Origin of the sequence: Solimonas fluminis (genome assembly GCF_002930645.1) — a bacterium.
Taxonomy (GTDB): Bacteria; Pseudomonadota; Gammaproteobacteria; order Nevskiales; family Nevskiaceae; genus Solimonas_A; species Solimonas_A fluminis.
In genome coordinates this window covers 448792-563735 of record NZ_PSNW01000001.1, presented here as the reverse complement: position 1 = coordinate 563735, position 114944 = coordinate 448792, and the positions used below count along the sequence as shown (strand labels likewise).

At 69.4% G+C, this 114944-nt stretch carries 93 protein-coding genes, 3 tRNA genes and 2 pseudogenes (2 of these 98 only partly in view); 50 read left to right on the top strand and 48 right to left on the bottom strand.

Going from position 1 to position 114944, the window contains the following annotated elements:
* The 15 genes from C3942_RS02600 to C3942_RS02530 form a co-directional block, all read right to left on the bottom strand.
* Positions 1 to 742 carry the 5' portion of a nitrate reductase gene (locus C3942_RS02600; RefSeq protein WP_104228762.1) on the bottom strand. 1946 nt of this gene lie to the left of the window's left edge, so only the first 742 of its 2688 coding nucleotides appear in the window; the start codon lies at positions 740 to 742; the stop codon falls past the left edge of the window.
* A 13-nt stretch (positions 743 to 755) separates the two neighbouring features.
* Positions 756 to 1982, bottom strand: a complete 1227-nt coding sequence (locus tag C3942_RS02595) for an NAD(P)/FAD-dependent oxidoreductase (RefSeq protein WP_104228761.1) — start codon at positions 1980 to 1982, stop codon at positions 756 to 758.
* Between the two features lie 96 nt (positions 1983 to 2078).
* The gene (nirD, locus tag C3942_RS02590) at positions 2079 to 2426 is read right to left on the bottom strand and encodes a nitrite reductase small subunit NirD (protein WP_104229004.1); all 348 of its coding nucleotides are present in this window, start codon (positions 2424 to 2426) and stop codon (positions 2079 to 2081) included.
* 281 nt (positions 2427 to 2707) lie between these two features.
* Complete coding sequence (gene nirB / locus C3942_RS02585) at positions 2708 to 5254, bottom strand: nitrite reductase large subunit NirB (RefSeq protein WP_207765949.1); 2547 nt, start codon at positions 5252 to 5254, stop codon at positions 2708 to 2710.
* A 157-nt stretch (positions 5255 to 5411) separates the two neighbouring features.
* Positions 5412 to 6233, bottom strand: a complete 822-nt coding sequence (locus tag C3942_RS02580) for an ABC transporter ATP-binding protein (RefSeq protein ID WP_104228759.1) — start codon at positions 6231 to 6233, stop codon at positions 5412 to 5414.
* 94 nt (positions 6234 to 6327) lie between these two features.
* The gene (ntrB, locus tag C3942_RS02575; RefSeq protein WP_104228758.1) at positions 6328 to 7221 is read right to left on the bottom strand and encodes a nitrate ABC transporter permease; all 894 of its coding nucleotides are present in this window, start codon (positions 7219 to 7221) and stop codon (positions 6328 to 6330) included.
* 12 nt (positions 7222 to 7233) lie between these two features.
* Entirely contained in the window at positions 7234 to 8478 is a 1245-nt protein-coding gene (locus C3942_RS02570; RefSeq protein WP_104229003.1) for a CmpA/NrtA family ABC transporter substrate-binding protein, read from the bottom strand.
* A 60-nt stretch (positions 8479 to 8538) separates the two neighbouring features.
* Complete coding sequence (locus C3942_RS02565) at positions 8539 to 9804, bottom strand: alginate export family protein (RefSeq protein ID WP_165797291.1); 1266 nt, start codon at positions 9802 to 9804, stop codon at positions 8539 to 8541.
* Positions 9805 to 10045: 241 nt separating this feature from the next.
* On the bottom strand, positions 10046 to 10606 hold the full coding sequence (locus C3942_RS02560) for an ANTAR domain-containing response regulator (RefSeq protein WP_104228756.1): 561 nt from the start codon (positions 10604 to 10606) through the stop codon (positions 10046 to 10048).
* Between the two features lie 152 nt (positions 10607 to 10758).
* A complete protein-coding gene (locus tag C3942_RS02555) occupies positions 10759 to 12126 on the bottom strand; it encodes a NarK family nitrate/nitrite MFS transporter (RefSeq protein ID WP_207765947.1) in 1368 nt (455 codons plus the stop codon).
* Positions 12127 to 12353: 227 nt separating this feature from the next.
* The gene (locus tag C3942_RS02550) at positions 12354 to 12752 is read right to left on the bottom strand and encodes a DUF2721 domain-containing protein (RefSeq protein ID WP_104228755.1); all 399 of its coding nucleotides are present in this window, start codon (positions 12750 to 12752) and stop codon (positions 12354 to 12356) included.
* A 47-nt stretch (positions 12753 to 12799) separates the two neighbouring features.
* Positions 12800 to 13390, bottom strand: a complete 591-nt coding sequence (locus C3942_RS02545; RefSeq protein WP_104228754.1) for a TetR/AcrR family transcriptional regulator — start codon at positions 13388 to 13390, stop codon at positions 12800 to 12802.
* A gap of 24 nt (positions 13391 to 13414) precedes the next feature.
* On the bottom strand, positions 13415 to 14572 hold the full coding sequence (locus C3942_RS02540) for a thiolase family protein (RefSeq protein ID WP_104228753.1): 1158 nt from the start codon (positions 14570 to 14572) through the stop codon (positions 13415 to 13417).
* 28 nt (positions 14573 to 14600) lie between these two features.
* The gene (locus tag C3942_RS02535) at positions 14601 to 15296 is read right to left on the bottom strand and encodes an SDR family oxidoreductase (RefSeq protein WP_104228752.1); all 696 of its coding nucleotides are present in this window, start codon (positions 15294 to 15296) and stop codon (positions 14601 to 14603) included.
* A gap of 225 nt (positions 15297 to 15521) precedes the next feature.
* Positions 15522 to 16148: a TetR/AcrR family transcriptional regulator gene (locus C3942_RS02530; protein ID WP_243393491.1), complete on the bottom strand. Its 627-nt coding sequence runs from the start codon at positions 16146 to 16148 to the stop codon at positions 15522 to 15524.
* 197 nt (positions 16149 to 16345) lie between these two features.
* Between C3942_RS02530 and C3942_RS02525 the strand changes: the two genes are divergently transcribed.
* The 4 genes from C3942_RS02525 (at position 16346) to C3942_RS02510 (ending at position 23262) form a co-directional block, all read left to right on the top strand.
* Complete coding sequence (locus C3942_RS02525) at positions 16346 to 17551, top strand: acetyl-CoA C-acetyltransferase (protein ID WP_104228751.1); 1206 nt, start codon at positions 16346 to 16348, stop codon at positions 17549 to 17551.
* 85 nt (positions 17552 to 17636) lie between these two features.
* Entirely contained in the window at positions 17637 to 19766 is a 2130-nt protein-coding gene (locus C3942_RS02520; RefSeq protein WP_104228750.1) for a 3-hydroxyacyl-CoA dehydrogenase NAD-binding domain-containing protein, read from the top strand.
* A 206-nt stretch (positions 19767 to 19972) separates the two neighbouring features.
* Entirely contained in the window at positions 19973 to 22228 is a 2256-nt protein-coding gene (locus tag C3942_RS02515) for an acyl-CoA dehydrogenase (protein ID WP_104228749.1), read from the top strand.
* Between the two features lie 185 nt (positions 22229 to 22413).
* Positions 22414 to 23262 carry a hypothetical protein gene (locus tag C3942_RS02510; RefSeq protein ID WP_207765946.1) on the top strand — a complete coding sequence of 283 codons (849 nt, stop codon included), beginning with the start codon at positions 22414 to 22416 and terminating at the stop codon, positions 23260 to 23262.
* A gap of 30 nt (positions 23263 to 23292) precedes the next feature.
* Here C3942_RS02510 and C3942_RS02505 read toward each other — a convergent pair whose 3' ends face one another.
* Positions 23293 to 24357, bottom strand: a complete 1065-nt coding sequence (locus tag C3942_RS02505; protein WP_104228748.1) for an SMP-30/gluconolactonase/LRE family protein — start codon at positions 24355 to 24357, stop codon at positions 23293 to 23295.
* Positions 24358 to 24547: 190 nt separating this feature from the next.
* On the opposite strand from C3942_RS02505, the gene C3942_RS02500 reads away from it, so the two are divergent.
* On the top strand, positions 24548 to 26194 hold the full coding sequence (locus C3942_RS02500; RefSeq protein WP_104228747.1) for an AMP-binding protein: 1647 nt from the start codon (positions 24548 to 24550) through the stop codon (positions 26192 to 26194).
* A gap of 103 nt (positions 26195 to 26297) precedes the next feature.
* Here C3942_RS02500 and C3942_RS02495 read toward each other — a convergent pair whose 3' ends face one another.
* From C3942_RS02495 to C3942_RS02480, 4 genes are all read right to left on the bottom strand, one after another.
* Positions 26298 to 27110: a CHAD domain-containing protein gene (locus tag C3942_RS02495; protein WP_165797290.1), complete on the bottom strand. Its 813-nt coding sequence runs from the start codon at positions 27108 to 27110 to the stop codon at positions 26298 to 26300.
* Positions 27107 to 27880 carry a glutathione S-transferase N-terminal domain-containing protein gene (locus C3942_RS02490; protein ID WP_104228745.1) on the bottom strand — a complete coding sequence of 258 codons (774 nt, stop codon included), beginning with the start codon at positions 27878 to 27880 and terminating at the stop codon, positions 27107 to 27109. Before C3942_RS02490 ends, C3942_RS02495 begins: the two co-directional genes overlap by 4 nt.
* Complete coding sequence (locus tag C3942_RS02485; RefSeq protein WP_104228744.1) at positions 27877 to 28866, bottom strand: SMP-30/gluconolactonase/LRE family protein; 990 nt, start codon at positions 28864 to 28866, stop codon at positions 27877 to 27879. The genes C3942_RS02490 and C3942_RS02485 overlap by 4 nt, the downstream gene beginning before the upstream one ends.
* Positions 28867 to 28955: 89 nt before the next feature.
* Positions 28956 to 30143, bottom strand: coding sequence for an acetyl-CoA C-acyltransferase (locus C3942_RS02480; protein WP_104228743.1), 1188 nt, complete (start codon positions 30141 to 30143; stop codon positions 28956 to 28958).
* Positions 30144 to 30289: 146 nt separating this feature from the next.
* Between C3942_RS02480 and C3942_RS02475 the strand changes: the two genes are divergently transcribed.
* A complete protein-coding gene (locus C3942_RS02475) occupies positions 30290 to 30781 on the top strand; it encodes a CinA family protein (protein WP_104228742.1) in 492 nt (163 codons plus the stop codon).
* On the top strand, positions 30778 to 31371 hold the full coding sequence (gene thpR, locus C3942_RS02470) for an RNA 2',3'-cyclic phosphodiesterase (protein WP_104228741.1): 594 nt from the start codon (positions 30778 to 30780) through the stop codon (positions 31369 to 31371). Before C3942_RS02475 ends, thpR begins: the two co-directional genes overlap by 4 nt.
* 60 nt (positions 31372 to 31431) lie before the next feature.
* Here thpR and C3942_RS02465 read toward each other — a convergent pair whose 3' ends face one another.
* The gene (locus C3942_RS02465; RefSeq protein WP_104228740.1) at positions 31432 to 32466 is read right to left on the bottom strand and encodes a CE1 family esterase; all 1035 of its coding nucleotides are present in this window, start codon (positions 32464 to 32466) and stop codon (positions 31432 to 31434) included.
* A 158-nt stretch (positions 32467 to 32624) separates the two neighbouring features.
* On the opposite strand from C3942_RS02465, the gene recA reads away from it, so the two are divergent.
* Together recA and C3942_RS02455 are read left to right on the top strand one after the other, a co-directional pair.
* On the top strand, positions 32625 to 33680 hold the full coding sequence (gene recA / locus C3942_RS02460) for a recombinase RecA (protein WP_104228739.1): 1056 nt from the start codon (positions 32625 to 32627) through the stop codon (positions 33678 to 33680).
* Between the two features lie 47 nt (positions 33681 to 33727).
* The gene (locus C3942_RS02455) at positions 33728 to 34216 is read left to right on the top strand and encodes a regulatory protein RecX (RefSeq protein ID WP_207765945.1); all 489 of its coding nucleotides are present in this window, start codon (positions 33728 to 33730) and stop codon (positions 34214 to 34216) included.
* Here C3942_RS02455 and C3942_RS02450 read toward each other — a convergent pair.
* Both C3942_RS02450 and C3942_RS02445 read right to left on the bottom strand, forming a co-directional pair.
* Complete coding sequence (locus tag C3942_RS02450; RefSeq protein WP_104228738.1) at positions 34176 to 35162, bottom strand: patatin-like phospholipase family protein; 987 nt, start codon at positions 35160 to 35162, stop codon at positions 34176 to 34178. The genes C3942_RS02455 and C3942_RS02450 overlap by 41 nt on opposite strands.
* Positions 35163 to 35399: 237 nt before the next feature.
* A complete protein-coding gene (locus C3942_RS02445) occupies positions 35400 to 36731 on the bottom strand; it encodes a serine/threonine-protein kinase (protein ID WP_104228737.1) in 1332 nt (443 codons plus the stop codon).
* Between the two features lie 150 nt (positions 36732 to 36881).
* Here C3942_RS02445 and alaS point away from each other — a divergent pair, with 150 nt between their 5' ends.
* The 7 genes from alaS (at position 36882) to C3942_RS02410 (ending at position 42814) form a co-directional block, all read left to right on the top strand.
* A complete protein-coding gene (gene alaS, locus C3942_RS02440; RefSeq protein ID WP_104228736.1) occupies positions 36882 to 39506 on the top strand; it encodes an alanine--tRNA ligase in 2625 nt (874 codons plus the stop codon).
* A gap of 23 nt (positions 39507 to 39529) precedes the next feature.
* A complete protein-coding gene (locus tag C3942_RS02435; RefSeq protein ID WP_104228735.1) occupies positions 39530 to 40750 on the top strand; it encodes an aspartate kinase in 1221 nt (406 codons plus the stop codon).
* 165 nt (positions 40751 to 40915) lie between these two features.
* On the top strand, positions 40916 to 41125 hold the full coding sequence (gene csrA, locus C3942_RS02430; protein WP_104228734.1) for a carbon storage regulator CsrA: 210 nt from the start codon (positions 40916 to 40918) through the stop codon (positions 41123 to 41125).
* Positions 41126 to 41234: 109 nt separating this feature from the next.
* Positions 41235 to 41311 (top strand) — tRNA-Arg (locus C3942_RS02425).
* 31 nt (positions 41312 to 41342) lie between these two features.
* Positions 41343 to 41435 (top strand) — tRNA-Ser (locus tag C3942_RS02420).
* A gap of 255 nt (positions 41436 to 41690) precedes the next feature.
* Positions 41691 to 41767, top strand: a tRNA-Arg gene (locus C3942_RS02415).
* Positions 41768 to 42097: 330 nt separating this feature from the next.
* On the top strand, positions 42098 to 42814 hold the full coding sequence (locus C3942_RS02410) for a YaiO family outer membrane beta-barrel protein (protein WP_243393507.1): 717 nt from the start codon (positions 42098 to 42100) through the stop codon (positions 42812 to 42814).
* A 44-nt stretch (positions 42815 to 42858) separates the two neighbouring features.
* Here the strand turns inward: C3942_RS02410 and C3942_RS02405 are convergent, their stop codons facing one another.
* Complete coding sequence (locus C3942_RS02405) at positions 42859 to 43629, bottom strand: SDR family NAD(P)-dependent oxidoreductase (protein ID WP_104228732.1); 771 nt, start codon at positions 43627 to 43629, stop codon at positions 42859 to 42861.
* Between the two features lie 125 nt (positions 43630 to 43754).
* Here C3942_RS02405 and C3942_RS02400 point away from each other — a divergent pair, with 125 nt between their 5' ends.
* The 5 genes from C3942_RS02400 to C3942_RS02380 all read left to right on the top strand — a co-directional run bounded on the left by C3942_RS02400 (position 43755) and on the right by C3942_RS02380 (position 50912).
* Positions 43755 to 44663, top strand: coding sequence for a LysR family transcriptional regulator (locus C3942_RS02400; protein WP_104228731.1), 909 nt, complete (start codon positions 43755 to 43757; stop codon positions 44661 to 44663).
* A gap of 213 nt (positions 44664 to 44876) precedes the next feature.
* Entirely contained in the window at positions 44877 to 46193 is a 1317-nt protein-coding gene (locus C3942_RS02395; RefSeq protein ID WP_165797288.1) for a TolC family outer membrane protein, read from the top strand.
* Between the two features lie 6 nt (positions 46194 to 46199).
* Positions 46200 to 48548: an HlyD family secretion protein gene (locus C3942_RS02390; protein ID WP_104228729.1), complete on the top strand. Its 2349-nt coding sequence runs from the start codon at positions 46200 to 46202 to the stop codon at positions 48546 to 48548.
* Entirely contained in the window at positions 48545 to 50020 is a 1476-nt protein-coding gene (locus tag C3942_RS02385) for a hypothetical protein (protein ID WP_133164217.1), read from the top strand. Before C3942_RS02390 ends, C3942_RS02385 begins: the two co-directional genes overlap by 4 nt.
* Positions 50013 to 50912 (top strand): sulfotransferase, encoded by a 900-nt coding sequence (locus C3942_RS02380; protein ID WP_133164216.1) that lies wholly within the window; start codon positions 50013 to 50015, stop codon positions 50910 to 50912. The genes C3942_RS02385 and C3942_RS02380 overlap by 8 nt, the downstream gene beginning before the upstream one ends.
* A 41-nt stretch (positions 50913 to 50953) precedes the next feature.
* On the opposite strand, the gene C3942_RS02375 is transcribed toward C3942_RS02380, so the two are convergent.
* Positions 50954 to 51442, bottom strand: coding sequence for a DUF4124 domain-containing protein (locus tag C3942_RS02375; protein ID WP_104228726.1), 489 nt, complete (start codon positions 51440 to 51442; stop codon positions 50954 to 50956).
* A gap of 75 nt (positions 51443 to 51517) precedes the next feature.
* Between C3942_RS02375 and C3942_RS22525 the strand changes: the two genes are divergently transcribed.
* The 5 genes from C3942_RS22525 to C3942_RS02355 all read left to right on the top strand — a co-directional run bounded on the left by C3942_RS22525 (position 51518) and on the right by C3942_RS02355 (position 54963).
* On the top strand, positions 51518 to 51730 hold the full coding sequence (locus tag C3942_RS22525; protein WP_207765944.1) for a hypothetical protein: 213 nt from the start codon (positions 51518 to 51520) through the stop codon (positions 51728 to 51730).
* A 113-nt stretch (positions 51731 to 51843) separates the two neighbouring features.
* Complete coding sequence (locus C3942_RS22520; RefSeq protein WP_207765943.1) at positions 51844 to 52188, top strand: YfeK family protein; 345 nt, start codon at positions 51844 to 51846, stop codon at positions 52186 to 52188.
* A gap of 152 nt (positions 52189 to 52340) precedes the next feature.
* The gene (locus C3942_RS02365) at positions 52341 to 52811 is read left to right on the top strand and encodes a MaoC family dehydratase (protein ID WP_104228725.1); all 471 of its coding nucleotides are present in this window, start codon (positions 52341 to 52343) and stop codon (positions 52809 to 52811) included.
* 40 nt (positions 52812 to 52851) lie between these two features.
* Complete coding sequence (locus C3942_RS02360; protein WP_165797286.1) at positions 52852 to 54366, top strand: M28 family metallopeptidase; 1515 nt, start codon at positions 52852 to 52854, stop codon at positions 54364 to 54366.
* A gap of 90 nt (positions 54367 to 54456) precedes the next feature.
* Positions 54457 to 54963 carry a DUF4124 domain-containing protein gene (locus C3942_RS02355; RefSeq protein WP_165797285.1) on the top strand — a complete coding sequence of 169 codons (507 nt, stop codon included), beginning with the start codon at positions 54457 to 54459 and terminating at the stop codon, positions 54961 to 54963.
* Between the two features lie 34 nt (positions 54964 to 54997).
* Here C3942_RS02355 and C3942_RS02350 read toward each other — a convergent pair whose 3' ends face one another.
* The 4 genes from C3942_RS02350 to C3942_RS02335 form a co-directional block, all read right to left on the bottom strand.
* Complete coding sequence (locus tag C3942_RS02350; protein WP_104228722.1) at positions 54998 to 57115, bottom strand: PhoX family protein; 2118 nt, start codon at positions 57113 to 57115, stop codon at positions 54998 to 55000.
* Between the two features lie 158 nt (positions 57116 to 57273).
* Positions 57274 to 58179, bottom strand: a complete 906-nt coding sequence (locus tag C3942_RS02345) for an extracellular catalytic domain type 1 short-chain-length polyhydroxyalkanoate depolymerase (protein ID WP_104228721.1) — start codon at positions 58177 to 58179, stop codon at positions 57274 to 57276.
* A gap of 47 nt (positions 58180 to 58226) precedes the next feature.
* Positions 58227 to 60521 carry a CaiB/BaiF CoA-transferase family protein gene (locus C3942_RS02340; protein WP_104228720.1) on the bottom strand — a complete coding sequence of 765 codons (2295 nt, stop codon included), beginning with the start codon at positions 60519 to 60521 and terminating at the stop codon, positions 58227 to 58229.
* A gap of 14 nt (positions 60522 to 60535) precedes the next feature.
* Positions 60536 to 61372 carry an alpha/beta fold hydrolase gene (locus C3942_RS02335; RefSeq protein ID WP_165797284.1) on the bottom strand — a complete coding sequence of 279 codons (837 nt, stop codon included), beginning with the start codon at positions 61370 to 61372 and terminating at the stop codon, positions 60536 to 60538.
* Between the two features lie 79 nt (positions 61373 to 61451).
* Here C3942_RS02335 and C3942_RS02330 point away from each other — a divergent pair, with 79 nt between their 5' ends.
* On the top strand, positions 61452 to 62273 hold the full coding sequence (locus C3942_RS02330) for an SAM-dependent methyltransferase (protein WP_104228718.1): 822 nt from the start codon (positions 61452 to 61454) through the stop codon (positions 62271 to 62273).
* 81 nt (positions 62274 to 62354) lie between these two features.
* On the opposite strand, the gene C3942_RS02325 is transcribed toward C3942_RS02330, so the two are convergent.
* The 9 genes and pseudogenes from C3942_RS02325 to C3942_RS02295 form a co-directional block, all read right to left on the bottom strand.
* Positions 62355 to 62639 carry an acyl carrier protein gene (locus tag C3942_RS02325; RefSeq protein ID WP_104228717.1) on the bottom strand — a complete coding sequence of 95 codons (285 nt, stop codon included), beginning with the start codon at positions 62637 to 62639 and terminating at the stop codon, positions 62355 to 62357.
* Between the two features lie 54 nt (positions 62640 to 62693).
* Complete coding sequence (locus C3942_RS22805; protein WP_104228716.1) at positions 62694 to 63494, bottom strand: CatB-related O-acetyltransferase; 801 nt, start codon at positions 63492 to 63494, stop codon at positions 62694 to 62696.
* Positions 63491 to 65092, bottom strand: coding sequence for an alkaline phosphatase family protein (locus C3942_RS02315; protein WP_104228715.1), 1602 nt, complete (start codon positions 65090 to 65092; stop codon positions 63491 to 63493). Before C3942_RS02315 ends, C3942_RS22805 begins: the two co-directional genes overlap by 4 nt.
* A gap of 37 nt (positions 65093 to 65129) precedes the next feature.
* Positions 65130 to 69953 (bottom strand): type I polyketide synthase, encoded by a 4824-nt coding sequence (locus C3942_RS02310; RefSeq protein ID WP_104228714.1) that lies wholly within the window; start codon positions 69951 to 69953, stop codon positions 65130 to 65132.
* Between the two features lies 1 nt (position 69954).
* A pseudogene (locus C3942_RS23040) lies at positions 69955 to 71739 on the bottom strand (SDR family NAD(P)-dependent oxidoreductase); the annotation flags it as partial.
* 861 nt (positions 71740 to 72600) lie between these two features.
* A pseudogene (locus C3942_RS23035) lies at positions 72601 to 78114 on the bottom strand (beta-ketoacyl synthase N-terminal-like domain-containing protein); the annotation flags it as partial.
* 1197 nt (positions 78115 to 79311) lie between these two features.
* Positions 79312 to 80127, bottom strand: coding sequence for a sulfatase-like hydrolase/transferase (locus C3942_RS02300; RefSeq protein WP_104228712.1), 816 nt, complete (start codon positions 80125 to 80127; stop codon positions 79312 to 79314).
* 81 nt (positions 80128 to 80208) lie between these two features.
* Positions 80209 to 80553, bottom strand: a complete 345-nt coding sequence (locus tag C3942_RS21950) for a hypothetical protein (RefSeq protein WP_133164215.1) — start codon at positions 80551 to 80553, stop codon at positions 80209 to 80211.
* 243 nt (positions 80554 to 80796) lie between these two features.
* Positions 80797 to 81444 (bottom strand): TetR/AcrR family transcriptional regulator, encoded by a 648-nt coding sequence (locus C3942_RS02295; protein ID WP_104228711.1) that lies wholly within the window; start codon positions 81442 to 81444, stop codon positions 80797 to 80799.
* A 190-nt stretch (positions 81445 to 81634) separates the two neighbouring features.
* Between C3942_RS02295 and C3942_RS02290 the strand changes: the two genes are divergently transcribed.
* A complete protein-coding gene (locus C3942_RS02290; RefSeq protein ID WP_104228710.1) occupies positions 81635 to 82282 on the top strand; it encodes a hypothetical protein in 648 nt (215 codons plus the stop codon).
* 16 nt (positions 82283 to 82298) lie between these two features.
* Here the strand turns inward: C3942_RS02290 and C3942_RS02285 are convergent, their stop codons facing one another.
* The 4 genes from C3942_RS02285 to C3942_RS02270 form a co-directional block, all read right to left on the bottom strand.
* Positions 82299 to 83135, bottom strand: a complete 837-nt coding sequence (locus C3942_RS02285; RefSeq protein WP_165797283.1) for an SDR family NAD(P)-dependent oxidoreductase — start codon at positions 83133 to 83135, stop codon at positions 82299 to 82301.
* Positions 83136 to 83379: 244 nt separating this feature from the next.
* The gene (gene zapE, locus C3942_RS02280) at positions 83380 to 84468 is read right to left on the bottom strand and encodes a cell division protein ZapE (protein ID WP_104228708.1); all 1089 of its coding nucleotides are present in this window, start codon (positions 84466 to 84468) and stop codon (positions 83380 to 83382) included.
* A 6-nt stretch (positions 84469 to 84474) separates the two neighbouring features.
* Positions 84475 to 85791, bottom strand: a complete 1317-nt coding sequence (locus tag C3942_RS02275; protein WP_104228707.1) for a D-arabinono-1,4-lactone oxidase — start codon at positions 85789 to 85791, stop codon at positions 84475 to 84477.
* A gap of 68 nt (positions 85792 to 85859) precedes the next feature.
* On the bottom strand, positions 85860 to 86606 hold the full coding sequence (locus C3942_RS02270; protein ID WP_104228706.1) for a lysophospholipid acyltransferase family protein: 747 nt from the start codon (positions 86604 to 86606) through the stop codon (positions 85860 to 85862).
* Positions 86607 to 86625: 19 nt separating this feature from the next.
* Between C3942_RS02270 and xerD the strand changes: the two genes are divergently transcribed.
* The 14 genes from xerD to C3942_RS02200 all read left to right on the top strand — a co-directional run bounded on the left by xerD (position 86626) and on the right by C3942_RS02200 (position 102686).
* Positions 86626 to 87552 carry a site-specific tyrosine recombinase XerD gene (gene xerD, locus C3942_RS02265; RefSeq protein ID WP_279330906.1) on the top strand — a complete coding sequence of 309 codons (927 nt, stop codon included), beginning with the start codon at positions 86626 to 86628 and terminating at the stop codon, positions 87550 to 87552.
* Positions 87553 to 87629: 77 nt separating this feature from the next.
* Positions 87630 to 88376, top strand: a complete 747-nt coding sequence (locus C3942_RS02260) for a DsbC family protein (protein WP_165797282.1) — start codon at positions 87630 to 87632, stop codon at positions 88374 to 88376.
* Positions 88377 to 88452: 76 nt separating this feature from the next.
* Positions 88453 to 91182 (top strand): PD-(D/E)XK nuclease family protein, encoded by a 2730-nt coding sequence (locus C3942_RS22515; protein WP_104228703.1) that lies wholly within the window; start codon positions 88453 to 88455, stop codon positions 91180 to 91182.
* The gene (locus C3942_RS02250; protein WP_207765942.1) at positions 91182 to 94547 is read left to right on the top strand and encodes a UvrD-helicase domain-containing protein; all 3366 of its coding nucleotides are present in this window, start codon (positions 91182 to 91184) and stop codon (positions 94545 to 94547) included. The genes C3942_RS22515 and C3942_RS02250 overlap by 1 nt, the downstream gene beginning before the upstream one ends.
* Before the next feature lie 167 nt (positions 94548 to 94714).
* Positions 94715 to 95581: an alpha/beta fold hydrolase gene (locus C3942_RS02245; protein WP_104228701.1), complete on the top strand. Its 867-nt coding sequence runs from the start codon at positions 94715 to 94717 to the stop codon at positions 95579 to 95581.
* Positions 95582 to 95611: 30 nt separating this feature from the next.
* The gene (locus tag C3942_RS02240) at positions 95612 to 96376 is read left to right on the top strand and encodes a metallophosphoesterase (RefSeq protein WP_104228700.1); all 765 of its coding nucleotides are present in this window, start codon (positions 95612 to 95614) and stop codon (positions 96374 to 96376) included.
* Positions 96373 to 97053 (top strand): ion channel, encoded by a 681-nt coding sequence (locus tag C3942_RS02235; RefSeq protein WP_207765941.1) that lies wholly within the window; start codon positions 96373 to 96375, stop codon positions 97051 to 97053. The genes C3942_RS02240 and C3942_RS02235 overlap by 4 nt, the downstream gene beginning before the upstream one ends.
* 246 nt (positions 97054 to 97299) lie before the next feature.
* Entirely contained in the window at positions 97300 to 99468 is a 2169-nt protein-coding gene (locus tag C3942_RS02230) for a M66 family metalloprotease (RefSeq protein ID WP_104228698.1), read from the top strand.
* Between the two features lie 33 nt (positions 99469 to 99501).
* Positions 99502 to 99849 carry a hypothetical protein gene (locus C3942_RS02225; RefSeq protein ID WP_104228697.1) on the top strand — a complete coding sequence of 116 codons (348 nt, stop codon included), beginning with the start codon at positions 99502 to 99504 and terminating at the stop codon, positions 99847 to 99849.
* 58 nt (positions 99850 to 99907) lie between these two features.
* A complete protein-coding gene (locus C3942_RS02220) occupies positions 99908 to 100570 on the top strand; it encodes a hypothetical protein (RefSeq protein ID WP_104228696.1) in 663 nt (220 codons plus the stop codon).
* Positions 100571 to 100580: 10 nt separating this feature from the next.
* Positions 100581 to 100919, top strand: coding sequence for a heavy-metal-associated domain-containing protein (locus C3942_RS02215; RefSeq protein WP_104228695.1), 339 nt, complete (start codon positions 100581 to 100583; stop codon positions 100917 to 100919).
* On the top strand, positions 100916 to 101305 hold the full coding sequence (locus C3942_RS02210; protein WP_104228694.1) for a hypothetical protein: 390 nt from the start codon (positions 100916 to 100918) through the stop codon (positions 101303 to 101305). The genes C3942_RS02215 and C3942_RS02210 overlap by 4 nt, the downstream gene beginning before the upstream one ends.
* Before the next feature lie 143 nt (positions 101306 to 101448).
* Positions 101449 to 102141, top strand: coding sequence for an SDR family NAD(P)-dependent oxidoreductase (locus tag C3942_RS02205; RefSeq protein ID WP_104228693.1), 693 nt, complete (start codon positions 101449 to 101451; stop codon positions 102139 to 102141).
* Positions 102141 to 102686 carry a nuclear transport factor 2 family protein gene (locus C3942_RS02200; RefSeq protein ID WP_104228692.1) on the top strand — a complete coding sequence of 182 codons (546 nt, stop codon included), beginning with the start codon at positions 102141 to 102143 and terminating at the stop codon, positions 102684 to 102686. Before C3942_RS02205 ends, C3942_RS02200 begins: the two co-directional genes overlap by 1 nt.
* 40 nt (positions 102687 to 102726) lie before the next feature.
* On the opposite strand, the gene C3942_RS02195 is transcribed toward C3942_RS02200, so the two are convergent.
* Both C3942_RS02195 and C3942_RS02190 read right to left on the bottom strand, forming a co-directional pair.
* Positions 102727 to 103125: a cupin domain-containing protein gene (locus C3942_RS02195; RefSeq protein ID WP_104228691.1), complete on the bottom strand. Its 399-nt coding sequence runs from the start codon at positions 103123 to 103125 to the stop codon at positions 102727 to 102729.
* Positions 103122 to 103568 (bottom strand): VOC family protein, encoded by a 447-nt coding sequence (locus tag C3942_RS02190; RefSeq protein ID WP_104228690.1) that lies wholly within the window; start codon positions 103566 to 103568, stop codon positions 103122 to 103124. The genes C3942_RS02195 and C3942_RS02190 overlap by 4 nt, the downstream gene beginning before the upstream one ends.
* A 103-nt stretch (positions 103569 to 103671) precedes the next feature.
* On the opposite strand from C3942_RS02190, the gene C3942_RS02185 reads away from it, so the two are divergent.
* Positions 103672 to 104649, top strand: coding sequence for an enoyl-CoA hydratase/isomerase family protein (locus C3942_RS02185; protein ID WP_104228997.1), 978 nt, complete (start codon positions 103672 to 103674; stop codon positions 104647 to 104649).
* A gap of 10 nt (positions 104650 to 104659) precedes the next feature.
* On the opposite strand, the gene C3942_RS02180 is transcribed toward C3942_RS02185, so the two are convergent.
* A complete protein-coding gene (locus tag C3942_RS02180; protein WP_104228689.1) occupies positions 104660 to 104977 on the bottom strand; it encodes a hypothetical protein in 318 nt (105 codons plus the stop codon).
* Between the two features lie 105 nt (positions 104978 to 105082).
* Here C3942_RS02180 and C3942_RS02175 point away from each other — a divergent pair, with 105 nt between their 5' ends.
* The 4 genes from C3942_RS02175 to C3942_RS02160 all read left to right on the top strand — a co-directional run bounded on the left by C3942_RS02175 (position 105083) and on the right by C3942_RS02160 (position 108058).
* Positions 105083 to 106063 (top strand): hypothetical protein, encoded by a 981-nt coding sequence (locus C3942_RS02175; RefSeq protein WP_104228688.1) that lies wholly within the window; start codon positions 105083 to 105085, stop codon positions 106061 to 106063.
* A gap of 7 nt (positions 106064 to 106070) precedes the next feature.
* Positions 106071 to 106352, top strand: coding sequence for a hypothetical protein (locus tag C3942_RS02170; protein WP_104228687.1), 282 nt, complete (start codon positions 106071 to 106073; stop codon positions 106350 to 106352).
* Between the two features lie 4 nt (positions 106353 to 106356).
* Complete coding sequence (locus C3942_RS02165; RefSeq protein ID WP_104228686.1) at positions 106357 to 106923, top strand: acyl carrier protein phosphodiesterase; 567 nt, start codon at positions 106357 to 106359, stop codon at positions 106921 to 106923.
* A 67-nt stretch (positions 106924 to 106990) separates the two neighbouring features.
* A complete protein-coding gene (locus tag C3942_RS02160; RefSeq protein ID WP_104228685.1) occupies positions 106991 to 108058 on the top strand; it encodes an NADH:flavin oxidoreductase/NADH oxidase in 1068 nt (355 codons plus the stop codon).
* A gap of 337 nt (positions 108059 to 108395) precedes the next feature.
* Here C3942_RS02160 and C3942_RS02155 read toward each other — a convergent pair whose 3' ends face one another.
* Positions 108396 to 110489, bottom strand: a complete 2094-nt coding sequence (locus tag C3942_RS02155; RefSeq protein WP_207765939.1) for a putative bifunctional diguanylate cyclase/phosphodiesterase — start codon at positions 110487 to 110489, stop codon at positions 108396 to 108398.
* Between the two features lie 175 nt (positions 110490 to 110664).
* On the opposite strand from C3942_RS02155, the gene C3942_RS02150 reads away from it, so the two are divergent.
* The 3 genes from C3942_RS02150 to C3942_RS02140 all read left to right on the top strand — a co-directional run bounded on the left by C3942_RS02150 (position 110665) and on the right by C3942_RS02140 (position 113654).
* A complete protein-coding gene (locus C3942_RS02150; protein WP_104228683.1) occupies positions 110665 to 111873 on the top strand; it encodes an acyl-CoA dehydrogenase family protein in 1209 nt (402 codons plus the stop codon).
* A gap of 8 nt (positions 111874 to 111881) precedes the next feature.
* Positions 111882 to 112733: an SDR family NAD(P)-dependent oxidoreductase gene (locus C3942_RS02145; RefSeq protein ID WP_104228682.1), complete on the top strand. Its 852-nt coding sequence runs from the start codon at positions 111882 to 111884 to the stop codon at positions 112731 to 112733.
* A 147-nt stretch (positions 112734 to 112880) separates the two neighbouring features.
* Complete coding sequence (locus C3942_RS02140) at positions 112881 to 113654, top strand: outer membrane lipoprotein-sorting protein (RefSeq protein ID WP_104228681.1); 774 nt, start codon at positions 112881 to 112883, stop codon at positions 113652 to 113654.
* A gap of 46 nt (positions 113655 to 113700) precedes the next feature.
* Here the strand turns inward: C3942_RS02140 and C3942_RS02135 are convergent, their stop codons facing one another.
* Positions 113701 to 114294, bottom strand: a complete 594-nt coding sequence (locus tag C3942_RS02135; protein ID WP_104228680.1) for a 2-hydroxychromene-2-carboxylate isomerase — start codon at positions 114292 to 114294, stop codon at positions 113701 to 113703.
* Positions 114291 to 114944, bottom strand: partial view of an SDR family oxidoreductase gene (locus C3942_RS02130; protein ID WP_104228679.1) — the 3' portion only. 87 nt of this gene lie beyond the right edge of the window; only the last 654 of its 741 coding nucleotides appear in the window; its start codon lies beyond the right edge, outside the window; the stop codon is at positions 114291 to 114293. Before C3942_RS02130 ends, C3942_RS02135 begins: the two co-directional genes overlap by 4 nt.

Here is a 114944-nt window from a genome sequence, read left to right as displayed (position 1 = left end):
GCTCGACGAAGCCGGTGTCCATCACCCCATGCTGGTGCAGGAAGGACAGCAGGCCGTTGAACAGCCAGACATCGGTGCCGGCCTTGACCGGCAGGTGCAGGTCGGCCAGCTCGCAGGTGGCGGTGCGGCGCGGGTCGATCACCACCAGCTTCATCTCCGGCCGTGCTTCCTTGGCCTTGGCGATGCGCTGGAAGATGATCGGATGGCACCAGGCGGTGTTGGAGCCCACCAGCACGACGAGGTCGGACTGCTCCAGGTCCTCGTAGCAGACCGGCACCAGGTCCTCGCCGAAGGCACGCTTGTGCCCGGCCACGGCGGAGGACATGCACAGGCGGGAGTTGGTGTCGATGTTGGCGGTGCCGACATAGCCCTTCATCAGCTTGTTGGCGACGTAGTAGTCCTCGGTCAGCAACTGCCCGGAGACGTACAGCGCCACCGCGTCGGGGCCATGCTGGTCGATGATGCGCCGCAGGCCGCCGGCCACGCGATCCAGCGCGGCATCCCAGCTGACGCGCTGCCCGTCCACCTTCGGGTAGAGCAGGCGGCCGTGCAGGTCCACCGTCTCCCCGAGCGCCGAGCCCTTCACGCAGAGCTTGCCGTAGTTGGAGCCATGGCCCTCGTCGCCGGCGACGTCGAGTTGGCCGTCCGGGCGGGTGCTGGCCTTCACCCCGCAGCCCACGCCGCAGTACGGGCAGGTGGTGAAGGTGGTGGCGGCGGCGGAAAGGGGGGCGGGCAAGGTCACGTCTTGGGTCGTTCTAGGCGGCGCGCGGTTCGCAGTAGGCCTGTCCGAAGAGCAGGCGGCTGCGCAGGCTGGCGATGTCGGTCTTGTTCTGGATCAGCTCGAAGTACCAGGGGCCGTCCTTGACGTCGCCGTACAGCACGGCGCCGATCACGCGGTTGTCCTTCAGCACGAGGCGCTTGTAGACCCCGCGGCGCGGATCGCGCATCACCAAGTCCTCGCTGTCGGCGTTGCCGATGAAATCGCCGGCCGAGTAGAGGTCCACGCCGGTGACCTTGAGCTTGGTGGCGGTGGCCTGCTGCACGTAGCGCGAGTGGCCGAAGCCGGCGAGGTGGGTGGCGCAGACGCGCGCCTGGTCCCAGATCGGTGCCACCAGGCCGAACAGGGCCTTGCGATGCTGTACGCATTCGCCCACGGCGTAGATGCGCGGGTCGAAGGTCTGGAGGGTGTCATCCACCATGATCGCGCGGTCGCACTGCAGGCCGGCGCTCCTGGCGAGATCGATGTTGGGGCGCACGCCGGCGGTCATCACCACCAGGTCGGCCGGAATCTCGCTGCCGTCCTTGAAGCGCAGCGCGGTGACGCGGTCGGGGCCGACGATCTCCGCGGTATTGGCATTGAGCATGATGCGCAGGCCCTTGCGCTCCAGCGAGGTCTTCAGCAGGGCCGCGGCCGGCTTGTCGAGCTGGCGCTCCATCAGGCTGTCCATGACGTGAACCACGGTCACGTCCATGCCCTGGCGCAGCAGGCCGTTGGCGGCCTCCAGGCCCAGCAGGCCGCCGCCGATCACCACCGCATGCCGGTGGTTGCGGGCCGCTTCCAGCATGGTTTCCACGTCCTGGATGTCGCGGAACGCAATCACGCCCGGCAGCTGGTGGCCCGGCACCGGAATGATGAAGGGCTTGGAGCCGGTGGCCAGCAGCAGGCGATCGTACGGCAGTTCCACGCCCGACTTCGAGTACAGGGTGCGGCGCGGGCGGTCGATCTTCACCACCGGGTCGCCGGCATGCAGGGTGATGCCGTTCTTGGCGTACCACTCGCGCGTGTTCAGCATGATGTCGTCGACGGTCTTTTCACCGGCGAGGACGGGGGACAGCAGGATGCGGTTGTAGTTGCCGTGCGGCTCGGCACCGAACACGGTGATGTCGTAGAGATCGGGAGCGAGCTTCAGCAGCTCCTCGACGGTGCGCATGCCCGCCATGCCGTTGCCGACCACCGCAAGCTTTGGCTTCGAAGTGCTCATGGGTTCCTGTTGCCCCCCGGCGGGAGAATCGTCCGTCGCACGATACCGGCCCTTTGATAACGGTCCGCGCGGCGGGACGACCTCCCGCTTGGGTGCTCAGTGTGCGGCGACGAGGATTTGCCCGTTCTCGATGCGCGCGGGGTAGGCTCGCACGGAGTGCTCGGGTGCTTCCAGGCATTCGCCGGTTTTCAGATCGAAGTGGTGCTTGTAGATCGGAGAGGCGACGACGACGCGATCGCCCAGGCTGCCGATCAGGCCGCGGGACAGGACCGAGGCCTCCGAGTTCGGATCATAGTTGGAAATCGCGAAGATTCCCTCACCCGTTCCGACGCGGAACACCGCCACGGCCTCCTCGCCGACCAGGGCGCAGACGCCGGTGTTCGGCACGATATCTTCAACGGCGCAGACCGGGACCCAGGTGCTCACGTTGCGGTCGCCATCCATGTTCATGTTCCTATAGAGCCTATTCATGATTCAGATGCGCACGCGACGGCGTGCCACTTTTGTGTCCCGCTGCCCCTATCGACGCGCGGTGTACTCGAAGTGCATAAGCGGCGATAGGGAACGCGGGGCGCGAAAATGGCCCCGTCCCTCCGGGTTGCGCCGGAAATCGCGCCATGGGGCGTCGACCGCTGCTTGTCTGGAACCACCAAACCTCGCATCGGCCGACTTGCCTGGCGCGATTTCTGGCGGCAACGCGTGTGCGTCTGACTCATGAATAGGCTCTATGCCGCCTTCACCACGACGGGGATGCTTTCCAGCTTCGACTTCTTCTCCTCGGGCGTCGCCGGCCGGATCTGGCCGCGCTCCTCGATGAAGACGACGTTGCTGTCGGCCTTGTCGCTGTTGACGAAGGTGCGGAAGCGCTTACGGGACTCGGGATCGGTGACCGCCTTCTTCCACTCGCACTCGTAGGTATCGACGACGTGCTGCATCTCGGCTTCCAGTTCCGCGGCGATGCCGAGCTTGTCGTCGATGATGACGCCCTTGAGGTAGTCCAGGCCGCCCTCGAGGTTCTCGCGCCAGGTGCTGGTGCGCTGCAGCCTGTCGGCGGTGCGCACGTAGAACATCAGGAAGCGGTCGATGTACCGGACCAGGGTGGCCTTGTCGAGGTCGCTGGCGATCAGCTCGGCGTGACGCGGCTTCATGCCGCCGTTGCCGCAGACGTAGAGGTTCCAGCCCTTCTCGGTGGCGATGATGCCGACGTCCTTGCCCTGCGCCTCGGCGCATTCGCGGGTGCAGCCCGACACGGCGAACTTGAGCTTGTGCGGCGCGCGCAGGCCCTTGTAGCGGTTCTCGATCTCGATCGCCAGGCCCACCGAATCGTCGACGCCATAGCGGCACCAGGTGCTGCCGACGCAGGACTTCACCGTGCGCAGGGACTTGGCATAGGCATGGCCGGTCTCGAAGCCGGCGGCGATCAGCTCGTCCCAGATCAGCGGCAACTGCTCCAGTCGGGCGCCGAACAGGTCCACGCGCTGGCCGCCGGTGATCTTGGTGTAGAGGCCGTACTTCTTGGCGACCTGGCCCACCGCGATCAGGCCGTCGGCGGTGACTTCGCCGCCGGGCATGCGCGGCACCACGGAGTAGGTGCCGTCCTTCTGGATGTTGCCCAGGAAATAGTCATTGGAATCCTGCAGCGCCGCGTGCTCCTTCTTGAGCACGAAGTCGTTCCAGCAGGAAGCGAAGACGCTGGCGGCCACCGGCTTGCAGATGTCGCAGCCCAGGCCCTTGCCGTGCTTCTCCAGCAGGGTTTCGAAGGTCTTGATCTGGCCAACCCGCACCAGGTGGTAGATTTCCTGGCGCGAATAGGGGAAGTGCTCGCAGACATGGTTGTTGACCGCCATGCCCTGCTTCTTCATCTCGGCCTTCATGACCTGGGTGGCCAGCGGCACGCAGCCGCCGCAGGAAGTGCCGGCACGGGTCGCGCTCTTGATGGCGCCGATGGACGTGGCGCCCTCGCAGACCGCCGCGCAGATCTGGCCCTTGGAAACGTTGTTGCAGGAACAGATCTGGGCGGAGTCGGGCAGCTTGTCCACGCCCAGCGCCGGTTTCCTGCCGCCGGAGTCCGGCAGGATCAGGAACTCCGGCGATTCCGGCAGCTCCATCTTGTTGAGCATCATCTGCAGCAGGGTGCCGTATTCCTCGGCATCGCCCACCAGCACGCCGCCGAGCAGGTACTTGCCGTCCTCGGACACCACCAGCTTCTTGTAGACCTGCTTGCGCTCGTCGTTGAACTGGTAGACGCGGCTGCCCGGGGTGTTGCCCATGGCGTCGCCGATGCTGGCCACGTCCACGCCCATCAGCTTGAGCTTGGTGCTCATGTCGGCGCCGGTGAACTCGGCGACCTGGCCCAGCAGGTGTTTGGCGGCGACGCGGGCCATGTCGTAGCCCGGGGCCACCAGGCCGAAGATGCGGCCCGACCACAGGGCGCATTCGCCGATGGCGTAGACGTCCGGGTCCAGGGTGCGGCAGAAGTTGTCGATCACGATGCCGCCGCGTTCGCCGACGCCCAGCTGGCAGGCCCTGGCCAGTTCGTCGCGCGGGCGGATGCCGGCGGAGAACACGATCATGTCGGTGTCCAGATGGCTGCCGTCCGCGAACTTCATGCGGTGGGTGCCGGCCTCCCCATCGACGATCTCGACGGTGTTCTTCTGGGTGTGGACGGTGACGCCCAGTTCCTCGATCTTGCGGCGCAGGGTGCGGCCGCCACCGTCGTCGACCTGCACCGCCATCAGGCGCGGAGCGAATTCGACGACATGGGTCTGAAGGCCCATGTCGCGCAGCGCCTTGGCGCATTCCAGGCCCAGCAGGCCGCCGCCGATGACCACGCCGGTCCTGGAGCGGGCGCCGCATTCCTTCATGCCCTCGAGGTCTTCGATGGTGCGGTAGACGAAGATGTCCTTGCGGTCCTTGCCCGGCACCGGCGGCACGAAGGGATAGGAGCCGGTGGCCAGCACCAGCTTGTCGTAGTGCAGGGTCTCGCCGGTGGAGACCGTGATGGTCTTCATGGCGCGGTCGATCGCGCTGGCGCGGGCGTTGAGCTTGAGCAGCAGGCCATCGCGGCCGAAGAAGTCCGGCGCCACCAGCGACAGATCCTCGGCGGACTTGCCGGCGAAGAACTCGGACAGATGCACGCGATCGTAGGCGGGGCGCGGCTCCTCGCAGAGCACCGTCACTTCCAGGTTCGGCAGCCCGGCTTCGGCCAGCGACTCCAGGAACTTGTGGCCGACCATGCCATGGCCGATCACCACGATTTTCTGCTTCTGCACCATCTTGCCTCGTCCTTCTTTTGGGTAACTAAAAATAAGCAAACAACATGCCACTTATAAGTGGCTGATTTTTTGTTGTTAAGTGGATGCGATGTGTCAAGCTGGTGCGGAAGCCTGCGCCGGCCTGGGGCGTCGGGGCCCTGGCGGAGGGCATTGATCAGCCCACTGCCAGTGCAAGCGCTGCACCGGCATGCCCGCGCTCTGCGCCGCCCTGGTGCAGGAAGCGCAGGATCGCCGCGCAGGCGCGGTGGTATTCGCCGTCCTCGGCGAGCTTCAGGCGCTGCCGGGGGCGCGGCAGTTTCACGTCGAGGATCTCGCCGATGGTGGCGGCCGGGCCGTTGGTCATCATCACCACGCGGTCCGACAGCAGCACGGCCTCGTCGACATCGTGGGTGACCATCACCACGGTGCACTTCAGCTTGGCCTGGATTTCCATCAGGGAGTCCTGCAGGTTGGCGCGGGTCAGGGCGTCGAGCGCGCCGAAGGGCTCGTCCATCAGCAGCACCTTCGGCTCCATCGCCAGGGCGCGGGCGATGCCGACGCGCTGCTTCATGCCACCGGAGAGCTCGTGCGGACGCTTGTCGCGGGCCTTGGCCAGGCCCACCAGTTCCAGCGCGGCCTCGGTGCGCGCCTTCAGCTGGGCGGCGGTCTCCTGGGCCCCGAAGACCTTCTCCACCGCCAGGTGGATGTTGCCGTAGGCGGTCAGCCAGGGCAGCAGCGAATGGTTCTGGAACACGACGGCGCGCTCCGGACCCGGGCCAGCCACCTCGCGGCCATTGAGCACCACGCCGCCGGCGGTGGGTTCCACCAGGCCGGCGATCAGGTTGAGGACGGTGGACTTGCCGCAGCCCGAGTGGCCGATCAGCGACACGAACTCGCCCTCGCTGACCTTGAAGTTGACGTTGTCCAGGGCGCGGAACAGGCCGCGCGGGGTACGAAACTCGACCGAGGCGTGGTCGACCTGCAGATAAGGGGTCATGGGTGAACTCCGTTGGGTTCGAGGCCTGGGCGGAAGCCGGCTCTCCGGTGAAAGGAGAGGGGATCGCCGGCGGAGCCGGCTTCCGCCGGGCTTTTCATTGATGGCGGTAATCGAAGCGCTGGGCCAGCTTCGCCATGCCGGCTTCGAGCGCGAGGCCCACCGAGCCGATGACGACGATGGCGACGATGATGTGGCTCATGTTGAGGTTGTTCCACTCGTCCCAGACCCAGAAGCCGATGCCGACGCCGCCGGTGAGCATCTCGCTGGCCACGATCACCAGCCAGGCGATGCCGAGCGCCAGCTTGGCCCCGGTCAGCACGTAGGGCACGGTGGCCGGCAGCAGGATCTTGGTGAAGATCTTCCACTCGGAGAGCTGCAGCACGCGCGCCACGTTCATGTAGTCCTGCGGCAGCGCGGCCACGCCCATCGCGGTGTTGAGGATCATCGGCCAGATGCTGCAGATGAAGATCACGAAGATCGCCGCCGGGTCCGCCGCCTTGAACACCGCCAGGCCGATCGGCAGCCAGGCCAGCGGCGATACCGGCCGCAGCAGGCTGATGACCGGGTTGAAGGCCTTGGACAGCAGCGAGAAGCGGCCCAGCAGGAAGCCCAGCGGGATTCCGACCAGGGCGGCCAGGCCGAAGCCCAGCGCCACGCGGCCCAGCGACTTCAGCACGTTCCAGCCGATGCCCATGTCGTTCGGTCCCGCGACGTAGAACGGATCCGAAAACAGCTCGACGGCGGCAAGGAAGGTGGCACGCGGTCCCGGGAGATAGTCGGAAAACGTGGACACCAGGGCCCAGACGCCCACCAGCACGGCCAGGCCCATGATCGGCGGCAGCACGGCCTTGCCGGCCGCGGCCAGGCCTCCCGCGATGCGGGAGGCGCGGCTCGGGCCGGATTCTGGCGGCGGCGGGGTGTTGGCGGCGGCGGGGGCGGTGGTCACGGTGTCGGGCTCCACGGCTTGCAGGCGGATGACGGCGCTCATGGTCTCTCCGGCTCAGGCCTTGATCGCGAACCCGGTCGCATAGGCCGCCGCCTTCGCGGGATCGAAGACGGTGCCGTCGAACAGGGTTTCGGTCTTCAGCGGGTTGGCGGGCACCGGCACGCCGATGCTCTTGGCCGCGGCGGTGTAGAGATCGACCTGGTTGATCTGCTTGGCCACGGCCAGGTAATCCACGTCCTGCTTGAGCAGGCCCCAGCGGCGATGCTGGGTCAGGAACCACATGCCATGCGACAGGTAGGGGAAGTTCACCTCGCCGTCGTTGTAGAACTTCATGTAGTCGGGGTCCTGCCAGGATTTGCCCAGGCCGTCCTCGTACTTGCCCTGCATGCGGCCCAGGATGACCGGCGGGGGCGCATTGACGTAGGACTTGCCGCCGATGATCTCCGAGACCTTGGCGCGATTGGCCATCGCGTCGATATGCCGGGACGCTTCCAGCACCGCGCAGATCATGGCCTTGGCGGTGTTCGGGTACTTGGTCACGAACTCCTTGGTCGTGCCCAGCACCTTCTCCGGATGGTTCTTCCAGATGCCCTGGGTGGTGGTGGCGGTGAAGCCGATCTTGTCGAAGATGGCGCGCGCGTTCCAGGGTTCGCCCACGCAGTAGCCGTCCATGTTGCCGACGCGCATGTTCGCCACCATCTGCGGCGGCGGGATGACGATGGTCTTGACGTCCTTCATCGGATCGACGCCATTGGCCGCCAGCCAGTAGTACAGCCACATGGCGTGCGTGCCGGTGGGGAAGGTCTGGGCGAAGGTGTACTCGCGCTTCTTCTGCGCCACCAGCTTCTTCAGCTGCTCGCCGTTGACGGCGCCTTCCTCCTTCACCTTGTTGGACAGGGTGATGGCCTGGCCGTTGTGGTTCAGGCCCATCAGCACCGCCATGTCCTTCTTCGGGCCGCCGATGCCCAGCTGCACGCCGTAGACCAGGCCATAGAGCACATGGGCGGCATCGAGCTGGCCCAGCACCAGCTTGTCGCGTACCGCCGCCCAGCTCGCTTCCTTGGATACGGTGACGTTGAGGCCGTACTTCTTGAACAGGCCCAGTTCGGAAGCCATCACCACGCTGGCGCAGTCGGTCAGTGGGATGAAGCCGATGGTCAGGTCCGGCTTCTCGATGGGGCCGATGTCGGCCGCCATCGCCCGGGACGGCACGGCCATCGACCCGCCGGCGGCGATGCCGGCGGCGGCCATCAGGGTGTGCTTGAGGAAATCGCGGCGCGACAGCTCGGCGTTGTTCATGCCCGCCGCGGATCGTTCGATAAGGTTCACGTCTTTGTCTCCTTGGGGATTCGGCTGCGGTCAGAACTTGTATTCGACCCAGGCCCAGTACTTGGTCACGTCGCCGCGGATGGCTGAGGCCGCCGCCACCGGTGCGTCGTCCTCCCCGCTGTACTTCGCATACTTCAGGCCAATGCCGATCTGGTCGTTGAAGGGGCGGGTGGCCTGCAGGTTGATCTCGTCGCCGTAGTCGTTGCTGCCCTCGTCGGCGTCGTACTTGCTCCAGCGTGCGGTCAGGGCGACCTTCTCCACGGTGCCGGTCAGCATCACGTAGAACTCCTTGATGCCGGCGGCCGGCGTGACCAGGAAGAGGTCGGCCCAGCCCTGGAAGGCATGCAGCGTCGCCAGCGGGGTCTGGAAGGCGTAGGCGCCGCCGTTGCTGCCCAGCAGTTCATAGCCGAGCTTCACCCCGGCCACCTGCTTGTAGGCCAGCCCCAGTTCCGCCAGGCGGTAGCTGGCGTCCACCAGATCGGTGGAATCGGCGTACTCGGACTGCCGGGCCAGTTCGAAGGCATAGCTGACGCCGTAGTCCTGCACCGGGACGGTGCCGCTGACACGCAGGCCGATGGTGCGCGAGTCCGCGGTGGCGCTGGCTTCCGGCGCCAGCGGCGGCTCGAAATCGAGCAGGTAGCCGTAGGCGCTGGCAGAAAGGGCCTTGGAGTGCGTGTAGTTGAAGTGGATGAACTGCGCCTTGACGTCGCGGTTGTTGTCCACGTCCGGCGCGGTGGCCGAGTTCCAGGACCGGAAGGAATTGACGTTCGAGACCCAGGCGTAGTCGAAGGTCGTCTTGGGCAGGAAGGTGTTGGTCAGCAGCACGCCGTCGTAGGTCTGCTCGCGCTGGCGCCAGCCGACATTGCCGATGAAGCGCGCGTTGTCGAAGACGATGCGCTGGCGGCCGTACTTGACGGTGGTCTTCAGCGGGCCGGCGTAGCGGAGCCAGGCCTGGTTGACCTCGTTGCCCTCGGGATCGGCGACGACCGGGTACTCCGGCTTGCCGGCCGAGTTGCTGGTGTCGTCGTAGTCCTTTTCGCCGAGAGCGCTGAGGTTCTCGAATTCCAGCTGGGCATCGAGCCCGTTCCACTTGCCCGTGGTATAGCCCAGGCGGCTGCGCAGGGTCAGCGACTTGGCGTCCTCGGTCTTGGTCGCCGGGTTGGTCTGGTCCACATTCTCGTAGCGCAGTCGCATGTCGAGATTCGGTGTGCCGCCGGATATGGCGTACGGCAGGTTTTCCAGAGGATCCGCCGCGGCCGCCGCCGACAGGCCGAGGTGGGCGATGGCCAGGGCCATCAAGGTTTTGCGGACAAACGACTCCCTGCTGCTGCAACGCTGCATTTTTTAAGTCCCCAGTGACTTGGCCCGGTCGGCGTTGACCGGAAAATAAAAAAGGCGCCTGCGCGGTCTCCCGCACAGGCGCCATTGCCCGAACTGCATAGCTGTTGATGTCTGAGGTTCGCCCGCCCTTGGGATGGCGCCTCGCGGCACCGCCTCGACAGTGGAATCAGATGAGCAAGCGGCGTGCCAACCTTGGCTAGGCCTTTCCGAGAATGTCGCGGGCGACCTCGACCAGCTTCATGCCGGAGTCCATCGCCATGCGCTGCATGCGCTTGTAAGCCCCGGCTTCGCCGAGCTTTTCGCGCTCCATCAGGCGGCACTTGGCCAGGTCGATCGTGCGCCGCTCCTCCATGCGCTGGCGCGCCGTTTCGAGGTCGCGCTGCAGCTGGCGTGTGCCATTGAAGTGCGCCACCGCGGTTTCCACCAGTGAGCGCGCCGCGATCGGCGAGAGCTGGGGCACCACGTAGAAGCTGACGCCGGCCAGGGCGGCCTCGCGGATCATGTCGTGGTCCGCGCTGGTGGCGAACATGACCATCGGCTTGGGCGTGTTGCGCGCAATCAGTGCAAGGTGCTCCAGGCTGTCGCGCGCCGGCGAATCCGCGGCGATGATGACGGCGTCCGGCTGCAGCTCGCGCGTGTGCTTGTAAATGTCGGAGGTTCCGGCCACGAATCCAAGCACTTCGAAGCCGCCCTCGACCAGGACCTTCTCCAGCGCCTCCGCCTGCTCGGGGCGCGTATCCACAACCAGTACTCTCATGGGTCAGCGCGACGTTGCGCGTTCCTGTTCCTTCCCGCTGGGCCGCGCGCCATTGCGCGGTCCGGTAACTGCTACCTGTCTACGCCCACGAAAAAGGGCGCATGAATCGCTGCTCGCAAGAACAGCGCCATGCGCCTCGGTACCGCTTGGGATCAGGCCGCCTGGGGTTCCGCGCTGGCCGGCGCGGCCGCCTGGGCGGCCGCACGGGCGGCGAGCGCTTCCTGGTAGAGCTTTTCCTCGCGCGACTTGTGTTCGCTGCTGAAGCGCACCGCGATGGCGCAGACCGCCGAGATCGTCACGCAGATGCCCAGGATGTGCAGGGTCTGCTGGGCGTCGCCGGTCCCCTTCATCAGGAAGCCCGCCGCCACCGCGCCGACGTTGCCGCCCGCGCCGATGATGCCGGCGACACCGCCCAGGGCCTTGCGGTCGATGAAGGGCACCAGGGCATAGGTGGCGCCGCAGGCCATGTGGGTGAACAGGCCGAAGGTGATCATCGCGACGATCGCCATCCCCACGCTGTCCATCGAGGCGAACCACAGCAGGCCCAGGCCCTCGCCCACGATCAGGGCGAACAGCAGGAGGGTGCGGCCGTCCAGGCCCTTGGCCTTGGCCACGCGGTCGGACACGATGCCGCCCAGGGCGCGGGCGAACAGCGCCAGCAGGCCGAAGCTCCCGGCCGCCAGGCCTGCGGTCTTCAGGTCCAGTTCGAACTTGTCCACGTAGTAGAGCGCCGCCATGTTGTGGATGAAGATCTCCACGCCGAAGCAGGCGCCATAGGTGACGAACAGCAGCCAGACGCGGTAGTTGGCGCAGGCCTGCTTGAAGCTGGCCCAGCCGCCGCCCTTGCCGCCGGTGATCTCGATGCCCTGGGCGCGCAGTTCCTGGAAGTTGCCCTCCGGGCAGTCCTGGGTGTATCGCCAATAGAGGAAGGCCATGACCAGCATCAGCACGCCGGGTACCAGCATCGACAGGCGCCAGCCGAAGGCCTTTTCCACGCCGAAGCTGAGGATGGCCGCCAGCACCAGCGGCATTACCGTCTGGGTCACGCCGCCGCCGGAGTTGCCCCAGCCGGCAGCCGCCGCGTTGGCGGTGCCGACCACGTTCGGCGCGAACATCACCGAGGTGTGGTACTGGGTGATGACGAAGCTGGCGCCGATCGCACCGATGCACAGGCGAAAGAACAGGAAGGTTTCGTAGTTCTGCGCGAAGGCGACGCCCAGGACCGGGATCGACCCTACCAGCAGCAGGCCGGTATAGGCCTTGCGCGGTCCGAACTTGTCGCAGAGCGGCCCGATGATCAGGCGCACGATGATCGTCACCGCGACGGCGGCGATGTTGATGTTGGCGATCTGGTCCTTGGTCAGGCCGAACTCGCCCTTGATCACCGGCATCAGCGGCGCGATGGCGAACCAGGCGAAGAAGCAGACGAAGAATGCCATCCAGGTCAGATGGAAGGCGCGCATCTGCGGCGAGCCGAAGCTGAAGAGGTTGATGCGGGTGGCTTTGGCTGAAGCGATCATGGCAGGCTCGATGCGAGGTTTGCACCGGCCTGACGCAATGCTTATGCCAAATCTGGAAAAGTCCCTGCCATGTTGGCGTTTCCTGTTTCAAGACAGAAGCTTGTGAAGCAGCCCTGAGTCTGCGGGAGCCTCCGTGGCTTTCCGCCGCCGCACCGCGCAGGTGCGCCGCGCACCGACATGGCGGTGCAGGAGGGCACCGTTTGCGTGCCGTCCTGCACCTTGCTGTTTCAGCTTCGCTCGACCAGGTCGTCGAGTTCCACGTTCAGGGCGCGCACCGACAGCTGGATCTCGCGCAGCGACAGCGCCAGCGAGGCCAGCATCAGCAGCAGTGCCAGAGCGAACAGGCCGACCGCCAGGGGCTGGTGATCGATCAGGACTCCGAACAGGCTGGCCGTGCAGGCCAGCAGGCTCATCACACCCAGGGCCTGGGTATGGCGCAGCAGCGCCAGGCGCAGCCGCAGGTTCTCCACCTGCAGGCGCAGGCGCGGATGCGGCTCCTCCCGGTAACGCGCGATCAGGTGGCGCGCCAGGCTCGCCAGTCCCAGGAACCGGTTGGTGTAGGCCAGCATCAGCAGGGAAATGGCCGGGAACAGCAGTCCGGGGGTGGAGTAGGTCAGCGGGGTCATGGCGCCTTGGGCTCGGATCCGGCGCCACTGTACCTTGCTGGCCGCCCCTAGGGGGGCGGCAGCCCGAAACGCAGCAGCAGCGAGCGGCGCGAGGTGGCCAGCAGGAACTCCGACTGCTCCGCCGTGGGCATGGCGCGCGCCATGCCCAGTGCCCCCGCCATTTCGGCCAGCAGTGAGGCGGCGGCCTGCCGCGGGGCGGGGGTGCCGATCCCCTGCAGCAAGGCGGCCATGCGGGCGCAGACCGCCTCGATGCCCGCCGCGAAGGCGGAGCGCGCGGCACCGGAGAGGTGCGGCGCCTCGGCGCAGAGCGCGGGAATGGGGCAGCCATGGGCGCGGTCGTCGCGGTGGCGTCGCGACAGGTAGAAGCCGATGTAGCCTGCCAGCGCCTCGCCGGGCGGCTTCTGTCCGGTGTACTCGTCGATCTTGCATTCGATGTCCGCGAACATCGCCTTCATCGCCTCGGCGACCAGCTCGTCCTTGGATTTGAAGTGGGCGTAGAAGCCGCCGTGGGTGAGCCCGGCCTTTCCCATGATGGCGGCGACGCTGACGCCTCGCGGACCCTGGGCGCGGATCGCGCGCGCTGCCTCCTTCAGCAGCAGCGCGCGCGTGCGTTCCTTGTGTTCGGCGTCGTAGCGCATCGGCTGATCCTACCCGCGGTATCCTCAGGCCGCTTCCAGGATCGTGGCGATGCCCTGGCCGCCGCCGATGCACTGCGTGGCCAGCGCGTAGCGCTTGCCCTCGCGCTTGAGCAGCTGCGCCGCCTTGCCGGTGATGCGCGCCCCGGTGGCGCCCAGGGGGTGGCCCAGGGCGATGGCGCCGCCGTCCAGGTTCACCTTCGAGCGGTCGATGCCCAACTCGCGCAGGCAGGCTGCGGCCTGGCTGCCGAAGGCCTCGTTGATCTCGACGATGTCGATGTCCTCGACCGAAAGGCCGGCCCGCTCCAGCGCCTTGCGCGTGGCCGGCACCGGGCCCATGCCCATCACCTCGGGGCCGCAGCCCGCCACCGCCACCGCGCGGATGCGCGCCAGGATCTCCAGGCCATGCTTCTTGGCGAAGTCCTCGGAGCAGACCAGTACCGCGGCGGCGCCGTCGGTCAGCGGCGAGGCGGTGCCGGCAGTGACGCTGCCGTCGGCGCGGAATGCGGGCTTGAGTGCCGCCAGGCCCTCCAGCGTGGTCTGCGGGCGCAGGCATCCGTCGCTGTCGACGACGCCCTCCGCGGTCTGCACCGCCACGATCTCGCCGGCCAGGCGCCCCTGTGCCTGCGCCGCCGCTGCCTTCTGCTGCGACTCCAGCGCCAGTTGCTCCTGCTCCGCGCGCGCTACGCCGTAGCGCTGGGCCACGTTCTCGGCGGTCTCGCCCATCGTGATGTAGGCCTCGGCCTCGAACTCCGGCTGCTCCACGCCCGGCTGGCGGAAGCGCGGGTTGGGGGAGGCGTTGAAGCCGCCCTGCGGCACGCGGGTCATCGACTCCACCCCGGCGCAGATGAAGGCCTCGCCGGCACCGATGGCGATCTGGCCGGCGGCGATGTGGATGGCGTTCATCGAGGAACCGCAGAAGCGGTTGACGGTGGCGCCGCCGACCGACTGCGGCAGGCCCGCCAGCAGGCCGGCGATGCGGGCGATGTTGCTGCCCTGCTCGGCCTCGGGATAGGCGCAGCCCATGACGACGTCCTCGATCAGGGCGGGGTCGAGCCCGGAGCGCTCCACCAGGGCCTTGATGGCCACGGCGGCGAGGTCGTCCGGGCGCACGCCGGCGAGGCGGCCCTTGCGCGCGAACTGGAAGGGGGTGCGGACATAGCCGGCAATGACGGCGTGGGTCACGGCTGTTTCTCCTGCAAGGGGAAGGGGGTTAACCGGCGTAACTCGGGGGCTGGGCGTTGAGGCCCGCCTTCACCTGCCGGCTGATGTCGTCGGCCAGGGCCTCGATCTGGCCGGCTTCCAGCGCGGCGAGGGCGCTGGCGGCGACGTCGGCGGGCGAGGCCTTGGGAGCCTCCACGCCGGCCACCATGTCGGTATCGATGTAGCCGGCGTGCACGCCGACCACGGCGGTACCCTGTGCCTTGAGCTGGAGGCGGGTGGCGTTGGTCAGCGCCCAGGCCGCGGCCTTGGAGGCGCTGTAGCCGCCGGTGCCGGGCAGGGCGACCCAGCTGAGCACCGACAGCATGTTGATGATGCCGCCGCCGCCGTTGGCGGCCAGCACCGGGGCGAAGGCGCTCGTGGTGTGGGCGATGCCGTGGTAGTTGGTGTCCATCTGGCGGCGGGCATTGGCCTCGGCCTCGACCGCGTTGTCGCCGTCGCCCAGGAAGATGCCGGCGTTGTTGATCAGCAGGCTGACGTCGCTGCAGGCGGCCGCTGCCGCCGCGGCTTCCTCGGGCTTGGTCACGTCGAGCTTCACCGGGATCACGCCGGGCAGGGTGACCGTGGCAGGGTCGCGGGCGGCGGCATAGACCTTCTTCGCCCCGCCGGCCAGCAGCGCCTTGGCGAAAGCCAGTCCCAGACCGCGGTTGGCGCCGGTGACCAGCGCGACGGAACCCTTGATCTTCATGGCGACGCTCCTGCTCTTTGGATGATGATCATCATATTATGGGCGTCATGCAATGGAATCAAGGGCCCTGCGATATCGCGGGACATGCCGGCACCTCTCCCTCATACCACGGTGACTTCCTGCAGTCGCCAGCGGGAGAGGAGCCTTCCGACCGTTGGGGGCCATGCCGGCGGGAGGTTGATGGGCCGGCTGACTCCCGCCGCCCACCCGCGACGCCGGATCCCCTCAACGCTGCTCCGGGCTGGGCTTCGCCAGCGCCCGCCACATCATCTCGAACAAGGGTGCGGCATTGGCCGTCAGCGATTCCTTCATGCCGCGGTGGATGTACATCTGCACCAGGCGGTTGGTGAAACCCATGACGAAGTCGAGCAGGTACTTCTCGTCCACGTCGTCGGCCAGGATGCCGCGCTCGCGGCCCTCGGCCAGCACCTTGATGAAGGTGTGGAACAGCTCCGGGTTGTGGTAGTGCTCCTGCTTGCGCCAGGTGTTCACGTACACCGAGCTCATCTGCAACTGCATCACCTTGGGATTCTTCTCGTAGAAGTCCAGGCTCACCCAGAACACCTTGCGCAGGCGCTCCTTGTAGTCGGCGATGCCCTGCAGGTGATCGAGCATGCGCACGGCCAGCATCTGGAGCCAGACGTCGAGGCAGGAGAACAGCAGGGCTTCCTTGCTGCCGTAGTACTTGTAGAGCGTCTGCAGGGAGACATTGGCGCCGCGGGCGATCTCGATCAGGCCCACGCGGTGGAATTCGCGCTCGGAGAAGATGTCGAGCACGGTCTGCTCGATGCGGGCGCGGGTCTCGGGGTCGAGTCCCGCGCGGTCGGCCACCACGGATTCGGTTCTGCGCATATACGACTGTTCAGTAATGGTTGTTACTAGGGAAACGCCTGTGCACCATACGCAGCCGTATTGACCGGGCGGGAGCACGCCAGTAAGCTCGGGCCGCTTTCAATCCAGCCGGCAGGGCCTTCTGCCCTGCCATGCCAATCCACGTTCCCGATCGGCTGATGGTAATTTAAATTACCAGTCGCCGCAACGAGGTCTCCATGAGCGAAGCATTCATCTACGACGCGGTGCGCACGCCGCGCGGCAAGGGCAAGAAGGACGGCAGCCTTCACGGCGTCACGCCCATCCACCTGGTCGGCAACCTGCTGACGGCGCTGCAGCAGCGCAACAACCTCGACACCTCCAAGGTCGACGACGTGGTGCTGGGCTGCGTCACGCCGGTGGGCGAGCAGGGCGCGGACATCGCGCGCGTGGCCGTGCTCTACGCCAACTGGGCCGAGAGCGTCGCGGGCGTCACCCAATCGCGTTTCTGCGCCTCGGGCCTGGAGTCGGTGAACATCGCCGCGCAGAAGGTCATGTCGGGCATGGAAGACCTGGTGGTGGCCGGCGGCGTCGAGAGCATGTCGCGCTGGGCCATGGGCTCCGACGGCGGCGCCTGGGCCATGGACCCGCGCGTCAACCACCTGACCGGCTTCGCGCCGCAGGGCATCGGCGCCGACCTGATCGCCACGCTGGAAGGCTTCTCGCGCAGGGATGTCGATACCTTCGCCGTCCAGTCGCAGCAGAAGGCCGCCAAGGCTCGTGCCGAGGGCCGCTTCGCCCGGTCGCTGGTGCCGGTGCGCGACCTCAACGGCATGGTCGTGCTGGACCATGACGAATTCATCCGTCCCGAGGCCACGGTCGAGGGCATGGCGGGCCTCAAGCCCTCCTTCGAGCAGATGGGCGCGATGGGTTTCGACGCGACCGCCCTGCGCAAGTACACCACCGTCGAGAAGATCGACCACGTGCACCACGCCGGCAACAGTTCCGGCATCGTCGACGGTGCCGCGCTGATGCTGGTCGGCAGCAAGAAGATCGGCAAGAAGCTGGGCCTGAGGCCCCGCGCACGCATCGTGCAGACGGCGGTGATCGGCTCGGAACCCACCATCATGCTCACCGGCATCGGCCCGGCCTCGAAGAAGGCCCTGGCCCGCGCCGGCATGAATGCCGGCAACATCGACCTGTTCGAGATCAACGAAGCCTTCGCCGCCGTGGTGCTGCGCGCGCAGCGCGACCTGGACATCGATCCGGCCAAGGTCAACGTCAACGGCGGCTCCATCGCCATGGGCCATCCGCTGGGGGCCACCGGCTGCGCCATCCTCGGCACCCTGCTCGACGAACTGGAGCGCCAGGACAAGCAGTTCGGCCTGGCCTCGCTCTGCGTCGGCGCGGGCATGGGTATCGCCACCATCATCGAGCGTCTCTAACCGAACTCCTGTGGGAGCCGGCCTGCCGGCGACACTGCCCCGGCAATCGCGGCAAGCCGGCTCCTACGAAAAGAAGGAAAGCACCATGAGCGTCAATTTCGAAAAAGACAACGACGGCATCGTTACCCTCACGCTGGACATGCCGGGCCGTTCGATGAACGTGCTCAACGACGAACTGAGCCAGCCGCTGGCCGAGGCCATCGGCAGGATCGAGGGCGATGCCTCCATCAAGGGCGTGATCGTCACCTCCGGCAAGAAGGAATTCCTGGCCGGCGCCGACATCGAGAAGGTGTTCGCCATCACCGATCCGGCCGACGCCTTCAAGCTGGCCGAGGACTACAAGGGCTTCCTGCGCCGCCTGGAGCTCTGCGGCCGCCCGGTCGTGGCCGCGCTCAACGGCACCGCGCTGGGCGGCGGCCTGGAACTGGCGCTGGCCTGCCACTATCGCATCGCCATCGACGATCCCAAGGCCCAGTTCGGCCTGCCGGAGGTAAAGCTGGGCCTGCTGCCCGGCGGCGGCGGCACGCAGCGCCTGCCGCGCCTGATCGGCATCCAGCCCTCGCTGCCGCTGATGCTGGAAGGCAAGGAGCTGAAGGCTTCCGACGCGAAGAACGCCGGCATCATCCATGCCCTGGCCCGCGACCGCGAGGACCTGCTGGCGCAGGCCAAGGCCTGGTGCCTGGCCAATCCCAAGCCGGTGCAGCCCTGGGACGACAAGAAGTTCAAGTGGCCGGGCGGCGACGCCAAGGCGCCCGCCAATGGCCAGCTCTGGGCCATCGCCCCGTCCATGGCCAATGCCAAGACCTACGGCAACTATCCGGCGCCGATCAACATCATGGCCAGCGTGTTCGACGGCGGCATCACCGACTTCGACACCGGCTGCCGCAGCGAATCGCGCTATTTCGCCAACTGCGTGGTCTCGCAGGTGTCGAAGAACATGATCGGCACGCTGTGGTTCCAGCTCAATGCCATCAACAAGGGCAGCTCGCGACCCGAGGGCGTGGAGCGTTCCACGGTGAAGAAGCTCGGCATCCTGGGTGCCGGCATGATGGGCGCGGGCATCGCCTACAGCTCCGCCAAGGTCGGCATCGAGGTGGTGCTGCTCGACACGACACAGGAGGCCGCCGACCGCGGCAAGGCCTACTCCAGCGGACTGCTCGACAAGGACCTGAAGAAGGGCCGCCTGACGCCGGAGGGCAAGGACCAGTTCCTGGCCCGCATCAAGGCCACCACGAGCTACGACGACCTCAAGGGCTGCGACCTGGTCATCGAAGCCGTGTTCGAGGACCGCGCGATCAAGGCGGACGTCACCAGGAAGGCCGAGGCGCAGCTGGCCAGGACCGCGGTGTTCGCCTCCAACACCTCCACGCTGCCGATCACCGGCCTGGCCGAAGCCAGCGAGCGCCCGAAGAACTTCATCGGCCTGCACTTCTTCTCGCCGGTGGACAAGATGCCGCTGGTCGAGATCATCGTCGGCAAGAAGACCAGCAAGGAAACGCTGGCGCGCGGTTTCGACTACGTGCAGCAGATCAAGAAGACGCCGATCGTGGTCAACGACTCGCGCGGCTTCTACACCTCGCGCTGCTTCGCCACCTACCCGATGGAGGGCATGACCTTGCTGGCCGAGGGCCAGCACCCGCGGTCCATCGAGATGGCCGGCCTGCAGGCCGGCATGCCGGTGGGCCCGCTGGCGGTGCAGGACGAGGTTTCGCTGTCGCTGTCGCTGCACGTGCTGGAGCAGACGCGCAAGGACTTCGCCGCCGAGGGCAAGACGGCGCCGGAACACCCGGGCGTCGCGGTGGTCGAAAAGATGGTCAAGGTGCTGGACCGCCAGGGCAAGAAGGCCGGCAAGGGCTTCTACGACTACCCGGCCGGCGGCCAGAAGTCGCTGTGGAAGGGCCTGGCCGAGCAGTTCCCGCTGAAGGAGCAACTGCCGCAGCAGGAGCTGATCGATCGCCTGCTGTACGCGCAGGCCAACGAGGCGGCCAAGTGCTACGAGGAGGGCGTCGTCACGGCCGTGGGCGACACCAACATCGGCTCGATCTTCGGCTGGGGCTTCGCGCCGCACCAGGGCGGCGCGCTGCAGTTCATCAACGCCGTCGGCGTAGCCCAGTTCGTGAAGCGCTCGAAGGAGCTGGAAAAGAGATACGGCGAGCGCTTCAAGCCGGCGAAGCTGCTGGTGAAGATGGCCAAGGAAGGCAGGCGCTTCGAGTAAGGCACGAGTAATGCAGTTGGGGGCGGTGACCTGTTTCATGCAGGCGCCGCCCTTGCGTTCATGGCGAGCAGCCTCGTGAGCGTGGCGAGCGTGCGCATCGAGTCCCCTGCCGGGGCCCCTCGATACGCGATGCTTCGCGATGCGACTCGGGGTGAGCGATTTGTCGCCATGGGCCGATGGAAGTCCTTTCACATTGGAGTCCCCCCATGTTTGGTTTGTTGATGAAGTGGATGCAGGCCCGGAAGATGCTGCCGCAGATCTCCGATACGGAGCGGCAGGCCCTGGAGGCCGGCAGTGTCTGGATCGACGGCGAATTCTTCGGCGGCAATCCCGATTTCGCGAAGATGCTCAAGGAAACCTACGGCCAGCTCAGCGCCGAGGAACAGGCCTTCATCGACGGTCCGCTGGCCGAGCTCTGCCGCATGCTCGATCCCTACGAGATCGCCCGCACCCGCGTGGTGCCGCCCGAGGCCATCGAGTTCATCAAGAAGCAGGGCTTCATGGGGCTGATCATCCCCAAGGAATACGGCGGCAAGGAGTTCTCGCGCCTTGCCGTGTCCACCATCATGCATACGCTGAGTCCGTACTCCTTCGTGGCAAGCGTGTTCGTGGTGATCCCGAACTCGCTGGGCGCCGGCGAGCTGATCCACCACTACGGTACCGACGCGCAGAAGCAGCACTACCTGCCGCGCCTGGCTTCGGGCGAATACGTGCCCTGCTTCGGCCTGACCGAGCCGACCGCCGGCTCCGATGCCGCCAGCATCAGGGCTGAAGGTGAAGTGTTCAGGGACGCGGATGGCCAGGCGAAGATCCGCCTCAACTTCCGCAAGCGCTACATCACGCTGGCGCCGGTGGCCAACCTCTGCTCCATCGCCTGCCAGCTGCACGATCCGCAGAACCTGCTGGGCAAGGGCCAGCACCCGGGCATCACCGTGGTGATGGTGCACAAGGGCACGCCCGGGTTCGCCAACGGCGACCATCACCTGCCCATCGGCGAGCCGTTCTACAACGGCCCGCTGATCGGCAAGGACGTGGTGGTGCCGGTGGACAACATCATCGGCGGGGCCGAGTACGCCGGCCTGGGCTGGAAGATGCTGATGGAACAGCTCGCCGGCGGCCGCGCCATCTCGCTGCCGGCGGGCGCCATCGGCGGCATGAAGCAGGCCGCCGCCGTGGTCGGCCCGTACTCCGTCGTGCGCCAGCAGTTCGGCATGTCCATCGGCCAGATGGAAGGCGTGCAGGACAAGATCGGCAAGATCGCCGCGCTGACCTACATGTGCGAGGGCTCGCGCGTGTTCGCCTGCTCGGCGGTGGATCGCGGCATCCAGCCGCCGGTGACCTCCGGCGTGCTCAAGTGCTACACCACCGACCTTTCGCGCGAGCTGATCACCGACGCCATGGACGTGTTCTCCGGCGCCGGCGTCATGCAGGGGCCGAACAACATCCTCGGCTCGGGCTTCTCTTCCTCCCCGGTGGGCATCACCGTGGAAGGCGCCAACATCATGACGCGCACCCTGATGATCTTCGGCCAGGGCGCCACCCGCTGCCATCCGTACGCGCTGAAGGTGGTGGAGGGCGTCGAGACCGACAACGTGCCGCTGTTCCGCCGGAACCTGGTGGGCTGGATCGGCCACTTCATCGCCGGCATCGTCCGCAGCGCGGTGCGCGGCTGGACCCGCGGCCTGACGGTGAACGTGCCCGACGTGGCGGTGGAGACGCGCGGCTACTACCGCCGCCTCGGCTGGTCGGCGGCGCGCTTCGGCCTGCTGACGGACCTGGCCATGTTCTTCATCGGCGGCAAGCTGAAGATGCGCGGCAAGCTCACCGGCCGCTACGCCGACGCGCTGGCCTGGCAGCTGCTGGCCTTCTCGGCCCTGCGCCGCTTCGAGGCCGAGGGCCGCCGTCCGGAGGACCTGCCGCTCGTGCGCTACTCGGTGGAATACTCGCTGGCCCAGGTGCAGAAGGCCTTCGAAGGCATCTATGCCAACTTCAACGCGCCGGTGCTGGGTGCGGTCATGCGGACCGTCGGCTCCTGGTGGCTGCGCCTGAACCCGGTGGGCAAGCTGCCGGCCGACGACCGTTCCGCCGCTGCCGCCCAGACCATCCAGCGCTACGACGCGCAGTACCGCCGCCTGACCGAAGGCGTGTTCGTGCCGGCCGGGGGCAAGACCGCCTCCAGCCGCCTGCTGCAGGCCTTCCGCCTGCTGGCCGAGGCCGAGAGCGCGCTGTCGCGCATCGCCCGTGCCCAGCGCGAGAAGAAACTGGCCCGCGGCGCCGCCGCGGAGGTGGCGCCGAAGGCCGCGGAACTGGGCCTGATCAGCGCGCAGGAGGCAAGGCTGGTGGGCGAGGCCCAGGCCGCGCGCCTGGAAGCGATCGAGGTGGATGTGTTCAAGCCGGAAGCGTTCTTCGCCACGGCCAATGCCGAGGCGGGTCGCGGCTTCAGGCTGGCCGCCAACGGCTGATCGCCCGCCTGAGTCAAAGGAAGCCCCGGTCCGCCGGGGCTTCTTCTTTTGCGCGGAGTTCCGCTTCCCGCTGCGCCGGAGCTTCTGCCCGGTAGTGGGCGGGGAGGAAATTGCCTTAGTCTTATGCACATTCCAGGGGAGTCCGTCGCGGCAGCATGAAAAAGGGAAAGGCAAGGAAAAGGCTCATGCGGGTCCTCAGGTTTCCCGCGCTGGCCTGGTTTGTATGCGGGCTCCTGTTGCGTAACGTCTTTTCGCGTCGGCGTCTGGTGGCGCCAGGCGGGCCTGTCGTGTCCCTGACGACTCACGGCAGGCGCATCCGCACGGTTTTCCTGACCGTGGAATCGATCGCGGCGGGCCGCTTGCTGCCGTCGCGTATGATCCTCTGGCTGGACGATCCCGCGCTGCTGGCTCATCCGCCCCGCAGCCTCCGGCGATTGCAGGCGCGCGGCCTGGAGATCCGGCGCAGCGAGAATTTCGGACCGCACACCAAGTACTTCCCGTTCGTCGAGGGGGAAGCGGCTTTTCCCTTGCCGCTGGCGACCGCGGACGACGACCTGATCTATCCGGTGTCCTGGCTCGAGCGCCTGGCCGTTGCATTCGGAGAAGCACCGGAGTTCGTCAACTGCTACCGGGCGCACCGCGTGCGTTTGGAGGACGGGAAACTCGCCCGGTACGGCAAGTGGGGGCGGTGCACGGATACACGGCCGAGCTACCTGAATTTCGCCACGGGTGTGTCAGGGGTAATTTATCCGCCGGCCTTGCTGGCGATACTGAAGGCGGAAGGGCGGGGTTTTCGAGCCTGCTGTCCGCGCGCCGACGACATCTGGCTGCATGCCATCGCGATCAGGAGCGGATTTCGCATCCGCCAGATCCAGGACGAGCCCCTGCATTTCCCGCTGATTCCGTTGACGCAGGGAGGCAGTCTCAACCGCCACAACCTGCGCCAGGACGGAAACGACCCGCAGATCCAGGCCACCTACCAGGCGGCGGACATCGAGCGCTTGCTGGAAGAAGCCTCCAGTCCGGCCAGATGACCGCTGCCTGGCAGGCGGACCAACCCCGCCTCAGGGAGCCTTCACGCGGCCGAAGGCCGGGTAGGACAGGCTGCCCAGGTACAGCCACTCGCCGCGCTGCTCCACGCTGGTGATCGGACCATAGGCTCCGGGACCGTCGTACTGCAGGTTTTCCACCACCTTGCCATCCAGGTCCAGGCCCAGGGCAAAGGACTGGATCTTCGGCTGCGGATGGAGGGATTCCGGCAGGCGCTGGATGATCTTGCGTAGCGTCGGGTAGGGCAGCGCGCGATCCAGGTCCGGCAGGCGCGGCGCGTAGATCGCCACCCAGATGCGGTTGCTGCCGTTGAAGCTGAGGTTGTCCGGGAAGCCCGGCAGGTTCTCGATCAGGCGCTCCACGGTGCCGGCCTTCTCGCCCTTGAGCCACAGGCGGCTGACCTGGTATCGCGCGGTTTCGTCGAACAGCAGGTAGTCCTCGCCGGGCCCCAGGGCGACGCCGTTGGGGAAATGCAGGCCATCCTTGAGCACCGTGGTTTCACCGGTGCTGCGGTCATAGCGCAGCAGACGGCCACTGCCGCCATGCTCCAGCACATCGTTCATCAGTTCGTGGATGCCGAAGCGTGCCGAGGCGTCGGAGAAGTACAGCGAGTTGCCGTCGGCCGAAACGTCCACGTCGTCGACGAAGCGGAAGGGCTTGCCTCCGGCGGTGGTGGAGAGCACCTTTACCTGGCCGTTCTCGATCTGCACCAGGCCCTTGTCGGCGTCGGCCACGTAGACTTCGCCGCCCGGGCCGATCGCCACGCCCAGCGGGCGTCCGCCGGTGTTGCCCAGTTCGTCCAGCTTGCCGCTGGCGATATCCAGCCGCACCACGCGGCCGTCGAGGTAGCCGGCATACACCCGACCCTCGCGGTCCAGCGCCACGCCCTCGGGGCCGTTGCCGGCGCCGACCGCCAGCTTCTGGATCGCCTGGAGGCGGTCGTTCCTGGCGTAGACCCCTTCCAGCGCCGGCGCCTGCGGCGGGTTCCAGGCCTGCGGATCGATGGGCGAGGGGGCCAGCGCGGCCCAGCCGGCAGCGCCCGCCAGCAGCACCGCAAGCAGCAGCAGCAGTTTCTTCATGATCCGGGTCTCCTCCTGGAAAAGTTTCGAATGTCGCGGATTCTGCGCCAATCTGATCGCCGACTGGTAATAAATGCCTGATTGTCTGTACGGCCCTGTCTCGGAAAGGGCCGCTTTGGCTACACTCCGTCCAGTCCTAGCCGGGGCCTGCGGCCCCTGGCCATAACGATCTACTAGATAGGGGAAGGAAATGACGACGAGGAACCCGGTCGAAATGCTGCTGCACTGGGAGCAGGAACGACCGACCCAGCCCTGGCTGTTCCAGCCGCTGCACGGCGAGTGGCAGGGCATTACCTGGGGCCAGGCGGCCGACCAGGTGCGCCGCATCGCCTCGGCCCTCAAGGCGCGCTACGCGCCGGGCACCGCCATCGCGATCTCGGGGCGCAACACCGCCCACTGGTTCATGGCCGACCTCGCCATCGCCATGGCCGGCTGCATCAGCGTGGGCCTGTATCCCAAGCAGTCCACCGACGCGGTGAAGTACATCCTCAACCACTGCGAAGCCAAGGCGCTGTTCGTCGGCCCGTCGATGGACCTGGAGGAATTCCTGGGCGCCGTGCCCGCCGGCATCGACCGCATCAGCTTCCCTTACCCGGACGTGCCCAAGGGCGATCTCGCCTGGGACGAACTGGTGAAGTCGCACGAGCCCATGAACGGCTACGCGGCGCCCGATCCCAAGGAGCTGTGGACGCTGATCTACACCTCCGGCACCACCGGCAATCCCAAGGGCGTGATGATCACCGGCGAGAATCTCTCCTTCGCCGCCGGCGGCCTGATGAAGGCGATGCCGGCGCAGGGCCAGGAGCGCTTCTTCTCCTACCTGCCGCTGGCACATGCCTTCGAGCGCGGCGCGCTGGAAGTGGCGAGCATCTATTTCGGCGCGGAGGTCTACTTCCTCGAGCACATCGAGAAGCTGGCCGAGCAGCTCAAGGAAGTGGCGCCTACGCGCTTCTTCGGCGTGCCCCTGGTCTATGGCCGCATCCAGACCGGCGTGCTCAAGAAGATGCCCCAGCAGAAGCTCGACCGGCTGCTGAAGATCCCGGTCATCTCCGGCATCGTCAAGCGCAAGATCAAGCAGGGCGCCGGCCTGCAGAACGCGCGCTACCTGTTCGTGGGCGCGGCCCCCATGCCGATCCCGCTGCTGAACTGGTTCCAGAAGCTCGGCATCACCGTGCTGCAGGGCTACGGCATGACCGAGAACAACATCTACGCCACCGCCAACCTGCCGGGTGCCAACCGCATCGGCTCGGTCGGCCGCCCGATGCCCGGCGCCAACATGAAGCTGTCCGAGGAGGGCGAGATCCTCTTCCAGCATCCGGGCGTGATGGCCGGTTACTACAAGGAACCGGAGAAGACCCGCGAGACCTTCACCGCCGACGGCTACCTGCGCACCGGCGACAAGGGCAAGGTCGATGCGGACGGCTACCTCTACATCACCGGCCGCGTGAAGGACATCTTCAAGACGCTCAAGGGCAAGTACGTGGCGCCGGGCCCGATCGAAGGCGCCATGGCGCGCAATACCGACATCGACCAGATGTGCTTCGTCGGCACCGGCCTCAAGCAGCCGATCATGGTGGTGACGCTGTTGCCGGAGGCCTGGAAGAAGCCGCGCGAGGAAGTCGGCAAGCAACTGGTGGCCGACATGGAAGAGGTCAACAAGACGCTGGAGCCGCACGAGGAGATCGCCAAGATCCTGGTCGTGAAGGAGGCCTGGACGATCGACAACAATATGATGACGCCCACCATGAAGGTGAAGCGCAACATGGTGGAGGAGCGCTACATGCCGCTGATCCAGAAGGAAGCGGAGACGCGCAGCAAGCTCGCCTGGGAGGCTTGAGGCCTCGCCAGATAAAGGCCGCCTCCTGGCGGCCTTTTTTGTTTCTGGTTCTCACCCCGCTCCCGTTTGCGGAAGCGGGGTGAGAAATGGCCGCCGGGACGCGTTACCCGAACAGCCTCGCCCCTCTGCGCCTGGCCTGCCGCTCCAGCGCCGCCGCCGGTGCCCGCGCCGCCTGCGCCAGCCACTCCCGCTGCTGCCGCGACAGCCCCGGCCGCAGCGGCAGCAGTTGCAGGTCGTGATGCAGGCCCAGCACATCGGTCAGTTCCTCCAGCCGCCTTGGCGCCACCGCGGGCTCCTGCAGCAGCGGCTCGAGCAGCGCCTGCACGGCCTCCAGGCGCTTGGCGCGCTTGCGCCACTCGTGCAGCGCCTCGGAGTCGCCGGGAAGGGCGTGGCGGAAGGCCTTGCGGGCGCGCTTGCGGCTCTTGCGCAGGCCGCGGCGGAGGTCGGCGGGCTTCAGCGGCGCATCGGGCAGGGCGGCGAGGAGCTCGCGGACCTGTCCCAGGGCCGCACCGGCGGCGGCCAGTGCGCGTGCCGGCGCCTTCTGTCCAACCTGTGCCCGGCGGCGCAAGGACTGGCCCAGCCGGCGCCAGTCCGCCACGGGGATGCCGCCGGGCCGCTTCAGCCGGCGGAAGGTCTCCAGCGCCACGGCGGCTTCGCGCGGGGCTGCCAGGGCCTGCGCGGCCTGGCGCAGCAGGGAATTGATCTTGCGTGCATCGCGGCCCGCGGAGGCCGGCAGCGGCAGGTCGCGCAGCAGCCGGCCAAGGGCGCGCAGGCGCTTGCTGCCCTTGCGGGCCTGGTGCACGCCGCGGGCGTCGCCGCGGCGCAGTGCGGCCTGCGCGTCATCCAGTTCCTGCAGGGCCGCGCGGCGCAGGGCAGCGGCGGCGGGCAGTGCCGGATCGGGCGCGACGGCTCTCACCCGGCGTAGGTCCGGTCCAGATATCCCACGATCGCCTCCGACTCGTACATCTCCACGCCGGTGTTCGGGTCGATCAGGTAGGGCACCTGCACCTGGCCGGTGCGCTCGTGCAGCGCCTTGCGGTTGCGGCTGGTGTCCTTGGGGCCCTTGAACAGCCGGTCGCGGAAGGACGGCGGGCCCATGTCGCTCATGCGGGCCTTGCCGGTGTTGCGCAGCAGGTAGGGCAACTCCAGCTCGCAGAGCGTCTCGCGCGCCAGGCGCGAATAGGGGCTGGACTCGAAACTGTACAGCTCCAGCGGCTTCTTCGGCGCCTTGGAGGCGCGCATGCTCAGGCCGCGCGGGCCGCGCCAGGAGCGGGCGGCGGTGGCGGCCATGGAGCCGGCCAGCACCAGGCGGCGGCGCAGGCCCTGCGGCTTGCGCACGGGCCCGCCGTAGGTCTTGCCGAGGTAGGCCACGATGTCGGCCGCCTCGTAGAGGCGCGCGCCGGTGTTGGGGTCCACCAGGAAGGGATACTGCTGCTTGCCGCCCAGGGTCTGTACCCGGGAACGGAAGCGCTTGCCGCCCTTCGGGCAGGGGTAGATCAGCGCATCCAGGTCCAGTTCGGTCAGGGCCTCGCGCACCAGGCGGCAGTGCGGACAGGCCTCGAACTCATAGAGTTCCAGCGGCTTCTGCGGCAGGCGCTCCGCCGGGCGCTGCGTCATGGTGCCGCGCCAGGCGGCCAGGGTGCTGGCAAGGACGGAGGTGCCGACTTCGAGGCTGCGCTTGATCATGGTGTGGTGGCTTTGCGTCGGAAGACCGAGAGGCGGTTGCCGATCGGGGAGACATTGTCGCCCAGGATGCCCTTCTCCGTGACCAGGATGTCGGTGGGGGCGAACAGCGGCGGCCGCCCCACGCGCACCTGCGAGGGGAAGCTGAAGCTCAGCAGCGCCGTGCTGGAGATGCTGCCGTCGGGGCCGACCAGGCTGATCTGGCTGGTGCCGAAGCCGGCCACCAGGAAGGAGTCGCGCACGATGCTGAAGTCGTCCGGCACCGTCAGCAGGCTCGCCACCTGCCGGCCGGGGCCGGCGCTGCCGTCGGCCTGGATGTCGTAGGCACGGATCTCGGCGAGGCCGCCGAGGCCGGTATTGCTGACGTAGAGGGTGCGGTCCTTGCGCTGCACGCCGTTGGGGCCGAGCAGCCCCTGGCGCGTCCAGACCTCGTCGGACACGACCTTCATCGGATCCTGCGGGTCGAGCTTCAGCCGGCGGACCTGGGGATTGGGCAGGGCATTGGTCGCCAGCGGGCCGTTGGCCAGGTACAGCGTATGGTCGGGGCCGTCGGTGAGGCCGTTGGGGGCCGCGATGTCGTACTGGTGGATCGGCTGCAGCCGCGGATGCGCCGTGAGGCGCGCGGCATAGAGCTGCTTGTCGAAGCAGTTGGCGTAGAGCGTGTCGCGCTGGATGGCCAGGCCGGTGAAGTTGCAGCTGCCGTCCAGCAGCGGCGTGGCCATCCACTCCGCACCGTCGCGCGTGACCTCGTAGACGTTGGTGCCGCCGGAGACGAACAGGCGGCCATCGGTGGAGAACAGCAGGTTCTCGGCATCGGGGATGGTCAGCAGCACGGTCTTCTCGCCGCAGCCGCTTTCGACGCAGAGCGTCGCGGGGTCCACCGTGCCGTTGCGGCCGTCGTCGCCGCTGTCATCGCTGCCGCCGCTGCCGCCGCCGCAACCCGCCAGCAGCAGGGCCGCCGCCAGGGCCGACCAGGTCCTCGTCCGCATGTGCTCTCCTCCGCTCTGAAATTCTTTTAGTGCCCGCAAACAAAAGGGGCGGCCTGTGGCCGCCCCTGTCTTATACCGCGTCTACCGCCTCACAGCATCTCGACCGCCAGCGCCACGGCCTCGCCGCCGCCGATGCACAGCGTCGCCACGCCGCGCTTGCCGCCGGTCTTCTTCAGCGCGCCGATCAGCGTGGTGAGGATGCGCGCGCCGCTGGCGCCGATGGGGTGGCCCAGCGCGCAGGCGCCGCCGTGGATGTTGACCTTGTCGTGCGGCAGCTTGTGCTCCTTCATCGCCGCCATGGTCACCACGGCGAAGGCCTCGTTGATCTCCCAGAGATCCACGTCCTCCGCCTTCCAGCCGGCCTTGGCCAGCAGCTTGGCGATGCCCTGCACCGGGGCGGTGGTGAACTCCGACGGCAGCTGCGAATGCGTGGCGTGGGCAACGATGCGCGCCAGCGGCTTGATGCCGCGCTTCTCGGCCTCGGAGCCGCTCATCACCACCAGCGCGGCGGCGCCGTCGGAGATCGAGCTGGCATTGGCGGCGGTGATGGTGCCGTCCTTCTTGAAGGCCGGCTTCAGCGCCGGGATCTTGTCCGGGTTGCCCTTGGCCGGCTGCTCGTCGCGGGCAATCTTCTCGGGGCCGGCCTTGCCGGCCACTTCCACCGGCACGATCTCGAAGTCGAAGCTGCCGTTCTCGCCCGCGGCGCGCGCGCGCTTCAGCGACTCGATGGCGAAGGCGTCCTGCTCGGCGCGGGTGAAGCTGTACTTGTCCACGCAGCGCTCGGCGAACACGCCCATGGCGGTGCGCTTCTCGTAGGCGTCCTCCAGGCCGTCCAGCGCCATGTGGTCCAGCAGCTCGCCATGGCCGAAGCGGTAGCCACCGCGGGCCTTGGTCAGCAGGTGGGGGGCGTTGGTCATGCTTTCCATGCCGCCGGCCACGACCACGTCGGCGCTGCCGGCCTTGATCAGGTCATGGGCCAGCATCACCGCCTTCAGGCCCGAGCCGCAGACCTTGTTGATGGTGGTGGCGCCGGCGGCATCCGGCAGGCCGGCGCCGCGCACGGCCTGGCGCGCCGGGGCCTGGCCCTGGCCGGCCGGCAGCACGCAGCCCATGATCACTTCCTGCACGTCGGCCGGCTGCAGCTGGCTGCGCTCGACCGCCGCCCTGATCGCGGTGGCGCCGAGCTGGGCGGCGCTGAGGGAAGAGAACATGCCCTGCATGCCACCCATCGGGGTGCGCACGGCGGCGGTAATGACGACGCTGTCCTGCTGGCTCATCGGAGAAGAATCCTGCGCTGGTTTGCTGATACGGGACCGCCATTATCGCATCCCCGCGCCGGCGCCAACCTACCCGGGGGTGTGGTGCTGCCGCTCCTGGGCAGGATTTCTCGCTACGGCGACCCCGGAATCCTTAAAATGCCGCCATGCCCACGCTGGTCGAACAGATTGCGGAACTCCTGCTGCGCCGCGGCGAGATGCTGGCCTGCGCCGAGTCCTGTACCGGCGGCCTGATCGCCAAGACCCTGACCGACCTGGCGGGCTCCTCCGCCTGGTTCGAACGCGGCTTCATCACCTACTCCAACCGCTCCAAGGCCGAATTGCTGGGCGTGCCCGAGGACGTGCTGATCGCTCACGGGGCGGTCAGCGGGCCGACCGTGGAGGCGATGGGCGAGGGCCTGATCCGCCGTTGCCCGGTCCAGTGGGGCATCGCGGTCAGCGGGGTTGCCGGTCCCTCGGGCGGTACGCCGGCCAAGCCGGTGGGCACGGTCTGGATCGGCTGGTCGCGCCGCGGGGCGGACGGCGTGAAGGCGGAAGCGCAGCACTTCCTGTTCGACGGCGACCGCGAAGCCATCCGGGAGCAGGCACTGCAGGCGGCTCTCGCGGGCCTGCTGCAGCGGCTGGAGTCGGCGGCATGATGCTCAAGCTCAACCGCCTGTTCTTCGCGCTGTGGCCGGGCGAGGCCCAGCGCCGCGCCTGCGACGAGGCCGCGCGCGAGCTGCGCCTGAAGATGCAGCCCGGCGGCTACCTGTCCAGCCCGGAGCGCTATCACATCACCCTGCTGTTCCTGGGTGACACGGTGTCGCCGGAATCGGAGCAGGCGGCGCTGAGGGCCGCCGCCAGGGTCAAGTCGGCGCCGTTCGCGCTGAACCTGGAGCTGGCGAGCAGCTTCCGCGCCAACAAGAAGATCCCCTGGTGGCTGGGGCCGCGCGAAACCCCTCCGGGGTTGACGCAGCTCCATGAGCGCATCAACGAGGCGATGCTGTCGGCGCGGGTGCTGCCGGAGCGCATGAAGTTCGTGCCGCACCTGACGATCCTGCGCGACGCGCACCTGCCCCTGCCGGTGACGCCGATCAGGCCCATCGCCTGGAACGTGGACGAGTTCGTGCTGCTGCGCAGCCGCCTGGACCAGAAGCCGATGAGCTACGAGGTCCTGGGGCGCTGGAAGCTGGACGGCGACGGCGAGCCGCCCGCGCCGCCGCCGCAGAAGCAGCTCGGCCTGTTCTAGATTCGCCGGACAGCAAAAAGCCCGCAGCGCGAAGATGCGCTGCGGGCTTTTTGCATGGGCTCAGGGCAGCGTGAACTGCTGGAAGAAGTCCCAGGCGGCGAAGGTGCCGCTGAAGTCCTTGGCGGTGCGGCCCAGCGCCACCGTGTAGCGGCTGTCGCCCTGCGGCCAGGTATGGCCGCCGCCGTCGACCACGTACATTTCCACCGCGCCGCCCGAGGCGCAGACATCGTTGCGCAGGCGCTGGGTGGTGGTCCTGTCCTTGGGGTCCAGGTCCGGCAGCGGCGTGGTCACGACCTTGCTGGCGTCACAGTTGTGGATGCCCATCCAGCGCTTCATCGTATCGGGGCCGGAGAGCAGCACCCAGGCGCTGGTGCGCGAGTAGTTCACGCGGCTGTCGGCGGTGCCCAGCATGAAGGTCATCGGCACGGCGCGCGAGGGGCTGCAGGAGGCGTTGAGGCCCTGTCGCATCGTGGCCACCACCGAGGCGCCGGCGGCGATCAGGTCGGGGCGCTCGCAGGCGAAGCGGCTGGTCATGAAGCCGCCGTTGGACATGCCGGCCATGTAGACGCGCTTGCCGTCCAGGCCATGCCTCGCCACGCTGGACTGGATGACCTGGGCCAGGAATCCGACGTCGTCCACGCTCTGGTTCCAGGCGGCGGGGTCGTCGTTCCACTTCTTGCCGATGCCCTCGGGCACGATCACCCAGGCGCCGACGTCGCGGGCCAGTTCGCCGGCATAGGTCATGTTGGCGATGACCTGGCTGGTGCCGCCGTTGTAGTGCAGCAGCACCACCGCCGGGGCCGGGGCGGCCGAGGCGGCCTCGGGCCGGATGAACAGCACCTTGCGCTCGCGCCCCTGCCAGGTGAAGGTTTCCTCGAAGCTGACGGTGCCTTCGGTGGGGAACAGGTAGCGGTGGTTCAGGTGCTGCAGGGACAGCCCCAGCCCGCGGCCCAGGCCCTCCGCCAGGCCTTCCCCGAGCCGGCCCAGGCCGTCGGACCAGCCGCCGATGATGGCGCCGAGATCGAGATCGGCGGAGGCTGCGCCCGGCATGAAGGCGGCACAGCAGGCCAGCAAGGCAGCAGAAAGACGACGCATGACCCCATCCCTGGAAACCTGAACACTGAACCATATTGTAGGTCCTGGCGGCGATCGCCGCCGTGACGTGATATACGCTTCCCTGTCGTCCCACGCCGCCAGGTGCTGTGGGATAATTGCCTACTCTGATTTATCTACCGCCCCGAGCCCCGAACGCCATGGATCCGAACCGCCAGAAAGCCCTAGAAGCCGCGTTGTCCCAGATTGAGAAGCAGTTCGGAAAGGGCGCCATCATGAAGATGACGCCGGGCGAAGGTCCCAAGGACGTCGAGGTGGTTTCCACCGGCTCCCTGACCCTGGACACGGCCCTGGGCATCGGCGGCCTGCCGCGCGGCCGCGTCGTCGAGATCTACGGCCCGGAATCCTCGGGCAAGACCACCCTGACCCTGCATGCCGTGGCCGAATGCCAGAAGGCCGGTGGCGTCGCCGCCTTCATCGACGCCGAGCATGCCCTGGACGTGAACTACGCCCAGAAGCTGGGCGTGAAGATCGAGGAACTGGTGATCTCGCAGCCGGACACCGGCGAGCAGGCCCTGGAAATCTGCGACATGCTGGTGCGCTCCAACAGCGTCGACATCATCGTCATCGACTCCGTGGCGGCCCTGGTGCCCAAGGCGGAAATCGAGGGCGAGATGGGCGACTCCGTGGTCGGCGTGCAGGCCCGCCTGATGTCCCAGGCCCTGCGCAAGCTCACCGGCAACATCTCCCGTTCCAAGTGCCTGGTGATCTTCATCAACCAGATCCGCATGAAGATCGGCGTGATGTACGGCTCGCCGGAAACCACCACGGGCGGCAACGCGCTGAAGTTCTACGCCTCGGTGCGCCTGGACATCCGCCGCACCGGTGCGATCAAGAAGGGCGAGGAGGTCGTCGGCAACGAGACCCGTGTCAAGATCGTCAAGAACAAGATGGCGCCGCCGTTCCGCGAGGCCCATTTCGAGATCCTCTACAACGAGGGCATCTCCAAGCTCGGCGAGCTGATCGACCTGGGCGTGGACAACGGCCTGGTCGAGAAGTCCGGCGCCTGGTTCGCCTACGACGGCAACAAGATCGGCCAGGGCAAGGACAACGCGCGCATCTATCTGCGCGACAACCCCGAGATCGCCGCCAGGCTGGAAGCCTCGATCCGGGAGAAGCTGAACCCGTCCAAGGCCGCCATCGCCGCGGCGGCTGCCGCCGCTCCCGCCAGCGGCAAGGCCGCGAGCAGCAAGTAGTAAGCCTGTCCGTGTCCGATGCACGGATAGGTTCCTAGGGGGCTGGCGTGGCGGGCAGGCCGCGCAAGCCCCTCGACGCCACCGGCGCCCGCGACTCCGCGTTGCGGGCGCTCGGCCGGCGCGAGCATTCCGCCGCCGAACTCCAGGCCAAGCTCAAGCGCCGCGGCCACGACGCCGACACCGCCGCCGAGGTGGTGGAGGGCCTGTCCGAACGCGGCTGGCAGTCCGATTCCCGTTATGCCGAGATGCTGGTGCGCAACCGCGTGCAGCAGGGTTACGGCCGCCTGCGCATCGTGGCGGAGCTGGAAGCGGCCCGGGTGCCGCGCGAGGACATCTCCGCGGCCCTGGAAGCGGCGGAGTGTGACTGGACCGGGCTGGCCTGCAGCCTGCAGCGCCGCCGCTTCGGCGGTCCGCCCGCGGGCGCCGCCGAATGGCAGAAGCAGTACCGTTACCTGGCCGGGCGCGGCTTCGAATCCGGCCCGATCCGCGCCGCCCTCAAGGGCGGGGCGCAGGAGCCGGAGACGGACCCGGACTGACGGCGGGGTTCACGGCCGGCACCGGGGCCGGCACCACCGGCGCCGCCATGCGCGCCGCCAGCTTGTCGCGGATCTGCGGCATCGCCGCCAGCGCGGCGCGCTCGCCCTGCAGGATCGCCATCTGCTTGCTCTCGAAGTCGGTGGCGGTGATGCGGCCCAGGTCCGGCTTGATGATGATGTCGGCCTGCGGCAGTTCGGCCGCGCGGATCGACTGGCCCATGATGTCGAAGGTGCGCATCAGCACGTCGAACTTGCCCTCGCTGGCGGTGCCGGCCGGCGGGGTGGAGACGTCCACCGCGATGATGAAGGTGGCGCCCATCTGGCGCGCGTAGCGGATCGGCACCGGGCTCACCAGGCCGCCGTCCACGTATTCGTGGCCGCCGATCTGCACCGGCTGGAACACGCCCGGCACCGAGGATGAGGCGCGCACCGCCTGGCCCAGGTTGCCGCGCTGGAACAGCACGCCCTCGCCGCTGTCGAGCCGCGCCGCCACGCAGGCGAAGGGAATCTTCAGCTTCTCGATCGGCTTCTGCTTGACCGCGTCGTTGATGAACTTCTGCAGGGCCTCGCCGCGGATCAGGCCCTTGCCGAACATGGACCAGTCCGCCACCGTGGCGCGGTCCAGGGCGAAGGCCATCTCCTGCAGGTCGAAGCCGTTGAAGCCGGCGGCGTAGAGCGCGCCGGCCACGCTGCCGGCGCTGGTGCCCACCACCATGTCCGGCTTCAGGCCCTGGGCATCCAGCATCTTCAGCACGCCCACATGGGCGAAGCCGCGCGCGCCGCCGCCGCCGAGCACCAGGGCCACCTTGGGCGGCGGGGGCGGGGGAGGCGGCGGAGGGGGCTGCTCCACCGGCGGGGGCGGAACCGGGGCGGGCGTGGTGCAGCCGGCCAGTGACAGCAGCAGGGCGAGGCCGAGGCCGCGCAGCAGGAAGGGCAGGGAATTCATGGGGATATTCTAGGCAAGACGGCATGAAGTTGCCGTGGCGGGGCACAGGCGGCCAAGGATGGCCGCCCCGGGGGGCTGTTGTGGGAGCAGACGCCCCGCCATGGATGGCGTCACGGCTGTACGTTACTTCGCGGCGAAAGCCGCCCCTCGCCTCGGCAAGCGCTCCAGGCGTTGTCCTGCCTCGGGCGTCCTGCCCTCGCCAGCCCTCTCCCCGAAAGCGGGGAGAGGGAGAACGGCTCAAGGCAATATGAAATCCAGCGCCAGGTCCGACTTGGGCAGCAGCTGCGAGGCCTTCTCGGTGGTCGCCGTCAGGCGCAGGATCAGGTTCTCGCAGAAGATGCGGTAGTACCGCAGCTGGCACTCGTCCGACATGCTGTCCAGCAGCGCGGCGTTGACCTGCAGCACCAGCACGTCGGTGGCGGCCACCACGCTGGCGGTGCGCTGCACGGCGTAGAGGAAGCCGATCTCGCCGAAGCAGTCGCCCTTCTCCAGCAGGGCGATCATCTGGCCGTTCTTGCGCACCTCGGCGATGCCCATCAGCAGGATGTACAGCGAATTGTCCGTTTCGCCCTCGCGGATGATCGGGTCGCCGGCGCGGTAGCTGACGCTGGTGCTGGCATCCATCAGTTCCGCCAGTTCCGGGCTGCGGAAGGCCCGGAAGAACTGCAGCCGGCGCAAGGAGTCGTGGCTCATCTTGAGGGACTTGCGGCGCGGCCCGCGATCCTGCGACAGCGGGGCCAGATCCTCGGCCAGCCGCCGGCCGCTGGCATGGCGCGCGGCCGGGTCCTTGGCCAGCAGGCGGTCGACGATCTCGCAGAGCGGGTCGGGCAGGTCGCCGCGCTTGCTCTGCACCGGCGGCGCCGGCTCGCGCAGGATGCGCTCGAACAGGGCCGGGGTCGTGCGGGCAATGAATGGCGGTTCGCCGGTCAGCAGCAGGTACATGACCATGCCCAGGGAGTAGAGGTCGCTGGCCGGGCCGAGCGTCTTCCCTTCGATCTGTTCCGGCGACATGAACAGCGGCGAGCCGCTGATGCCGCCGGAACGGTCGGCCCCCAGCAGGGCGGCGATGCCGAAGTCCATGATCTTGGGCTGGCCGGCCTCGGTGACCAAGATGTTGCCGGGCTTGATGTCCTTGTGCAGCACGCCGTTGCGGTGGACGTAGTCCAGGGCCAGGGCGCACTTGAGCATCAGGTCGGCCACGCGCTCGGTCTTGGGCCGGGGGGCGTCGCGCTGGCAGGGGCGCTTGAGGGTCTCGCCGGCCACGAACTCCATCACCAGGTAGTTCAGGTGTCCCTCGGTTCCCGCGTCGAACAGGGTGACGATGCCGGGGTGGTGCAGGCGCCCGGCGGCCCGGGCCTCGGCGAAGAAGGCCTTCTGCAGTTCGTCCGGGGCGCCGTCCAGGCCCTCGGCCACCTTGATCGCCACCTCGCGCTGCACGAAAGGGTCGTAGCCGCGGTAGACCCGGCCGTAGCTGCCCCGGCCCAGTTCCCCCCGGATTTCGTATTTTCCCAGCTGGCGCAGGCCGGTATCCCCGTCCTGCCGCTTGGTTTCGCCTGCCGCGGTGATCATGCGCACCCCCTGTCCGGACCATTATGAGCCAAGCCTCAGCCGGCCGAAGCGCCCCCTTTTGTGGCGGCAGGTCAACAGCTTGGCTACCATATCGCCCCTTTTTGGTCCCCGTTTCCGGAACCACGTTCCCCGAACCACGTTTCCCCGCCCATGAACAGCAACGAAGTCCGCGCCCGCTTCCTGGAATTCTTCCGGAGCAAGGGCCATACGGTCGTGCCCTCGTCGCCGCTGGTGCCGGGCAACGATCCCACGCTGCTGTTCACCAACGCCGGCATGGTCCAGTTCAAGGACGTGTTCACCGGCCAGGACAAGCGCCCCTACGTGCGCGCGGCCAGCTCGCAGAAGTGCGTGCGCGCCGGCGGCAAGCACAACGATCTCGAGAACGTCGGCTACACCGCGCGCCACCACACCTTCTTCGAGATGCTGGGCAACTTCAGCTTCGGCGACTACTCCAAGAAGGACGCCATCCACTACGCCTGGGAATTCATCACCGGCAAGGAGTGGCTGGGCATCGACAGGTCGCGCCTGCTGGTGACGGTCTACGCCACCGACGACGAGGCCTACGCGATCTGGAAGGACGAGATCGGCGTGCCGGCCGAGCGCATCGTACGCATCGGCGACAACAAGGGCGCCAAGTACGCGTCCGACAATTTCTGGAGCATGGGCGACACCGGCCCCTGCGGCCCCTGCACCGAGATCTTCTACGACCACGATCCCGATGGTTCCAAGGGCATCTGGGGCGGCCCCCCGGGCTCGCCCGAAGAGGACGGCGACCGCTGGATCGAGATCTGGAACCTGGTGTTCATGCAGTTCGAGCGTTCCGCCGACGGCACGATGACCCAGCTGCCGGCCCCCAGCGTCGATACCGGCATGGGCCTGGAGCGCATCAGCGCGCTGATGCAGGGCAGCAACGACAACTATCAGACCGATACCTTCAAGGTCCTGGTGGGCGCGGTGGCCCAGCTCGCCAAGCAGGAGCCGTACGCCAGCGCCTCGCAGAAGGTCATCGCGGACCATATCCGCGCCACCTCCTTCCTGATCGCCGACGGCGTGCTGCCCTCCAACGAGGGCCGCGGCTACGTCCTGCGCCGCATCATGCGCCGCGCCATCCGCCATGGCTACAAGCTGGGCCTCAACGAGCCCTTCTTCCACAAGCTCGTGGGCACGCTGGCCGAGGTCATGGGCGGCGCCTACCCGGAGCTGGTCGAGAAGCGCGCGCAGATCGAGAAGGCCATCCGCCAGGAAGAGGACAGCTTCGCCGTCACGCTCGACAAGGGCATGAAGCTGCTCGACGATGCCATCGGCAAGCTCAAGGACAAGCTCATCCCGGGCGAAGTGGTGTTCAAGCTCTACGACACCTACGGCTTCCCCGTGGATCTCACCGCCGACATCGCGCGCGAGCGCGGGCTGGAGCTGGACCTGGCCGGCTACGAGCGGGAGATGGAAGCGCAGCGCGAGCGCGCCCGTGCCGCCAGCAGCTTCAAGGGCGGCGCGACGCTGGCCTATGACGGCGCCGACACCTGCTTCGTCGGCTACGACGGCCTGGTGCAGGAGGGCGCCAAGGTGCTGGCCCTGTACCGCGATGGCCAGGCGGTGAACGAACTCAAGGCCGGCGAAGCCGGTGCGGTGGTGCTCGACAACACGCCGTTCTACGCCACCGGCGGCGGCCAGGTCGGCGACAAGGGCCGCATCGGCGGCTTCGAGGTCGAGGAAACGCAGAAGCTCAAGGGCGCCGTCACCGGCCACTTCGGCAAGCAGGTCGAGGGCACGCTGAAGCTCGGCGATGCCGTGCGCGCCCAGGTCACCGAGAGCCTGCGCCGTGCCAGCATGCGCAACCACTCCGCTACCCACCTGATGCACCGCGCGCTGCGCGACGTGCTGGGCACGCACGTCGCGCAGAAGGGCTCGGTGGTCGACGAGCAGCGCACGCGCTTCGACTTCTCTCATGGCCAGCCGGTGACGGCGGCCGAGATCGCGGAGATCGAGGACCGCGTCAACCGCGCGATCCTGGCCAACGTGCCGGTCCGCGCGCAGCTGATGAAGTACGACGATGCCATCAAGGCCGGCGCCATGGCGCTGTTCGGCGAGAAGTACGGCGACGAAGTACGCGTGCTGGCGATGGGCGACTACTCCACCGAGCTCTGCGGCGGCACGCATGTCTCGCGCACCGGCGACATCGGCCTGTTCAAGATCGTCGCCGAGGGCGGCGTGGCCGCCGGCGTGCGCCGCGTCGAGGCCGTCACCGGCGAGAATGCGCTGGCCTACCTGCGCGAGACCGAAGGCAAGCTGAAGAAGGCCGCGGACCTGGTGCGCGGCAATGCCGACGACGTCGGCGCCAAGATCGAGCAGCTGCTCGACCGCAGCAGGCAGATGGAGAAGGAGATCGCCGCGCTCAAGGGCAAGCTCGCCTCCAGCGCCGGCTCCGATCTCGCCGGCCAGGCGCGCGACATCAAGGGCACCAAGGTGCTGGTGGCGCGGGTCGATGGCGTCGAGGGCAACGACCTGCGCACGCTGCTGGACCAGCTCAAGAACAAGCTCGGCTCCGGTGTCGTGCTGCTGGGCGCGGCCAGCGGCGAGAAGGTCTCCCTCATCGCGGGCGTCACCGCCGACCTCACCGGCAAGGTCAAGGCCGGCGAGCTGGTGAATTTCGCGGCGGGCCAGGTCGGCGGCAAGGGCGGCGGCAAGCCCGACATGGCGCAGGCCGGCGGCACCCAGCCGCAGAACCTTCCGGCGGCGCTGGACAGCGCCTACGGCTGGGTCGAACAGAAGCTGTAACCCACTCCAACACACGAAGAGTCATGGCACTGATCGTTCAGAAGTACGGCGGCACCTCGATGGGCTCGGTCGAGCGCATCGAGCATGTCGCCAACAAGGTGGCGTCCTTCCGCAAGCAGGGACACCAAGTCGTGGTCGTGGTGTCGGCGATGTCCGGCGAGACCGACCGCCTGCTCAAGCTGGCCAAGGCCATCGATCCCAAGGGCAGCCAGCGCGAGTTCGACCAGATCGCCGCCACCGGCGAGCAGGTCACGATCGGCCTGCTGGCCATCGCGCTGCAGAAGGCGGGCGTGCAGAGCCGCTCCTTCACCGGCTGGCAGGTGCCGATCCGCACCGACGGTGCGCACATGAAGGCGCGCATCCAGTCGATCGAGCCCGAGGCGCTGCTGGCCGCCTGCAATGCCGGCATCGTGCCGGTGGTGGCCGGCTTCCAGGGCATCACCGACGACGGCAGCGTCAGCACGCTGGGCCGTGGCGGCTCCGACACCACCGGCGTGGCGCTGGCCGCCGCGCTGAAGGCCGACGAGTGCCAGATCTACACGGACGTGGACGGCGTCTACACCACCGATCCGCGCGTCGAGCCCAAGGCCCGCCGCCTGGACAAGATCACCTTCGAGGAAATGCTGGAGATGGCGAGCCTCGGCTCGAAGGTCCTGCAGATCCGTTCCGTCGAATTCGCGGGCAAGTACAAGGTCCCGCTGCGCGTGCTGTCCACCTTCGTGGATGGCCCGGGCACCCTGATCACGCTTGAGGACAACAGCATGGAAGACCCCCTGATCTCCGGCATCGCTTTCAGCCGGGACGAATCCCAGATCACCGTCACCGGCGTGCCGGACAAGCCCGGCGTGGCCGCGGCCATCCTCGGCCCGGTGGGCGACGCCAATGTCGAAGTGGACATGATCGTGCAGAACGTCGGCGCCGACGGCAGCACCGACTTCACCTTCACCGTGGCGCGCGGCGACCACGACAAGGCGCTGGAGATCATCAAGCGCGTGGCGGGTGAACTGGGGGCCAAGGGCGTGGCCGGCGCCACCGACATCGTCAAGGTGTCGATCGTGGGCGTGGGCATGCGCAGCCATGCCGGCATCGCCTCGCAGATGTTCAAGGCGCTGGCCACCGCCGGCATCAACATCCGCATGATCTCCACCTCCGAGATCAAGATCTCGGTGGTGATCGACCAGGACTACCTCGAGCTCGCCGTGCGAACTCTGCACAAGGCTTTTGGTCTGGAAGAGAAGAAGTAGGCGAGGGCGGAGGCCCTGTTCTAGCCATTGGGGACTGGAACAGGGCCAAACGGTAGGATACAGCCGCCAGAAGGTCTTATCCACAGGCGGCTGCGATTTTTTGGGGGCTACCGCGCCCCCCGGCCGGCGACCGAGACTGCTCGGACAGGACACGGAGAGAGCGGGATGCTCATTTTGACCCGGCGCGTAGGCGAAACCGTCATGATCGGCGAGGACATCGTCGTCACGGTTCTTGGCATCAAGGGCAACCAGGTACGGATCGGCGTGCAGGCGCCGAAGAACGTCGCCGTGCACCGCGAGGAGCTTCTCAAGCGCATCAACGAGGGCGAAGCGGCTCCGCCGCCCGCACCGCGGCCGGCGCGCGTCGGCTCCTGAAGCCTCGCCGGCATCTGCCCGGCGATTTCTGCCAGTTTTTTCTTTACCTTAGCCCCCCGGGCCGTTAGAATCCCGCCCCTCTTGAGGGCGACAACCCTCGCTTCGAAATGCGCCCGTAGCTCAGCTGGATAGAGCACTTGGCTACGAACTAAGGGGTCGGAGGTTCGAATCCTTCCGGGCGCACCATTCGAGGCTTTGGAGAGTCAGCAGCAGTCCCGGACAGATGGCCGAGTGGACGAAGGCGCGCCCCTGCTAAGGGCGTATATGGTCTAAAGCCGTATCGAGGGTTCGAATCCCTCTCTGTCCGCCAATCATGGCACTGAGGGTCTTCGTAGGGGCCGCAGGTTTATCGGGTGGCGAAAGGGTTCGAGCCCTCGATGAACAAAAGATTGGGTTCGACCGGCCCGCGTAGCGGACCGGCGTCGCTCCGGAAGGAGCGATCCCGAGCATGGCGAGGGGCAGGCGCCGCAGGCACGCAGCCATCCCTCCCTGGGCCCGGGTCGTCCGCAGTAACCGCCGGTTCTTGGGGCGGGCTGTAAAGGTAGATGCGGTAACAAGGCTTCATGCGCCCGTAGCTCAGCTGGATAGAGCACTTGGCTACGAACTAAGGGGTCGGAGGTTCGAATCCTTCCGGGCGCACCATTGCTGGACACAAAAAAGCCCTCGCTAGCGAGGGCTTTTTTGTGTCCGAAGGGCGGCCTGCAGGTTCACTCCGGCGGAGCTTGTGCGGGCCATCCATGCAACCGTTCGTCCCGAGCCGGTCGAAGGGTGAACGGTCCCCGAGAAGGCCGGGCTCTACCGCCTGGCCCTCTCCCTCCGCAGGGGCAGGCGAGGGGATGAATACCCGAGGCCGGGGACTGGCGCAGATGGAACTGAGTCCCGTTCCTGCCGGTCGTTACTCCGGGCAAGGACGCCCGTGGAGAACAACCAGTGCGCATTCCAGGGATCCGGAGTGGCGGATGGCTGTTGCTGGTGCTGCCCTGCGCGGCGCTGGCGGCGGACAACGAGGTGGGGATCGGGTACAGCCCTTCCAATCTCAGCGACGGCTACACCGAGTGGCAGGACCTGCGGGCGCACTGGAAGCGGCGCCTCGAGAAAGGGTCCTGGGAGCTGTCGCTGCTGCAGGCCCACCGCTTCGAGCAGGACGATACCCAGTTCATGCTGGGCGGCTCCTATCCGCTGTCGCAGGACTGGTCGGTCAACGGCCAGGCGGGTTACACCGCGGACGCCGACGTGCTGGCCGAACAGGTCTACGACCTTGGGCTCAGCCGCTTCTTCGGGGAGCGGTGGTCCGTCTCGCTGGCCGCCAACCTGGCGACCTATCCCGGCGACAAGGTCTATGGCGGCGAACTGTCGGTGGAGTGGATGCCCAGGCCCTTCCGGGTGACGGCGGGCCTGCTCTACGGCAGCCTCCAGGACAGCGGCCATGCCTGGTCGCAGCTCTTCCAGCTCGACTATGTCTACGGCGAGGACGACGAAGGCACCCTCGGCATCGGCGTCATCACCGGCGAGCAGCCCGAACGCATCACCGCGGACCAGGTGGCGGTCTCGGATGCCGACGCGATGTTCATCGGCGGCTCGCACTGGCTGACTCCGCGCTGGGGCATCGACTACCGTTTCACCCAGTATCGCCGCGAGCTGTTCTACACCCGCGACGAACTCAGCCTGAACCTGCTGATGCGCTTCTGAGAGATCAGCGCAGGTCGGCCCGGCGGCCGGCCTGCGCCGCGGGTTCAGAGGAACATCCCGCCCGACACCTCGATGCGCTGGGCGTTGATCCAGCGGCTTTCCGGCGCCAGCAGCTGGGCGATGGCATCGCCGATGTCGTCCGGCAGGCCGACGCGCCCCAGGGCGGTCTGGGACGCGATGAAGGCGTTGAGCTGGGCGTTGTCGCGCACGGCGCCGCCGCCGAAGTCGGTCTCGATCGCGCCGGGGGCGATGATGTTCACGGCGATGCCCCGGGTGCCCATTTCCCGGGCCTGGTAGCGGGTCAGCACCTCCATCGCGCCCTTCATCGAGGCGTAGGCGGCGTAGCCGGGCAGGGCGAAGCGGGCGAGGCCCGACGAGACGTTGAGGATGCGCCCGCCGTCGCGGATCAGCGGCAGCAGCTTCTGCGTCAGGAAGAACGGGCCCTTGAAGTGGATGTTCACCAGTTCGTCGAATTGCGCCGGCGTGGTGTCGGCGTAGCCGGCGTGGATGCCGATGCCGGCATTGTTGAGCAGGTAATCGAACTGCTCGCGCTGCCAGTGCCGCCGCAGGGCTTCGCGGACCTGGGCGGCAAAGGCGTCGAAGCCCGTGCTGTCGGCCACGTCCAGCGGCAGGGCCAGGGCGCGGCGGCCCCGGGCGGCGATCTCGGCCACCGCGGCATCGGCCTCGTCGCGGCGGCTGCGGTAGGTCAGGATCACGTCGTTGCCCTTGGCGGCCAGCGCCAGCGCGGCATTGCGGCCCAGGCCGCGGCTGCCGCCGGTGATCAGGGCGATGGGGGTGTCGGGATGTGTGCTCATCGGGAATCTCCTGGAGGGGGGGGCGGGCGGGCCCCGGATGAGAGTCACTTTATTGTCTGCATTCGGCGCGATAAATTGCGTCGAAAAGATTTCTGTGTTCGCCTTAAGCGAACAATGAGGCCGATATGAACCGCCTGGATGCGATGCAGACCTTCGTGAGAGTGGCCGAGCTAGGCAGTTTCACCCGCGCCGCCGAGGGCCTGGACCTGCCCAAGGCCAGCGTGTCCACCGCGGTCCAGCAGCTGGAAGCGGCGCTGGGTGCGCGCCTGCTGCACCGGACCACGCGCCGCGTGGAGCTGACCCAGGACGGCCGCGCGTTCTACGAGCGGGCCAAGGACCTGCTGGAGGACCTGGACGAGCTCCAGGCGCTGTTCCAGCAGGGCGCCCAGTCCCTGAGCGGGCGGCTGCGGGTCGACATGCCCGGCGGCGTGGCACGCAACTTCATCCTGCCGCGGCTGCCGCAGTTCCTGGAGGCCCACCCCCGGCTGGAGCTGGAACTGAGCAGCACCGACCGCCGTGTGGACCTGGTGCGCGAGGGCTTCGATTGCGTGCTGCGGGTGGGGGCGCTCGGGGACGGCAGCCTGGTCGCGCGGCCGCTGGGGGCCTTCCGCATCGTCAACGTCGCCAGCCCGGCCTACCTGCGCCGCCATGGAACGCCGCAGACCCTGGAAGACCTGGCCGGACATCGCCTGATCCACTATGTGCCGATCCTGGGCGCCCGGCCGGACGGCTTCGAGGTCTGCGATGCGCAGGGCTGCCGCAGCCTGCCGATGGCCGGGGCGCTGACCGTCAACAATGCCGAGGCCTACCAGGGAGCCTGCCTGGCCGGGCTGGGCATCATCCAGGCGCCGGCGGTGGGGTTGCAGCCGCTGCTGGGCCAGGGCGCCCTGGTCGAGATCCTGCCGCAGCACCGGGCGGCGCCGATGCCGGTGACCCTGCTCTATGCCCACCGCCGCCATCTGCCGAGGCGGGTGCAGGCCTTCATGTCATGGATGGCGGATACCCTGGTCCCCCACCTGGATCCGCTGGACTGAACGCACGCTCGGCCATTGGTCGGCCCTCACTTGAATTGGGCTGGCTATGCTATTGACGGCGAAGCACAAATAATGCGAAACAGCAGCTCTAACAATAAAGATCCATCACGAGACCGCAGTCCGGTCCGCACGACAACGAGGACACACATGCGTTTGAGGAAGACACCCGGCGCGGGGAGGATTGCGCGGGCTGTCCTGGGGGCGTGGCTCGCGGTGGGTTTGCAGGCGACGGCTTCGGCGCAGGGACAGACGGATCTGCTCGCGGTGTACAGCGACGCGCTCGAGCGCAACCCGCAATACCGCGCGGACGCGGCGCAATACCATGCGGCACAGCAGCTGGTCCCGGCGGCCTTCGGCAAGATGCTGCCGCAGATCGGCCTGCGGGCGCGCTACGAACACATCTGGGAAAAGATCGACGGCCAGTACTACAACGTCCAGAACTTCTCCTTCGACGACGACTATGACCGCCACGGCTATGGCGGCGTGCTGCAGCAGGTGATCTACAACGGCGCCCTCTGGGCCGACCTCGATGCGGCCCGGCTGCGCGTGGCCCAGGCCGGCTTTGCCCTGGAAGGGCGGCAGGATGCGCTGGGCGTGCAGGTGGTGGAGAACTACTTCGCGGCGCTGGGGGCCGAGGAAGGCCTGCGCTACGCCAATGCGGAGGTGGAGACGCTGCGGCAGGAATCCGAGCAGGCCAGCGCGCGCGCCGATGCCGGCTTGGCGCTGGAGGCCGACAAGCAGGTGGCGCTGGCCGCCTACGAGCTGGCGCTGGCGCGCCAGGCGGAAGCCCGGTCGCTGGTCGAGAGCACCAAGCTGCAGCTGGAAAGCCTCACCGGCAAGCGCTACGGCGCGCTCAAGCTGCTGCCCGCGGACGTGGCGCTGGAACTGCCGCAGCCGATGGACGAGAACGCGTGGATCGAGCGTGCGCGCACCCACAACGCCTTCGTGCTGGCGCGCACGGCCGGGCTGGAAGTGGCCCGCAAGGAACTGGTCAGCGCCCGGCGCGAGCGCTGGCCGCGGCTCAATGCCCTGGGCCAGGCCTTCTGGGACGACCATGGCGGTGGCGTGGTCGGCGAGCGCGAGGAAGAAGAGCAGCGCATCGGCCTGGTGCTGGACCTGCCGATCTACTCCGGCGGCCAGGTCAGCGCCAGGATCGAGGCCAACAAGGCCGGCGTCACCGGCGCCGAGGCCCTGCTGGAGCAGGCGCGCGCGGAGGCCGTGCAGGCCACCCGCCAGGCCTACCTGACGATCACCACCGGCCTGCTGAAGGCCCAGGGCCTGAAGCGCGCCGTGGACGCCGCCAATGCGGCGGAGCAGGCGACGCGCGCCGCCTACGAGGCCGGCACGCGCACCAACGCGGACCTGCTGCAGGCCATCGGCACGCGCTACGACGCCGAGCGCAACTACGCGTTGATCCGCTACCGCATCCTGCACGCGAGCGTGCAGCTCCGGGCGGCCTCCGGCACGCTGGTGACGGCGGACCTGATCGGGCTCAACCGACAGCTTCAGGCCGGTGAGCTGACGCCTTAGCCCGTCATGTCGTCCGGCCACCCGTATCGTCGCTTTGGCACGGCCGAGCCCGTCGAGGCTCCGGGCGAGCTGCGTGCGCCGCGCCGCCTGCCGCCGACGGTGACGGACGAGACCTTCAGTCCCACCGAGCTGGCGCTGGCGCGGCTGTATGACGGCCGGCGCGATGCCGATGCCATCCTGTCGCTGGCGCGCAGCGAACTGAAGCTGGAGCTGGACCGCGAGGAGCTGGAGGCCTTTGCGGCGCGCCTGGCCATCGCCGGACAGCTGCAGGCCGGCGAGTGGGACCCGCTGCCGTCACCGGCCATCACCGATTCCGCGCAGGCCGAGCGCCTGCGGCCCGCCGCGCCCTGGCCGATGCCGCCGTCCACGATGCCCGGTTCGCTGGCCGGCCCCGGCACTTTCGGCGGCCTGCTGGGCCTGATCACCGATCGTCGCGGCATTGCGCGCCGGACCTGGGCGCAGCTCGATCCGCAGCCCTGGCTGCGCCTGGGCCGCCTGCTGAACTGGCCGCTGACCGGCCGCGCCGGCGGGCTCGCGCTGGCCGGCCTGCTGGCCTTCGTCCTCTACGGCCTGTGGCAGCTGCGGCTGGAAGCGGCCGTGGACCTGCTGCGCATCCGCTCCTGGGTGGGCCTGGCCGGCACGCTGTGGCTGGCCCTGACGCTGATCCATGTCTTCGGCCAGGCGGCACGCGCGGCGGCCATCGAGTACTTCACCGGCCTGCGTCCGGAGATCGGCCTGATGCGCGGGCCCTTCGTGCTGCCGCTGGCCTACGTCGAGACGGCCGGCCCCGCCGAGCGCGCCGACCGCGCCCAGCGCAGCCGCATCGTCGCCTCGGCGATGACCGGCCTGGCGCTGCTGTTCTCGGTCTCCGCGATCTTCTGGATGATCAGCCGCGGCAGCCAGACCTCGGTGCCTTCGGTGGCGCTGTGGGTGGCGGTGATCGCGCTGTTCACCCTGCTGCTGCGGCTCAATCCGCTGGCGCGGCGCGACGGCTACTACCTGCTGGCCCAGCGTCTCAACCTGCCGGACCTGCGCGAGCAGGCCATGGCGGCGCTGATGGGCTACATGCGCACCGGCTGGGTGATGCAGCAGCGCCGCCTGGAACTGCGCACGCTGATGATCTATCTGGTGCTCTGCGCGATCAGCCTGATCGCGCTGATGTCCTTGTTCCTTGCCTTTGCCGGTCGCTGGGTGATCGAAAGGCAGGGTGGTGTCGGTTTTCTTCTTGTGCTCGCGTTCATGGGGGTTCTTGTGAGTCAGTCATACCGCAACTCGCGCGGCGGCGCCGCCAACACCGGCCTGGGTGTCCCCGGACGCCCGTGGTGGAAGTTCTGGGCCGACTTCTCCCGCAAGCAATGGATCATCGTCGGCATCATCCTGCTGATCCTGGTCCTGCCCTACCGCTACAGCGCCAGCGGCGACTTCGTCGTGCTGCCGAGCGCCCGTGCCGACGTGCGCGCGCTGACCGCCGGCGACGTGCGCGAGGTGCTGGTCAAGGAAGGCGACCTGGTCAAGGCGGGGCAGGTGATCGCCCGCATCTCCGACTACGAGCAGCGCGCCCTGGTGGCCGCCGCCGAGGCGCGGCTGGCGGCGCTGGAGGCTGACATGGCCCTGGCCAAGAAGGGCGGCAAGCCGGAAGAGGTGGTGGTGGCCGAGAGCGCGGTGCAGACCGCGCAGACCCGCGCCGACGTCTCGGCCGCGCAGGCCCGCCGCCTGCAGGGCGCCTTCCAGAAGAAGTCGGTCACCGCGGCGGACTACGACCGCGCCAAGGGCCAGGCCGATGTCGACGCCAAGGCCCTGCAGGAAGCCAAGAGCCGCCTGGGCCTGGTGCAGAGCCCGGCGGTGGGCGAGCGCCTCAAGGCCATCGAGGCCCAGCTCAACGAAGCCCGCGCCGAACTGGCATACCAGCAGGAGCGCCTGAGCTACACCAAGATCACCGCGCCGATCGCCGGCCGCGTGGTCAGCGGCTCGCTGATGTTCTCGCGCGGCAGCTTCCTCAACCGCGGCGACCAGCTCGCCACCATCGAGGACGCCGGACAGCGCATCGCGGAGGTGAAACTGCCGGAAAACACCATCGGCGAGATCAAGCTCGACAACCCGGTCACGGCCAAGGCCTGGGCCTTCCCGGCCACCGGCTTCGACGGCAAGGTGACGAGCATCGCCCCGGCTGCCGAGGACGGCGAGTACGGCAAGGTCGTGCGCGTGCAGGTGACGCTGGAAGACCCGAACAACAAGCTGCTGCCGGGCGTCACCGGCAACGCCAAGGTCTCGGGCGGATGGCATCCGCTGTTCCTGGCCTTCACCCGCGCGCTGGGCCGCTTCCTGTTCGTCGAAGTGTGGTCCTGGATCCCGTGATCGAACTGCCGCCGGCGCCCAGCGAGGCCGACTTCCGCCTGACCGCCCCCAGCGGTTTCGGCGACGGCTGGAACCACTATGCGCACAGCATGGCGGTGTTCCAGGGCCGCGTGTATGTCGGCACCACGCGCGGCGCCTTCGCGGGCCTCAAGTTCGGCATCACGGTGCCGGCGCTGAACCCCTGGCCGATCGAGACGCCGCCGGGCCTGTACGACATCGACCGCCGCGCCGAGATCTGGGAGTACGACCCGGTCAAGGCGGTGTGGCGCCTGGCGTTCCGCTCGCCCTACGTCACCGGCGTCAACGGCCGCCCCAACGTGCCGAGCTACATCGGCTACCGCGGCATGAACGTCTTCCAGGACGTCAACGACCCGAAGCCCTGCCTGTACGTCTCCACCTGGTCGCCGCACCTGGCGCATTCGCCCGACGTGCTGCGCACCGAGGACGGCGTGAACTTCACCAGGATTCCGCGCCCGCCCTGGAGTCCGGTGGTGCGCGCCTGCCGTACCTTCCAGCCCTTCAAGGGCCGCGTGCACATGAGCCCCACGGCCTCGGGCACGGCCAAGGGCTACAACCAGGACGTCGGCTCCGAGGCGGTGATCTACGCCAACGGCGACCTGCAGCACGGCAAGTGGACGCCGGCCAACGAGGAAGGCTTCGGCGACAAGAACAACGTCACGATCTTCGAGATGGGCGTCTACGACGACCATCTCTATGCCGGCGTGATGAATCCCGTCAGCGGCGGCGAGCTGTGGAAGACGCCGGGCGGGGACCTGCCGTACAAGTGGACCCGCGTGTTCGACCGCGGCGCCGGCCGCGGGCCGCAGAACGAGGGCCCCGGCGCGATGTGCGAGTTCAAGGGCGCGTTCTACGTCGCCTGCGCCATCGTCAACGGCGGCTTCCATCGCGAATACAAGATCGGCCCCGCCGCGGCCGAGATGCTGCGCATCTGGCCCGACGACTCCTGGGACCTGATCGTGGGCGAGCCGCGCATGACCGAGCAGGGCCTCAAGGTGCCGCTGTCCGGCTACTCGCCGGGCTTCGACAACATCTTCAACGGCTATATCTGGCGCATGGAAGTGCATGAGGACTGGCTCTACGCCAGCACCATGTCCTGGGCGATGCTGATGCCCTACCTGCCGCTGCATGCCTGGCCGGCCGACGTGCACGGCGTGATCCGCCGCCTGGGAGTGGACCGCCTCGCCGAGACCGGCGGCTGCCAGCTCTGGCGCACGCACGACGGCGTCCACTGGGAGCCGGTGACGCGCAACGGCTTCGGCAACAAGTACAACTGGGGCATCCGCACGATGGCTTCCACGCCGCAGGGCCTGATGGTGGGCACGGCCAATCCCTTCGGCCCGCGCGTGGCGGTGGAGCGCGACGGTGCCTGGGGCTACGTGGACAACCCGCGCGGCGGCTGCGAGCTGTGGATCGGCAAGACCGGTGCCCGCGAGGCGGCGATCCGTGGCTGAAGCGCCATCCCCGATCTGGCTGCTGGGCGCTCCCTTCTCGGGGGTGACCTGGCTGGCGGGCGTGCTGGGCATGCATCCGCAGCTCTATGCCACGCCGCAACTGCACCTGACGCTGGCCGACGACGTCGGCAACCTGCTGGAAGTCTTCGCCGCCAGCCAGGGCGAGCACGGCCACGGCCTGCTGCGCGCCGTGGCCGAGATCGCCTGCGGCGGGCAGAGCGATGCCGGCATCGAGGCGGCCAGGGGCTGGCTGGACCAGCGCCGCCGCCTGAGCACGGGGGCGCTGCTGCAGGAACTGGCCGCCCGCGTGGCGCCGCGGCGCCTGGTGATCCCGGATGCCGAGACCGCGTTGCGCTCCTACGAACTGCTGCGCCTGCTGCGGCTCACGCCGCAGTCGCCGGTGGTGCAGCTGCTGCGCCATCCCTGGACGCAGGGCCGCCTGATGAGCAGCTGGTGCCGGGAACGCCTGTTCGTGCCGGTGGACTACAAGGACTACTCGCAGGATCCGCCGCAGGTGGAGCCGCAGGTGCCCTGGCTGCGTGCGCAGATCAATCTCGACCGCATCGCCGCGCATGCCAGGCTGCGCCGCATCACCGCCGAGGCGCTGGACCGGGAATTCGACGCGACCCTGGCCGGGCTCTGCCAATGGCTGGGCGTGGACGCGGATCCTGCGACGCTGGCGCTGATGGCCGATCCGGGCCGCTGGCCCTATGCGGGCCTGGGGCCCGCCGCGGCGCCGGGCGGCCTGGAGCCGGACGTGCTGATGGACTGGCCCGCCGATCTCTCCGCGCAGGCGCCGGCCGGCAGCCTGGAAGCGCCCTTGCCCTGGCGTGCCGATGGCATGGGCTTCGATGCCCAGGTGCGCCGCCTGGCGCAGGACTGCGGCTACTAGCTCCTGTCGGCGCGGCCGCCGCGGCCGCGTGCCGGCAGGCCCTAGCGTTCGCGCGTCTCCACCACCACGCCGTGGCGCAGCTTCACCACGAAGGGGAAGCTGTCCAGGCGCCGCGAGAAGGTCCACAACTCGTAGCGGCCATCCGCATCCAGGCCCTGCTCGGTGTAATGGTCGGTGTGGCGTCCCGCCGCGGCCAGGACCTCGTCCGCCTTCATGCCGGGCAGCACGCGATTGGCGATGATCGCGGCGCGGACCTCCGCCGGAGCGGGGGCGGGCGGGAGCCCGGCAGCGGCGGCGGACGCCTTCCCGGCGGCAGCGGCAGCCGGGGGCGCCGCCGGCGTTTCCGCGGCAGGCTGGGAGGGGACCACGGACAGCGGTGGCAGCGTCACCGTTCCCCCGCGTGCGCCCGCACAGGGCTTGTCCTGGTAGACGGTGGGCTTCCCTGGATTTTCGCAGCGATAGACCTGCGCGCCTGCCGGCATGGCCAGCAGCAACAGGGGGATCAGCCAGCTGCAGTGCTCGTGACGCAAGATGGGCCTGCCTTTCGAACTCTTGTAGGCTTTCCGGGGTCAGCCGGAGGTAAGCATGACCGGGAGTGTACGCGGATGAGCATCAGGACAATCGGCTTCGGGCTGCTGGCGCTGGCCACGGCAGGCTGTTCGTCGCAGCAGGTCTACGATAGCACCTCGGAACTGCGTGCCCAGGAATGCAACAAACTGGAGCCACGCGAGCGCGCGGACTGTCAGCAGCGCGCGCGTACCCCATACCCGGAGTACAGCAAGGAGCGCGCCGAAGCCGCCGCCGGAGCCGGCCACTGAGCGCCGAAGGCCAGGCGGACGGTCCACGCCGGCACCGCCGCCCGGACCTGCGGCGCGTCCTGCCGATCGGCCTGTCGCTGATCCTCGCGGCGGCCCCTGCCGCTGCAGCGGAATTGCCTCCCGCCGCCGCCGCCGAGATCGGCCGCCTGCTCGATCGCCTGGGGGATTCGGATTGCCGCTTCAACCGCAACGGCAGCTGGCATTCCGCCGCCGACGCGCGCCAGCACCTGGGCAAGAAGCTCGACTACCTGCGCGGCAAGGGCATGCTGGCCAGCACGGAGGACTTCATCGCCAAGGCCGGCACCGGCAGCAGCGTGTCCGGCAAGCCCTACCAGGTGCAATGCGGCACGCAGGCGCCTCGGCCCAGTGCCGACTGGCTGCGCGGACAACTGCGCGGGCTGCGGGCACCGGCGGTGCCGACGGCCGAAATAGGTCCTTCCGGCTCCGGCGCGAAGTAGGCCAATTCTCCCACCGGGCTTGTATGGTTGCTGTAAAGCACGGCTGGTAGGCTCCGGCGTTCCAGAGATGTCTGACCCATCCGCGGCAGAGCGCCGCAGATCCCCAGAATGACGGGCGGCGCCCTGGATGCCCTGTCCCAAAGAACCCGTGCATGAGTCATAAGCTCGTCGACTATCGCTTCGATCGCATCCCCGCCTTCCTCGGCCAGGAACTGGGGGTCAGCGAGTGGATGACACTGGAGCAATGGCGCATCGACGAGTTCGCCCATTGCACCGGCGACGACCAATGGATCCATACCGATCCGGAGCGCTGCGCCCGGGAAAGCCCCTACGGCGTGCCCATCGCCCATGGCTTCCTGACGCTGTCGCTGCTGGCGCAGCTGATGAACGACCTCAAGCTGATGCCGGAGGGCACCAACCTGGCCTTGAACGCCGGCATCAACAACGTGCGCTTCAAGAGCGTGGTGCGCGTGGGCAGCCGCATCCGCGTCCGCGTTAAACTGGCCGCGGTGACGCCCAACGGACCGGACCGCCTGCTGACCATCTCCGCCTGCGCGCTGGAAGTGGAAGGCGAAAGAGACCCGGCCTTGCTGGCGGATATCGTCGTGCTGCTGTGCCGCTGAGCGGCCCGGGGCGCGGCCGCCCATGAAGGAGGAGAAGCGGATGCGTTCGCATGCCAAGCCTGCGGCAGTGCTTTTTGCGGCCTTGCTCTGTGCCTGTGGCGGCGGGGGAGGTTCCTCTCCCGTGGTCGGCGGGCCGGTGGGCGATCCGGGCACCGAGACGGAAGCCGCGATGCAGTCCTACCTCGAGGTGATCCGCGGGTCCTCGCGCTTCGACGAATGCTTCGGCACCTCGCTGCTGGCCAAGTGCGAGCGCGGCGCCCGGGCCGGCAGTGCCCTCGCCGGTGCTGTGTACGGCTGGGCCGAGGACCAGTTCCGCGCGATCCCCGGCCTCACTGCCGTACAGCGCCAGGGCTTCGGCTTCCCGGTGTTCCAGCTGCGCGGCTACGGGCTGGAGGTGGAGGCTGCCGACGGCAGCAGGACGCCGGTGCCGGCCTTCCCCTGGTACTTCCAGGGCACCACGCCGGCCGAAGGGGTGTCCGGCGACATCGTCTACGTCAACAAGGGCGGCGCGCTGGACCTGCTGGGCAAGAACCTGCAGGGCAAGATCGCGCTGCTGCGCATCAGCCTGGTGCTCAACGGCGAATCCGGCAATGCGCAGGACGTACTCAAGACCCTGGCGGAGCGCGGTGCGGCCGGTGCCATCGTCGCCACCGACGCGCCGGGCAACGAGATCGCCGCGCAGAACCGCGACGTGCCGACCTATGGCCTCGGCACGCTGCCGACCGTGATCGTCGGCAAGCAGGCCGCCGCGGCGATCCGCGAGCAGGGCGCGCGAGCGCGCATCGTGGTGGACGCGAGCTACCGCGAATCCGGCACCGAGAGCAACGTCGCCGCGCTGCTGCCGGGCCGCGACCCGGACAACATCATCGTCGTCGGTACGCCGGTCAACGGCTGGTTCCTCAGCGCCGGCGAGCGCGGTCCCGGCGTCGGCATGCTGGTCTACCTCGCGCGCCATTTCGCCGAGAAGGCCAGGAAGGAAGGTCCGCTGCCCTACTCGATCTACTTCGTCGCCTCCGGCGGGCATCAGGTCTATGCCTACGGCCTCAACCGCTTCATGGCCTGCATCCCGAAGGAAAAGACCGTCGCCTACGTGCACCTGGGCTCCGGCCTGGTCTACAAGGGCTACCGTGACGTGAACGGGGAACCGGAAGCCACCGGCGGGCTGTCGCAGGTGCGCACGCTGTCGGTATCCGAGAACCCGATGCTCACGGCCATCACGCGCCCGGCCTTCGACAGCGCCGCGATCAAGCCCTTCTACCAGTTCCCGCCGTCCGTGTTGGCGCCCGGCGAGAACCAGGGGCCCTATGCCAAGGGCATTCCCAGCGTGGGCATGAACGGCACCAACCAGTACTTCCACACGCTCAAGGACGACGAGAGCCAGATCGTCACCGCGGCGCTCGGCCCGATGGCCGCGGCCTTCCGCGACACGGTCCAGGGATTGCTGGACACCAATGCCGACAGCCTGCGCGCCGCCAATGCGGTGGCGGCGGGCCTGGGCTCGCGCTACGACGCCCCGTTCTGGAGCTGCGCCGCGCCGCTGGCCGGCTTGCAGTAGCCGGGCGGCCATTCGCATGAAATGATGCACTGGGGTCGCATGGGAGCGTCTGCTGGATGCTCGACACCAGGCTTTGGGGAGATGCTTCAGATGATGCCGTTCCGGAATCTTGCCGGCCTGCTGCTGGCGGCTGCGCTGCTGGGCCCTTCGCCGGAAGCGGCGGCCGAGGTCTTCCGCTGCAAGAACGCCAGCGGCGCCGTGGAATTCCAGGATCGCCCCTGCAAGGACGCGGCCGACCAGGCCTCCAGCCGCCGCGCCAGCGGTCCGCGCTGCATGGGCGGTGACGGGCAGTGGTACCCCTATGGTGACGCGCGCTGCGAAGCCAGCGGGCCGCAGGCGGGCGCCGGTGCGGCGCAGGAACAGGAGAAGGCCGAGGCCGAGCGCTACCTGCGCTGCCTTGCCGTGCGCAGCAAGGCCGAGAAGCTGGTCGGTACCGTGTTCTCCAGCTTCCGCCAGGTCTGCGACGCGGCGCCGGATGCACAGAAGCCCGAGAACGGTCCCGAGGGTGCCCGCACCCGCTGGGTGTTCCGCAGCAGCTACGACCTGGACATCTACACCCAGGGCGACCGGATCATGGAGATCCGCAAGCAGCCCTGAGGCGGCGCCCGCGGGGTTTCAGTTTCCGGGGCGCCTAGACCGCGATCTCGCCGCCGTCCTCGCGCGTGATGACGATCGTCGCCGAGCGCGGGCGGCTGCCGGCGGCGCCGGCCGCCGTGGCATCGCCGCTGGCGGCGGGCCAGTGCGAGGAGGGCGATGCGGTTTCACCGTTCTCGCCCGGGTGCTGGATGTTGACGAACAGCGCGCGCCGGTCCGGCGTCATCGCCAGGCCGGTGATCTCGGCCTCCATCGGGCCCACCAGGAAGCGCCGCAGGTTGTCCGGCGTGGCCCTGCGGCCGCGCAGCGTGACCACCTTGCTCTGGCCGCCGTTGTCCACGGTCACCGCGCCGCCGTCTCCTTGGGTGCCCGGTACCGCGGCCAGCAGCATGCAGTTGCTGTGGTCGAGATAGGCGGCGTCGTCGGTCTCGATCCACAGCAGGCCGGCAGGGTCGAACCACAGGCCGTCCGGGCTGCTGAGATCGTTGTCGTCGGTCAGCCCCGAAAGGTTGACCGAGGCTGGCGCGCCGGATTCGGCCCCGAAGAGATACACGTCCCAATGGAAACTCGTCGCGGCCGGATCGTCGCCGCGCTCGCGCCAGCGGATGATGTGGCCGTTGACGTTGCCCTTGTTCTCGGTGGTGCTGCCGTCGGCGTTGGTGAATCCGTCGGTGTAGCTGCGCGGGTTGGCGGCATCGACGTCGTCCGGCGTGCGGCGCGAGTTGTTGGTCAGGGTCAGGTAGACCTCGCCGGTGACCGGGTCCACCGCCGTCCACTCGGGCCGGTCCATGCGCGTGGCGCCGACCGCGTCGGCCGCCAGGCGCGCGTGCACCAGCACGTCGGCCTGGCTCTGGAACGGGTAGACCTCGCTGTCCGCGGTCAGGCCGTTCTCGCCATGGCGCAGCGGCAGCCACCGGCCGCTGCCGTCGGCGTCGAAGCGGGCGACGTACAGCGTGCCGCTGGCCAGATGCGCGCTGCCGGCCAGGCCCTGCAGCGAGGGGTCGTAGGGCAGGTCGGAGACGAACTTGTAGACGTACTCGAAGCGCGAATCGTCCCCCATGTAGAACACCACCGGCTGGCCGGCGCGCACCGGTGCCGGCACGCAGCCCTCGTGCGAGAAGCGGCCCATGGCGGTGTGCTTGCGCGGCGTGGACGCCGGGTCGAAGGGGTCGATCTCCACGATCCAGCCGAACAGGTTGGGCTCGTTGCGGAAGTCGTCGTCGGCCGAGGCTCCGGCCGCACTGCAGTCGAAGCGCTCCGTGATGTCGCCTGCCACGGTGTTCCAGCCGCGGTAGTTGTCGCCCTGTGAATCCGGCGCCAGCGCATAGCGCGCCAGCGCGGTGTTCTCCGCTGCGCTGCGCTGCGGCTCGTCCGCACCGCGGTGGAAGTAGGTGTTCCAGTTCTCCTCGCAGGTCAGGTAGGTGCCCCAGGGCGTGTGGCCGTTGGCGCAGTTGTTGAGCGTGCCGAAGGCACGGGTGCCGCCCTGCGAGAGCTTCGTCGCCAGCATGGCGTCGCCGGCGGCGGGGCCGTCCAGTTCCATCGGCGTCAGCAGCGTGACGCGGCGGTTCAGCGGCGAGCTGCGGTCCAGTTCGTAGCCGCCATCGACCCTGCGGCGGATGGCGATCACGCTGACGCCGTGGGCCTCCATCTCGCGGCGCACTTCCTCGGCGGGACGCACGCCGTTCTCGTCGCGACTCGGGCCGGCGGGATGCAGGTAGGCGTCGGTGATGTTCTCGTGGTTCAGACAGAGGATGCCGCGCTCCGAGATGGCCGGGTCCCAGCCGCCGCCGGTGGACAGGCCGAAGAAATACATGCCGTCATGGTGGTCGCCGGAGCGCTGGCCGAAGTCGGTCTCCGCGCCCTGGTTGCCGTAGGCCGCCTGTCCCTCGCGGATCGGATCGCCGAGCGCGTAGAGCACCTGCGCGCGGTAGCCGGGCGGCACGTGCACGAGGTCGTCCTTCGACTTGGGCACGGCCTGGAAGCCGAGCTTCTGCAGCGCGTCCGCGCGGCGGTCGTAGGGATCGCTGCGTCCGCAGCCGGACAGCGTGAACAGCCCGGCGACGGCGGCGCTGCCGGCCAGCACGCGGCGGCGCGACAGGCGGTGGGCGAGGATGTCGGCGAAGGCGGTGGGATCGTTGCTGGACGCTTGGCTCATGGTTCCCCCTGGATGCCGGCGGACGCGGGGTCGCCGGCTTTGTTTCCGGATAAACGCGGAAAGCTAGGGGAGCTTCGTAAAGCTTTGATGACGAACCGTGCGTCAGGAATGCAAAAGCCCGGCCTCGCCAAGCGAGCCCGGGCTTTGCATGAACCCGCTTAGTGCTGCTGGAAGAACTGCACGACCTTCTGCGAGGCGTTGTAGTTGCTGGTGCCTTTGCCGAGCAAGCGCGGCAGCAGTTCCTTGGCGCCGGCCCACTGGTGGCCCATGCCGTCGATGCCGCAGAGCTTCACCTCGGCGCCGCCGGCGCAGCCGCGGCGGGTGACGCAGCTGGCCGAGCCGTCCTGCTGGGTTTCTTCCTTGGCGGCGCACTGGTTGCGGGAGGCCAGCTTGCTGAAGACGTCGCGCACCGGCGGGCGGTAGTTGCCTTCGAAGTCGCCGCCGTCCCAGGGGATTCGCGGATCGGCGCGGCCCTGGATCAGCAAGGCGGCGATCGGCTGGCGGGCGCTGCAGTTCGGCACCATGATGCCGCCGGAGGCGGCGGCGATGGCCTTGAACAGGTCCGGCGCCTCGCAGGCGACGCGGTGCACCATCATGGCTCCGTTGGAGAAGCCGGTGCCGTAGACGCGCTTGGTGTCGATCGGCGTGCGGCGGCCGATGTCGGCGACCATGGCGCGCAGGAAGCCGACGTCGTCCACGTTCTTCTTCAGCGCCGGGCCGCAGCAGCTGCCGGAGTTCCACGAGCGGCCGACGCCGTCCGGGTAGGCGACGACGAAGCCGGCATTGCCGCCGACCAGGTCGAAGCCGGTGAGCTCCTCCATGTTCTTGCCGGTACCGAAGCCGCCGTGCAGGGCGACGATCAGCGGACGCGAGCCGTTGCCGCCGCCGTCGGGCACGTAGAGCCGGTAGCTGCGCTCCATGCCCTGGAAACTGAGGGTGTATTCCTGCGAGCTGGCGGCCTGGGCCGAGGAAACGACCCCGCCGGTGCCGCCGCAGGCGGCGAGGGCGGCGAGCAGGGCGATGCCCAGGCTGCGCAGCGGGCGGGAGAGGTGCGAAGCGACCATGGAACGGCTCCTTGTTCGGGATGCGGCAAACGCTACCGCATCGAAGCTTAATACAGAGCGTACGCGGTGCCGAGCTGTTCCGGCGAGAGGTCCGGCTCGCTGCCGGACACCCCGGCGGCGGCGAAGAACCCGGCATTGTCGGCACCCAGGTCCGGGCCCCGGCGCGCGATGCGCGGGGTGAAGCCGTCGATGCGGAAGGGCAGGCCCGGCAGGCGGGTGCCGGCGGCATCCTGGAACCAGCCGCGTGCCGCCAGCTGCGGGTCGGCGGCCAGGTCGGCGGAGCTGGCGACGAATCCGGCCGCCACGCCGGCGGCCTGCAGTTCCGCCACCGCCGCCTCTACCGCACGGTCCCGGCTCCAGGCCGTGATCAGGGCGTCGATCTCGTCGTGATGCCGGCGTCGGCCCGACGCACTGGCGTAACGCGCGTCCTGGGCGGCGCCGCCCAGCAGGCCGGCCAGGGCCTGCCACTCGGCGTCGCTGCGCACGCTCAGCAGCAGCCAGCGGTCCTGCCCCTGCCCGGCGTAGCAGCCCTGCGGGGCATGGTCGGCATGGCGGTTGCCCAGCGCCTCCGGCTGGCGGCCGCTGCGGGCGACCTCGGCGAAGAACTCGCCGACGAACCAGGCGGTGGTTTCGCATTCGGACAGGTCGATCCATTGGCCGCCGCCGCCCCGTTGCCGCTGCCACAGCGCGGTGAAGCCGGCGCAGATGCCCATGATGCCGTTCATCACGTCCATCTCGCGCACGCGGTAGGCGGGGCCGTGCCCGTCGTAGGCGGTCAGCGACTGCAGGCCGCTGATCGCCTCCAGGGTGCCGCCGTAGCCGCAGTACCCGGCATAGGGGCCGGTGGCGCCGAAGGCGGACATGGCGACCATGACGATGTCGGGTTTCAGCTGGCGCAGGCGCTCGTAGCCGTAGCCCTTGGCCTCCATCACGCCGGCGCGGGAGTTCTCCAGCACCAGGTCGGTGCCGCGCACCAGCTCGTCCAGCACGGCCCGATGTTCGGGGCGCTTCAGGTCCAGCGTCACGGACTTCTTGCCGCGATGCAGCTGCCAGAAGCGCGGATGCTCGTTGACCTTGCCGACGTAGCCGCCGCGCATGCCGTCGAGGCGCTGCGGGTATTCGATCTTGATGACCTCCGCCCCGTAGTCGGCGAAGAAGCGCGCCGCATGCGGGCCAGCCCAGTCATGGGTGAAATCCAGCACGCGCATCCCGGCCAACGGCGCGGCTGCCGGCCGCCCGGTGCAGGCCGGTCGCGCATCCCAGCCCGGCGCGGCGACGGCCCGCGCGGGAGCGGGGCGGTCCTGCCAGGACGCCCGTGCGCAGCGGAAGGGTGCGCCCGGCATCGTCGCCGGGACGCCATCGGCGCGGGGCTGCTCGATGAAGAACCGGCGCGCAGCATGCTGCGGCTCGGCCAGCGCCTCGGGCATGGAGGCGAGGTAGGACCAGGCCAGGCGGTGCTTCTGTCCCAGGTGGAACAGCTCGCGCTTGCCGTGGCGCTGCAGGAAGGGCTTCATCAGTTCCTGCGTCTCCGCGCGGTTGGCCATGCGCCCGCCCATGGTCTGCAGTTTCTCCGACAGCAGCCCGGGGGCTTCGAACAACGGCGCGGCGCGCAGCCAGTGGCGGATCGGTCCGCCGATGATCGCGGCCTCGCCGTCGGCGCAGGGATAGGTACGCCAGGGCACCATGTTGTGCTCGTCGCCGTTGCGCCGCGCGACCTTGCCGACGTTGAGGAACTCGGCGATGGCGGCCTCGTAGTTCTCCATCGCGGCCTCGCGGATCGCCAGGTCCACGATCGCGCCGCAGCCGTCGCGCTCGCGGCGCAGCAGGCCGATGATCGCGGCGCAGTAGGCATTCATCCCGGCGGTGAGTTCCGCCATGCGAGGGCGCGCGTTGAGCGGTTCTCGCGTGCCGCTGCCGGTGCTCTGCATCAGACCGGAGAGGCCGTAGAGCGTCAGGTCGCTGGCCTGCCAGGCGGCCTGCGGACCGTCCTGGCCGAAAGGCGTGATCTGCACCAGCACCAGGCCCGGGTTCAGCACCTGCAGGCGCGCCGCATCGAAGCCTGCCTGCGCGAGGACGCCCAGGCCCCAGCCGTCGAGCAGGATGTCGGCGCCTCGGACCAGCGCGGCAAAGGCTTCGGCATCACGCGCCGGGTCAAGTGCCAGGCGCTGCTTGGCGGTATGGAACCAGGCCTGCTCATCCGCGGCCAAGGCAAAGCCGGGCAGGGATTCCGGCGCCGGCAGTTGCCGCACGTCGGCACCGAAGCCGGCCATCAGCTTGCCGCAGAACGCGGCGGCGACGTGGCCGCTGAGTTCGATCACCCGGATCTGGTCGAGGCTGGACATGAGCGTTCCTGTATCTATTGCGAGCTGCGCAGCAGCGCCTCGACCTCGGCACGGACCTGCGCCGGGTGGGTGACCGGGAAGAAGTGACCGGACTGCGGCAGGTTCACCAGCCGGGCGTTCGGCAGCAGCGCCTGCAGGCGCGAGGCCGTGGCGCCGGAGCGCGAGTGGCTGGGATACATCAGCAGCGTCGGCTGGCGGATGCTCGCGTAGGCCTCGGCCTCGCCGCCCGGCACCCGGAAATCCTGGCGCAGGCTGGTGTCCTCGAGCAGGCCGAGCCACTGCTTGGCGGCGCGCAGCGCGCCGCGTCCTTCCCCGAAGGGAACGAATTCGCCGCCCGCCTCCAGCTCGATGCCGGCGACGCGGTTGCGTGCCGCGGCCTCCAGGAAGCGGAAGCCGACTTCCGGTTCGCTGGCCCAGTCGCCACCATCCTGGTGGGCCACGGCCTGTTCGAAGGCGGTGAGCTGGCCCACATCGTGCAAACGCAATTCCGATTGCAGGCGCTGGATGCGGGTATCCATCAGGGCCAGGTGGCTGAAGCGCTGCGGCTGCAGCAGCACGGCCTCGAGCGCGGCGGCGCCGCCGTAGCTGTGGCCGATGACGGCGGCTTCTTCCAGGCCTAGATCGTCCATCAGCTGCAGCAGGTCCTGCCCTTGGTCGGTTGCCGTGTAGCCGCTGGTCGGTCGTTCGCTGTAGCCGTGCCCGCGCAGGTCATAGATTGTGACGCGGTACTGCGACGACAAGGCGGTCGCCAGGGGGTACCAGAACGCGCGATTGGCAGCCAGGCCGTGCACCAGCACGACGTCAGGCCCGCTGCCGAGTTGCTGATGCGCCAGTTTGGGGCGGGTGGTCATGGCGTGTGTTCCGTGGGGCAGTCGTTGTTCATGCCGATGGCTCCGCGCCGGGTCGTGATTCAATCGGGGACAGGAAGCCATGCAGACGACGCACACACAGGACGTGGCGCGGCACTACACGCGCCGTCATGAGCAGCGGGGCGATCTCTTCGGCCAGCAGCCCTTCGCCAACTACGGCTACTGGACGCGGCCGGACATGGCCATGGAAGAGGCTGCCGAGGCGCTGACGATCCTGGTGGCCTCCGCTTGCGGACTCTCCGCCCGGGATCGGCTGCTCGATGTCGGCTGCGGCTATGGTGCCGGCGCGGTGTCCTGCATGCGCCGCTTCCAGCCGCAGTCCATCGTCGGCATCGACGTCACCGAACTCCGCCTGGAGCATGGGCGCCACTACGTGCGCGAACGAGGCTTCGCCGACCAGGTCGACCTGCGCCTGGGCGATGCCACGGGCATGGAGTTCGCCGACGCCAGCTTCGACAAGCTGATGTCGGTCGAATGCGCCTTCCATTTCGATACCCGCGCCGATTTCCTGCGCGAGGCGGCGCGCGTGCTGCGGCCGGGCGGCACGCTGGCCCTGACGGACCTGATTCCGCGCCGCGGCGTCGATCCGGCGGCCTACCTGCTGGGGCTCACGGCGGTCGGCACCGGGGTCTGCCTCGACAATCCCGCCAACGCCTACGACGCCGACGCCTATGCCGCGCACCTGCGGGCGGCCGGCTTCAGCGCCATCCGCATCGAATCGATCGTCGACTGGACGCGCCGGCCCTTCGTCGATGCCTTCGAACGGGCCGGCCGGCGCCTGCAGGGCGCGCGGGCGGCCGAAGTGGAAAAGTCGGTGGCGCGCTTGCGCGGCCTGATCGACGCAGGCGAGGACTACGTGCTGGTGGTGGCGCGCAAGGCCTGACCGCGCCGGCTGCATGGCTAGGGCCTGGCCTGGCACGGTTGCCGGCGGCAACGCATGCGTGTCGCGTTCACGGGCGAGCTCTCAACCCGGGATGTTCGCGGCCAGGAACTCGGCGATCTGGCCGACGGAGAGGTCGTCCACGTAGCGGCCGTCCTTCATCAGCAGCTTCTCGAACGGCAGCTTGCCGCCGACGATGTCTTCCTGGATCGCCACGATCAGCTGGATGATGTCGATGGACTCGAAGCTCAGGTCGCCCAGCAGCTTGGTGCCGCGGCCCATTTCGCCGTCGAACTCGTTGTCCCAGTCCTGGGTGAAATCCTTCAGCAGCTCGATCAGCTTGGTGACGTAGACGTCGGACTTGCTCATGGCTTCTTGCCTGTTGTCGTAGTGGTGTTCAGTGGCAGCGTTCCCGGCCGGCAATCAAGGCCAGCGGTACAGCGGCTGCGGCAGCCGCTCGGGGCGGAAGCGTACCTGGTAGCGCACCTTGTGCAGTCGCCAGGTCTCGGGCTGCAGCTCCTGCAGGCGTCCCTCGGCGAGACGCTGCTCCAGGCCCTCCAGGGAGGCCTCGATGCGGCTGTAGTCCAGCTCGTTCTTGTGCGGGGCGAGATTGTAGCGCCACCACTGCAGCTTCAGCAGGCGCTCCACGATCTTCTCGTCGAAGCGCAGGCGGGTGACCTTGGCGGGCTGGCCCACGACGATGGCGTAGGGCGGCACGTCGCGCGTGACCAGGGCGTGCGCGGCCACCACGGCGCCGTCGCCGATCTTCACGCCGCGCTTGACGAAGGCCCCGGCGCCGATCCAGACGTCGTGGCCGATCTCGGTGAACTCGCGGTTGACCTCGCGCTTGGACACCGTGGTCAGGTCCTTGAACTCCTGGAACACGGCGAAGGGCGGGAAATCCTCCGGCGAGCAGAAGGCGAAGGTGTGCGTCGACAGGCCGTCGGTCGGATGCTCGTAGGGCCCGACGATGGCGGCTTCGGCGATCGAGCAGTAGCGGCCCACGCGCGTGTCGTACAGGCTGCTGGTGTACATGCCGTTGACGTAGGAGAACGCGCCGAAGCTGCAGTTCTTGATGCGCCGGGGCGCGAACAGGTAGCTGGGCCGCTCGAAGTCGATGACGCCATAGAGGCCGGTGGCCCCCATGGCCTCCATGCCGAGGTCCAGCAGCTGCCTGGAATCCAGCGTGCCGTCGTCGGAAGGCTTGGCGGCTTCCGCGCTCACTCCATGTAGCCCAGCATCTGCAGCTGCTCGATGATCTGCTGCTTCTCGCCCGAATCCATCTCTTCCTTGAGTTCCTTCTTCTGCGGGGCCTTGGTGCGCGCGCCCTTCTTGATCGGGTGCGCGGCCAGCCACCCGGCCTCGAAGAAGGTCTCGGCCGGCCTGCCCTCGAAGTCCGCCGGGATCGGCAGGCCGAGGCTGTGCAGCAGCGTCGGGGCGACATCGACGATCTGGCGGCGTTCCACCATGCCGCTGGCGGCGATGCCGGGGCCGCAGGCCATGAAGATGCCGTCCGGATGGTGCGTGCCGATGGCGGCGGGGCGGTGGGCCACCACCGGCTCGAAGTTGCGGATCGACACGAATCCATGGTCGCTCAGCACCAGGGTCAGGTCCGGCGCGCGCTTCATGTGCTGGCCGGCGAACCAGTCCTCGCGCTTGAGCACATCGATCACCACCGGCTTGCCGGTCTTGGGGTCGGTGATGGTGTAGAGGTCGGCGATCAGCTTCTCGCGGAAGGCCTCGTATTCCTCGGGCTTGATGCCGGCGTCGCCCGGCTTCTCGGCCACGCGGATGACGATGCCGTTGGACGACGGCGTCTGGCAGTAGGCCAGGGTCTTGGACCAGTCGAGGTTGGCGAAGTCGGAAGCCTCGCGTCGCACGGCCTGCTCGCTGCCGTCGTTCTTGCCCCAGGTCAGGTAGCCCTTCTCGCCCAGGAAGGTATTGATGCGCAGCACGAAGTTGCTGGCGGTGAAGCCGTGGTCGGAGGCGAAGAACACCTGCGTGTCCGGGCCGGCCATGGTCACCAGCTTCTCGATGTAGCCGTCGAGGTTGCGGAAGTACTCGAGGCAGACCTCGCGCATCTCCTTGTCGTGGCCCTGAGGGTCCTTGGGCAGCAGGTCCTTGTCCAGCCAGGGCCAGGCCTGGTGCTGGATCTTGTCGGTGCCGTCGAACATCACCGCCATCAGGTCCGGCTTGTCGCTGCCCAGGATGTACTCGGCCACCTTGAACCACTGCTCCTCGCGGGGCAGGTGGTAGCGCACCCACTTGGCCGTCTCGGTGGCCGAGAGCGACTCCATGGCCTGCTTCTCCTTGTCGAAGTCCCAGGCCAGCTCCTTGGGATCGAAGCCCGGCACGTCGGTCTTGATGCGCTCGAACAGCTCGCGCGGATGCGTGTTGCGCCGCAGGTGCTTGGCGGGGATGAAGCCGGGCACGATCGAGCCGTTGATGCCCTCGGGCGCCGGCGCGGTCAGGGGGAAGTTCAGCGCCGCGATCTTCTTGTCCTTGCGCGAGGCGATCGACCAGATGGTCTCGGCATCGACGTCGCGCGCGTCGTACAGCGTCCAGTAGACCTCGGCACCGTGGTCCTCGGCGCGGATGAACTCGAACACGCCGTGCTCGCCCGGGCCCTTGCCGGTCATGATGCTGGTCCAGGCCGGCGGGGTCAGGGGATTGGGGGTGGAGCGCAGCTTGGCGCGGACGCCCTTGGCCATCAGCGAGGCCAGGAAGGGCATGGTCACGCCTTCTCCCGGCAGGTCGCGCGTCATTTCGTCCAGCACGGTGAAGGTGCAGCCGTCGAGGCCAATGAACAGGGTCGTGGTCATGATCGTGTCTTCTCGAGGGGGAATTTTGTCAGGGCAATCAGGCGGGCCGCCATTGTTCGGCCCGCGGCGCGGCGGTGACGCAGAGCGCCAGCATGGCCTGGCCGGGCTCGGCATGCAGGGCGACATCGTAATCCTGACCGCTGTAGCGCACTCGCGCCATCTGCGGTCCGCCGAGGCGGTTGTCCAGCTGTGCGGCGACCACCTGCCAGTCCTGCGGGCGCCCGTTCAGGCCGGTGCCCGCGGCCTTGGCGGCGGCCTCCTTGGCGCACCACAGGGCCAGCACGATGCGGCTGCGCTCGGCGCTGTCGGTGCCCTGGAACCAGACCTGCTCGGCGGCGGAGAAGCCGCCGGCGGCCACGTCCTCGGTGCGCAGGTTGTCGGCCCGCTGGTAGTCCAGTCCCAGCGCCACGCTCGGGTCGCTGGCCACGGCGTAGGCCCAGCGCCGGCTATGGGCGATGGACAGCACCGGGGCGCCGACCTGGGGCAGGGCCGGGCAGCGCACCCGCGGCCGGCCGCTGGCGTCGGATTCGATCTCCACGTCGGCCGGCGCCAGCTCGGTGCCGGTGCGCAGCCGGTACCAGTCGCGCGCGGCGTCCTTGGCAGCCAGGCGGCCCATCAGCCATTCCTCGCGGCGCGGTCCCTGCTGCGGCAGGGCGTTGAACACGGCGCGCTCGCGCCGGCTCAACACCATGTGGGCCAGCATGCGCTTCCAGATGGTGCCGCCCTCGTCGAGCGTGCCCTCGGGCAGGGGCTCGATGCGGCGCAGGCAGAGTTCCGCCGGCAACTGGCCGGACAGCGCCGGCTCGGACAGGCGCGCATGCGCCGGGTCCAGGCGGAAGCCGAAGAAGCGCTCGTCGCCGCTGAACACGCGGTCTTCCCAGCCCTCGGCGCGCAGCAGCAGGCGGCCGTCGGCGCCGACCACGTCCCAGCGCGCTTCCAGCACCGTGGGGCTGGGCAGGGTGATCGCGCCATGGCAGCTGTAGCGCTGGCCCGGCGGCGGTGGCGGGGCATAGAGCGACAGGCGCTTCACGCGGAACGGGAAGCAGTTGGGCACGCCCGGGTTGCGTTCCCGCAGCCAGAAGCCCGCCAGCTGGCCGGCGGCGTCGAGCAGCGCGGCGTCGAGCTGGAAGCGCGGCGCCGGGGTGCCGGCGAAGTAGTCGTGCACCGGGATCGTCACCAGTTCGGAGACGATGCCCTGTTCGCCGTAGCCGTCGATGCGCGCCACGCCCTGCAGGCGCGGGCCGTGGAACATGCCGTGCCGGTAGAGCTGGCCGGGCAGGTGGATGTGCGGCGGCCGGAGGCCGGCAGGGGACAGCGGCAGCGGCGCCGGCGCGGCGGGGTATCCGGCCGCCAGCAGCACCGTGCCCTCGAACACCAGCAGGCCGCCGGGCGTGCTGCCCTCGCCGAGCAGGAACACGCGGCAGGCGACGGCATCGGGATTGCCCGGCGCCGCCTCGGCGAGCACGCGCAGCGTTATGGCACCGTCGTCCAGCGACAGCCAGCGGCTGCCGCGGGCATTCTCGATGGCGCTGACCACGCGGTCGCCGCGGCCGGACAGGCGCACCGCAGCCTGGGCGATCAGCTCCATGCTGTAGGTGAAGGGGATCACGGGCAGGCCGGTCAGCGCCGGGTCCGCCGCGCTGGGCGCGTCGCCCAGCGTGTGGTCGCGCAGGAACAGGTCCTGCTCGAGGGTGTAGCGGCGTTCGGACGACAGCCTGCCGCCCGACAGTTCCACCGGGCCCAGCAGCGGGAAGGCCGGGTCGAAGCCCGCCGGTGCGGCGGACGGGGAGGCGGCCGCCGGCGGCATCGCCGCGCCGCCGCCGGCCAGGCCGAGCACGCGGGCCTGGCTGTCGAGGAAGTCCTGCATCAGCGAGAAATGCGCGTTCAGCGCCGCAAGCCGCGGATCGGCGGGCGCGGCTGCCGCGGCGGAGGCGGCGACTGGCGCGGGAGCCGCAACCGGAACCGGTGCCGGCGCGGCGGTGGGAGCCACGGCCTGCGGCAGCGGCTTCTTCCATTCCTCCGGCAGCTGCCACACCGGGTTCACCAGCTTCATGCGCGGCAGCGGCTTGGGTGCGGCCCGCGGTTCGCCCAGCAGGTCGAGATCGGCGACCTTGCGATGCGCGAACAGGCGCGAGGGGTCGAAGCTGACGCCGGCGGCGAACAGCTGCGCCAGGGTCTGGTGCAGGTGTGCCATGCCCGGCTTGCGGCGGCTGTTGCTGGATACCGCCAGCACGTCGTCCTTGCCGCGCAGGGTATCGCCGACGAAGGAGGTCAGGTTGCCGCTGGGGCCGACCTCCAGGAACACGCGGTAGCCGTCCTCGTAGAGCCGCTGGATGGTCTCGGTGAAGCGGACCGGGTGCTCCCACTGCCGCGCCGCGAGTTCGCGGATGCCGTCGGCGTCGGCGGGGAAGGGCGCGCAGGTCGAGGCGCTGTAGACCGTCGTCGTGCCGGCGCCCAGGTCCAGGGTCTTGAAGTAGCCGCGGAAGGCATCGGCCAGCGGCTTGAACAGCGCGGTGTGGTAGGCGCGGCCGAAGGGCAGCTCCTGGCAGATCGCGCCTTCGGCGCTGAGCTGCTCGTGCAGCTTGTGGGCGGCCTGCGGCGGTCCGAACAGCACCAGCTGGTTGGGGCAGTTGTCCATCGCCAGGTGCATCTCGCCGAGGTCGGCCAGCAGCGCCGCGCGCAGCGAGGGCGTCAGCCCGCCGATGGTCAGCAGCGAGCCTTCCGCGATCTTCCCGGCGGCGTCCAGCTCGTTGAAGATGCGGTTGAACACCTGCACCGCGTCGGCGGTCTCGGCGCGGTGGCGCACGCGATTCATGCCGGCAGCGGTCAGCACCGTGTTCTCGCCGGTGCTGTGGCCCAGCATGGCATCCGGCTGGAAGCCGAGATCCTGCAGCAGCGCATGCAGGCCGAGGCTGGCGGCGAACACGCCTTCCGCCGCCACGTCCATCTCGTACAGGCGCTCCTCCAGCTGCTTGCGGGCCTCCTCGCTGAGCACCGTCGGGGGCGGCAGCAGCGCGGGCACGCGCGAGGGGCTGCCGCGGCGGGTGGCGTTCTGCTCGATGAAGTCGAACCAGTCGCGCACCTGCGGGAAGTGCACGCAGAGGTCGGCCAGCATGTTCGGGTACTGCGAGCCCTCGCCCGGGAACAGCAGGCAGAGCTTGCCGGCCACTTCGCCGGCGCCGTAGTTGATGCCGGCCCGGGTCTTGAAGGGCTTGACGTCGGGGCGCTCGATCTTCTCGATCGCCTGGTTCAGCTTGCGCTCCAGATCGGCGGCATCGGCGCAGACGATGGCGAGGCGAAAGGGGCCGCGGCCGTAGGTGCCGCAGGCCTTGGCGACCTCCGGAAGCGTCGCGGTCCTGAGGTGCGCCAGCGCCGCGCGGGCACGCTGCAGCAGCTCCTCGCGCGACTCCGCCGCCAGCGCCACCAGCTCGGAATCGCTGGGGGCATGCAGGACCTGCATCTGTACCGGGCGATGCTCGCGGTACTCCTCCAGGATGACATGCCCGTTGATGCCGCCGAAGCCGAAGGCGTTGACGCCGGCGCGGCGCGGATGATCCTTGCCGTGCAGCCAGGGCCGCGTCTCGGTGTTGAGGTAGAACGGCGTCTTCTCCAGGCCCAGGTTCGGGTCCGGGGTGTCGCAGAGCATCGGCGGCAGCACCTTGTGGTGCAGCGCCAGCGCGGTCTTGATCAGCGCAGCGCCACCGGAGGCCGGCATGCAATGGCCGATCATCGACTTGACCGCGGTGATGGCGACCTGCGGGTCGTGGCCGCGGGCGCCGTAGATCTGGGTGAGCGCCTCGATCTCGGTCTTGTCGCCCACCGCGGTGCCGGTGCCGTGCGCCTCGATCAGGTCGATCGTCATCGGGTCGATGCCGCTGCTCTGGTAGGCGCGGCGCATGGCCAGAATCTCGCCTTCCAGGCGCGGCGCCAGCAGGCCCTTGGCACGGCCGTCGCTGGCGGTGCCGACGCCGCGGATCACGGCATAGATGCGGTCGCCGTCGCGTTCGGCGTCGGCGCGGCGCTTGAGCACCAGCATGCCGATGCCCTCGCCCAGCAGGGTGCCGTCAGAGCCCTTCTGGAAGGGGCGGATGCGGTCCCGCGACAGCGCGCCGATGCGGCAGAACTGGATGAACAGCTGCGGCGGCGTATGCACCTGGGAGCCGCCGGTGATGATCAGGTCGCAGCGGCCGCTGCTGAGCGCCGACGCCGCCTGCTCAACTGCGATCAGCGTCGATGCGCAGGCGGCATCGACGATGTAGCTGGGCCCCATCAGGTTGAGGCGATTGGCGATCAGGCCGGCGATGACGTTGGGCGTCAGCACGCCGATGTGCTCGGCGTTGAACGGCGGCAGCTGCGCCTTGAGCGCATTCTGCAGCCGGAGGATGTCGTTCTCGTTGAAGTCCGGGCGCAGTCCGCGCACCAGGTCCATGGCCTGGTCCAGGAAGCAGTTGCGGGACATCAGGCCGGCCATGCCGCGGTTGCCGTAGGTGCCGCGCGCGATGATCACGCCGGCCCGCTCGCGGTCGAAGGGCTTGTGCAGGTAGCCGGCGTCGTCCAGGGCGTCGTGCGCCACCTTCAGGGCCAGCATATGGTCCGGGTCGCTGCCCGCGGCCACGTTCGGCATCACGCCGTAGTCCTGCGGATTGACGCGCGCATGCTCGCCCAGGAAGCCGCCGCGCGTGGTGTAGATGCGGTCCTCGCGCGTGCTGTTGGGTTCGTAGTAAGGGCCGACCCATTCCGGGTCGGCCTCGCTGGTGGCGTCGATCTTGTCGAGGATGTTCTGCCAGTAGTGCCGCGCGCTGCCGGCGCCCGGGTAGACGCCGGCTAGGCCTACGATCGCGATATCCAGTGGCTGGGTCATCTCAGGCGCGGTCCGAGGGCTGGTTCTTCACGGTTGCCGCCGCCTGGCCGCCGAGGCGGTTCAGCGCGGCGCTCATGGTGGCTTCGCAGTGGCGCATCTCCACGCGCACGCGGCCGCTGTCGTCGAGATACAGCGCGTCGTAGACCATCGCCGATTCGTGCGGCGCCGGCAGCAGGCGCAGCGCCAGGCGCAGCGTCTTCGGCAGCGGGTCGCTGCCGTAGCGGCGCACCGAGGCGAAGGCGGAGGGCAGGGCCGTCATGTTGCGGTTGAGCCGCGACCAGACGATGGCCATCTGCGGCGCCACGTCGCACAGCGCCGGATCGAACAGCCAGCCGCCCTGCGCATCGGCCAGCCACTCGCCGGGAAGGCTCGGACGTACGCGGGCGTCGAGGCCGCCTTCGGCGACCGCCGGAATCTCGGAGGCGAGCTGGAAGCGCGGACCGTGGAACAGGAAGTGGGCGTAGGCGTCGGTGGCGGCAAACGGCTTGGCGCCGCTCAGCGCCTCGACGTTCACCGCCGGCGGTTCGGGCATCGTCTGCGCCAGGACCGCGGTGGCGCGGTACAGCGGCAGCTTCTTGGCAGGGTCGATGATCTCCACCGTGATGGTCTGGCCGTTGAGGTCCGAATGCGAGGAGGCGCGGGCGCGCAGCTGCACCGTGCGCTTGCCGCCGTTGACCTCGGGGTCGAGCATCACGCTGTTGAGCGCGCGGTGGTCACGCATCTCCACCACGTGCCAGCCTGGCCAGGCGGCGGTGACGAACTGCGCCATCCATTCCAGCGCGCCGGTGGCGGGCAGCACGCCCTTGCCGTCCAGGCGGTGGTCGAGCAGGTAGGGGTCGGAGCTCAGGCAGAAGGTGTGCTCCAGCATCATGTTGCCGCCCGGGCCCATGCGCGGCGCCGTCTGCATCAGCGGCAGGCCGCTGGGCGTGGCGGCAGGCGCGGCGACAGCCGCCTCGGGGGCATCCTGCTCCGGCTTGTACCAGGGGCCTGCGCCGGCCACGATCTCCACGTCGTTGCGCGGGCCGTAGGCGATCTCGTCGAGGAAGAAGCGGCGGCCCGAGGGGACCGGGATGGCTTCGATGCCGCGTTCCTTGAAGGCACGGCGCACGCCCTCGCTGGCCATGCCGGCGTCCCAGGGCCCCCAGTTGACGGCGATCACGCGGGTCTGCGGCCACTCGCGGTGAAGCTGCCAGGCGAGGCGGTTGAGCGTTTCGTTGGCGGCGGCGTAGTCGCTCTGGCCGCGGTTGCCGTAGCGGCCAGCCACCGAGGTGAAGAAGGCCAGCAGCTTGAGGTTCTGCGGCTTCAGGCGCTGCGACAGCAGGAAAGCGGCATCGAGCTTGGTGCCCAGCACGCGCTCGAAGGACTCCGCCGTCTTGTCGACGAACAGCTTGTCCTCGATCACGCCGGCGCCATGCAGCACGGCATCGATGTTGCCGTACTTGGCATAGAGCCCGTCGATCAGCCCGCCGAAGGCGGCCTCGTCGCGCACGTCACAGGCCAGGTATTCGACCTGGGCGCCGGCGGCAGCCAGTTTCGCCAGGTTGGCGCGAATCTCGCGGTCCACCAGGATGCGCGAGACCTCCCGGTCGATCTCGACCGGCTTGGGCCTCTCGCCGCGCGCCATGCGCGCCTTGAGCAGCGCGGCCTTGAGCTGCGCGGCGTCGGCATGGGCTCTGGTCTCGGCGGATTCGGGGCCCGGTGCCGCGGTGCGGCCCAGCAGCACCAGGCGCATGCCGGGGCGCACCAGTTCCTCGACGATCTCGGCGGTGATGCCGCGCGCACCGCCGGTGACCAGCACCACCCAGTCGCCGCTGGGGATGACCGAGGCGGGGAAGGGGCTGGCGGTCAGCGGCTGGCTGGACGTGACGCTGCCGTGGCGCAGCGCGCCGACATAGCCGACTTCCGGTTCGCGGCAGTCGGAGGCCAGTTCATCCACCATCAGGCGGGCGATGTCCTCGTCGGACTGGCCGTCGAAGTCCACCGCGCGCATCAGCGCCTGCGGGTACTCGTAGCGCAGGCAGTTGAAGACGCCGTTCGGCGCGCCGCCGGAGGCGGCGCCCTTGCCCACGGAATCGCGGCCGAAACTGCCGCCGAAGCGGCTGGCGCCGATGACACGCGCCGTTTCCAGGTCCGCCGCCAGGGCCTTGAGGCCGTGGTAGAGGCTCAGGGCATCCAGCGAGTAGCGCGCCTTCCAGGCGGCGAGGTCGGCGATCTTGCGGCGATCCAGGCCGTTGATCTGCAACAGGGCCTTGGCCGGGCCGTGCTTGGCGCGGGCGGCGGCGATGGCGGCCCGCAGCTTCTCCGGCTCGCTGTCGCTGACGTGCACCGGAGTCATGCCGCGCGACTTCAGCTCGGCCAGCAACAGCTTGGCCACGGGCAGCGCGCCGCCGAGCACGATGGCCAGGCCGGACAGCTTGACGCTGGCGGCCGGCAGCGGTGCCAGCCGCGACTTGATGACATAGCGTGGCGTGGCGGCCGCCGGGGCGGCCGCGGCGGCAGCCTGCAACTGCGGTGCAGCGGCGACGCTGGCCGCGACCGCGGCGGCCGCCGGGGCCTGCAGGCCGTCCAGCGCCCTGAGGATCGCGCTCAGCGTCTTGGCCTTGGTGTAGCGCTCCATGCCGGCCTGCATCTGCGCACCGAGTTCGGCGGGCAGGGCCTTCTGGAAGGCGCCGAGGATTTCCACGCGCTTGATCGAGTCGATGCCGAGGTCGGCCTCGAGGTCGGCCTCCATGCCGAGCATCTCCGGCGGATAGCCGGTGCGCTCGGCGACGATGCCGGTCAGCAACTCCACGAAGTTCTGAGTGCTGAGCGCTGAGTGCTGAGTGGCGGGAGCAGTGACCACTGTACCCAGCGCCGAGTCCTCAGCACTGAGCACGGGTGCCAGGCGGCGCAGTTCGGCAAGGATCGCCGACAGCGTCTTGGACTTGGTGAAGCGCTCCATGGCGGCCTGCATCTGCGCGCTGAGTTCAGCGGGCAGGGCCCTCTGGAACGCGCCGAGGATTTCCACGCGCTTGATCGAGTCGATGCCGAGGTCGGCTTCGAGGTCGGCTTCCATGCCGAGCATCTCCGGCGGATAGCCGGTGCGCTCGGCGACGATGGCGGTCAGCAACTCCACGAAATTCTGATTGCTGAGTGCTGAGTGCTGAGTGACGGAAGCAGTGACCACAGTACTCAGCGCGGGTGCCAGGCGGCGCAGTTCGGCGAGGATCGCCGACAGCGTCTTGGACTTGGTGAAGCGCTCCATCACCGACTGCATCTGCGAGCCGGCGGCGGCCGGCAGCGACTGCTGCAGGGCGCCGAGGATTTCCACGCGCTTGATCGAGTCGATGCCGAGGTCGGCTTCGAGATCGGCGTCCATGCCGAGCATCTCCACCGGGTAGCCGGTGCGCTCGGCGACGATCGCCAGCAGCGTCGCGGTGTAGTCGCTGGCCGCGGCGGCGGGCGCGGCGACGGCGACCGTCACGGTGGCGGTGGCGGTGGCGGTGGCGGGCGCGGCGGCCGGAACCAGGCGCTGCAGTTCGGCGAGGATCGCCGACAGCGTCTTGGACTTGGTGAAGCGCTCCATCACCGACTGCATCTGCGAGCCGGCGGCGGCCGGCAGCGACTGCTGCAGGGCGCCGAGGATCTCCACGCGCTTGATCGAGTCGATGCCGAGATCGGCTTCCAGGTCGGCGTCCATGCCGAGCATCTCCACCGGGTAGCCGGTGCGCTCGGCGACGATGGCCAGCAGCGCGGCGCTGTAGTCGATGGCCGGCGCGGCAGGGGCTGCAGCCCCTGCCTGTACAGCGACCGGTGCGGCGGCCTGCGCCGGCAGCAGCGGCTGCACTTCGGCCAGGATCGCGTTGAGGGTCTTGGACTTGGTGAAGCGCTCCATTACCGACTGCATCTGCGCGCCGGTGCTGCCGGGCAGCGCCTTCTGCAGGGCGCCGAGGATCTCCACGCGCTTGATCGAGTCGATGCCGAGATCGGCTTCCAGGTCCGCATCCATGCCGAGCATGTCGGTCGGATAGCCGGTGCGCTCGGCGACGATCGCCAGCAGTGCCTCGCGGGCGTCGAAGGCGGGCGCGGCGGCCTGCACGGCGGCCGGGGCGGGGGCGGCGACGGGCATCGCGCGCTGCACCGGCACCGCCGTTGGAGCGGCGGCAAGCGGCACCACCGGCGCCGGCACGGCGGGGGCGGGCATGACCGGCATCTGCGGCATGGCGACCGGCATCGTCGGCATCGCGCCGGGCGCGGCGCCGCCGAGGAACTGCTGCACCACGCGCTCCTGCAGGCTCAGGAACTGGCGCATGGTCTGCTGGTAGGCGACCAGGGCTTCGTTGCCCAGCGCCGGTGCGACCGGCATCTGCGGGGCACCGGCGACAGGCTGGTGGATCACGGTCGGAGCCGGGCGCGGCAGCGAGGCGACGAGCTTGTCGTGCTGCACCTTGCGCGCGGCCTCGGCGGAGGCCTGCGTCAGTGCCGGCTGGCTGCCGGTGCGCATCAGCGGATCGTCGATCGGTCGGGCACAGCCGCCGCTGAGCAGCCACATGTGCTTGGGCACGACGCGCGGCTTGGCCAGCTCGGTCAGCTGGTGGGTATCGAGCAGGGCGAGGTCGCGGTGGGCGAACAGGGCAGAGGGCTGCCACTTCACGCCGGCGGTGAACAGTTCGGACAGGCCCAGCAGCAGGCCGCGAAGGCCGCCGCCGTTGCCGTCGAGGGCGATGGCCTGCGCATCCTTGCCCGCCAGGGTCTGCCTGGCCATGTTGGAGCAGATGCCCTTGGGGCCCAGCTCCAGGAAGACGCGGCTGCCGGCGGCATGCATCGCCTCTACTTCGGACACGAACTCGACGCTGCTGAGCATGTGCTCGTCGAGCTGCGCCTGCATCGCGGTGGGCTTGGCCGGGTAGGGCTTGGCGGTCTGGTTGGAGAAGACGGCAAGCTGCGGAGCGGCGAACTTCGTCGCGTGGATCGCCGCCGACAGTGCGGCCTTGGCGCTGGCGACCAGCGGCGTGTGGAAAGCGCCCGACACCGGCAGCAGCGTCGCGCGCAGGCCGGCTTCGCCCAGCCTCTTCGCCGCGGCTTCGACCTGGGCCTTGGGGCCGGAGATCACGCACTGCTCGGGAGCGTTGTGGTTGGCGATGGTGACGCCGGCGAAACCGGCGATCTCCTTGGCCACCTTTTCGCGGCGGCCCTGCACGGCGGCCATGCCGCCGGGCTCCGAAGTACCGGAGGCCTCGGCCATGGCGCGGCCGCGCACGGCGGACAGGTGCAGGAACTCGGCTTCGGTGATGGTGCCGGCGGCCAGCAGCGCGGCGTATTCGCCATAGGAGTGGCCGGCCGCGGCGCTGGCTTCCAGGCCCAGGCGCTTGGCCAGGCGCAGGTAGCCCATGGCCAACGTGCCGATGGCCGGCTGCGCAACGCGTGTGTCGGTCAGCGCGCGGGCCTGCGCAGCCTCGGTGTCCTCGTCGAAGGCGGCGGGCGGCAGGATGATGCTGGACAGCGCCTGGGGCAGCGCCGCCTGCAGCTGGGCGTCGGCGAACTCCATCGCCTCGCGCAGTTCATCGACGAACAGCCCGACCTCGCGGCCCATGTTGACGTACTGCGCGCCTTGGCCCGGGAACAGGAATGCCAGCGGCGGCGAGGCGGCCGGCACGGCGGCGTTGTAGCGGATGCCCGGCGTCAGCGGCTTGCCCTCGCGCAGGTGCGCGATGGCGGCGTCGATGTCGCGCGACAGGCCGGCCAGGTCGCCGGCCACGATGGCCAGCGCGGTGCCGCCGCTGCGGGTTTCCGCCTGCCGCGCCAGCGTGAAGGCCAGCTCGGCCAGGCCGATGCGGCTGCCGGCGGCGAGCTTCGGGCGCAGGGCCTCGAGTTCGCTGGCCAGCGCACCGGGGTCGGCCGCGCGGAACAGGCACAGTTCCAGCGGCCAGCGCTGCGCGCCGGCGGCGCCGCCATGATGGCCGTACTCCTCGAGAACGGCGTGGAAGTTGGTGCCGCCGAAGCCGAAGGCCGAAGCCGCGGCGCGGCGCGGGTGCGCGGCATGCGCCACCCAGGGGCGCGGCTCCTTCAGCAGGTAGGCGGCGGAGTTCGGGTCGGCCAGCGTGTCGATCGGCTTCTCGACGCCGACATGGGCCGGCAGCACGCGATGGTGCAGGGCCAGCGCCACCTTGGCCAGGCCGGCGACGCCGGCGGCGGCCTTGGTGTGGCCCAGCAGGGTCTTGACCGAACCGAGCGCGACGGACCGCGGCTTCGCCTCCTCGGCGGCCAGGGCGCGGGTGATGGTCTGCGCCTCGGCGCGGTCGCCGACGGCGGTGCCGGTGCCATGGGCCTCGATCAGGCCCAGCGTGGCGGGCGAGAAGCCGGCCTTGGCGTAGGCGCGGTGCAGGGCGCGCACCTGGCCTTCGCTGCGCGGCGCGGTCAGGCCCAGGGCCTTGCCGTCCGACGAACCGGCGGTGGACTTGATGACGGCGTAGATGCGGTCGCCGTCGCGCTCGGCGTCGGCCAGGCGCTTGAGCACGGTGATGACCACGCCCTCGGAGATGGCGATGCCGTCGGCGTTCTCGTCGAAGGTCTTGGGCTTGCCGCTGGGCGACAGCGCCTGGGTCTTGGCGAAGGTGGTGAAGCCGTAGGCGGATTGCGTGGTGTCGAAGCCGCCGGCCAGCACCAGGGAACTGCGGCCGGATTCCAGCTCGTTCACGGCCATGCTGATCGCGGCCAGCGACGAGGCGCAGGCGGCATCCACCGTCAGGTTCACGCCGCCGAAGTCCATGCGGTTGGCCACGCGGCCCGCGGCGACATTGGGCAGCACGCCGGCGAAGGACTCCTCGGTCCATTCCGGCAGGCGTTCCCAGACGTCGTCGCTGAGGTTCTCGACGAAGCGCGGCAGCTCGGCGCGCACGCCGTACTGCAGGCCCAGCTCGCCCGCGCCGCCGCTGCTGCCGAGGATCACCGAGGTGCTTTCGCGGTCGAAGCCGCCCTTGGCGTAGCCGGCGTCGTCCAGCGCGCGGCTGGCGGCTTCAAGCGTCAGCAGCTGCATCGGGTCGATCGACTTCATCGAGCGCGGCGGGATGCCGAAGCGCGTCGGGTCGAAGTGGATCTCCTCGAGGAAGCCGCCCCAGCGCGAATAGATCTTGTCGCGGGTCTTGCGGTTCTCGTCGAAGAACAGCTTCCAGTCCCAGCGCGATTCCGGTGCCTCGCGGATCACGCTGACCTTGTGCAGCACGTTGTTCCAGTACTCCTGCGCGTCGTTCGCCTTGGGCAGCACCACGCCGATGCCGACGATGGCGACGTCGGAGGGTTTCTCGACCGGCTTGGCCACGGAGGGCGCGGGCGCGGCCTTCTCCAGCAGCACGTGCGAGCCCTGGCAGACGTCCTGGTGCAGGTCGGCGATGGAGACGGCGGCATCGCGCAGCGTGGCCACCTGCCCGATCATGTACATGCCGTCGGCCAGCTGCCGGTCCGCGGCCACGGCCACGACCTTGCCCGATTCGTCGCGGTTGACGCCCTTGGAAGCGACGCGCAGCCGGCCGAGATTGAGGTCCTCGAGGATGTCGCGGATCTCCTCCGCGCTCTTGCCCTCGCGGATCAGCTCGCGGCGCTGGTTGAAGAAGTCGTCTGCGAATTGCGTCGCCGCGCAGCGGGTGGAGTGGCCGGGGCCGGTCTCGAGGTTGCGCGTGCGCTCGCACCGCAGGGCCTGTTCCTGGAAGCCCTCGACCACGGCGCCGGAGCGCACGATCTCCTGGCTGAACAGGTAGGCCGTGCCCATCAGGGCTCCCACCTTCATGCCGCGCGCCGCCAGCGGCGCGGTCATGGCCGCGACCATGGCGCCGGAGCGGGCATCGTGGATGCCGCCGGCGAACAGGACGTGCACCTCCTTCTCCTCGCCCGGCTTCACCTGCTCCAGCAGGACGTCGATCATCTCCTCCCACAGCACGAAGCTGGCGAGGGGGCCGATGTGGCCGCCGCATTCGCGGCCTTCGAAGACGAAGCGGCGGGCGCCCTGCTCGAGGTACATCTTCAGCAGTGCCGGCGCCGGCGCATGGATGTAGGTCTTGATGCCGCGCTTCTCGAACTCCGCGGCCTGGTCCGGACGGCCGCCGGCGATCAGCGCGAACGGCGGCTTGCAGTTCCAGATCTCGGCGCATTGCTCCTCGCGCAGCGCATGCGGGATGAAACCCAGCATGCCGACGCCCCAGGGCAGGTCGCCGGCGAGGTCGCGGGTCTTCTCCAGCATTTCCTTGACCTGCGGGCCGCGCATCAGCGCCAGCGCCAGGAAGGGCAGGGCGCCGCCGCGGGCGACGTCCACGGCGAACTCGGGGCTGTCGGAGACGCGGGTCATCGGCCCCTGGGCCAGCGGGTAACGCGTGCCGTGCGACTCGGCCAGGGGGCCGCCGGCATCCAGGAAGCGCAGCTGCGCGGCCTGGTCGATGTGCTTGAGGCTGGAGCGGCGGATCGCCTGCGCCAGCTTGGCCACCGTGCGGTAGCGGTCGCGGAAGGTCGCGGCCAGGCCGATGCCCTGGCCCAGCGGGATCAACTGGCTGCCGTCGCCGGCCCAGCCGATCTGGCCGGTGATGCGCTCGCGCCACTGCTCCAGCGTGAGCAGAGCGCCCTCGACCTGCCGGTTGTCTTCCTCGGCCTGCTTCAGCGCCGGCGAACCCGGCCGGGCATAGACCCGGCAGGACTGGTCCACCAGCTCGCCGAACAGGCGCGTCTCGGCACCGTTGAGGCGGGCGAACTCGGCCTGCTGCTGCGGCGGCAGCGGCGACTCGGCCAGCAGAAGTAACTGATCGTCCAGTACTACGCCCGCGGCACCGGCGGCACGGCAGGCGGCGGCGGAATGCACGCCGATGCCTCCCTGCACGAACAGCGGCAGCTTGCTGCGCTCGGCCAGCTTCTGCAGCAGGATGTAGCTGGTGTACTCGCCGACCCAGCCGCCCGATTCGTGGCCGCGCACCACCAGGCCCTGGAAGCGGTTGCCCAGTTCCGGCAGCGCCGCGGCGTCGGAAATCTCGGCCAGCAGGCGGTCCTGCTTGCGCGCGCCGATGGCCTTGGCCAGGTGCGCCAGGCCGTTGGCGGGGCCGCCCAGGATCAGCGTCAGCGCGCGGTCGCCGGCGCGGGCCAGCAGGGCCTTGCCCAGCTCGGCCTGTGCCGCCGTCAGCCTCAGGCCGATGCGGCCGCGGGCACCCTCCTGCAGCAGGCGCTGGAACTGCGCCTGCGCGGCGGCCGCGTCGCCGCAGAATTCGAGGTTGAGCAGGCCGGTGCCGCTGGCGCGGGCCATCGCGGTTGCCAGTGCCGGGTTCGGCAGGCTGACGGGGCTCAGGCCCAGGATTTCAAAGGAGCTGGTCATGGCGGTTTCCCTGCCTTTCTGGATGAACGCGGCTTAGCGCTTCTTGCCTTCGAGAAAAGGTATTTCCATGACCTTTTCATGCACGATCGGGCCGTGGCCGAAGAAACCGCCTTCGCCGAAGCACTCGCCGTGGTCCGCGGTGATGATGAAATGCGTGCCGGCCGGAGCCTTCTCGATGAGGCCTTCCAGCACGGTATCGACGTACTCCACCGTCTTGATCTGCTGCTTGTGGAGCGACTTCATCTGCTCGTCGTCGAAGAACTTGTCCTCCGAGCCCGCGCCGAGGTTGTCGTCCATGTGCTTGAACACGCCGTGCACGCCCGAGATGTGCGGCAGGTCCTTGCCGTCCAGCATGTACGGGTAGTGGGTCTCGCCCAGGTTCAGGAAGTAGAACTGCGGCTCGTCGTCGTAGAAATCGATCTCGCGCACCATGCCGGCGAAATCGTTGTGGTTCGACATCAGCTTGTATTCGTCGAAGTGCTTGTTCATGTGCGAGGTCGGGTTCAGCACCGGCATCGACACCTTGGCGTTGGTGCGGTAGCCGTGCTGCTTCAGCACATTGGGCAGCGACAGCTGCGGCACGAAGGACTTGAACGACAGGCCGTCCACCCCCAGCCGGTCCACCCACTTGGAGAACTCCTTCTTGTAGACCTCCGAGGCGAACACCCCCTGCGGGTTGTCGTGCGGGGTCATGCCCATCAGGTAGGTGTAGTGGGACGGCGAGGTCCAGGAGGCGTAGGAGTAGCGCTTCAGACCTTCGCCGAAGTAGTCCATGTTCGGCGTGCGGGCCTGCTTGTAGCTGTCGAAACGGCAGCTGTCCATGACGATGAAGACGAGGTTGTTGCTCATTGGGGGTAGGGACGGCCCGGAATGTGAGGAACTGAAAAGGAAATGGCGGCTATGGCCGCTCTGCATGTACTGCAGGCGACTCTAGGCTTCGTATGCCGGTGGGGCTGTAAGAGGAACGAGACAACTGACGACCGGCATTGCCGACAGGAACGGCCGGAATGCCGGATTGCCGGCAGCCTTGTAAGCAAAGCCTGACAACCGAATCAGGCTCGACTGACCAAAATTGTCACTGCCTAACAAGTCCTGCCGCGCGTTCGGACGGCAAAAAGCAGAATTCCGGCGCGATACCGGGGTGATCCGGTCCAATACCGGCAAATTGCGGGGGGATTCCCGCAAGCCGGCCGAATCCCCGTGATCCCGCGACATTATGTTGTCATCGTGTCCGATAAAACGGACATCGTCGGTTATCGTCGCCGATAACAGCATGGTCCATATCCTCCGCCGCGCTTACAGCTATATAGTTATAGCCCAAAGTATTACAGGCTTTTACCCCAAGTTCATTGGTGCACTGCACCAATCAGGAGCCCCGGGATTTGCATCCCTGGCCACCTGACAGCAAGGCCCGGGCCAGGAGGGTGCCAGGGGTTTCCAGCCGGCGATTGGCCGCTCCGACAAACAAAAAAGCGCGCAGCGGCCGGGCCGCTGCGCGCTTTGGCGGGAAGGCCGGGTTCAGGCGGCGATCGCGCGTGCCGGCTGGCCGCGGGCGGCGGTGACCCCGCCCAGCGACATCAGCAGGCTGATGCGGGTGGCTTCTTCCGCCGAGGGTTCCCCGGTCAGCAGCTGGCGGTTGATCAGGGACAGCAGCAGGCCGACGATGCCCTGGGCCAGCGAGCTGCGGGTCTGCTCGTCCAGGCCCTGCGCGGTGGCCAGTTCCTCGGCGATGGCCTGTTCCAGGTAGCCGTAGTAGGCCATGACCAGGCGGTCGGCGTTCTCGCTGACGTCATGGCCGTGGCGGTACCAGGCCAGGAAGCCGTCGCGGTCCTGCAGGGACTGCTGCAGGATGAAGCCGAGCACGCTGCGCAGCGAACCGGCCAGTTCGCGGCTGCGGTCGGCCTTGAGGCGGACCTTGAGCGCCTGCAGGCCCTCTCGGACCGGCTCGAAGTGGCCCTTGAGTACCGTCAGCAGCGCCTCTTCCTTGTCGGTGAAGTGGACGTAGAAGGTGCCCACCGCCACGCCCGCCTCGCGGGTGACGTCGCTGACCTGCGTGCGGCCGTAGCCCACCGCGGCGAAGCACTTGGCGGAAGCCCGCATCAGTTGCGCGCGCGTTTCCTCCGGGGCGTGCTTGCGGCGCTTCTTGGTTTCGATCGGCTGCAGCATCGGTATTCCCCCTGCGGATTCGATATGACGAGTGAGTCAGTATACCAACTGGTCTCGCAAAAATGACTCGTTAGTCAGATTTTCCCAGTCCCTTCGATCCGCATCGGCGACATCTCTTCACCGCGCCGGAAAAACCTCTGAAAACGCCGGCCTCGAGGCTAGACTGCGGCACCTTCTCCGGAATTGCCTCATGCGAACCCCCGCCGTCCTGTCCGTGCTGCTGCTGTCCTGTCTTTGTTCCCCGGCCCAGGCGCAGTCGGCCTACCGCTGCAGCACCCCTTCGGGCACGGTCTTCCAAGACCGCCCCTGCAGCAGCGGCGCCTCGGTGCAGGTCCACAAGGCGGCACCGCGCTCCGGGTCCGCCCCGGCCCTGCCGGCGGAGCCCGCGCCGCTGACGCCTGAGCAGCTGGAGGGCCTGTCGCCGCAGCAGTTGCAGCTGCTGCTCCTGCAGCAGCAGAACCAGCAACGGAACCTCGAGCGGGAGCGCCTGGCGGATCAGGACGGCCTGTCGCCGGAGCCGCCGGCCAGGCCGCGGGCCAAGACCGGGCAGGAAAACATGCAGGAGTACCTGGATGCGCGCGACCGCCTCAGCCAGGAGCGCCGGGCGGAGCAGCGCGAGGCCCTGGCGGCGGAGGGCCAGCGCAGCGATACCAGCGGGGCCCTGTCCCGGATCGACAACCGGCTGCGCGAGTTGCGCATGCGGCGCGACAGCCTGGCCGCGACCCCGAAGGAGCGCAGCCGCGCGTCCTGGCAGGAGGAACGCCTGGTGCGCCTGCGGCCGCAGGTGGCGGCGGGGATTCCCGGGGCGCTGGAGGAGGCGGAGGCCTACCTGTACTGAGTCCCGGGCCGGAACCTCAGCCGGCCTGGTCCGTGCGCATCTTCTGCTGGGCCTTTTCCAGGCGGCGCTTGTAGAACTCGGCGAACAGCTTCAGGGCCGGGCCCGGCACCGCCGAGGTGGCCAGCAGGAAGCCGGTGGCCAGCGGGGTGGTGCGGCGTGCCGGACGGCGGGCGATGGCGTCCAGGATCCAGCCGGCGGCGTCCGCGACTTCCATCTGCGGCAGGTACTTGTAGACCTTGGTCGGCTCGGTCATCGCCGTCTTGACCAGGGGGTAGTTGATGGTGGTGGCGTCGATGCCGTGCTCGGCCAGTTCGATGCGCATGGAGCGGGTGAAGGCGTCCAGCGCCGCCTTGCTGGCCAGGTAGGCGGCGAAACGCGGCGTGCTCATCAGGGCCGCCACGCTGGAGACGTTCACGACATGGCCATGACCCTGCTGGCGGAAGCGCGGCAGCAGGTTCAGCGTCATCCGCACGGCGGCGAAGTAGTTGATCTGCATCGTCCGCTCGAAGTCGTGCATGCGCCCGACGGACTCGATCAGCGGGCGGCGGATCGAGCGCCCGGCGTTGTTGACCAGCACGTCGATGCGCTCGTGCTCGGCCAGCAGCTTCTCGCAGCAGGCGTCGACTGACTTCGGGTCCGCCAGGTCGGTGGGATAGATGTGCGCCTCGCCGCCCTCGGCCTGGATCTCGGCCTGCACGGCGCGGAGCTCCTCCTCGCGGCGGGCGATCAGGCAGACCACCGCGTCGCGCCGGGCCAGCTGGCGCGCGGCCTCGGCGCCGATGCCGCTGGAGGCGCCGGTGATGACGACGGTCTTGCCGATGAAGCTCTGGATGGGCGATGAAGCGGCGCTCATGGCTGCGAAAATCCTTCTGGTGACCCTGGAAACATAGTGCAGACCTGAACGTTCCGTCATGTCCCTGACGTCAACGGACCCTGTCTGCACGGCACTGTTCAATTCCGAATCTGACGCCAGTTTTCAGAAGCCGGCGGGCGGGGATTCTAAGGCCGGGATGTGACGGAGGGGTTGGTAGATTCATCCCGCGCGGTCCCCGGCCGTCAGGCCGGCCATCGCGGGCATGACGATCTGCGAGGATTCGCTACGGCAGGTGCGGCCGGGCGAGATACTCTTCCGACTGCATTTCCGTCAGCCGCGACTGCGTCCGCTGGAACTCGAACTTCAGCTTCTCGCCGGCGTAGAGCTCCGGCTGGGGGACCTCGGCGGCGATGATCAGCTTGACCGCCCGGTCGTAGAACTCGTCCACCAGGTTGATGAAGCGCCGGGCGGCATCCTCGTGGAAGACGGTCAGCTTCGGCACCCGCGACAGCAGCACGGCGTGGTGGGTGCGGGCCAGTTCGATGTAGTCGGCCGCGCCGCGCGGGCCTTCGCAGAGCGCCGCGAAGTCGAACCAGGCCACGCCGTCGGCCAGGCGCCGCGCGTGGATCGTGCGGCCGTGCACCTGCATATCGACATCCTTGCGGCACTTGTCCGGCGCCAGTTCGTCGAACCAGCACTTGAGGTTGGCCTCGGCGGCGGCGTCACAGGGGTGGTGGTAGATCTCGGCGTGGGTCAGCGTGCGCAGGCGGTAGTCGATGCCGCCGTCCACGTTGAGCACGCCGACGTGGCGCTTGAGCACGTCGATGAACGGCAGGAAGTTGGCTCGCTGCAGGCCGTTCTCGTAGAGCTTCTCCGGCGGGATGTTGCTGGTGGCCACCAGCGTCACGCCGGCCTCGAACAGCGACTCGAACAGGCGGCCCAGGATCATCGCGTCGGCGATGTCGGAGACGTAGAACTCGTCGAAGCACAGCACCCGCGCCTCTTCGGCGAACTCGGCCGCCACCAGCTTCAGCGGGTCCTGTTCATTGGGGTACTTCCTGCGGCGCTCGTGCACCTCGAGCATGAAGCGGTGGAAATGCGTGCGCCGCTTGCCGCTGAAGGGCAGCGAGTCGTAGAACGCGTCCATCAGGTAGGTCTTGCCGCGGCCCACGCCGCCCCAGAAGTACAGGCCCGGCACGGCCGTCCAGCGCTTCTTCGCCAGGCCGAAGCGCCGCTTCGGCGGGTGGGCCAGCAGGTTTTCGTAGACGCCCTGCAGGGCGTCCACGGCGCGGGCCTGCGAGGCGTCGCGGCTGAAGTCGGTGCGCTGCAGGTCGCGGTCGTAGCGCTGGCGGGGAGTGAGGGGTTTGGTCACGGCAAGCTACCTGCGCTGGATGTCGAACAGGTCCGCCAGGTGGGGATTCAGGAACAGGCCGCGCGGGTCCATCTCCTGGCGCAGCTGCCGGAAGTCGTCGAAGCGCGGATACAGGCTCCGCAGTTCGTGCGCGGTCTTGTCATGCTGCTTGCCCCAGTGCGGGCGGCCGTCGTTGCGGTCGAAGATGTCGGTGACCGCGGCGAAGTAGTCCTCGTAGGGCATGCCGCGGTACATGTGCACGGCGACATAGGCCGATTCACGCTGGTAGCTGGGCGACAGCCACAGCGAGTCGGCCTTGACGAAGCTGACGTGCAGCGGGAAATGCACGCGGAAGCGCAGCGCGCTGATCAGGCGGTCGATCTGGCGGATCGCCATCGGCAGGCGGTCCAGGGGAATGCTGTACTCGGTCTGGTGGTAGCGCAGCAGGCGCCGCGTGGCCAGGCCCTGGTGGGCGTCGCGCACGCTCTGCGACACCGGGACGCGCTGGGCGGCGAAGCGGCTGATGCGCTCGCTCAGGGCCGGCAGGCGCCGCGCGGTTTCCGACAGCGCCCACATCAGCCCGTTCTCCAGCGCCAGGTCGCTGGCCAGCTTGGCCGGCTGCCAGAGGTTGGCCGGGCGGCGCGTGCTGTCCATGCACTTGATCTGGGCGATCTCGCTGTAGGGAAACCAGAAGAACTCGAAGCTGCGGTAGCCGTGCAGGTACTCGTCGAGCCGTACCAGGGTTTCCTCGAGCGGTGCGCGGAAGCTCTGGCAATGCAGGCGATAGGCATCCACGCATTGCAGTTCGACATGCGTGATCACGCCCAGGGCCCCCAGCGACAGCGCGGCGGCATCCAGCAGTTCTGCGCCGGTGTCGCGCGTCAGGGTCTTGACCGTGCCGTCGGCCACCACCAGCTTCAGGCCGGTGACCTGGCTGGACAGGCTGCCGAAGGACAGGCCCGAGCCATGGGTGCCGGTGCTGATGGCGCCGGCCACGGTCTGCTCGTCGATGTCGCCGAGGCTTTCCAGCGCCAGGCCGCGCTCGAACAGCAGCGTGCCCAGCTCCCGCAGCGTGGTCCCGGCGCGGACCCAGACGCGGCGGCGCTCGAGGTCGGCGGCCTCGATGCCGGTGAAGTCGTCCAGCGACATCTGGTTCTCGTCGCTGTAGCACAGCGGCGAGAAGGAGTGGCCACTGCCGACCACGCGCAGGCGTTCGCCTTCCTCGGCGCAGCGCAGGACCTCGGACTGGATTTCCTCGATGCCGAGTGGACGGCTGCGGTGGTGCGGCTCGCAGCTCACGGTGCCGGACCAGTTCTGCCAGCGGTAGGTTCGTTTCAGCGCCATCGGTTCGGGGGGGAGGCGAGGGCCGCCGCGCGGGGCGCGTGCGGGGCGCAAGGATAGCGGATCACCGTTCAGTCCGCTGGTTCGGCGGTGGCTTCGGCCGGCGCGCGGTCCGGTTCGCCGCAGAGCCGCAGGACCACGGCGCGGGCGCTGTCGCGCAGCTGCTGGGCGGCGTGGGCGGAGCCGTCCGGGTGGAGGGCGGCCTCCAGCTCGACCGTCACCGGGCTCCAGCGCGGCAGCCGGTTGCCGCCGCCGTAGAGGCGGCGGGTGCCGCGCACGCCGGCCGGCACCACCGGAGCGCCGGCGCGGGCAGCGATCATGAAGGCGCCGTTCTTGAAGGGCAGCAGTCCGGGGCCGGCCTTGAAGGTGCCCTCGGGAAAGATCACGAAGCTCTCGCCTTCGCTCATGCGGCGGATCAGGGTGCGGGTCAGGGCGGCGGCGCTGCGGGCGTTGCCGCGGTCCACGAATTCCACGCCCATGCGCTTCAGGGTCCAGCCGGCCAGCGGCCAGCCGGCGGCACCGTCCTGCACCATGAAGGTGAAGCGACGCGGCAGGGCGGCAGTGAGCACCAGGCCGTCGAGGTAGCTGGCATGGTTGCAGACCACCAGGGCCGGCGTGGCCGGCAGGTGCCGGCGGCCGCGCACGAACAGCGGCACGCCGATGCTGCCCAGCAGCAGGCGCACGCCCAGGCGCCCCACTTCGCGCCTCAAGGCGGCGCCGGGGGTGGCGATCACGGTGATGCAGACCAGCGGCAGCACCAGCATGAAGACCGCGAAGGCCAGCGGCGCGTATACCAGGTCGAAGAGTCGTCGGAGCATGGGCGGCTATTATAGGTGGGTGAACGACGCCGACTTCGAACGGGGTCTCGCCGAGGCGCCCGGCTTCGAGGACGAGGCCGCCATTGCCCGCTTCCTCGACCGCCTGTGGCTGGAGCGGGGACTGTCCCAGAATACCCAGGCCAGCTACCGCTCGGACCTGGCCCTGTTCGCGCGCTGGCTGCAGCCGCGCGGCGGCTCGCTGCCAGCCGCCGGCGAGGCGGACATCAAGCAGTACCTGGCGGCGCGCCGGCTCAAGGCACGCTCGCAAGCGCGGCTGCTGTCGGCGCTGCGTCAGTTCTACCGCCACCTGCATGCCGACCGGCAGCGGCCCGACGACCCCACCGCCCGGCTGGAATCGCCCAAGCTGGGCCTGCGCCTGCCCAAGACCCTGGGCGAGGCGGATGTCGAGAAGCTGCTGGAGGCGCCGGACGTGGAAACGGAACTGGGCCTGCGCGACCGGGCCATGCTGGAGCTGATGTACGCCAGCGGCCTGCGCGTGTCCGAGCTGGTGCAGCTGCCGCTGCCGCGCCTGGACCTGCGCCAGGGCGTGGTGCAGGTGCTGGGCAAGGGTGGCAAGGAGCGGCTGGTGCCGATGGGCGAACCAGCGGTGGAGTGGGTGGGCCGCTATATCGACGGGGCCCGGAAGACCCTGCAGGAGGGCCAGGCCAGCGACTGGCTGTTCATCACCCGCCGCGGCGGGCCGATGACGCGGCAGAACTTCTGGATGCTGATCAAGCGCTACGCGCAGCAGGCCGGCATCCAGGCGACCCTGTCGCCCCATGGCCTGCGCCACGCCTTCGCCACCCACCTGCTGGAACACGGCGCGGACCTGCGCATCCTGCAGTCCCTGCTGGGCCATGCGGACCTGTCCACCACGCAGATCTATACCCATGTGGCCAAGGCGCGACTGCGCGAGCTGCACCGCCGGCACCACCCCCGCGGCTGATCCGGCTCCGGGCCGTGGTTGAACGCCGCCGGTCGGTCTTTGTCATAATGCCCGCCACCCCGCTGTCCGGATCCTCCATGAAACACCTGCTTTCCCTCGTCGCCAGCGCCCTGGTTCTCGGCGCCTGCACCGCCTGCGCCCAGGACACCCAGATCGAGCGCGTCCAGAAGGCCCTGGCGCAATACATCCCCGAGATCAAGAAGGAAGATATCCGCGAGACCAGCGCGCCGGGCCTCTACGAGGTCCAGGCCGGCCCGATCTACGCCTACGTCACCGCCGACGGCAAGTTCCTGGTGCAGGGCGACCTGATGAACATCGAGACCGGCGAGGAGATCACCGAGAACCGCCGCCGCGAGTTCCGCCTGACGCGCCTGGCCTCCCTGGGGCCGGACAGCACGATCGAGTTCGCGCCGGCCAAGCCGCGCCACGTCGTCACCGTGTTCACCGACATCGACTGCGGCTACTGCCGCAAGCTGCACTCGGAAATCAACGAGTACAACGATGCCGGCATCACGATCCGCTACGTGTTCTACCCGCGCGCCGGGCTGGGCTCGGATTCCTACCGCAAGGCCGAGGCCGTCTGGTGCTCGGCCGACCGCAAGACGGCGCTGACCAACGCCAAGGCCGGTGCGCCGATGAACGGCGATCGCCACGATTGCCCGAACCCCGTGGCGCGCGACTGGCAGCTGGGCCAGGAACTGGGCCTGCGCGGCACGCCGATGATGGTGCTGCCCGACGGCGAGGTGGTGAACGGCTACGTGCCGGCGCAGCAGCTGGCGATGCGCCTGGACAATCCGCCTCGGCATGACGGCCTGACGAACTGATCCGGCCGGATCGGATGAAAGGGCCCGCATTCGCGGGCTTTTTCGTTTGCGCGCCACAGGCATACTTCGGCCACCCATGACCGCTCCCGGCCCCGACCATCCGGACGCCCTGCCGCGCCTCGACGCGGCGGCGCTGTTCGCGCGCATGCTGCAGGCCCCGGGGCCGGCGCTGGTCTGCGTCAGCAGCCGCCTGGCGCAGCACCTGTTCGAGGCGCATGCGCGCGCGGCGCAGGCCCAGGGCCTCTCGGCCTGGGAAACGCCGGCCATCCTGACGCTGGAGGCCTTCCTGCAGTCCGCGGCCGAGGCGGTGCGGCTGGACCTGCGCCGCGACGGGACGCCGCTGCCGGCGCCCCTGCGCCCGCAGCAGCGGCGGTTGCTGTGGCGCCTGACCATCGACGAGACCCGCCAGGAGCAGCCGCTGCTGCGCGAGGCCGAGGCGGCGCAACTGGCGGCGGAGGCCTGGGACCTGGTCCACGAGTACGACCTGCCGCTGCCCCTGCCTGCGACGACGCCGGACGTGGAGCGCTTCAACCACTGGGCGCTGCAGTACCGCAAGCGCTGCCAGGCCCTGGGCCGCGTCGATGCGCAGGGCTGGCGGGCCGCCCTGCTGCGCGCCATCGCGGAGCGGCGCGTGCCGGTGCCGGCCGAGCTGGTGCTGGCGGGCTTCCATGAGCACACGCCCTCGCTGCGCCGGCTGGTCGCGGCGCTGCGGGCCGCGGGCAGCGTGGTGTCCGAGCTGCAGCCGCCGCAGCGCGAGGCGGCGGTGCGGCTGGTGGCCGCTGCCGACGCCGAGCAGGAGCTGCGCGCCGCTGCGGCCTGGGCCGCGACGCGCCTGCGCGAACAGCCGCTGCAGCGCATCGGCGTGATCGTGCCGGACATCGGCAGCCGCCGCGGCGCCGTGCAGCGCCTGTTCGACGAGCAGCTCTGCCCGCAGGCGGACGCGGTGGATGCGCACAGCCTGGCGCGTCCCTACAACCTGACGCTGGGCGAGCCGCTGGCGGCCACGGCGCTGCCGCAGACGGCGCTGCGCCTGCTGCGCTGGCTGCACGAGCCCTTGCCCTACGCCGATGCCACGGCGCTGCTGTGCTCGCCGGCCTGGGGCGGCGGCGAGGACGAGCGCCTGCAGCGCGCCGCGGTCGATGCGCGACTGCGGCGTGAGGGGCATACGGAGGTCAGCCTGGAGTCGCTGCGCCATCATGCGCGCTCCGAAGCCCTGCGCGCCCGCTGCGAGGCGCTGATGGCGCAGCGCCAGCCGCAGCGCCGGGCGCTGGCGGGGGAGTGGGTGGAGATCATCGGCGGCGTGCTGCAGGCCGCGGGCTGGCCGGGAGCCCGCCCGCTCGACAGCGAGGAGTACCAGGCCCACCAGGCCTGGGGAGGCTGCCTGGCCGAACTGGGCCGCCTGGAGCCGCTGCTGGGCCGGGTTCCCTGGTCGGCCGCCGTCGCGCAGCTGCGCGAGATCGCCGAGCAGACGCTGTTCCAGCCGCAGTCCCTGGCTACGGGCGTGCAGGTGATGGGCGCGCTGGAGGCCGAGGGCCTGGAGTTCGACGCGCTGTGGATCGCGGGCTTCGACGATGAACACTGGCCGGCCGCGGTACGGCCGCATCCCTTCATTCCCTACCCGCTGCAGCGCGAGCGCGGCCTGCCCCATGCCTCCGCGGCGCAGGAGCTGGATTACGCGCGGCGCCTGACGGCGCGGTGGCTGGCGGCGGCGCCGGAGGTGGTGATGTCCTGGCCGCGCCAGGAACAGGACCGTCCCCTGTCGCCCAGCCCGCTGCTGGCGCCCTGGCTGGCGCAGGCCGGGATGCTGCCGCCACAGGCCCTGCCGCGCGCCTGGCAGGCGCAGCCGCGGCAGGCGCTGGAATCGCTGCTGGATGCCCAGGCGCCGCCGCTGCCGCAGGACGGCCGCGTGCAGGGCGGCGTGCGCCTGGTCGGCGACCAGGCGCTGTGCCCCTTCCGCGGCTTCGCCACCCATCGCCTCGGCGCGCAGCGCCTGGAGGTGCCGCGGCCGGGCATCAGTGCCGCCGACCGCGGCAACCTCGTGCACCGCGTGCTCGAGGCCCTGTGGCGCGAACTGCGTGACCAGCGCGGCCTGCTGGATCTGGCCCCGGCGCAACTGGAGGAACGGATCGGCGCGGCGGTGGATGCCGCGCTGACGCGCCTGCTGCGCGAGGCCCCGCAGCGCCTCCGCCCGGGCATGCGCCGCCTGGAGGACGTGCGCCTGCGGCGCCTGGTGGCAGCCTGGCTGGAACAGGAGAAGCTGCGCCTGCCGTTCCGCGTGATCGAGCTCGAGGGCCGGCCGCCGGAGATGGAGCAGGGCGATGACAGCGAGGTCGATTTCGAGGGACTGCGCCTGCGCCTGCGGCGCGACCGGGTGGACGAGCTGCAGGATGGCGGGCGGCTGGTGCTGGACTACAAGAGCGGCGGGCGGCGCAAGGCGCCCTGGATGGACGACCGCCCCGAGGAGCCGCAGCTGCTGATCTATGCGCTCACCGGCGGCGGCGTGCAGGCCATCGCCTATGGCCGGCTGGTGGCCGGCGCCGTCGGCTTCGAGGGCATCGCCGCCGCCGCGGAGATCGCTCCCGGCATTGCCGCATGGGACAGCGTGAAGCAGACCGCCGATGCACAGGGCTGGAGCGCGCTGCTGGGCCGCTGGCGCGGCCAGCTGCATACGGTGGCCGGCGAGGTGCGCGAGGGCTGGGCGGCGGTGCTGCCCAAGCATCCGCGCCAGACCTGCCGCGACTGCGACCTGCACGCGCTGTGCCGCGTGCGCGAGAGCGTGGCGGAAGTGGCGGAGGACGACCCATAGTGGATATCGCCGACCGCCAGGAGCGCGAGCGCGCGCTCGACCCCGAGGCCAGCTTCATCGTCCAGGCGCCTGCCGGCTCGGGCAAGACCGAGCTGCTGACGCAGCGCGTGCTGGCGCTGCTGGCCGGCGTCGCCGAGCCCGAGGAGGTGGTGGCGATCACCTTCACGCGCAAGGCGGCGGCGGAGATGCGCCACCGCGTGTTCGCCGCCGTGCAGCAGGCCCAGGCCGGCGGCGAGCCGGCCGACGAGCATCGCCGGCAGACCTGGCGCCTGGCCCGCGCGGCGCTGGCGCGCTCCCAGGAGCGCGGCTGGGGCCTGCAGGACAACCCGCAGCGCCTGCGCATCCTGACCATCGACGCGCTCTGCGCGCAGGTCACGCAGCAGGCGCCGCTGACGGCCGGCTTCGGCGGACGGGTGCAGGTGGCGGAGCATCCGCAGCTGGCCTATCGCGAGGCGGCGCGCGCCACCCTCGAGCTGATCGAGAGCTCGCCGGCGCTGGCGGCGCCGGTGGCGCGGGTGCTGGCGCACTTCGACAACCGCACGGCACTGCTGGAGGCGCAGCTGGTGCTGCTGCTGGGGCGCCGCGACCAGTGGATCGCCTACACGCTGGCCGACGACCGTGCCGAGCGCACGCGCGCGGTGCTGGAGTCGGCGCTGGCGGAATTCGTCGCCGGCAGCCTGGCGGAGGTGGAGGCCCTGCTGCCGCGGCCGCTGCGCGTCGCCTGGCTGGACTCGGCGGCCTATGCCTCGTCGAATCTCTACGCCGCGCAGCCGGAGCTGGCCCTGCACGCGCTGCGCGACGGCCAGTGGCCACGCTGCGACGCGGGGGGGCTGGCGTCCTGGCAGGTGCTGGCGGACCTGGTGCTGAAGCGCGACGGCGACTGGCGCAGGGTGGTCAATGCCACCAACGGCTTTCCCGCCGGCAAGAGCAAGGCAGAGAAGGCGGAGCGCGATCCGCCGCGCCAGGCGCACCTGGACCTGATCGCCGCGCTGTCGGAGATTCCCGGCCTGCGCGAACGCCTGTCGCAGCTTCGGATGCTGCCGCCGCCGGCCTACAGCGATGCGCAGTGGGAAATCCTGCAAGCGCTGCTCGACACGCTGCGGCTGGCCGCCGCGCAGCTGCGCCTGGTGTTCATGGCGCGCGGCGAGGTCGATTTCACCGAGGTGGCGAGCCAGGCCGTGGCCGCCCTGGGCGGGGCCGATGGACCGAGCGACCTGGCGCTGCGCATGGACTACCGCATCCGCCACCTGCTGGTCGACGAGTTCCAGGACACTTCGGCGCTGCAGTGGCAGCTGCTGGCGCGGCTCACCGCCGGCTGGCAGGCCGGCGACGGCCGCACGCTGTTCGTGGTGGGCGACCCCATGCAGAGCATCTACCGCTTCCGCAACGCCGACGTCGGCCTGTTCATGGATGCGCGCAACGAGGGCATCGGCAACCTGCGGCTCGAGGCACTGCAGCTGTGCTGCAATTTCCGCTCCGAGGCCGGCGTGGTGGATTGGGTCAACCAGGCTTTCGCCCGGGTGCTGCCGGCGCAGGAGGACCGCGAGCGCGGCGCGGCGCGGCATGCGCTGGCGGTGGCGACGCGGCCGGCGGCGACGCAGCCGGCGGTGGCGGTCCACGCACTGGGTGATACGCAGCCCGGGGCGGAGGCGGGGCGGGTGGTGGAACTGGTGCGCTCCGCGCAGGCCGCCGATCCCGGCGCCAGCATCGCCGTGCTGGTACGCAGCCGCGGCCACCTGGAGGCGATCGCGCCGGCCTTGCGCGAGGCCGGCCTGGCCTACCGCGCGGTGGACATCGAGGGCCTGGCGACGCGTCCGGCGATCGAGGACCTGCGCAGCCTGACGCGTGCGCTGCTGCATCCGGCGGATCGCGTTGCCTGGCTGGCGCTGCTGCGGTCGCCCTGCTGCGGCCTGACGCTGGCCGACCTGCTGCCGCTGGCCGAGGGATTGCATCCGGACTCGCCGCTGCTGACGGGCCTGCGCGATCCGGCACGCCTGGCGCGCCTGTCCCCCGACGGCCGCCAGCGGCTGGCGCGTTGCATGGCGGTGCTGGAAGCGGCGCTGGCGCAGCAGGGGCGCAAGCCGTTGCGCCGCTGGATCGAGGGCGCCTGGCTGGCGCTGGGCGGGCCGGCCTGTGCCAGCCAGGCGCGCGACCTGGCCGACGCGCAGGTGTTCTTCGCGCGGCTGGACGATCTGGCACGCGGGCCCGAACTGCCCGACCTGGAGGCACTGGACCTGGCGCTGTCGGAGCTGAAGGCCAGCGCCGATGCCGAGGCCGGCGAAACCCTGAGCCTGATGACCATCCACAAGTCCAAGGGCCTGGAGTTCGACGTGGTGATCGTGCCTGGGCTGGGCCGGGGCACGCGCAGCGACACCCGTCCTCTGGTGGCCTGGGCCACGCGCCGCGGCCGCGACGGCGGCGAGCGCCTGCTGCTGGCGCCGCTGCATGCCAGCGGCGACGAGGAAGACCCGATCTTCGAATTCGTGCTCGGCCTGCAGGCCGAGAAGCAGCTGCACGAGGACGCGCGCCTGCTGTACGTGGCGGCTACGCGCGCGCGCCGCTCGCTGCACCTGGTCGGAGCACTGGAAGCCGGCGAGGACGACAAGGCGCCGCAGCCGCCGGGCCGCAGCCTGCTGGCGCGGCTGTGGCCGGCGGTGGCGCAGGACTTCGCCGCGCCCATCGCCGCGGATGCCGCGCCGCAGGCCGAGGCGGCGCGGCGTCCGCCGCCGATGCATCGCCTTGCGGCCGGCTGGCAGGCGCCGCCGCTGCCGCCGGGGCCGGAACTGCCCGCCGCCGCGGCAGCATCGGATCCGATTCCCTTCGACTGGGCCGGCGAGGCGGCGCGGGCGGTCGGCGTGGCCTATCACCGCTGGATGCAGCAGATTGCGCGAGAGGGGCTGGAGCGCTGGGACGCGGAGCGGGTTGCCGCCCTGGATGAGGCACTGGACGAGATGCTGTCGGCCGAGGGCGTTCCCGCGGCGCGCTGCGAAGCGGCGCGCCAGCGCGTGCAGCTGGCGCTGACGGCGACGCTGCAGGACCCGCGCGGCCGCTGGCTGCTGCAGGCGCATGCGCAGGCGCGCAGCGAGTGGGAGCTGACCGCGCTGGTCGAGGGCCAGCCGCGCCGCCTCAAGCTGGACCGCAGCTTCGTCGATGGCGATGGCCAGCGCTGGGTCGTGGACTTCAAGACCAGCATGCACGAAGGCGGCCGGGCCGAGGCCTTCCTCGCCGCCGAGCTGGAGCGCTATCGCGGCCAGCTCGAAGGCTATCGCAGCGCGCTGCGCGGCTTGGAGGGTGGCAGGGCGCGCCTGGCATTGTACCTGCCGCTGCTGGCGGATCCGGCGCATCGCTGGATCGAGTTGCCGTGATCTGTCGCGATCTGCGCCGATCTTTCCGCCTGCGCGCCGATCGCTGCCCTGGATGATGGCAAGTCCGTGACGGCACGGGCGGCGGCGACACATTTTCCCCTCGCGCGCAACCTTGTTCGCAGCGCGTCAAGCTGTTTAATCTGCGATCTCCTACAGAGCACGCTCCAATGACTGACAAGCTCTCGCCCCGCTGGATTCGCGCCAACGGACTGGAATTCGCCTACCTCGAAGCCGGCGAAGGTCCGCTGGTGCTGTGCTTCCACGGGTTCCCCGACACCGCCTGGAGTTTCGAGCCGGTGGTGAAGTCGCTGGCGCAGGCCGGCTTCCGCGCCGCGGCGGTGTTCATGCGCGGCTACGCGCCCACCGCGCTGCCGGCGGACGGCGACTACCGCATCACTACGCTGGGCCGCGACGTGATCGCGCTGATCGATCACTTCGGGGTCGACAAGGCCCATGTCGTGGGCCACGACTGGGGCGCCGCCGCGGCCTATACCGCAGCCGCGCTGCGCCCGGACCGCATCCACCGCATCGCCACCGCCGCGGTGCCGCACCTGCGCCGCTTCCTGCTGCGCCCCGCGCTGCGCCAGCTCAAGCGCTCGCGCTACATGGGTTTCTTCCAGTTGCCGCTGATTCCCGAGCGGCGCATCCGCGCGCAGGACTTCGCCTGGCTGCGCGCGCTGATCCACGAGTGGTCGCCGGACTGGAACTTCACCGACGCCGAGTTCGAGCCGCTGCGCGCCCTGTTCAGCGAGCCGGAGCGTTTGCGCGCCGCGCTCGGGTACTACCGCGCCATGCCGCGCGGCCTGCTGATGGGCGAGAGCTGGCAGACCCTGATGAAGCCGATCGCGGTGCCCACGCGTGTCATCGTCGGCGAGAACGACGGTTGCATCGGCCGCGAGATGTTCCTGGGGCAGGACCACCTGTTCTCCGCCGGCTACGAGCGCATCGAGATGGCGGGCTGCGGGCATTTCATGCATTGCGAGCAGCCGCAGGCTTTTGCCGACCTGCTGATCGAATTCTTCAAGCGCGGCTGATCCGGCCCGGCAGTTGCGCGGAGGGCGGGCATGAAGCTGCACATCCTCTCCGACCTGCACCTGAGCGTCTGCCCGATGGAGCGTCCGCGGGCGGACGCCGACGTGGTGATCCTGGCCGGCGACATCTCGCGTCCCGAGGACGCGGCGCAGTGGGCCGGCGGCTTCGGCAAGCCGGTGATCTACGTGCCGGGCAACCACGAGTTCTACGGCGGCAGCATCGACGGCACGCTGGCGCAGCTGCGCGCCGCCTGTGCCCGCGCCGGCGTGACGCTGCTGGACCGCGAGGCCTGCGTGATCGGCGGCGTGCGCTTCCTGGGGGCGACGCTGTGGACCGACTTCCGCCTGTTCCCGGATGCCGAGCGTCATGATCAGGCCCTGCAGGGGGCCCTGCGCTTCATGCGCGATTTCGCGCGCATCCGCCTGCGCGAGGACGGGGAGGAGCTGCTGACCCCGGACTCCTCCGCCGGGCTGCATGCCGGCTACCTGGCCTGGCTGCGCGCACGCCTGGATGAGCTGCACGACGGTCCCACGGTGGTGATCACCCACCACGCGCCGTCGGCCCGGAGCATCGCCGCGCGTTTCGCCGGCTCGCCGATCAACGCCGGCTTCGTCACCGACCTGGAAGCCCTGATGGGGCGCCAGCGCGTGGCGCTATGGATCCATGGGCACACGCACGACAGCTTCGACTACGAGGTGAACGGCACGCGCGTGGTCTGCAATCCGCGCGGCTACGCCAAGGGCGAGGTCAATGAGAACCGCCGCTTCGACCCGCACAAGGTCGTGGAGGTCGCATGACGATGAACACCGCCGCCTGGAGCCGCATCGCGCGCCGCCATCCCTCGGCCTTCCTGCTGGCGGTGCAGCTGCTGAGCCTGATGGTGTACCCGCTGTTCGACGGCCTGCCCGGCGGGCGGCTGGTATTCGGTGCCTTCGGCGCGACGGCGCTGGTGCTGGCGGTCTGGGTGGTCAACCGCAGTCCGGCGGTGAACTGGGTGGCCTGGTCGCTGGCGATCCCGGCGCTGCTCTGCGCCGTATCCGCCGCCGTGTTCAGGAACCAGGCCCTGCTGGTGACGGCCTCGCTGCTGGAGGCCCTGCTGTACTTCTATGCCGCGGGCGCGCTGATCCTCTACATGATGAACGACAACCGCGTCACCGCGGACGAACTGTTCGCGGCGGGCGCCACCTTCACCCTGCTGGCCTGGGGCTTCGCCTACCTGTTCGTGGTCTGCCAGGTCTGGTATCCCGGCAGCTTCAGCGGCGCGGTGGAGCCCGAGCGCGCGCGGACCTGGCTGGAGCTGCTGTTCCTGAGCTTCACCAACCTGGCCGCCGTGGGCCTGGGCGACGTGCTGCCGCTGCGCTCCGAGGCGCGCGTGCTGGTGATGCTGGAGCAGTTCGCGGGCGTGGGCTATGTCGCCGTGGTGGTGTCGCGGCTGATCGGGCTGACGATCCTGCGGCAGGGCAGGGACTCCTAGGGCCTGGTAACGCTGCCGCAATCGCAGCGATCGCGGCAGCGATAACAGCCCCTGGCGGCCGTCGGGGAATCTCCCCCGCCTGCGGGCCGTCCCCGACCGGCGCGGCCGGCTGCCGTGCCAGTCCTCCCGCCGCCGCTGCCGCCGGTCACGAAAATCCCCCTTACCTTCTTCTGCGGGCTAGCCTCCACGAAAAAGTGCGAAGACTGGAAGGGATGCGGGCGGATGAGGCAGTGGCAGCGGTGGTGTGTGGCGGGTTCCCTGGGCTTGCTGGCGGCCTGCGGCGGCGGGGGCGGGGGAAGCGGATCGGAGCAGGCGGAAACATCCTCCGGCAATACACCGCCGGTCGCCCGGGCGGGTAGCGACCAGTCGGTCAACGAGCTGACGTCCGTCATCCTGGACGGCGCGGCCTCCTCGGATGCCGACGGCCGTATCGCCTCCCATGCCTGGCAGCAGACCTCGGGTCCCACGGTGGCGATGGCCAATGCCTCGGCGGCGTCCGCGAGTTTCACCGCTCCCGATGTCTCCAGCGCGCAGACGCTGGCATTCCGCCTCACCGTGACCGACGACAAGGGGGGCACGGCCAGCGACACGGTCAGCGTGACGGTCAATCCGGTTGCGCCCACCCCGACCATCGCGGCCAGCAACTGGAAGCTGGCGCAGACGCATGTGGTCCCAGCCGCCGGCAGGCAATGGACGCTCACCAGCGGCGGCAATGCCGAACTGCACATGGTCGGCGGCCGCGCCGCGCTGGCACTGGTGGATCTGTCGCCCGGCGGGCTTTCCGGTCTCAGGCTGCAAGGCGAGGCGGCGGGTACGTCGCTGGGCAGCGTGACGCTGGAGGGCAATGCCGCGCTGCCAGCGAACGAGGACAGCAGCCTGCGCTGGTCCTCCACCGCCTATGTCGCCATGCTGCCGTCGTCCTGGCTGCGCCCCGGGCTGCGCCTGCGGGTGACGGCCACCGCCGCCAACCCCAGTGCCTGGACCGAGGTGTCCGTCGGCGCCGATCCCGATTTCACCGTGCGCATCCTGCCGTTCTACGTGTTCGGGGCCGGCGAGTCCGACGTCAGCCTGGCGGCGGCGGGTTCGCCTTCGGCCGAGGCCATCGACGACATGTTCGCGGTCTGGCCGGTGGCGACGCTGCAGGTCGGAAATCATCCGGCCGGCAAGGTGGTGTGGCCCTCCCTGGTGGTGCCGCCGCGGGACGACAGCGGCGGCGTGCGCCGCGCGGCCTATGTGGCCACCAGCACCGATAGCTACAAGGACGGCTTTGCCGGCCTGTCCACGCTGCACGGCATCGTGAGCGGCCTGCGCGCGGCCAACGGCGAGGCCAACCAGGCGGTGCAGTACTACGCGCCGCTGCTGGCGCGCAATGCCGCAGGCCAGTTCAGGAGCGCCGGCGGCGGTATCGGCGGCGGCAATGTGGGAACCGGCGACACGGCCTATGCCGGCATCTACATCCACGAGCAGGGACATGCCTTCGGCCTGCCGCATGCGGGCGACAGCTACGACGGCGGCAGCTATCCCTACGAGTGGGGCAGCCTCAAGGGTTCGGCATGGGGCTACGACAGCGTGCGCCGGCTGTTCCGCAGCATCCTGGTCCCGGCCAGTTCCGGCAACTACGCCAGTTGCCGCAGCCACACCTTCGGCGGCCACCCCCGCGCCGTGGATGCCCAGGACCGCTGCATCAAGCAGGACCCGATGCAGTCCGGGGCCGGCGACCAGGCCCGCGGGCAGCGCTTCACGATCTTCTCCGACTACAGCACGGCGGTGATGCAGCGCTATTTCGAGGGCACGACCACGCTCGACGGCGCCGCGCGCAAGTATTCCGGGGGCAAGTGGCAGCGCGATGCCGGATTTCCCAGCGGCTACAAGCGCTGGGACGGCATCGACCGCAAGTGGGTGGATGCTCCCGACGCGGTCAATGTCGCCAGCGGCGGCATCTGGGGCTTCGAGGACGATGCCCCGCTGCAGGCCAACGTGCCGGTCTACGCCATCGTGGCGACGATGAGCTATGCCGGCACGGCCGGCGCCACGCAGATCTATCCGCCGATCCGCTACACCGGCAACCTCATCCGGCTGATCGATCCGACCGTGCAGGCGCAGCGCGACAGCATCCTGCCCAATACCGGCACCTACTATTGGTGGTGCCGGGCCTACGGCTGCGATTACACGCTGCGCGTGCGCTACGCCAACGGCACGGTGCGACACGTCGCGCTGCAGGGTGGCTTCCGCCCCTGGAACGGCGAGCAGCAGCCGGTGGTGGCCGAGGCCTCGGACCCCCTGAGCGGCAGCAGTTTCCGGCGCTGGACGGTGAACGTGCCGGACGATGGCGCCATCGCCAGCATCGAGCTGCTGGACACGCCACAGGTCTGGAAGGGCCTGCCGGCCCTGCCCAAGGTGCTTGCCAGCCGTTGACCCTGGAGCCCGGTCCGGGGCTATGCTGTGGTCATGACACGCCCGCTGCGCGCCGTCCTGCTGGTGCTGGTCCTGCTGCTGCAGGGCCTGGCCCAGGCCTGGGCGCTGCCGCCGCCCGCGGCGTCGGCCGTGGCGCAGGACGAATCCGCCATGCCCTGCCACGACGGCGCGGACATGCCGGACCGCATGCCCTGCTGCGACGACGAGCCGGACTGCCGCTGCAGCCCGGCCTGCCTCGGGGCTACCGGGGCGCTGGCGCCGGTTCTGCCGGCGGCCGGCGAGATGCCGTCGCCGCCCGTCGCCGCCGCCGCCGTGCCGCCGGTGCCCCTGCCGGCACATCCCTCGCCGCTGCTGAGACCTCCCGCTTCCTCCGCGAGCTGACGCCCCTCGCGTACCGCCCCGGCGGTGCGCGCCCGTTCGCTTTCTTGTGGAGGACCACATGTCCCTCATCCGTTGTTGCGGCGTACTGGCCTGCCTGCTGCCGGCCGCCGCTTTTGCCAAGCCCATTGCCTATCAGGGCGGTACCGCCGTCATGGGCGAGTACGGGGCCGGCACCATGCAGGAATTCCAGGTCTTCTACGCGCCCAGCTACCGCTGGTCCGCGGGAGCCGGCCATCTGCGGCTGGACGACGAGGACGAAACCTTCTCGCGCGACATCAGCTACGTCCGCGGCAACCTGCTGCTGCGGCGCTGGAACCTGCCCCGCGCGCAGGCCAACGTCTTCGCCTGGGGTGGGGTGGGGCGCGCCGCCGGCGACGGCTTCGAGGAGCCCCGCACCGCCTGGAATGCCGGCGGGCAGGCCGACTACGAGACGCTGCGGGTCTACAGCTCGCTGCGCACCGACTGGCAGTACGCCCGGCAGGCCTTCTCCCATCGCATCGATACCGTGCAGTTGGGATGGGCGCCCTATGCGCACGACTGGGATCGCCTGGCGACCTGGTTCGTGCTGCAGGGGCGCCACTACACCGGCGGGCTCTACGAGGGCGTGGAGGCGGCGGCGCTGCTGCGCCTGTTCCGCAACGGCAGCTGGGGTGCCGCCTGGGTCGAGGCTGGCGTCACCCAGGACGGCGCCCTGCAGACCATGTTCATGTTCAATTTCTAGGAGTTTGACGATGATCCGTTACCTTGCCGCCGCGCTCGTCGCGGCATTGCTGAGCTTCACCGCCCTGGCGCAGGACGCGCCGCGCACCATCGAGATGAAGGTGGATGGCTTGGTCTGCGCATTCTGCGCACAGGGCATCTCCAAGAAGCTCGGCAGGATGGAAGCGACCCAGGAGGTGCTGGTGAACCTGGAGAAGGGTGTCGTCGCCGTGGCGTTGAAGCCGGGCCAGGACCTGTCCGACGAAGCCCTGCGCGGAGTGTTGACCGAAGCCGGCTACAGCGTGCAGGGCATCCAGCGCAGCGCCGAGACGCTGGACACGCTGCGCGCCCGCCTGAAGGCGGCGCCATGAGCGGCGCCGCGGGAGAACTGCGCGGCAGCCTCTGGAGCGCCCTGCTGTCGGTCTTCACCAGCAGCTCCACCCTGGTCTGCTGCGCGCTGCCGGCGCTGCTGGTGGCTCTGGGGGCGGGCGCCACGCTGGCGGGGCTGGTCAGCGCCTTTCCGCAGCTGGTATGGATGTCGGCCCACAAGGGGCTGGTGTTCGGGCTGGCCGGCGGCATGCTCGGGGTGGCTGGGCTGCTGCAGTACCGCGCCCGCTTCGCGCCCTGCCCGGCGGATCCGCGCCTGGCGGCGGCCTGCCAGCGCACGCGCCGCGTCGGCCTCGGCGTCTACCTGCTGTCGCTGGCGATCTACGCGGTCGGCGCGGTCTTCGCCTTCCTGCTGCCGGCCCTGGCCTAGGCCTGTCACCCGTTCCCCGATCGCAGCGATCGGGGAACGGGGCATGGCCCCTGGGCTCGCCCGTGGTGGCGTTTCACCCATACAGAGGGGTCTGCGCTGCCGCCGGCGTGCTAGCGTTCCCGCATCGCAAGGGGGGACGGCAGATGGACATGCAGGGCAAGACCGTGATGATCACCGGCGCCGCGGGCAGCCTCGGCCGCGCCGTGGCCGAGGCCTTCCACTCGGCCGGCGCGACGCTGGCCCTGGTGGATCTGCAGCTGGAGGGCCTGCAAAGGGCGTATCCGGGCAGCGATCCGCGGCGCCGGCTGCTGCCGGCCAACCTGACCGATTCCGCTTCCGCTGCGCAGGCGGTGCGGCAGGCCGGCCGCATCGACGCGCTCTGCAACATCGCCGGGGGCTTCGCCATGGGTACGCCGGTGCATGCGACGCCGGCCGCCGACTGGCAGAAGATGTGGGAGATCAACGCCGTCACGATGCTCAACATGGTGCAGGCGGTGGTGCCCGGCATGATCGCGCAGGGCCGCGGCAGCATCGTCAATGTCGGAGCCGGGGCGGGGCAGAAGGGCGCCGCGCTGATGGGCGCCTACAGCGTCTCCAAGAGCGCCGTGATCCGCATGACCGAGGCCATGTCGGCGGAACTGCGCGAGCAGGGCGTCAACGTCAACTGCGTGCTGCCCAGCATCATCGACACGCCGCCCAACCGCGCCGCGATGCCGGACGCCGATCCCTCGAAGTGGGTGGCGCCGAAGGACCTCGCCAGCGTGATCCTGTTCCTCTGTTCCGAGGAGGCGCGGGCGTTGCATGGCGTGGCGCTGCCGGTGGTGGGGCTGAGCTGATGGACGCATCCCTGGAAACGCAGCTGCGCGAGCTGCTCGACAAGCAGGCGATCCACGACCTGGTCAACGCCTACTGCAACGCGGCGGACCGGCACGACCACGCCAAGATGCGTGCGCTGTACCACGAGGACGCGATCGACGACCACGGCCATTTCGCGCGCGGCCCGGCCATGGAGTTCATCGACAAGCTTCCGGAGATCCAGAAGCCGATGGCGATCCTGCACCACAACGTGACCACCGTGAACCTGAAGCTGGACGGCGACCGCGCGGAAGGCGAGGTCTACATCCTGGCCTTCCACCAGGTGAAGCACGAGGGCGAGCTGTTCGACGTGCTGATCGGCGGTCGCTATTTCGACAAGTACGAGAAGCGCGCGGGCCTGTGGAAGTTCAGCCACCGCGCCATCGTCGCCGACTGGTGCTATCCGGCGCACCCGACGCAGGTGCGCCTGGATCATCCCTTCCTGCACGGCGCCTACATCGGCGAACCGGGGCCTGCGGACCCCTCCTACGCGTTTTTCTCGCTGCTGAAGCGCGGGGAACGCTAGCGGGGGCTCGCCTGCCGCCGGGTGAGGGACGCGAGGGCGGTTACACGGGCCTGTTCTCGGTGCCCGCACCCGGCGTGATGAACAGCATTTTCGTCGGCACGCGTGTCTTCGCCGTGTGCCAGGTGTCACGCGGCACCAGCACGTAGCTGCCGGGTTCGGTGAGCTCGACCGACTGGATGCCGCCGGGCGTTTCCAGCAGCAGTCTGGCCGAGCCGGACAGCAGGATCACCGCTTCCTCGCCGGCCGGGTGGCGCTCCCAGGTGGGCCAGTCCGCGTCGAAGCCGAAGCAGGTCATCAAGCGGCCCTGGTCCAGTTGCGGCATCTGGCCGGCCATGACCTTCGGCCAGAAATCCTCCGTCACCGGGATGACCGATGCCCTGGCGCCGTCTTCGAGATGGAGATATTCGCTTTCGAAGCCGTAGGGCCCGGCGCCGCTCATTGCGCACCCTGGAGCATCGCGCTCCAGCGCCGCTGCATCTGCTCGGGGCTGATCTCCTCGCGGCGCGAGGCCAGCTGCCACTGGTGGCCGAAGGGATCCTGCAGCATGCCGCAGCGGTCGCCGTAGAACTCGTCCTGTACCGGCCGCAGCAGGGTGGCGCCGGCATCCACGTCGGCCACGTAGAGGTGCAGCCGCACGGGCGTGCCGCCGACGGTGCGGGGGCCCAGTGCGCCATGCTCCGGGTACTCGTCGGCCAGCATCAGGCCGCCGCCCCCCAGCCTGAGTTCCGCATGGCCGACCTTGCCGGAGGGCTCGGTGAGTCGGAACTCCTCCACCGCGCCGAACACGGCGACGTACCAGTCGATGGCACGCGCGGCGTCGCGCAGGATCAGGTGGGGTGTCAGGGCATGCCCGGGATCCGGGAGAGGATTCGCGGTTTTCATCAGGGGGCTCCGGTTCTACACTCGGAACAATGAGCCTGCACATTGTTCCCCATATGGATGATGCTGTCGCGCCGGAGTTCCGGGCCGCCGGCCAGGGATGCGCATGAGACTTGTCGGTGTCGAGCAACTGCAGGGGCTCGCGGCACTGCCTCCGGAGGCCTCGGGCTACTCGCCGCTGTCGGAGGCGCCCTGCCTGCTGCTGGGGCTGGGCGCCGCGGCCGAACGCGGCCTGGGCGGCTGGCTTCGGCGGCTCCCCTGCCCGGTGATCGGCATCGGCCGCCCGGACGCTCCGCTGGCGGCGGATTGCGATGTGCTCGTCGATAGCGAGCGCGAGGCCGCCGCCCTGCTGGCCGGCGTGAGCCGCAGCCCCGTCGCCGCCTCGGTGTTCGTGCAACTGCTGCGCGCCACCGAAGCGCTGCCGGTCCCGGATGCGCTGGCGATGGAATCGCTGGCCTACGCCACGCTGCAGGGCGGGGCGGAGTTCCGTCGCTGGCTGGAGGGGCGGCCGCTGCCGCCGCCGCCGCCGCGCGAGGGAGGCCCCGCGGTCTTGCTGGAACGGGCGGGCGAGGCCCTGCGCCTGACGCTGAACCGCCCGCTGCGGCGCAACAGCATGTCGGTGGAAATGCGCGATGCTCTGGTCGAGGCGCTGCAACTGGTGCTGGCCGACGACACGATCCGCCGTGTCCGCCTCGAGGGTGCTGGCAAGTGCTTCAGCACCGGCGGCGAACTCGACGAGTTCGGCACGGCGCCGGACCCGGCCACGGCGCACGCCGTGCGCAGCCTCACCGTGCCGGGCCGCCTGCTGGCCGCCTGCGCGGAGCGTGCCGAGGCCCGGCTCCACGGCGCCTGCATCGGGTCCGGCATCGAGTTCCCGGCGTTCGCGAGCCGTGTGGTAGCGGCTCCCGACGCCTGGTTCCAGCTGCCGGAACTGCAATTCGGGCTGATTCCCGGCGCGGGCGGCTGCGTCAGCATCCCCCGTCGCATCGGCCGCCAGCGCACCGCCTGGATGGTGCTGGGCGGCCGGCGGATCGACGCGGCCACCGCCCGCGGTTGGGGGCTGGTGGACGCGGTCGAAGCCTAGGGCCTAGGCCCTACCGGGCGTTGGCTTCGGCCACGGCCTCATTGATGCGGGCCTGGATGCGCGCCATGTCGGCATTGCCGGTGTTCATGTAGTCGGTGATGCATTTCGAGTAGACCTGCGCCTTCTGGTTGTAGATGCGGACCTCGCCGTTGTAGGCCATGGCCTCCGAGTTGCCGCCGACGCCGGACGGCATCTGCGGCAGTTCCGGCTTGCTGCAGGTATGTGCCGGGTAGCCGCCGGCGGGCAGGAGCGTCGGCTCCTGGGCCAGGGCGCTGCAGCAGAACAGGAGCGCCGAAAGGGCGGCGGGAGCCATCTTCTTGCATGTCATGCGGGGTCTCGGGTGGAGGGCCTTGCTGGGTCGTAACGATCTGCGATCATCGTCACGGCCGCAACCTGCCGGGATCGTCAGGTTCGCCGCTCCAGGAGTCAGGACATGATCGTTCCCAGTTACTGGGCCGAGGCCCGCCAGCAGCAGCGCAGCGGCAATCGGGAGGTGACGCTGCGCCGCTACGGCTGGTCGGACAGCAGCCAGGAGGCGGCGCAGGCCCATGCCGAAGAGCGGCTGCGGCAGGCCTGCGCGCGCATCGCGGCCGGCGAGAGCCTGCCGCGGCGCGAGCCCAAGGTGTCCTACAACGGCGCCGATGGCCTGCCGATCCGCGAGGAGGTTCTCTCCCGGCACGGCGACACCGTGGTGACCCGCAATCTCTACGGTGCCCGCTGCCTCAATACGCCGGACGTGCTGTTCGCCGACATCGACTTCGACACCGGGCCGGGCCTGCGGACGATCGGCGCGGTGACCGGCGTCCTGCTGCTGCTGGCGTTGCTCCTGGGATGGGCCACCGGTTCGGCAGGCTATGGCCTGCTGGCGGCCTTGCTGGCCTTGCTGGGAGGCTACGCGCTGGCGCGGCAGCTTCACCGGCTGCGCGACCGTCTCGGCGGGGGACCCGAGCCGCGCGCCCGCCGGCGGATCGATGCCTTCCTGCAGCGTCATCCGGACTGGCACCTGCGCCTCTACCGCACCCCGGCGGGGCTGCGCCTGCTGGCCATGCATCGTGCCTTCGACGCGCGCGAGCCGGCCGTGGCCGAGTGCTTCGCGGCCCTGGGCGTCGATGCGCTCTATGCCCGCATGTGCGTCAACCAGCGCTGTTTCCGGGCCCGTGTCAGCCCCAAGCCCTGGCGCGTGGGGATCGCGGCACACCTGCGCCCGCGGCCCGGTGTCTGGCCGGTGAACCCGGAGCGCCTGCCCGAGCGGGAGCGCTGGGTGCAGCAGTACGAGCAACGTGCACAGGGCTATGCCGCCTGTCGCTTCGTCGAGGCCCTGGGGCAAACCCGTGTCAGCTGCATGCAGGCCCTGGCGGTGCAGCGGCTGCATGACGAATGGTGCCGGGCGCAGCGCGAATTGCCATTGGCCTAGGCCCCACATGAAATTCCTGTTCTTCCTGCTCGTCGTCGGCCTGGTCTTCCTCTGGCTGCGGTCGCTGCTGTCACGAGGAGGGGCGCGCGCCGCCGCGCCGGCGAACGCGGACCGCGGCTACGCCAGCGGTCCCGCCGACAGCTACGCCAACCCCCACGAGCCGCGCGACTACGACGGCGGTTGCCGTTCCCCGGCCGATCCCGAAGCGCCGGGGGAGGCCGGAGGCGGTGGCGGCGACACGGACAGCAGTGGCGACAGTGGTGGCGGCGACGGCGGCGGGAGCGACTGAGCGCATGAACTTCCTGGCCCATCTCTGGCTGGCCGAGCGCAGCGGCACCTCGTTGCCGGGGGCCATCCTCGGCGACATCGTCCATGGCCGCGATCTCTCGGCCTATCCGGAGGATGTCGCCGCCGGGATCCGACTGCACCGGCGCATCGACGTGCTGACCGACAGCCATCCGGGGATCGTGGCCCTGCGCAGCGACTATCCGCAGGGTGCTCGGCGCTATGCCGGCATCCTGCTGGACCTGGTCTGCGACCACGCGCTGGCGCTGGACTGGGAGCGGTACGCCGAGGAGCCGCTGCCGGACTTCTGCCGCCGCAGCGCGCAGGCCGTGGCGGATGCCGGCGAATGGTTCCTGCGGGCCGGCGGGCAGGCGCCGCGGGCAGAGAGCTTCGCGCAACTCCTGCTGTCCTACGGTGAGCCGCAGGGCATCGACCGGGCGATCCGCCGCACCGCCCAGCGCCTGCGCCGGCCCGAGCCCCTGATCGAGGCCGCCGTGGGCTGGCGCGGACGGCTGCCGCTGCTGCGCGAAACGCTGCCGTCGCTGCTGCAGGACCTGCGCGCGGCCCAGGCATAGTCCGTTGCGGGGGAGGCGGCGACCCACGTCCCTGCTATCGTCGCTGCCGTATCCAGGGAGATCACCCGTGAAGCTGTTCGAATCCTTCCGCCTGCGCGAAGTGGAGCTGCGCAATCGCATTGCCGTGTCGCCGATGTGCCAGTACTCCGCCGAGGACGGTGCTCCGACCCACTGGCACCTGGTGCACCTGGGCAGCCGCGCCATCGGCGGTGCCGGACTGGTGATTGCCGAGGCCTCCGCGGTCCTGCCGGAGGGACGCATCTCGCCGGTGGATGCCGGCATCTGGAGCGACGCCCACGTCGAGGCCTGGGCCCCGATCACGCGTTTCATCGGCGAGGCCGGCGCCGTGCCGGCGATCCAGCTGGCCCACGCCGGGCGCAAGGCCAGCACCGACAAGCCCTGGCTTGGCGGCCGGCCGCTGTCGCCGGAGCAGGGCGGCTGGGCGCCGGTGGTGGGGCCCAGCGCCCTGGCCTTCGACGAGCAGTCGCCGACGCCGCAGGCGCTGGACGAGGCGGGTATCCGGGCGGTGATCGAAGGGTTCCGCGCGGCGGCGGTGCGCGCCCTGGCCGCCGGTTTCCGCGTCGTCGAGATCCACGGCGCGCACGGCTACCTGCTGCACGAGTTCCTGTCGCCGCTGAGCAACCACCGCGCCGATGCCTGGGGCGGCGGCTTCGACGGGCGCACGCGGCTGCTGCGCGAGGTGGTGGCGGCGGTCCGCGAGGTCTGGCCCGAGCGCCTGCCTCTGCTGCTGCGCATTTCCGCGACCGACTGGGCCGAGTCCGGCGGCTGGGATATCGAGCAGAGCGTGGAGCTGGCGCGGCGGGTGGGGCCGCTGGGCGTGGACCTGATCGACGTCTCCTCGGGCGGCACGCTGCCGACGGCGGTGCGCATCCCGGTGGGGCCCGGCTTCCAGGTGCCCTTCGCGGCGCGCATCCGGCGCGAGGCGGGCATCGCCACCGCCGCGGTCGGCGGCATCGTCGATCCGGCGCAGGCCCAGCAGATCGTCCACAACGGCGACGCCGACCTGGTGCTGCTGGCGCGGCAGATGCTGCGCGATCCCTACTGGCCCTACCATGCCGCCAAGGCACTGAAGGCCGAGATCGAGGCGCCGAAGCAGTACGGCCGCGCCTGGTAGCGCCGGGGGGCGAAAGACCCCTAGGGCCTGTTAACCCTACGGCCGTCGCTGCGACGGAGACCGTTTTGGCGCAGGGCTCAGTCCCGGCCCGCGCCGTGTACTGGACGTACATCAGCGGGGCGGGACAACGCCCTGCGCCAAAACGGTCCCGCCCTCCGGGTGCCACCAGATTTGCCGCCATGCGGGCCATCGGGCTTACTGCGGAGCGACATTGAGTCGCTCCGCAGCCTGGGCCAATGGCCTCGTCGGTTATTGGGGCCCACCCAACGCCCTCCTCGCGTCGTGCCTGGCGGCAAATCTGGTGGCATCGCAGCGACGGCCGTAGGGTTAACAGGCCCTAGGCCGCCAGCGCCTGGTGGCGCAGCAGCTCGGCGAAGCGTTCCGCCGGCATCGGCCGCGCCAGGTAGAAGCCCTGCAGTTCGTCGCAGCCGTTGGCGCCGAGGAAGGCCTGCTGCTCGGCGGTCTCCACGCCCTCGGCCAGTACCCGCAGGTCGAGGTTGTGGCCCAGCGAGATGATCGCCTTGACGATGGCGGCGGAGTCGGGATCGGTGGTGACTTCGCGCAGGAAGGAGCGGTCGATCTTCAGCGACTGCACCGGGAAGCGCTTGAGCTGGCTCAGGCTGGAGTAGCCGGTGCCGAAGTCGTCCATCGACAGGCGCACGCCCAGCGCGCGCAGGCGCTGCATCACCGCGGCGGCCTGTTCCGCATCGGGCAGCACCATGCTTTCGGTGACTTCCAGCTCCAGCAGTTCCGCCGGCAGGCCGGTCTCGGCCAGCACGCCGGCGACGCCGGCCGCGATGTCTCCGTGCACGATCTGGCGCCGTGAGAGGTTGACCGACACCGGGATCGGGCCGATGCCGGCGTCGAGCCAGGCACGGTTGTGCAGGCAGGCGGTGCGCATCACCCAATGGCCGATCGACAGGATCAGCCCGGTCTCCTCGGCCAGCGGGATGAAGGTCTCCGGCATCACCATGCCCTGCGGAGACTCCCAGCGCAGCAGCGCCTCGGCGCCGGTGATGCGTCCGCTGCGCAGGTCGAACTTGGGCTGGTAGTGCAGGCGGAACTCGCCGCGCTCGACGGCCTGGCCCAGGCGCGTCAGCAGTTCCAGGCGGCCGGCGATGCCGGCCTGCAGCTCGGCGGTGTAGTACTGCACGTTGTTGCGCCCGGCTTCCTTGGCCCGGTACATCGCCATGTCGGCGTTGCGCAGCAGGGCCGCCGCGTCCTCGCCGTCGCCCGGGAAGAGGCTGATGCCGATGCTGCAGGTCACGCGCAGTTCGCGGCCGCCGATCACGCAGGGCTGCGACAGCGCATCCAGCATCAGTCCGGCAAGATAGGCGATGGCGCCGCGGTGGGTGCGCGTCATCAGCACCACGAACTCGTCGCCGCTCTGGCGTGCCACCACGGCCCCGTCGCGCAGGCAGGCGCGCAGGCGCTGCGCCATGGTGCGCAGCAGCGCGTCGCCGGTGTGGTGGCCCAGGCTGTCGTTGATCAGCTTGAACTGGTCCAGGTCGATGAAGGCCACCGCCACCTGTCCGCCCTGTTCCCGCGCCGCGTCCAGCGCCTGCTGCAGGCGCTCCTGCAGGAGCAGCCGGTTGGGCAGGCCGGTGAGGGCGTCGTGGGTCGCCTGGTAGCGCATCGCGGCATCGTGCAGCTTGCGCTCGGTGATGGCCTCCACCGTCCCCTCGTACATCAGCAGCCGCCCTTCGGGGCCGCGGACCTCGCGGGCGTTCTCCGAGATCCACATGACGCTGCCGTCGCGCCGGTAGACCTGGGATTCGAAATTGGTTACCGAGCCGTCGCGGGCCAGCGCCGCCATGAACTGGGCGCGCCGGCCCGGCTGCACGTAGAGCTGGCGGTCGATGTCGCGCAGCAGGCCGATCAGCTGTTCCGGCGAGTCGTAGCCGTACATGCGGGCCAGCGCCGGGTTGACGGTGACGTAGCCGGCGTCCGGGGTGGACTGGAAGATGCCCTCGATGGCGTTCTCGAAGATGCTGCGGTAGCGCCGCTCGGCCTCCGCCAGGGACTCCTCGGAGCGCTTGCGCTCGGTGATGTCCTGGATGATGCCTTCCAGCGACTCCACCCGGCCCTGCTCGTCGAAGTTGCCGGCCCCGCGCTCCCAGACCCAGCGGCTGCCGCCGTCGGCATGGGCGATGCGGTACTCCACCTCGTAGCGCCGGCGTTCGCGCAGCGCGGCATCCACCAGCGCCCGCACGCGGCTGCGGTCCTCGGGGTGCATCAGCTGCTCGAAGGACAGCCGCCGGTTCAGCACCAGGTCCTGCGGCTGGTAGCCGGTCAGGGCCAGGCAGCCCTCGCTGACGAACTCCATGGTCCAGTGCTCGTCGTGGCGGCAGCGGTAGATCATGCCGTCGACATTCGACAGCAGGGTGGTGAGCAGCCTCTCCCGCTGCTTGACCCCGTCCAGTCCCGGCATCCGGCCCTCATTGGCCTTGCTGCGCTTTTGCGACTCAGGCATGAGCCAGGGACAGCAAAAGACGGGCCAAGCCCTGCCATTGCCCCGTGGCCTCACCCGATTGGGCGAAGCGCCCCCGGCCCCCGGCCCCCTAATCTGGCTGGTAAGTCAGACTCACCAGAACTACGGAAACCCCATGGCAGACAGCACTTCTTCCGACCGTCCCTCCGTCCTGCAGGCCTTTTCGGGCCTGTCCCACGACGAGATGGAAATCCTGGCCCAGGCCGACCGCTTCGGCCAGAACGAGCTGTACCCCCTGGCCCAGCGCATGGACGACGAGGAATGGTGGCCGGCCGACATCTTCCCCAAGATCGGCCAGACCGGGTACTTCGGCATCACCGCCCCGGAGCAGTACGGCGGCTCGGGCATGGACGTGTTCACCTCCGGCCTGATCCTGCAGGGCTTCTCGCGCTGGAACCACGCCCTGGCCCTGGCCTGGGTGGCGCACGAGAACCTGTGCATGAACAACATCCTGGCCAACGGCAGCGAGGCGCAGAAGCAGAAGTACCTGCCGGGCCTGAACAGCGGCAAGCTGATCGGCGCCCTGGGCCTGACCGAGCCGGGCGCCGGTTCCGACGCCATCGGCTCCATGCGCACCACCGCGCGCCGCGAGGGCGACTTCTATGTCCTCAACGGCCGCAAGATCTACATCACCAACGGCCCGGTGGCCGACGTGCTGCTGGTGTACGCCAAGACCGACAAGGAAAGGGGCAACCAGGGTGTCTCGGCCTTCATCGTCGAGAAGGACTACCCGGGCTTCAAGGTCGCGCAGAAGCTGATCAAGATGGGTTTCCGCGGCTCGCAGACCGCCGAGCTGGTGTTCGACGAGTGCAAGGTGCCGGCCGCCAACCTGGTGGGCGAGGAGAACAAGGGCGTGCGCGTGGTCATGTCCGGCCTGGACCTGGAGCGCGCGATGATCTCGCCGATCAACCTCGGCATCGCCGAGCGCGCCCTGGCGCTGTCGCTGGACTACGCCAGGCAGCGCAAGCAGTTCGGCCAGTCCATCTCCAACTTCCAGATGGTGCAGTCGATGCTGGCCGAGATGTACACCTGGGTCGAGTCGATGCGCCTGTATACCTACCAGGTGCTGCGCGCCGCCAACACGGTGAACGAGGGCGAGGGCGGCCGCGGCGACATCCACAAGCTGACGGCGGCCGGCGTGATGTACACCGCCGAAACCCTCAACAAGGTGCTGAACCACGCCGTGCAGATCCACGGCGGCAGCGGCTACATCTGGGAATCCGAGATCAACCGCCTGTACCGTTCGATCAAGCTGCTGGAGATCGGCGCCGGCACGACCGAGGTGCGCAAGATGATCATCGCCCAGGAACTGCTCAAGAGCTGATCCCCGCCATGTCCACCGACGTCGAAGCCCTCAACAATCCCGAGACGCTCTGGAACGCGGAGACGGTCTACCGGCCCGACCTGTTCAAGGGCAAGGTCGCCCTGGTGTCGGGCGGCGGCAGCGGCATCGGCCGCGCCGTGGCGCTGCTGTTCGCGCGGCTGGGCGCCACCCTGGTGATCTGCGGCCGCACGGCCGAGAAACTGGAGAAGGTGGCCGCCTTCGTACGGGGCAAGGGCGGCACCGTGCTGGTGGTGCCCACCAACGTGCGCGAGCCGGAGCAGGTGGACGCGCTGTACCAGCGCATCCATGCCGAGTTCGGGCGCCTGGACTACGTGGTCAACAACGCCGGCGGCCAGTTCCCGCAGAACGCCATCGACTACGCCCCCAAGGGCTGGGCGGCGGTGATCAACAACAACCTCAACGGCAGCTGGTACATGATGCAGCGCGCCGCGCAGTACTGGCGCGACGTGAAGACCCCGGGCTCCATCGTCAACATCGTGGTGGTGACCGAGCGCGGCATGCCGGGCGTGGCCCATACCGTGGCGGCCCGCGCCGGCATCATCGGCGCCTCGCGCACCGTCGCGGTGGAGTGGGCGCCCCTGGGCATCCGCGTCAACTGCGTGGCGCCGGGCCTCACGGCCACCGAGGGGCTGGAGGTCTATCCTCCTGAAGCACAAAAGGAATTCCCCCTCGCCAATCCCCTCAAGCGGCCCGGCACCCCGATGGAGATCGCCGAGTCCTGCATCTATCTGTCGGCCTCCTCGGGCAGCTTCATCACCGGCGAGGTCCTGACCGTGGACGGCGGCGGCAAGCTCTGGGGTGAACTCTGGACGGCCGGGCGCCCGGAGTACTACCGCTGATCCCCCTCCGCTGACGCGGAGTTCATCCGGACGGGGTACGTCCAGTCGCTGGACATCATGCGAACGTAGCAGACACAAGAATTCCGGTTCCGCTAGAATGTTGCAGTGCAACATGACCAGACCCGGACCCACCGGGGGAGGTAGGCGATGAAGTACGGATTCCTGCTGGCGGTAGGTTTGCTCCTGAGTCTTCCGGCGCAGGCGGCCAAGGATGCCCGGGAAGTGTTCGACTGCATGAAGGCGAACATCCCCCAGACCCTGCGCATCCAGGAAATCCAGCTCGATGCCACCGACCGTACCGGCGGCGTCCGCAGCCTGCGCGGCAAGGTCTACGCCAAGCGCGAGGAGGGCCTGATCCGCGTGATGCTGCGCGTGTCCGAGCCCGCCAACGTCGCCGGCGCGGCCTACCTGGTGCGCGAGACCGGCCAGCGCGAGGACGACATGTACGTCTTCCTGCCGGCGGTGAACCGCGTGCGCCATGTCACCGGCAACTTCGCCAACGGCGCCCTGCTGGGCACCGATTTCTCCTATGTCGAGATCAAGCTGGTGCAGAACGCCTTCACCGGCGCGGCCGGCACCCTGGAGGCCCCCGAGAAGATCGACGGCCGCACTGCCGACGTGGTGACGCTCAAGGCGCCGGGGGGCGACAAGGCGGCCTACAGCCAGGTGAAGATCTGGGTGGACCAGAAGACCTGCGTGGCGCTCAAGGCCGAGTTCTTCAACGGCGGGGCGCCGGTCAAGCGCCTGACCGCGCCGGCAGCCGGCCTCAAGCAGACCGGCAAGCTCTGGTACGCCTCCGCCATGGAGATGCGCGATCTCAAGGAAGGCACTTTCACCACGCTGAACATCACCGGCGTCAGCAGCGACGTGGAACTGGGCAACAAGCCCTTCGATCCGAACGCCTTCTACATCGGGCGCTGATCTGCTTTCCAGCCCGTGCCGGCTTCCGCCGGCGTGACGGAAGCCGTTATCCGGCCAGGGCGGCCTCCACCATGAACAGGCGGTCCTGGCCCCAGTAGAGGTCCTGTCCGACCACGAAGGTCGGGGCGCCGAAGGCGCCGCGGGCCAGGGCCTCGTCGGTATGGGCCCGCAGCGCCGCCTTGGCCTGGTCGTCCGCCGCCAGGGCCATCACGGCCGCGGGGTCGAAGCCGGCCTGCGCCAGCACCTCCGCGACCACGGCCGGCTTGCCGAAGTCCTTCGCGTCCACCCACATCGCCGTATAGATCGCCCGGTTGAAGTCGTCGAGGCGCTGCGGCTCGCGCAGCTGGATGCCCGCCGCCGCCCGCATCAGCTCCAGGCTGTTGAAGGGAAAGAAGGGATTGATCGCCAGCGGTACGTCCCAGTGCTTTGCCCAACGCTCCAGGTCGGCGAACATGAACCTGGCCTTGGCCGGGATCGTCACCGGCGAGGCGTTGCCGGTGGCCTTGAAGACGGCGCCGAGCAGGAAGGGCTTGTAGGCCAGCCGGGCCCCCTTCTCCGCGCAGATCCGGGCGATCTGCGTCCAGGCGAGGTAGGCGGTGGGGCTGCCGAAGTCGTAGTAGAAGTCGACGGTCTTCATCACCAGGTTTCCATGTAGGGACGCAGGTCCAGTTCGAAGGTCCAGGCATCGCGCGGCTGGCTGTGCAGCTGCCAGTAGCTCTCGGCGATGTGCTCGGGCTTGAGGATGCCTTCCCTGGGCATGCGTTCGGCATAGACCTGGGGGAAGTTGCCGCGGATGAAGTCGGTGTCCACCATGCCGTCGATCACGACGTGGCCCACGTGCACGCCCTTGGGACCCAGTTCGCGTGCCATGCTCTGGGCCAGCGCGCGCAGTGCGTGCTTGGCGCCGGCGAAGGCGGCGAAGCCGGCGGCACCTCGCATGCTGGCGGTGGCGCCGGTGAACAGGATGGTGCCGCGCCCGCGGGCGGCCATCCGCCTGGCGGCCTCGCGGCCGCTGAGGAAGCCGGCGAAGCAGGCCATCTCCCAGATCTTGAAGTACTTGCGCGCGGTTTCGTCGAGGATCGACGAGGGCACGTTGGCGCCGACGTTGAACACCAGCACCTCCACCGGGCCGATGTCGCGCTCGATCTGCTCGAACAGCGCGATCACGTCTTCCTCCTTGCGGGCGTCGGTGCCGAAGGCATGGGCACGGCCGCCGGAGGCGACGATCTGCGCCACCAGCGGCTGCAGCTTGTCGGCCGTGCGGCGCACGACGCAGGCGATGTAGCCCTC

What these genes read in the sequence shown, in the direction of transcription:
- C3942_RS02485 (WP_104228744.1), bottom strand. Translation starts at nt 28,866, where the DNA reads ATGCGGACGAGGACCTGGTCGGCCCTGGCGGCGGCCCTGCTGCTGGCG.
- C3942_RS02555 (WP_207765947.1), bottom strand. Translation starts at nt 12,126, where the DNA reads ATGATCGCTTCAGCCAAAGCCACCCGCATCAACCTCTTCAGCTTCGGC.
- C3942_RS02390 (WP_104228729.1), top strand. Translation starts at nt 46,200, where the DNA reads ATGTCGTCCGGCCACCCGTATCGTCGCTTTGGCACGGCCGAGCCCGTC.
- C3942_RS02205 (WP_104228693.1), top strand. Translation starts at nt 101,449, where the DNA reads ATGGACATGCAGGGCAAGACCGTGATGATCACCGGCGCCGCGGGCAGC.
- C3942_RS02490 (WP_104228745.1), bottom strand. Translation starts at nt 27,880, where the DNA reads ATGATCAAGCGCAGCCTCGAAGTCGGCACCTCCGTCCTTGCCAGCACC.
- C3942_RS02165 (WP_104228686.1), top strand. Translation starts at nt 106,357, where the DNA reads ATGAACTTCCTGGCCCATCTCTGGCTGGCCGAGCGCAGCGGCACCTCG.
- C3942_RS02180 (WP_104228689.1), bottom strand. Translation starts at nt 104,977, where the DNA reads ATGACATGCAAGAAGATGGCTCCCGCCGCCCTTTCGGCGCTCCTGTTC.
- C3942_RS02145 (WP_104228682.1), top strand. Translation starts at nt 111,882, where the DNA reads ATGTCCACCGACGTCGAAGCCCTCAACAATCCCGAGACGCTCTGGAAC.
- C3942_RS02475 (WP_104228742.1), top strand. Translation starts at nt 30,290, where the DNA reads ATGCCCACGCTGGTCGAACAGATTGCGGAACTCCTGCTGCGCCGCGGC.
- C3942_RS02245 (WP_104228701.1), top strand. Translation starts at nt 94,715, where the DNA reads ATGACTGACAAGCTCTCGCCCCGCTGGATTCGCGCCAACGGACTGGAA.
- C3942_RS02435 (WP_104228735.1), top strand. Translation starts at nt 39,530, where the DNA reads ATGGCACTGATCGTTCAGAAGTACGGCGGCACCTCGATGGGCTCGGTC.
- C3942_RS02290 (WP_104228710.1), top strand. Translation starts at nt 81,635, where the DNA reads ATGCGAACCCCCGCCGTCCTGTCCGTGCTGCTGCTGTCCTGTCTTTGT.
- csrA (WP_104228734.1), top strand. Translation starts at nt 40,916, where the DNA reads ATGCTCATTTTGACCCGGCGCGTAGGCGAAACCGTCATGATCGGCGAG.
- C3942_RS02545 (WP_104228754.1), bottom strand. Translation starts at nt 13,390, where the DNA reads ATGCGCTACGACGCCGAACACAAGGAACGCACGCGCGCGCTGCTGCTG.
- C3942_RS02235 (WP_207765941.1), top strand. Translation starts at nt 96,373, where the DNA reads ATGACGATGAACACCGCCGCCTGGAGCCGCATCGCGCGCCGCCATCCC.
- C3942_RS02365 (WP_104228725.1), top strand. Translation starts at nt 52,341, where the DNA reads ATGAGTCATAAGCTCGTCGACTATCGCTTCGATCGCATCCCCGCCTTC.
- C3942_RS02260 (WP_165797282.1), top strand. Translation starts at nt 87,630, where the DNA reads ATGAAACACCTGCTTTCCCTCGTCGCCAGCGCCCTGGTTCTCGGCGCC.
- C3942_RS02220 (WP_104228696.1), top strand. Translation starts at nt 99,908, where the DNA reads ATGTCCCTCATCCGTTGTTGCGGCGTACTGGCCTGCCTGCTGCCGGCC.
- thpR (WP_104228741.1), top strand. Translation starts at nt 30,778, where the DNA reads ATGATGCTCAAGCTCAACCGCCTGTTCTTCGCGCTGTGGCCGGGCGAG.
- C3942_RS02450 (WP_104228738.1), bottom strand. Translation starts at nt 35,162, where the DNA reads ATGAATTCCCTGCCCTTCCTGCTGCGCGGCCTCGGCCTCGCCCTGCTG.
- C3942_RS02400 (WP_104228731.1), top strand. Translation starts at nt 43,755, where the DNA reads ATGAACCGCCTGGATGCGATGCAGACCTTCGTGAGAGTGGCCGAGCTA.
- C3942_RS22525 (WP_207765944.1), top strand. Translation starts at nt 51,518, where the DNA reads ATGAGCATCAGGACAATCGGCTTCGGGCTGCTGGCGCTGGCCACGGCA.
- C3942_RS02275 (WP_104228707.1), bottom strand. Translation starts at nt 85,791, where the DNA reads ATGGCGCTGAAACGAACCTACCGCTGGCAGAACTGGTCCGGCACCGTG.
- C3942_RS02315 (WP_104228715.1), bottom strand. Translation starts at nt 65,092, where the DNA reads ATGACCACGACCCTGTTCATTGGCCTCGACGGCTGCACCTTCACCGTG.
- recA (WP_104228739.1), top strand. Translation starts at nt 32,625, where the DNA reads ATGGATCCGAACCGCCAGAAAGCCCTAGAAGCCGCGTTGTCCCAGATT.
- C3942_RS02185 (WP_104228997.1), top strand. Translation starts at nt 103,672, where the DNA reads ATGAGACTTGTCGGTGTCGAGCAACTGCAGGGGCTCGCGGCACTGCCT.
- C3942_RS02565 (WP_165797291.1), bottom strand. Translation starts at nt 9,804, where the DNA reads ATGGCCCTGGCCATCGCCCACCTCGGCCTGTCGGCGGCGGCCGCGGCG.
- C3942_RS02310 (WP_104228714.1), bottom strand. Translation starts at nt 69,953, where the DNA reads ATGACCCAGCCACTGGATATCGCGATCGTAGGCCTAGCCGGCGTCTAC.
- C3942_RS21950 (WP_133164215.1), bottom strand. Translation starts at nt 80,553, where the DNA reads ATGCTGTTATCGGCGACGATAACCGACGATGTCCGTTTTATCGGACAC.
- C3942_RS02210 (WP_104228694.1), top strand. Translation starts at nt 100,916, where the DNA reads ATGAGCGGCGCCGCGGGAGAACTGCGCGGCAGCCTCTGGAGCGCCCTG.
- C3942_RS02190 (WP_104228690.1), bottom strand. Translation starts at nt 103,568, where the DNA reads ATGAAAACCGCGAATCCTCTCCCGGATCCCGGGCATGCCCTGACACCC.
- C3942_RS02200 (WP_104228692.1), top strand. Translation starts at nt 102,141, where the DNA reads ATGGACGCATCCCTGGAAACGCAGCTGCGCGAGCTGCTCGACAAGCAG.
- ntrB (WP_104228758.1), bottom strand. Translation starts at nt 7,221, where the DNA reads ATGAGCGCCGTCATCCGCCTGCAAGCCGTGGAGCCCGACACCGTGACC.
- C3942_RS02445 (WP_104228737.1), bottom strand. Translation starts at nt 36,731, where the DNA reads ATGATCACCGCGGCAGGCGAAACCAAGCGGCAGGACGGGGATACCGGC.
- C3942_RS02525 (WP_104228751.1), top strand. Translation starts at nt 16,346, where the DNA reads ATGAGCGAAGCATTCATCTACGACGCGGTGCGCACGCCGCGCGGCAAG.
- C3942_RS02150 (WP_104228683.1), top strand. Translation starts at nt 110,665, where the DNA reads ATGGCAGACAGCACTTCTTCCGACCGTCCCTCCGTCCTGCAGGCCTTT.
- C3942_RS22515 (WP_104228703.1), top strand. Translation starts at nt 88,453, where the DNA reads ATGACCGCTCCCGGCCCCGACCATCCGGACGCCCTGCCGCGCCTCGAC.
- C3942_RS02480 (WP_104228743.1), bottom strand. Translation starts at nt 30,143, where the DNA reads ATGAGCCAGCAGGACAGCGTCGTCATTACCGCCGCCGTGCGCACCCCG.
- C3942_RS02295 (WP_104228711.1), bottom strand. Translation starts at nt 81,444, where the DNA reads ATGCTGCAGCCGATCGAAACCAAGAAGCGCCGCAAGCACGCCCCGGAG.
- C3942_RS02195 (WP_104228691.1), bottom strand. Translation starts at nt 103,125, where the DNA reads ATGAGCGGCGCCGGGCCCTACGGCTTCGAAAGCGAATATCTCCATCTC.
- C3942_RS02340 (WP_104228720.1), bottom strand. Translation starts at nt 60,521, where the DNA reads ATGTCCAGCCTCGACCAGATCCGGGTGATCGAACTCAGCGGCCACGTC.
- C3942_RS02300 (WP_104228712.1), bottom strand. Translation starts at nt 80,127, where the DNA reads ATGAGCAACAACCTCGTCTTCATCGTCATGGACAGCTGCCGTTTCGAC.
- C3942_RS02270 (WP_104228706.1), bottom strand. Translation starts at nt 86,606, where the DNA reads ATGCTCCGACGACTCTTCGACCTGGTATACGCGCCGCTGGCCTTCGCG.
- C3942_RS02155 (WP_207765939.1), bottom strand. Translation starts at nt 110,489, where the DNA reads ATGCCGGGACTGGACGGGGTCAAGCAGCGGGAGAGGCTGCTCACCACC.
- C3942_RS02170 (WP_104228687.1), top strand. Translation starts at nt 106,071, where the DNA reads ATGAAATTCCTGTTCTTCCTGCTCGTCGTCGGCCTGGTCTTCCTCTGG.
- C3942_RS02355 (WP_165797285.1), top strand. Translation starts at nt 54,457, where the DNA reads ATGATGCCGTTCCGGAATCTTGCCGGCCTGCTGCTGGCGGCTGCGCTG.
- C3942_RS02215 (WP_104228695.1), top strand. Translation starts at nt 100,581, where the DNA reads ATGATCCGTTACCTTGCCGCCGCGCTCGTCGCGGCATTGCTGAGCTTC.
- C3942_RS02175 (WP_104228688.1), top strand. Translation starts at nt 105,083, where the DNA reads ATGATCGTTCCCAGTTACTGGGCCGAGGCCCGCCAGCAGCAGCGCAGC.
- C3942_RS02330 (WP_104228718.1), top strand. Translation starts at nt 61,452, where the DNA reads ATGCAGACGACGCACACACAGGACGTGGCGCGGCACTACACGCGCCGT.
- C3942_RS02595 (WP_104228761.1), bottom strand. Translation starts at nt 1,982, where the DNA reads ATGAGCACTTCGAAGCCAAAGCTTGCGGTGGTCGGCAACGGCATGGCG.
- C3942_RS02350 (WP_104228722.1), bottom strand. Translation starts at nt 57,115, where the DNA reads ATGAGCCAAGCGTCCAGCAACGATCCCACCGCCTTCGCCGACATCCTC.
- C3942_RS02325 (WP_104228717.1), bottom strand. Translation starts at nt 62,639, where the DNA reads ATGAGCAAGTCCGACGTCTACGTCACCAAGCTGATCGAGCTGCTGAAG.
- nirD (WP_104229004.1), bottom strand. Translation starts at nt 2,426, where the DNA reads ATGGATGGCGACCGCAACGTGAGCACCTGGGTCCCGGTCTGCGCCGTT.
- C3942_RS02550 (WP_104228755.1), bottom strand. Translation starts at nt 12,752, where the DNA reads ATGACCCCGCTGACCTACTCCACCCCCGGACTGCTGTTCCCGGCCATT.
- C3942_RS02515 (WP_104228749.1), top strand. Translation starts at nt 19,973, where the DNA reads ATGTTTGGTTTGTTGATGAAGTGGATGCAGGCCCGGAAGATGCTGCCG.
- C3942_RS02535 (WP_104228752.1), bottom strand. Translation starts at nt 15,296, where the DNA reads ATGAAGATCAAGGGTTCCGTCGCGCTGGTCACCGGCGCCAACCGCGGT.
- C3942_RS02225 (WP_104228697.1), top strand. Translation starts at nt 99,502, where the DNA reads ATGACACGCCCGCTGCGCGCCGTCCTGCTGGTGCTGGTCCTGCTGCTG.
- C3942_RS02520 (WP_104228750.1), top strand. Translation starts at nt 17,637, where the DNA reads ATGAGCGTCAATTTCGAAAAAGACAACGACGGCATCGTTACCCTCACG.
- alaS (WP_104228736.1), top strand. Translation starts at nt 36,882, where the DNA reads ATGAACAGCAACGAAGTCCGCGCCCGCTTCCTGGAATTCTTCCGGAGC.
- C3942_RS02510 (WP_207765946.1), top strand. Translation starts at nt 22,414, where the DNA reads ATGCGGGTCCTCAGGTTTCCCGCGCTGGCCTGGTTTGTATGCGGGCTC.
- C3942_RS02570 (WP_104229003.1), bottom strand. Translation starts at nt 8,478, where the DNA reads ATGAACAACGCCGAGCTGTCGCGCCGCGATTTCCTCAAGCACACCCTG.
- C3942_RS02465 (WP_104228740.1), bottom strand. Translation starts at nt 32,466, where the DNA reads ATGCGTCGTCTTTCTGCTGCCTTGCTGGCCTGCTGTGCCGCCTTCATG.
- C3942_RS02500 (WP_104228747.1), top strand. Translation starts at nt 24,548, where the DNA reads ATGACGACGAGGAACCCGGTCGAAATGCTGCTGCACTGGGAGCAGGAA.
- C3942_RS02345 (WP_104228721.1), bottom strand. Translation starts at nt 58,179, where the DNA reads ATGGTCGCTTCGCACCTCTCCCGCCCGCTGCGCAGCCTGGGCATCGCC.
- C3942_RS02140 (WP_104228681.1), top strand. Translation starts at nt 112,881, where the DNA reads ATGAAGTACGGATTCCTGCTGGCGGTAGGTTTGCTCCTGAGTCTTCCG.
- C3942_RS02240 (WP_104228700.1), top strand. Translation starts at nt 95,612, where the DNA reads ATGAAGCTGCACATCCTCTCCGACCTGCACCTGAGCGTCTGCCCGATG.
- C3942_RS02405 (WP_104228732.1), bottom strand. Translation starts at nt 43,629, where the DNA reads ATGAGCACACATCCCGACACCCCCATCGCCCTGATCACCGGCGGCAGC.
- C3942_RS02530 (WP_243393491.1), bottom strand. Translation starts at nt 16,148, where the DNA reads ATGCGCAGAACCGAATCCGTGGTGGCCGACCGCGCGGGACTCGACCCC.
- C3942_RS02505 (WP_104228748.1), bottom strand. Translation starts at nt 24,357, where the DNA reads ATGAAGAAACTGCTGCTGCTGCTTGCGGTGCTGCTGGCGGGCGCTGCC.
- C3942_RS02360 (WP_165797286.1), top strand. Translation starts at nt 52,852, where the DNA reads ATGCGTTCGCATGCCAAGCCTGCGGCAGTGCTTTTTGCGGCCTTGCTC.
- C3942_RS02335 (WP_165797284.1), bottom strand. Translation starts at nt 61,372, where the DNA reads ATGACCACCCGCCCCAAACTGGCGCATCAGCAACTCGGCAGCGGGCCT.
- C3942_RS02580 (WP_104228759.1), bottom strand. Translation starts at nt 6,233, where the DNA reads ATGACCCCTTATCTGCAGGTCGACCACGCCTCGGTCGAGTTTCGTACC.
- C3942_RS02560 (WP_104228756.1), bottom strand. Translation starts at nt 10,606, where the DNA reads ATGAGAGTACTGGTTGTGGATACGCGCCCCGAGCAGGCGGAGGCGCTG.
- C3942_RS02285 (WP_165797283.1), bottom strand. Translation starts at nt 83,135, where the DNA reads ATGAGCGCCGCTTCATCGCCCATCCAGAGCTTCATCGGCAAGACCGTC.